Source organism: Streptomyces sp. NPDC024698 (genome assembly GCF_055559015.1).
Map to the genome: position 1 here is coordinate 942821 of NZ_JBVHLK010000001.1, position 98192 is coordinate 1041012.

General features: G+C 71.3%; 73 protein-coding genes, 1 rRNA gene and 1 other RNA gene (1 of these 75 cut by a window edge). 32 read left to right on the top strand and 43 right to left on the bottom strand.

Going from position 1 to position 98192, the window contains the following annotated elements; translation table 11 throughout:
- The 7 genes from ACZ4AA_RS04075 to ACZ4AA_RS04105 all read right to left on the bottom strand — a co-directional run.
- On the bottom strand, positions 1 to 170 hold the 5' portion of the coding sequence (locus ACZ4AA_RS04075; RefSeq protein ID WP_467594816.1) for a HelD family protein. Its footprint begins 2221 nt before the window's first position; the window shows 170 of its 2391 coding nt (coding positions 1–170); the start codon lies at positions 168 to 170; its stop codon lies off the left edge, out of view.
- An 85-nt stretch (positions 171 to 255) separates the two neighbouring features.
- The gene (locus tag ACZ4AA_RS04080) at positions 256 to 1041 is read right to left on the bottom strand and encodes an anti-sigma factor family protein (RefSeq protein ID WP_467594819.1); all 786 of its coding nucleotides are present in this window, start codon (positions 1039 to 1041) and stop codon (positions 256 to 258) included.
- 38 nt (positions 1042 to 1079) lie between these two features.
- On the bottom strand, positions 1080 to 1610 hold the full coding sequence (locus tag ACZ4AA_RS04085) for a sigma-70 family RNA polymerase sigma factor (RefSeq protein WP_037619265.1): 531 nt from the start codon (positions 1608 to 1610) through the stop codon (positions 1080 to 1082).
- Positions 1611 to 1836: 226 nt separating this feature from the next.
- On the bottom strand, positions 1837 to 2424 hold the full coding sequence (locus ACZ4AA_RS04090; RefSeq protein WP_467594825.1) for a CGNR zinc finger domain-containing protein: 588 nt from the start codon (positions 2422 to 2424) through the stop codon (positions 1837 to 1839).
- A 405-nt stretch (positions 2425 to 2829) separates the two neighbouring features.
- Positions 2830 to 3981 carry a uroporphyrinogen-III synthase gene (locus tag ACZ4AA_RS04095; protein ID WP_467594828.1) on the bottom strand — a complete coding sequence of 384 codons (1152 nt, stop codon included), beginning with the start codon at positions 3979 to 3981 and terminating at the stop codon, positions 2830 to 2832.
- A 127-nt stretch (positions 3982 to 4108) separates the two neighbouring features.
- Positions 4109 to 5488 (bottom strand): nitrate/nitrite transporter, encoded by a 1380-nt coding sequence (locus tag ACZ4AA_RS04100; RefSeq protein WP_467594831.1) that lies wholly within the window; start codon positions 5486 to 5488, stop codon positions 4109 to 4111.
- 199 nt (positions 5489 to 5687) lie between these two features.
- On the bottom strand, positions 5688 to 6083 hold the full coding sequence (locus ACZ4AA_RS04105; RefSeq protein WP_467594835.1) for an SgcJ/EcaC family oxidoreductase: 396 nt from the start codon (positions 6081 to 6083) through the stop codon (positions 5688 to 5690).
- A gap of 141 nt (positions 6084 to 6224) precedes the next feature.
- Here ACZ4AA_RS04105 and ACZ4AA_RS04110 point away from each other — a divergent pair, with 141 nt between their 5' ends.
- Positions 6225 to 7346 carry a sigma-70 family RNA polymerase sigma factor gene (locus ACZ4AA_RS04110; protein WP_467594838.1) on the top strand — a complete coding sequence of 374 codons (1122 nt, stop codon included), beginning with the start codon at positions 6225 to 6227 and terminating at the stop codon, positions 7344 to 7346.
- Between the two features lie 130 nt (positions 7347 to 7476).
- On the opposite strand, the gene ACZ4AA_RS04115 is transcribed toward ACZ4AA_RS04110, so the two are convergent.
- The 10 genes from ACZ4AA_RS04115 to ACZ4AA_RS04160 all read right to left on the bottom strand — a co-directional run bounded on the left by ACZ4AA_RS04115 (position 7477) and on the right by ACZ4AA_RS04160 (position 18868).
- On the bottom strand, positions 7477 to 8472 hold the full coding sequence (locus ACZ4AA_RS04115) for a hypothetical protein (protein WP_467595147.1): 996 nt from the start codon (positions 8470 to 8472) through the stop codon (positions 7477 to 7479).
- Between the two features lie 35 nt (positions 8473 to 8507).
- A complete protein-coding gene (locus ACZ4AA_RS04120) occupies positions 8508 to 9167 on the bottom strand; it encodes a hypothetical protein (protein WP_467594841.1) in 660 nt (219 codons plus the stop codon).
- A gap of 178 nt (positions 9168 to 9345) precedes the next feature.
- On the bottom strand, positions 9346 to 10032 hold the full coding sequence (locus ACZ4AA_RS04125; protein ID WP_467594844.1) for a hypothetical protein: 687 nt from the start codon (positions 10030 to 10032) through the stop codon (positions 9346 to 9348).
- Positions 10033 to 10051: 19 nt separating this feature from the next.
- Positions 10052 to 10741, bottom strand: coding sequence for a hypothetical protein (locus ACZ4AA_RS04130; protein WP_467594847.1), 690 nt, complete (start codon positions 10739 to 10741; stop codon positions 10052 to 10054).
- 10 nt (positions 10742 to 10751) lie between these two features.
- A complete protein-coding gene (locus ACZ4AA_RS04135; protein WP_467594850.1) occupies positions 10752 to 12092 on the bottom strand; it encodes a zinc ribbon domain-containing protein in 1341 nt (446 codons plus the stop codon).
- Positions 12089 to 12406 carry a hypothetical protein gene (locus tag ACZ4AA_RS04140; RefSeq protein WP_467594854.1) on the bottom strand — a complete coding sequence of 106 codons (318 nt, stop codon included), beginning with the start codon at positions 12404 to 12406 and terminating at the stop codon, positions 12089 to 12091. Before ACZ4AA_RS04140 ends, ACZ4AA_RS04135 begins: the two co-directional genes overlap by 4 nt.
- Before the next feature lie 173 nt (positions 12407 to 12579).
- Entirely contained in the window at positions 12580 to 14058 is a 1479-nt protein-coding gene (locus ACZ4AA_RS04145) for an acyltransferase family protein (protein ID WP_467594858.1), read from the bottom strand.
- A complete protein-coding gene (locus ACZ4AA_RS04150; protein ID WP_467595150.1) occupies positions 14055 to 16295 on the bottom strand; it encodes a bifunctional polysaccharide deacetylase/glycosyltransferase family 2 protein in 2241 nt (746 codons plus the stop codon). The genes ACZ4AA_RS04145 and ACZ4AA_RS04150 overlap by 4 nt, the downstream gene beginning before the upstream one ends.
- Before the next feature lie 141 nt (positions 16296 to 16436).
- Positions 16437 to 17435, bottom strand: a complete 999-nt coding sequence (locus tag ACZ4AA_RS04155; RefSeq protein WP_467594861.1) for a hypothetical protein — start codon at positions 17433 to 17435, stop codon at positions 16437 to 16439.
- Positions 17436 to 17875: 440 nt separating this feature from the next.
- Positions 17876 to 18868: a LysR family transcriptional regulator gene (locus ACZ4AA_RS04160; RefSeq protein ID WP_467594864.1), complete on the bottom strand. Its 993-nt coding sequence runs from the start codon at positions 18866 to 18868 to the stop codon at positions 17876 to 17878.
- An 83-nt stretch (positions 18869 to 18951) separates the two neighbouring features.
- Here ACZ4AA_RS04160 and ACZ4AA_RS04165 point away from each other — a divergent pair, with 83 nt between their 5' ends.
- The 6 genes from ACZ4AA_RS04165 (at position 18952) to ACZ4AA_RS04190 (ending at position 26704) form a co-directional block, all read left to right on the top strand.
- Positions 18952 to 20229, top strand: a complete 1278-nt coding sequence (locus tag ACZ4AA_RS04165) for an MFS transporter (RefSeq protein ID WP_467594868.1) — start codon at positions 18952 to 18954, stop codon at positions 20227 to 20229.
- Between the two features lie 119 nt (positions 20230 to 20348).
- The gene (locus ACZ4AA_RS04170; protein WP_467594871.1) at positions 20349 to 21644 is read left to right on the top strand and encodes an ABC transporter substrate-binding protein; all 1296 of its coding nucleotides are present in this window, start codon (positions 20349 to 20351) and stop codon (positions 21642 to 21644) included.
- A complete protein-coding gene (locus ACZ4AA_RS04175; RefSeq protein WP_467594877.1) occupies positions 21641 to 22606 on the top strand; it encodes a carbohydrate ABC transporter permease in 966 nt (321 codons plus the stop codon). The genes ACZ4AA_RS04170 and ACZ4AA_RS04175 overlap by 4 nt, the downstream gene beginning before the upstream one ends.
- Entirely contained in the window at positions 22603 to 23424 is an 822-nt protein-coding gene (locus ACZ4AA_RS04180; protein ID WP_467594881.1) for a carbohydrate ABC transporter permease, read from the top strand. The genes ACZ4AA_RS04175 and ACZ4AA_RS04180 overlap by 4 nt, the downstream gene beginning before the upstream one ends.
- A gap of 11 nt (positions 23425 to 23435) precedes the next feature.
- Complete coding sequence (gene yicI / locus ACZ4AA_RS04185; RefSeq protein WP_467594885.1) at positions 23436 to 25688, top strand: alpha-xylosidase; 2253 nt, start codon at positions 23436 to 23438, stop codon at positions 25686 to 25688.
- A gap of 2 nt (positions 25689 to 25690) precedes the next feature.
- Positions 25691 to 26704, top strand: coding sequence for a LacI family DNA-binding transcriptional regulator (locus ACZ4AA_RS04190; RefSeq protein WP_467595152.1), 1014 nt, complete (start codon positions 25691 to 25693; stop codon positions 26702 to 26704).
- Between the two features lie 80 nt (positions 26705 to 26784).
- Here ACZ4AA_RS04190 and ssrA read toward each other — a convergent pair.
- From ssrA to ftsE, 5 genes are all read right to left on the bottom strand, one after another.
- Positions 26785 to 27173: a transfer-messenger RNA gene (gene ssrA, locus ACZ4AA_RS04195) on the bottom strand.
- Positions 27174 to 27296: 123 nt separating this feature from the next.
- Positions 27297 to 27842 carry an SsrA-binding protein SmpB gene (smpB, locus tag ACZ4AA_RS04200; protein WP_339129642.1) on the bottom strand — a complete coding sequence of 182 codons (546 nt, stop codon included), beginning with the start codon at positions 27840 to 27842 and terminating at the stop codon, positions 27297 to 27299.
- A 69-nt stretch (positions 27843 to 27911) separates the two neighbouring features.
- Positions 27912 to 29078, bottom strand: coding sequence for a S41 family peptidase (locus ACZ4AA_RS04205; protein WP_467594890.1), 1167 nt, complete (start codon positions 29076 to 29078; stop codon positions 27912 to 27914).
- Between the two features lie 67 nt (positions 29079 to 29145).
- On the bottom strand, positions 29146 to 30066 hold the full coding sequence (ftsX, locus tag ACZ4AA_RS04210; protein ID WP_467594893.1) for a permease-like cell division protein FtsX: 921 nt from the start codon (positions 30064 to 30066) through the stop codon (positions 29146 to 29148).
- Positions 30067 to 30099: 33 nt separating this feature from the next.
- Positions 30100 to 30789 carry a cell division ATP-binding protein FtsE gene (gene ftsE, locus ACZ4AA_RS04215; protein ID WP_384797762.1) on the bottom strand — a complete coding sequence of 230 codons (690 nt, stop codon included), beginning with the start codon at positions 30787 to 30789 and terminating at the stop codon, positions 30100 to 30102.
- Between the two features lie 301 nt (positions 30790 to 31090).
- Between ftsE and ACZ4AA_RS04220 the strand changes: the two genes are divergently transcribed.
- Positions 31091 to 31282 carry a hypothetical protein gene (locus tag ACZ4AA_RS04220; protein WP_028805018.1) on the top strand — a complete coding sequence of 64 codons (192 nt, stop codon included), beginning with the start codon at positions 31091 to 31093 and terminating at the stop codon, positions 31280 to 31282.
- A 106-nt stretch (positions 31283 to 31388) separates the two neighbouring features.
- Here the strand turns inward: ACZ4AA_RS04220 and ACZ4AA_RS04225 are convergent, their stop codons facing one another.
- From ACZ4AA_RS04225 to ACZ4AA_RS04240, 4 genes are all read right to left on the bottom strand, one after another.
- On the bottom strand, positions 31389 to 31994 hold the full coding sequence (locus ACZ4AA_RS04225) for a hypothetical protein (RefSeq protein ID WP_467594896.1): 606 nt from the start codon (positions 31992 to 31994) through the stop codon (positions 31389 to 31391).
- A gap of 338 nt (positions 31995 to 32332) precedes the next feature.
- Positions 32333 to 33439 (bottom strand): peptide chain release factor 2, encoded by a 1107-nt coding sequence (gene prfB, locus ACZ4AA_RS04230; protein WP_467594899.1) that lies wholly within the window; start codon positions 33437 to 33439, stop codon positions 32333 to 32335.
- A 259-nt stretch (positions 33440 to 33698) separates the two neighbouring features.
- Complete coding sequence (locus ACZ4AA_RS04235; protein WP_467594903.1) at positions 33699 to 34940, bottom strand: serine/threonine-protein kinase; 1242 nt, start codon at positions 34938 to 34940, stop codon at positions 33699 to 33701.
- A 125-nt stretch (positions 34941 to 35065) separates the two neighbouring features.
- The gene (locus tag ACZ4AA_RS04240; protein ID WP_467594906.1) at positions 35066 to 36727 is read right to left on the bottom strand and encodes a serine/threonine-protein kinase; all 1662 of its coding nucleotides are present in this window, start codon (positions 36725 to 36727) and stop codon (positions 35066 to 35068) included.
- 491 nt (positions 36728 to 37218) lie between these two features.
- On the opposite strand from ACZ4AA_RS04240, the gene ACZ4AA_RS04245 reads away from it, so the two are divergent.
- The 9 genes from ACZ4AA_RS04245 (at position 37219) to ACZ4AA_RS04285 (ending at position 55284) form a co-directional block, all read left to right on the top strand.
- Positions 37219 to 41205, top strand: coding sequence for an FHA domain-containing protein (locus ACZ4AA_RS04245; protein ID WP_467594910.1), 3987 nt, complete (start codon positions 37219 to 37221; stop codon positions 41203 to 41205).
- Positions 41206 to 41438: 233 nt separating this feature from the next.
- Positions 41439 to 42848 carry an ABC transporter substrate-binding protein gene (locus ACZ4AA_RS04250; protein WP_467594913.1) on the top strand — a complete coding sequence of 470 codons (1410 nt, stop codon included), beginning with the start codon at positions 41439 to 41441 and terminating at the stop codon, positions 42846 to 42848.
- A gap of 7 nt (positions 42849 to 42855) precedes the next feature.
- The gene (locus ACZ4AA_RS04255; RefSeq protein WP_467594917.1) at positions 42856 to 44196 is read left to right on the top strand and encodes a carbohydrate ABC transporter permease; all 1341 of its coding nucleotides are present in this window, start codon (positions 42856 to 42858) and stop codon (positions 44194 to 44196) included.
- On the top strand, positions 44193 to 45104 hold the full coding sequence (locus ACZ4AA_RS04260) for a carbohydrate ABC transporter permease (RefSeq protein ID WP_467594920.1): 912 nt from the start codon (positions 44193 to 44195) through the stop codon (positions 45102 to 45104). Before ACZ4AA_RS04255 ends, ACZ4AA_RS04260 begins: the two co-directional genes overlap by 4 nt.
- A gap of 152 nt (positions 45105 to 45256) precedes the next feature.
- Positions 45257 to 47539 carry a bifunctional glycosyltransferase/CDP-glycerol:glycerophosphate glycerophosphotransferase gene (locus ACZ4AA_RS04265; protein WP_467594923.1) on the top strand — a complete coding sequence of 761 codons (2283 nt, stop codon included), beginning with the start codon at positions 45257 to 45259 and terminating at the stop codon, positions 47537 to 47539.
- A gap of 123 nt (positions 47540 to 47662) precedes the next feature.
- Positions 47663 to 49822, top strand: a complete 2160-nt coding sequence (locus ACZ4AA_RS04270) for a bifunctional glycosyltransferase/CDP-glycerol:glycerophosphate glycerophosphotransferase (protein ID WP_467594926.1) — start codon at positions 47663 to 47665, stop codon at positions 49820 to 49822.
- Position 49823: 1 nt separating this feature from the next.
- Complete coding sequence (locus tag ACZ4AA_RS04275; protein WP_467594930.1) at positions 49824 to 52034, top strand: bifunctional glycosyltransferase/CDP-glycerol:glycerophosphate glycerophosphotransferase; 2211 nt, start codon at positions 49824 to 49826, stop codon at positions 52032 to 52034.
- A 293-nt stretch (positions 52035 to 52327) separates the two neighbouring features.
- Positions 52328 to 53584, top strand: a complete 1257-nt coding sequence (locus ACZ4AA_RS04280) for a hypothetical protein (RefSeq protein ID WP_467595156.1) — start codon at positions 52328 to 52330, stop codon at positions 53582 to 53584.
- A gap of 83 nt (positions 53585 to 53667) precedes the next feature.
- The gene (locus ACZ4AA_RS04285) at positions 53668 to 55284 is read left to right on the top strand and encodes a hypothetical protein (RefSeq protein ID WP_467594935.1); all 1617 of its coding nucleotides are present in this window, start codon (positions 53668 to 53670) and stop codon (positions 55282 to 55284) included.
- A 33-nt stretch (positions 55285 to 55317) separates the two neighbouring features.
- Here ACZ4AA_RS04285 and ACZ4AA_RS04290 read toward each other — a convergent pair whose 3' ends face one another.
- Positions 55318 to 55731: an organic hydroperoxide resistance protein gene (locus tag ACZ4AA_RS04290; RefSeq protein WP_467594937.1), complete on the bottom strand. Its 414-nt coding sequence runs from the start codon at positions 55729 to 55731 to the stop codon at positions 55318 to 55320.
- A gap of 136 nt (positions 55732 to 55867) precedes the next feature.
- Here ACZ4AA_RS04290 and ACZ4AA_RS04295 point away from each other — a divergent pair, with 136 nt between their 5' ends.
- From ACZ4AA_RS04295 to galE, 4 genes are all read left to right on the top strand, one after another.
- Entirely contained in the window at positions 55868 to 56380 is a 513-nt protein-coding gene (locus tag ACZ4AA_RS04295) for a MarR family winged helix-turn-helix transcriptional regulator (protein ID WP_467594941.1), read from the top strand.
- A gap of 1677 nt (positions 56381 to 58057) precedes the next feature.
- On the top strand, positions 58058 to 59326 hold the full coding sequence (locus tag ACZ4AA_RS04300; protein ID WP_467594946.1) for a glycosyltransferase 87 family protein: 1269 nt from the start codon (positions 58058 to 58060) through the stop codon (positions 59324 to 59326).
- A gap of 55 nt (positions 59327 to 59381) precedes the next feature.
- A complete protein-coding gene (locus tag ACZ4AA_RS04305; RefSeq protein WP_467595160.1) occupies positions 59382 to 60977 on the top strand; it encodes a glycosyltransferase family 2 protein in 1596 nt (531 codons plus the stop codon).
- Between the two features lie 105 nt (positions 60978 to 61082).
- Positions 61083 to 62063, top strand: a complete 981-nt coding sequence (galE, locus tag ACZ4AA_RS04310) for a UDP-glucose 4-epimerase GalE (RefSeq protein WP_467594949.1) — start codon at positions 61083 to 61085, stop codon at positions 62061 to 62063.
- Positions 62064 to 62079: 16 nt separating this feature from the next.
- Here galE and ACZ4AA_RS04315 read toward each other — a convergent pair whose 3' ends face one another.
- Positions 62080 to 62736 (bottom strand): TetR/AcrR family transcriptional regulator, encoded by a 657-nt coding sequence (locus tag ACZ4AA_RS04315; RefSeq protein WP_467594953.1) that lies wholly within the window; start codon positions 62734 to 62736, stop codon positions 62080 to 62082.
- 173 nt (positions 62737 to 62909) lie between these two features.
- On the opposite strand from ACZ4AA_RS04315, the gene ACZ4AA_RS04320 reads away from it, so the two are divergent.
- Positions 62910 to 63827 carry an ABC transporter permease gene (locus tag ACZ4AA_RS04320; RefSeq protein ID WP_467594957.1) on the top strand — a complete coding sequence of 306 codons (918 nt, stop codon included), beginning with the start codon at positions 62910 to 62912 and terminating at the stop codon, positions 63825 to 63827.
- Between the two features lies 1 nt (position 63828).
- Positions 63829 to 64653, top strand: a complete 825-nt coding sequence (locus ACZ4AA_RS04325) for an ABC transporter ATP-binding protein (RefSeq protein WP_467595163.1) — start codon at positions 63829 to 63831, stop codon at positions 64651 to 64653.
- A gap of 69 nt (positions 64654 to 64722) precedes the next feature.
- Here the strand turns inward: ACZ4AA_RS04325 and ACZ4AA_RS04330 are convergent, their stop codons facing one another.
- From ACZ4AA_RS04330 to ACZ4AA_RS04345, 4 genes are all read right to left on the bottom strand, one after another.
- The gene (locus ACZ4AA_RS04330) at positions 64723 to 65871 is read right to left on the bottom strand and encodes a glycosyltransferase (protein WP_467594961.1); all 1149 of its coding nucleotides are present in this window, start codon (positions 65869 to 65871) and stop codon (positions 64723 to 64725) included.
- A complete protein-coding gene (locus ACZ4AA_RS04335) occupies positions 65868 to 68789 on the bottom strand; it encodes a bifunctional glycosyltransferase/CDP-glycerol:glycerophosphate glycerophosphotransferase (protein WP_467594964.1) in 2922 nt (973 codons plus the stop codon). The genes ACZ4AA_RS04330 and ACZ4AA_RS04335 overlap by 4 nt, the downstream gene beginning before the upstream one ends.
- A gap of 37 nt (positions 68790 to 68826) precedes the next feature.
- On the bottom strand, positions 68827 to 69297 hold the full coding sequence (locus tag ACZ4AA_RS04340) for a GtrA family protein (protein ID WP_467594967.1): 471 nt from the start codon (positions 69295 to 69297) through the stop codon (positions 68827 to 68829).
- Positions 69298 to 69584: 287 nt separating this feature from the next.
- The gene (locus ACZ4AA_RS04345; protein WP_467594970.1) at positions 69585 to 74522 is read right to left on the bottom strand and encodes an NAD-glutamate dehydrogenase; all 4938 of its coding nucleotides are present in this window, start codon (positions 74520 to 74522) and stop codon (positions 69585 to 69587) included.
- A gap of 622 nt (positions 74523 to 75144) precedes the next feature.
- On the opposite strand from ACZ4AA_RS04345, the gene ACZ4AA_RS04350 reads away from it, so the two are divergent.
- Complete coding sequence (locus ACZ4AA_RS04350) at positions 75145 to 75711, top strand: DJ-1/PfpI family protein (RefSeq protein ID WP_467594974.1); 567 nt, start codon at positions 75145 to 75147, stop codon at positions 75709 to 75711.
- 128 nt (positions 75712 to 75839) lie between these two features.
- On the opposite strand, the gene ACZ4AA_RS04355 is transcribed toward ACZ4AA_RS04350, so the two are convergent.
- Both ACZ4AA_RS04355 and ACZ4AA_RS04360 read right to left on the bottom strand, forming a co-directional pair.
- Positions 75840 to 76505 (bottom strand): HAD family hydrolase, encoded by a 666-nt coding sequence (locus ACZ4AA_RS04355; RefSeq protein ID WP_467594979.1) that lies wholly within the window; start codon positions 76503 to 76505, stop codon positions 75840 to 75842.
- A gap of 58 nt (positions 76506 to 76563) precedes the next feature.
- Entirely contained in the window at positions 76564 to 77079 is a 516-nt protein-coding gene (locus ACZ4AA_RS04360) for a DUF6912 family protein (RefSeq protein ID WP_467594982.1), read from the bottom strand.
- A gap of 346 nt (positions 77080 to 77425) precedes the next feature.
- On the opposite strand from ACZ4AA_RS04360, the gene ACZ4AA_RS04365 reads away from it, so the two are divergent.
- Positions 77426 to 78013, top strand: a complete 588-nt coding sequence (locus ACZ4AA_RS04365; protein ID WP_467594985.1) for an Rv3235 family protein — start codon at positions 77426 to 77428, stop codon at positions 78011 to 78013.
- A gap of 105 nt (positions 78014 to 78118) precedes the next feature.
- Here the strand turns inward: ACZ4AA_RS04365 and secA are convergent, their stop codons facing one another.
- Positions 78119 to 80959: a preprotein translocase subunit SecA gene (gene secA, locus ACZ4AA_RS04370; RefSeq protein ID WP_467594988.1), complete on the bottom strand. Its 2841-nt coding sequence runs from the start codon at positions 80957 to 80959 to the stop codon at positions 78119 to 78121.
- A gap of 244 nt (positions 80960 to 81203) precedes the next feature.
- On the opposite strand from secA, the gene ACZ4AA_RS04375 reads away from it, so the two are divergent.
- Positions 81204 to 81770 (top strand): GNAT family N-acetyltransferase, encoded by a 567-nt coding sequence (locus tag ACZ4AA_RS04375; protein ID WP_467594992.1) that lies wholly within the window; start codon positions 81204 to 81206, stop codon positions 81768 to 81770.
- Between the two features lie 166 nt (positions 81771 to 81936).
- Positions 81937 to 83178, top strand: a complete 1242-nt coding sequence (locus tag ACZ4AA_RS04380) for a winged helix-turn-helix domain-containing protein (RefSeq protein WP_467594995.1) — start codon at positions 81937 to 81939, stop codon at positions 83176 to 83178.
- A 40-nt stretch (positions 83179 to 83218) separates the two neighbouring features.
- Here the strand turns inward: ACZ4AA_RS04380 and ACZ4AA_RS04385 are convergent, their stop codons facing one another.
- From ACZ4AA_RS04385 to mtnA, 7 genes are all read right to left on the bottom strand, one after another.
- The gene (locus tag ACZ4AA_RS04385) at positions 83219 to 83965 is read right to left on the bottom strand and encodes a response regulator (RefSeq protein ID WP_467594998.1); all 747 of its coding nucleotides are present in this window, start codon (positions 83963 to 83965) and stop codon (positions 83219 to 83221) included.
- A gap of 205 nt (positions 83966 to 84170) precedes the next feature.
- Positions 84171 to 84863 (bottom strand): ribosome hibernation-promoting factor, HPF/YfiA family, encoded by a 693-nt coding sequence (gene hpf, locus ACZ4AA_RS04390; RefSeq protein ID WP_467595001.1) that lies wholly within the window; start codon positions 84861 to 84863, stop codon positions 84171 to 84173.
- A gap of 315 nt (positions 84864 to 85178) precedes the next feature.
- The gene (locus ACZ4AA_RS04395; protein WP_467595005.1) at positions 85179 to 86105 is read right to left on the bottom strand and encodes a ComF family protein; all 927 of its coding nucleotides are present in this window, start codon (positions 86103 to 86105) and stop codon (positions 85179 to 85181) included.
- A 135-nt stretch (positions 86106 to 86240) separates the two neighbouring features.
- Positions 86241 to 88085 (bottom strand): LpqB family beta-propeller domain-containing protein, encoded by a 1845-nt coding sequence (locus ACZ4AA_RS04400; protein ID WP_467595009.1) that lies wholly within the window; start codon positions 88083 to 88085, stop codon positions 86241 to 86243.
- Positions 88075 to 90159: an MtrAB system histidine kinase MtrB gene (gene mtrB / locus ACZ4AA_RS04405; RefSeq protein WP_467595012.1), complete on the bottom strand. Its 2085-nt coding sequence runs from the start codon at positions 90157 to 90159 to the stop codon at positions 88075 to 88077. Before mtrB ends, ACZ4AA_RS04400 begins: the two co-directional genes overlap by 11 nt.
- Before the next feature lies 1 nt (position 90160).
- Positions 90161 to 90850, bottom strand: a complete 690-nt coding sequence (gene mtrA / locus ACZ4AA_RS04410; RefSeq protein WP_467595016.1) for a two-component system response regulator MtrA — start codon at positions 90848 to 90850, stop codon at positions 90161 to 90163.
- Positions 90851 to 90858: 8 nt separating this feature from the next.
- Positions 90859 to 92004 (bottom strand): S-methyl-5-thioribose-1-phosphate isomerase, encoded by a 1146-nt coding sequence (mtnA, locus tag ACZ4AA_RS04415; protein ID WP_467595019.1) that lies wholly within the window; start codon positions 92002 to 92004, stop codon positions 90859 to 90861.
- A gap of 141 nt (positions 92005 to 92145) precedes the next feature.
- On the opposite strand from mtnA, the gene ACZ4AA_RS04420 reads away from it, so the two are divergent.
- From ACZ4AA_RS04420 to ACZ4AA_RS04440, 5 genes are read left to right on the top strand one after another with little or no spacing between them, the layout of a single operon-like run.
- Positions 92146 to 93471, top strand: coding sequence for a DUF7847 domain-containing protein (locus ACZ4AA_RS04420; protein WP_467595022.1), 1326 nt, complete (start codon positions 92146 to 92148; stop codon positions 93469 to 93471).
- Between the two features lie 4 nt (positions 93472 to 93475).
- Positions 93476 to 94303, top strand: coding sequence for a DUF4129 domain-containing protein (locus ACZ4AA_RS04425; protein ID WP_467595025.1), 828 nt, complete (start codon positions 93476 to 93478; stop codon positions 94301 to 94303).
- Positions 94300 to 95490, top strand: coding sequence for a DUF4350 domain-containing protein (locus tag ACZ4AA_RS04430; RefSeq protein ID WP_467595028.1), 1191 nt, complete (start codon positions 94300 to 94302; stop codon positions 95488 to 95490). Before ACZ4AA_RS04425 ends, ACZ4AA_RS04430 begins: the two co-directional genes overlap by 4 nt.
- Complete coding sequence (locus ACZ4AA_RS04435; RefSeq protein WP_467595033.1) at positions 95490 to 96479, top strand: AAA family ATPase; 990 nt, start codon at positions 95490 to 95492, stop codon at positions 96477 to 96479. The genes ACZ4AA_RS04430 and ACZ4AA_RS04435 overlap by 1 nt, the downstream gene beginning before the upstream one ends.
- A complete protein-coding gene (locus ACZ4AA_RS04440; RefSeq protein ID WP_467595036.1) occupies positions 96479 to 97789 on the top strand; it encodes a DUF58 domain-containing protein in 1311 nt (436 codons plus the stop codon). Before ACZ4AA_RS04435 ends, ACZ4AA_RS04440 begins: the two co-directional genes overlap by 1 nt.
- Positions 97790 to 97913: 124 nt before the next feature.
- Here the strand turns inward: ACZ4AA_RS04440 and rrf are convergent.
- Positions 97914 to 98030: ribosomal RNA gene (gene rrf / locus ACZ4AA_RS04445) — 5S ribosomal RNA — on the bottom strand.
- Positions 98031 to 98192: the final 162 nt, after the last annotated feature.

Consider the following 98192-nt stretch of genomic DNA (forward strand, 5'->3'; position numbering starts at 1 on the left):
AGGAACTCGGCCTCGTGGATCTTCTCCTCGAGGCGCCGGTAGACCCGGTCGAGATGTTCCTGTTCGACGGCGATCTCACGGTCCCGTACGGAGTCGTCCTTGACGGATTCGTCCGGGACCGATGTGCGGACCGAGCCGAGCGCGGTTTCCTGCTGAGCCTGAGCGGCCACCGGGCGCCCCCTTCTGACGTGCTGGGCAGCCGTCAACCGTACGCGAAGGGAGGCCCGCCGGGCTACGTGCGCGCCCGGAGTCCGCTCATGCCTTCACCTCGACCAGGCGCTTTCCGCCGAAGGTCATGACCTCGAAGTGATCGATCTGGTTCGGGGTGAAGGCCGCGCCGCCGTGGACGTAGAGAGGCTGTTTGGCCTGCTCGGTCTTGGCGTTGGGCGTGCCGTAACCCCAGTCCGGGACCGACCAGGAGGTCACCGTCTCGCGCTCGCCGTTCTTGCCGACGGCGATCAGGGAGCACTTCTCCGGGCCCGTGACGTTTTTGAGCTGGAGGACCGCGTGGGTGCCCCAGTCCTTCGGCTCGATCGCGACGACGGCGCTGACCTTGGTCTTCGGGTCGACGGCCGACGACTTGTCGGTCATGACCTCGAAGGCGGCCTTGGCCGGGCTGGTGGGCATGGCCTGCGGCGTGTTCGTCCCTGTGTCGCTGCCGCCGTTGACCGCCATGACGGTCAGCGGGCCGCCGATGATCAGCGCGGCCGCGGCGGCCACCAGGTACATGCCGCGCCGGCGCTTCTGGGCGCGGCGCGTCGAGACCTCGTCGACGAGCCGCTCCGCGAGCCGTGGGCTCGGGCGGGCCGAGAGGGACTCCGCGATGGCCGGGCTGCCCTGGGAGGCGGGCAGGTCGGCGAGTGCCGCGAGCATCGGTTCCATGCCGGCGAGCTCGTCGAGCTGCTGGGCGCACCACTCGCAGGAGGCCAGATGCTCCTCGAAGGCGGTCGCCTCGATGTCGTCGAGAATGCCGAGGGCGTAGGCGCCGACAGTCTCGTGAATGTTGTCCCCGGACCCTTGCTGTCCTCGTGGACCTTGCATGGCTCCCGGACCACCTGTTCCGTAACCCCCGTACGTGTTCATGCCGTCACCCCCCGCTCCTCAAGCGCAAGCTTCATCGACCGAAGGGCGTAGAAAACCCGTGAGCGCACAGTGCCGCTGGGAATGCCGAGCGTTTCGGCCGCCTCATTGACGGTACGCCCTTTGAAGTAAGTTTCGACCAATACTTCCCTGTGAGCAGGGGTCAGGTCGTCCAGCGCGTCCGACAGTGTCATCAGCCACAACGCCTTGTCGATCTCGTCCTCCGCGGGAATGACCTCCAGCGGCGACGGGTCGACCTCCTGAGGCCGGGCCTGCCGGCTGCGGTGGCCGTCGATGACGATGCGCCGGGCGACCGTCACCAGCCAGGGGCGTACCGAACCGGTCGCTCGATTGAGCTGGCCGGCGTTCTTCCAGGCCCGTATGAGCGTTTCCTGCACGACGTCCTCGGCGCGCTGCCGGTCTCCGGCCACCAGGCGCAGCACGTAGGCCAGCAGGGGCCCCGCGTGTTCGCGGTAGAGCGCACGCATCAGCTCTTCGTCGGGTTCGGTCGACGAAGACTGCTGAGACATGCGATGTCGGGCCCTTGGCCTGTGTTCATCAGCCACGGCTGAATCCTTGCGCACGCCTACCTCCGGTGTCCGGGGGTTCCCCCAGTCGGTCGCTCATCACCGGGTACGTGTGCTGGTACGCGGGTGTTCAAAGTGTTCAGTATTTTTTCTGGTGAAGATGTGTAGACGGCGAAAAGAATGCGCACCGATCACGTCGAGTCACGTGTAAATCACGCACAGATGTGATTCAGGCGCGTGCCAGGGCGGCCCGCCGCCGATGCCGGGCCACGCGTTCCCGATTGCCGCACAACTCACTTGAGCACCAGCGTCGGCGTCGGCCGCGCGAGGTGTCGAGATAGACGATCGGGCAGTTGTCACCCTCACACTGTCTCAGACTCGCACACGCTTGCGGGTCGGTGAGCAGGTCGAGGGCGTCCCGGGCCACCACGGAGAGGAGTTCACCGCAGTACGGAGGGGTGCGCAGCCCCGGTCGCAGCGAGCCGTCGTCGGCGCGCACGGCCCGGGGGGCGGGCGGAGCCGCGAGTGCGGCGGCGTTGACACGGGCGAGCGCGCTGTCGGCGGGCCGCCCGTCCAGCTCGCCGCGGACCAACTGGGCGACGTGTCCACGCAGTTCACGGAAGCCGAGCAGCCATGAGGCGTCCACGGCGGCCAGTGCGGTGCCCTCGGGAACCAGTCCGCACGCGACGACCCAGGCACTCAACCGGGCGGTCGAGTCGAGGCGTTCGTCGGGATGGGTGGTCGCCGTCAGGTCCAGGCAGATCCGCCCGGAGTCGAACCGCAGCTCGTACGAGGCTGTGGCCATGCCCGATGCCATGCGCCTGTCACCGCCTTGGGGTCACCTGCCGCTGTACCCCCTACAGTGCATCCCCCGGCGCCCCGCCGGAAGACTCGGCACCGGTCCCGTACCGGATGCGTGCCGGATGCTTACCGGGCGCCAGGACGTATCGGGCGGGACGCGCCGTGGACGCCCGCGTACGCGGCCGCGTTCCTCGGCCATGTCCCCTGCTCCGGACCGCCGGTTCACTGTCGGACATGACGGCCGACAGGACGGAGCGGCGAGATGCCGTCGCGGGTGTAGCGGATGCGGCCACGGTCGCGACGGGCCTGATCGCGGGGGCCCTCCACGTCTTCGCGTGGGCGGCTGGAACGTCGTACGGGCCCTGCTGTCGACGCTCGCGCCGGCCCGACTGGCCCCTGCCCCGCCGCGGCACCGGCGGCCTCAGGCGTCGGCGTACTTGGCGTCCGCGGCCGGGTCGAGCGCGAGCCGGTAGCCGCGCTTGACGACCGTCTGGATCAGCTTGGGCGCGCCGAGTGCCGTACGCAGCCGGGCCATCGCGGTCTCCACGGCGTGTTCGTCGCGGCCGGATCCCGGCAGCGCGCGCAGCAGTTCGGCCCGCGCCACCACCCAGCCGGGCCGCCGCGCGAGGGCCCGCAGCAGGGACATCCCGGCGGGCGGGACGGGCCGCAGCACCCCGTTCACCAGCACCGCGTGGCCCCGGATCTCCACCTGGTGCCCGGCGATCGGCAACGTCCGCGCCCGGCCGGGCAGTTCCTGGCACAGCAGCTGTACGAGGGGGCCGAGCCGGAAGCGTTCGGGCTGGACGGTCTCGACGCCGGCGGCCTGGAGCGGCAGGGCGGTGACCGGGCCGACACAGGCGGGCAGGACGTCGTGGTGCAGCGCGGCGAGGAACTCCGCGCGCAGGCCCCGCTCCTCGGCCCGGGACAGCAGGGAGGCCGCGGCGGGCGCGCTGGTGAAGGTGAGCGCGTCCAGACCGCGGGTGAGGGCCGCGTCGAGCATCCGGTCGACGGGGGCGATGTCCTCGGGCGGCATCCACCGGTACACGGGCACGAGGACGACCTCGGCACCGGCGGCCCGCAGCGACTCGACGAAGCCGGGCAGCGGTTCACCGTGCAGCTGTACGGCGATGCGGCGGCCGTCCACGCCCTCTTCGAGCAGCCGGTCGAGCACCTCGGCCATGGACTCGGAGGACGGCGACCACTCCTCGGTCAGCCCCTGGGCCCGGACCGCGCCCTTGACCTTGGGCCCGCGGGCGAGCAGTTCCACGCTCCGCAGCCGCGCCAGCAGCTCCTCGCCCAGGCCCCAGCCGTCGGCGGCCTCGACCCAGCCGCGGAACCCGATGGCGGTGGTGGCCACCACCACGTCCGGCGCGTTGTCGACCAACTCCTTGGTCGCGGTGAGCAGTTCACCGTCGTCGGCGAGGGGCACGATCCGCAGGGCCGGCGCGTGCACGACGGTGGCCCCGCGCCGCTGGAGCAGCACGCCCAGTTCGTCGGCCCGGCGCGCGGCCGTCACCCCCACGGTGAACCCGGAGAGTGGCCCGTGTCCGGGTCGCTGCTGTTCGTCGTCCATGGGTTCTCGTCTCGCGCTCGTCGAGTCGTCGTACGGGGGCTGTGCCGTCTGTCGTACGTCGTGGCCGGTCCGAGCCTGTCAACGGACCGTGACAGGCTCGGATCGAGGTGATGTCGGGCGTGTTACGTCATACCTCGGCGTAGCTGAGCTGGGGCTTCGCCTCGGCGGTGGCGCTCGCCCCGGGCTCGGCGGCCGGGCGCCGAAGGTATACGGCCCAGGTGACCGCGAAGGCGGCCGCGTAGAAGACGAGGAAGGAGACGAAGGCTCCGGTGCCGGAGCCGGAGTCGAGGAAGGACTGGCGGAAGGCGAGGTTGATGCCGACGCCGCCGAGCGCGCCCACAGCGCCGATGAGCCCCATGGCGGCCCCGGAGAGCCGCCGTCCGTGGCGGGCGGCCTCCTCCCCTTCGAGCCCCGCTTCCCGGGCCTTTCGCTGGAAGATGCCGGGGATCATCTTGTACGTGGAGCCGTTGCCGAGCCCGCTGAGCACGAAGAGCACCACGAAGACGGAGACGAACAGGGGCAGTGACTTCTCACGGCCGGCGAACACCAGGACCCCGGTCGCGACGGCCATGGCGACGAAGTTCCCCAGGGTGATCCTGGCGCCGCCGTAACGGTCGGCGAGCCATCCGCCGACGGGACGGATCAGCGAACCGAGCAGGGGGCCGACGAAGGTGAGGTAGGCGGCCTGGAGCGGGGTCCGTCCGAACTCGGCCTGGAGCACCTGCCCGAAGGCGAAGGCGTAGCCGATGAACGATCCGAACGTCCCGATGTACAGGAACGCCATGATCCAGGTGTGCGCGTCCTTCGCGGCGTCCAGGGCCGCGCCGGTGTCGTTCTTCACGGTGGTGAGGTTGTCCATGAAGAGGCCGGCGAGGACGGCGGCCACGACGACGAGCGGGATGTAGATCCCGAGCAGCACCCGGGGCCCGCCGCTCGCGCCGATGACGGCGAGCGCCACGAGCTGGATGACGGGGACGCCGATGTTGCCGCCGCCCGCGTTGAGGCCGAGCGCCCAGCCCTTCTTCCGCAGGGGAAAGAAGGCGTTGATGTTGGTCATGCTGGAGGCGAAGTTGCCGCCCCCGACCCCGGCCAGCAGCCCGATCACGAGGAACGTGCCGAACGAGGTGCCGGGCTTCATCACGACGAACGCGGCGACGGTCGGCACGAGCAGCAGGCTCGCGGACACGATGGTCCAGTTCCGGCCGCCGAAGAGCGCGACGGCGAAGGTGTAGGGCACCCGCACCACCGCGCCGACCAGCGTCACCATCGAGGTGAGCAGGAACTTGTCGGCCGGGGTGAGCCCGTACTCAGGTCCCATGAACAGGACCAGCACCGACCACATGGTCCAGACGGAGAACCCGATGTGCTCGGACAGCACGGAGAAGAGCAGATTGCGCCGGGCGACCTTCTCCCCCCGCTCGGCCCAGAAGACCTCGTCCTCCGGATCCCACTCCTCGATCCAGCGACCGCCCCGCGCGGGGGCCGTACTCGTGGCTGGGGCAGTCATCTCACGCCTCCATTGGTTCTCCGGGCTTACCGACCTGCTGTTTCCCGAAGGTAGGGAGGGCGCGTTTCCGCGCTGTGCCTGTGAGTGACCTGAAGGGAACGTTGCTCTCACCCGGTCCGGGACCCGGCGGTGAGGACGGGTCGGGAACCGGGTGAGGGACGTCCGGCGGGCTGGTCCAACGGCGTTCCCGCCGGGGCGGTCAGACGGACGCGTTGTGGTACGAGGTGATGGCCCAGGGCCCGTCGGCGCCGTCGCGGACGAGCACCCAGGTCGCCCGGTGCTGCCGGTCGGCGGGGACCTCGCTCTCCCCGTCCAGGAGGATCCCGGCCTCGCTGACGACGACGGCCGTGCCGGGGCGCGGGAAGCGGATCCGCCGGGGCTCGTCGAGCGGCCGGGATCCCTTCAGCGGTCCGGCGAACGCGGCCGCGATGTAGGCGCGGATCTCGTCACGCCCGTCGTTGAAGACGCCCGGCATCACGACGGTCGCGTCCTCGGTGTAGAGCGCGGCGAAGGCGTCGGCGTCGTGTTCGGCCCAGGCGGAGTAGAGACGGTCGAGGACGGTCCGGACGTCCTGGCTGTCGTCGGTACTGGTCATGATGGTTCCTCTCGCTCGATCGGGTTCGGCGCCCCTATGTACTTCCGGGCCGCCGCGGACTCATCGGTGCCGGGGCGATGACTTCGGACGGGTCCGGAGGTAGGTACCGGTGAGTGGCGGGACGCGGCCGAGGAGCGGACGATGCAGGCACGTGACGACGACGGGTTCGACGGGGGCCACGAGGGCCCCGGAGCGCGCGACGACGGCGTCGGGCGACGCGGGCGCGACTCCGTGCGGCGCGGTGACCACTCCGTGCGGCGCGACGACGTCCGGCGGCGCGACGGCTTCGAGGAGCGGACCGCTCCCTACCGCCACGAGTTGCTGACCCACTGCTATCGGATGGTCGGATCGGTGCACGAGGCCGAGGACCTGGTGCAGGAGACGATGCTGCGGGCCTGGCTCGCCTACGACCGCTACGACCCCGGCCGCGCGTCCCTGCGCACCTGGCTGTACCGCATCGCCACCAACCGCTGTCTGACCGCGCTGCGCGGCCGCGCCCGCAGACCTCTGCCGTCGGGCCTGGTGGGCGCGCTGGAGGACCCCGGGGCGCCGATGACCCTGGGGGCGGAGGTGCCGTGGCTGGAACCGTTCCCGGACCAGGGCGCGGCCGGTCCCGTCTTCGGCACCGGGGCCGGGGCCGGCGATCCCGCGCGCGTGGTCGCCGCCCGGGGCAGTCTGCGTCTCGCCCTGGTCGCCGCGATGCAGCTGCTGCCCCCGCGGCAGCGGGCGGTCCTCGTCCTGCGCGACGTCCTGGCCTGGCCGGCGACCGAGGTGGCCGAGGCCCTCGAAACGTCGACGGCCTCCGTGAACAGCGCGCTCCAACGGGCCCGCGCGCGACTCGGCGAGGCCGGTCTGTCGGAGGACGAGGTGACGGAACCGCCGGACCACGAGCAGCGCGCGGTGATCGACCGCTATCTGCGCGCCTTCGAGGCCGCCGACCTCGACGCCCTGCGCACGCTGCTCACCCGTGACGTCGTACTGGAGATGCCCCCGGTCCTCAACTGGTACGTCGGCCCCGACGCCTACGTCGCCTTCATCGCCCGCGTCTTCGCGATGCGCGGCACGGACTGGCGGCTGCGCCCCACCTCGGCGAACGGCCAGCCCGCGCTGGCGGCGTACGTCCGCGCCCCGGGCGACGACGCGCACCGCCTGCACACCCTCCAGGTCTTCACGGCGGACCACGGCGCGGTCAGCCACACGGTGGTCTTCCAACTTCCCACGGTCTTCGCCGCGTTCGCACTGCCGGAGATCTGGGAGGACTAACCGGGCCGGACAGGATCTATCGGGGTGGCTGCGGGGGTACGGGTCCGGGCTGGGCGGGGTGCGGGACATAGGGACCGTACCGGCCGTGGGGAGCGCCACCGACGTACGGGGGCTGCCCCGCGGACCCGCCTCAGCGGTTGATGGACTGGATCTCCTGCACGACGACGTCCTGGTCCGCCCCGAACGTGCCGTCCGGCAGGTTCCGCGCGTCCGCCACACCGGTGCCCGTCCAGTGGATCTTCCACGTGATGGTGGCCCGCAGCTTGTACGAGCCGTCGCCCGAGGAGCGCAGGTACTTCACCCCACAGGGCGGTGTGTCCTCGGCCTTGCCCTTGGCGTACGCCTCGCCGATGCGATCGCCCGTGATCCGGCAGACGCCCGAGGCGGGATAGGTCTGCGCGTCCGCCGTGCCGGGCTCGATCTTCAGCGCGACCGGCTCCGCGGTGGTCGTCGCGCTGACGTTCAGCAGGGGAACGGAGGCGGTGACCGAGACCGGTTTGAACTTCGCCGTGTCCAGCCACGCCCACGTCGGCAGGTTCACCTTCGTCGTACCCGTGGGAGCCAGGTCCACCTTGGTCGAGGGGACGCGTATCTCCCCGTAGGCGAGCTGCGCCAGCGTCTCCGGGGTGACGGCCCGCGGAATGTTCGCCGGCGGGGCCGCGCCCTTGTCGACCCAGAAGATGGACTCCGTGCAGTCCAGCGCGTGCGGGTCGCCCTCGCGGCCCGCGGTGACGTACGAGTCCCACCAGTAGCCCTTGCCGGCCTTGTCCTTGTTGAAGTCCTTGGCCACGCCGCCGTTGACGTACTTGTCCCGCTGTTCCTGGTCCCATTCGGGGCCGGTGGACTCGGCGCTCCAGATGGGCTCCAGGTACTTCTGAAGCTGATCGGGGGTGTACTTCGGGGCGTAGTAGCAGGCGGGCGGGGTCCAGCTCCCGGAAGAGGAGACCACCGGCCCGGAGGAACCCCCGGCCCCGTTCTTGGACCGATCGAACACGACGACGCCGGCGGTGGCAGAAAGAGTGCCATTCCCGTCCGAGTCGCCGTGCTGCTGCGTCTGCCCGACGTTGCCGTCGCCACCGCGTCCGCCCGCGTAGGCGACTCCGGGGGCCAGGGCCACCAGGACCATCACTGTCACGGCCGCGGCTACCTTGGCTGCTTGCTTCACGGCTGGCACGCCTTGGCCCCCCGGTCCGAGATGATGTCCGTCGTCTGCCACACTCCCTGACCATTCCTGACCAGCTTGGCGTTGTAGAGCACGTAACTGTCCGCCGTCGTGGGTGTGTTCTTGGCCTTCTTTGTCTTTCGGTTCTTGAGGAACGACTTGCTCTCGTCCGAGCAGTAGACGACCGTCGCCGACGTGGTGCCGGACAAGGTCACACGCCGGTCGAAGTACCGGGTCGTACCGACCCAGGTGTCCCCCTTGTCGAGATAACCCTGGACATAGGTGATCGCAGCGTTGAGCGCCTTGCCGGAGTTGTAGAAGCCGAGCGCCTTGGTGTTGACGCTACCCCGGAAGATCGCGTCATCCATGGAGTTGACGCTGAGGGCGTTGTCCGCGAGGACGGCATCCTTCGCCGGGTCGCCTGTCTTCTCACCCTCGAAGATGTTCTTGACGCCGGCCGGGAAAGCGATCTCGGGGCGCCCGGCACCAGCTGTCGAGGCCGTCGCGCTGGGTGAAGGGGACGGCTTGTCGGTGGTATCCGCGCCGGCGATCTTGTCGTTGGCCTTCGGCTTGTCACCACCCCCGCCGCACCCGGCCAAAAGCAGCGCGGCTGACGCTCCGACAGCGGCTGTGACAAGCAGACGGGAACGGCGGCTCACGGCAGACTCCTGTGCGGCGTGGGGTGCGGAAGGGCACCAACACGCTAGCGGGGGCCTGTGCGACGACACCAGCGCGAATGGTGCCAAGCGAGTAACAGTGCCTGGCCATAGCGGGCCATAGCTCCTCCAACTGCCCTTCCGAAGCACTCGATTGAGCGACGCCGGCCCAGGTTCCAGTTCACCCAGTTGCTGACCGCAAAGCCCCCGGACCGTCGAAGGCGACCAGGGACGCGATCCGGAGCAGGATCACCCGGTAATGCTCACGGTGTCCGACCGCCGCCGTGCTCAGCGTGAATACGGCCAGCCGCTTGCAGTCCGGATGCGGCACATGAGCCCGGAACTGGACCAGGGACGTCCGAGGAACCCCCTCCACAGCCGCGGGAGTACGCACGCTCTCACTGAACGTCACCGGTCCACACGGAAGTTCGGCGTACTCGACGAGCGCCCGCGCGTCGAGCCCGCTCACCGCGCGGGCGGCCGTCACGGCGCGCGGCGCCACCGCCGTGGCACGCCAGGAGACGGTGAGGAACGACAGCAACGGCCGTCCGTCGCACACGGCGTCCCCGCCGACGTCGTCGCGGTGCAGCCCGATCGAACAGTGCACGGTTCCTTCCTCCCTCAACGCGCCGAGCAGTCGCTGCCCTTGGGCGAGCCGGTCGATGAACCGCTGCCGCGCCGGCTCGTCGGGAGCGGCCTGGAGGAACGGGTCGAGAGCGATGCGCAGCCCGTCCGCCACGGGGGAGTCCGGGGCGGGCAGCAACGCGTCCAGGGGTACGGCGGTGAAACCTGCGGGTTCCGCGAACCAGATCTCGGCCTCGGGGTCGTCGGCCGAGTCCGCGAGGGTGAACTGGGGAGCCGTGGTCATCGAATCCTGCCGGTACGGGTCAGCGGGGGTGTGTGTGCGGGCGCACCGCGTCGGGGACGTGGGCGCCGGAACGGCGGGCCCGTTCGAGGGCGGCGAGGCTCGCGTTCCAGTCGGTCGGCGCGATGCCCCGGCGTCCTGTGGCCGTGCGCTGATACAGCAGATGGAGTCGCCTGGGGGCCGTTCCCTTTCGGGCGCGAGCCGCGATGACGGCGATGAAACGGGGGTCGCCGGCGAACCAGAGCGGCTCGATCTCCGCCTTCAGTTCCGGTTTCGTCCGGGCGGTGCCGAACCTTCGCATCCACCAGAAGGTACGCATCCCGGAAAGAAACAACAGCGGAATCCGCTCCCCGGGGTCCTCAGGATTGGGCAACTCCAGCCACATCTCGTCCTCTTGAACCCCAGGATGCCGATTCCGCCCCCGAGGAACACCCACCAAAACCTGCCAGGGGTACTCCCAGAGAACACGCTGGATGTAGATGGAAGGCCGAATATAGGCAAGCTGGAGGACGGCTCGGAAGGCTGCATAGCCCAGTACTGGAAGGAAGAGCAGGGTGTAGCCCGGAGACAGATAGACGACCAAGAAGGCCAGGGCGCCGACCCAGACAGCGATCCAGCCGATGAAGCGCAGAGCGATCATCGTGAAATGCAGAACAAAGGCTCTCCTGGTCGGAGGATGATCCCACGCGGTCGAGTACTCGGCCGGAGTCATGTGACGCCTTTCAGAAGACATGACGGGCGATATTGACGAGCCCTCCGGCATCGAGGCCGAGCCTGGCGCCATCGACACCGGCCACCGAGCCGTCCTTGATCCCGTCGTCGTCGGTGTCCACAGTGCTCAGGGCGAGGCCGAGGCCTGCGGTGCCGACTCCGAGCGAGGCCGAGGTGACCTCGATCCCTCTCGTGATCTGCGCAGCTCTGGCGCCGCGAACCGTGAAGCCGAGCAGTGCATTGTCCAAGCTCGAAATGGACTTCGCATGGTCCATGGTGCTGCCTCCCGTGCGGACGATCCGTTCGCCGAGCGAGAGAGCATCACCCGTCTCGCTCGCAGCGCGAAGCCCAATCGCCGCGCCCTTCCCCACTGCGGCAATGCCGGGAACCATTCCGAGAGCGTCACCCCCGACAGTCACGAGGTTGCTCCAGAAGTCGGTGTCGAGCTCGCCCTTGGCAAAGCCGTCTCTCAGTGACGCCCACACCGTGGGGTTCTCAGAAAGTCGGGTAGTCAACGCCGCCGCACTGAGCACCGAAGCCGCCAACAACAACACCGCGGCCAGCGTCCCACCCGAAACAACGAACAACGCCACCAACCCGATCACAGCCCCCAGCGTGCTCAGGATGTCCGGGAGGTTTTCGGTGATCCAGTCGAGGGCCGAGTCGAAACAGCCTGGTTCATGGGGCGCCAGCTTCTTCGTGGCCGCGCGGATCTTGCCCGCCCGCAGCTGAGCCCGGCTCTCGTGTTCCTCCGCGAGTGCGCGGGCCTCGCGGCGAATCGCGCGCAGGGCGTCCTCCGCGTCCTCCACCGCCGACTTCGCCCTGGTCAACGCCTTCCGCGCCTCGTCGTGCGCGGCGCCCTTCCCGTCCAGGTCGGGACTGTCCCCCGCCTTCGTGGCGTGCCCCTTGGCCCGGTCCACGGCGTCCTGCGCGTCCCTCGCGTCCCCTTCGAGCCGCCTGGCCCGCCGCTGGAACTCGTCCAGTTCGCCTTCCCAGCGGCCGAGTTGCCCGGCCGCCTTGCGGATGGAGTGGGCCGCGTTCTTCAGGTTCAGGGGAAGGGGCCCGCCGTCGAGCTGTTCGCGGAAGGCGACGGCCGCGTCGCCCTTCCAGTAGCTGCCGTCCATCAGCCTGGTGACGAGTCCGTGCGTCTCTTCGAGAACCTGCGCGCACCCCGTGAGCTTCTTGCGCAGACCGCTCACCGTCTCCGTACTGCCCGGCACCGGGTTGAACCCGAGATGGGGATAGTCGGGGTTGGGGATGCGCGGGGCCGACTTGAGACCCTGCGGCTTGTCGCGGTCGGCGAGGGAGCGCGGGTCGAGCGCCGCTCCGGTGTCCGTGGGCCGGTACGTCACCTCGTACCACCGCCCCCGCCGTTCCCCGACTTCTTCAGGGACTGTTCCAGTGCCTCGTCCACCTCGCGGTAGCTGTCCCGGCTCTTTCCGATGATCTTCGCCAGGTCCTCGGTCTGCTCGCCGATCCGGTCGGCGCCGTACTTCCAGTCGTCCTGGAAGTCCTCGCAGGCACAGTCGAGATCGTCCGTGCCCAGACCGGTGACCGTCGCGTCCTCCAGTGCCCTGCGAAGGCCCCGCAACGACTCGGTCGACGCCCTGAGCATCTTCATGAAGTGCGACAACTCGTCGCCGTCCACGGTCAGCCGCTCTGCCACGCCCTCCACTCCTTCCGGATCTCGGCGAGTGCCCGTGACGCTAGCCGGAGCCGGTACGACCGTTTCGGGACAAAGGGTGCCGAGATGTCATCCGGAGAGGAATATAGAGGTGCAAATAGTGACGAAACGGCCTCCTCGAAACCTTCGATCGAGTGACACCGCGAAGTGAACGACTAGTGCCGCGCCCTGGACCTGCGGCCCCGCTCCGCCGAACGCCCCGTGGATCCGCGGCTCTTGGAACCGTTCGGCCAGAGGCGTGGGCCTCGTCCGGCCGCGATGTCCTCGATCCAGCCGAAGGCCAGGATGGTCAGGCCGATCAGCGGCCACACCAGCACGAACATCCACAGCGTGTAGGTGGCGTCCAGGACCGACGTCGCCCGGTCGCTCTCCATGAAGGGGAGGTTGTACAGCTGGTCGAGGATCGGGACCGTGGCCATGATGAGCATGTTGTGCCACAGGTAGATCGTGACCGCGCGATTGTTGGACAGGGTCACCAGCTTGTCCCACCGCGCGAGGCGGCCCGGCAGCTTCTGCCAGGACGGGCTGTACTGGAGCAGGATCACCACGAATCCGAACGACCACATCGCGTCGGCCAGCGGGATGTCGTTCAGGTCCCAGCCGTCGGGGCCCAGATGACCCGAGGCCCACCACAGGCCGAAGGCCATCACCAGGGCCGAGCACGAGACGGCGAGGTAGCGCGGGACCTGCGCGAGCTTCCCCTCGTGATGGGCGAAGCCCAGGATCCAGCAGCCGCCGTAGACGGCGAAGTCGGTGACGGCGTTGCCGGTCTCACCGGGAAGGGTGACCAGCCCGGTGCCGACCACCGCCGTCAGGACGAGGGGGGCCAGCACGGTCATCCACGGAACGCGGCGGAACGCGCGCAGCAGGAGCGGGGAGGCGACCACGAACCAGAGGTAGGCGCGCAGGTACCAGAGCACGCCCGCGCCCTGGACCGCCCAGCTGTCCTCCAACAGGCCGGACGGGGAACCGAGATGCTCGGGGTAGGGAGGGGCGCCGATCGGTACGACGTAGTTGAGCAGGTCGGCCAGGCCCCAGGCGCCGCCGAGATCGGGGTCCTTCACGGGATTCCAGCCGGCCAGGAACATCATGGCCAGCGCCACCGCGCCGAACGCCCAGAACGGCGGCAGCAGGCGCCGCAGGCGTCCCCGGACCACGCTGAGGGCCGGCCGGCTCAGTGAGCGCGCCATCAGGGAGCCCGCCAGCGCGAACATCACGCCCATGGAAGGGAAGACGACCGTCAGCCAGCCCCAGCCGAACAGGTGGTACACGACCACGCGGACCAGCGCCATGGAGCGGAGCAGGTCGAGATAGCGGTCACGGCCGGGGCGGCGCGGGGCCGGCTTCCCACCCTGGTCGACCGCCGCAGACGCCGAGGCCGCAGGCGCCGAAGCCGCAGACGCCGAGGCCGCAGGCGCCGAAGCCGAAGCCGTCGTGGCCGCAGGCGACTCGGCCACGGCGGCCTCGGACGACCACCGTCCGGCCTCGGACGACCACCGTCCGGCCTCGGACGACTGTCCGGCCTCGGGCGGGGTTTCCGTCCCGGGCCCCGTACCCGTCCGCGGATACGGGACCGCCGGCCGGGGGGTTCCCAAGGGCGGAGTCGCCCCCGCCGGGTACTCGTGCGTGGTCATCCGACCGGCCTCCGTTCGTTCCCGCTGTGCGACACCCGCTCCTGCTGCGGGACCGATCCGGGCGCCGCCCCCACGACACCCGTGCGCCGCAGCTTCTGCCAGCGCAGCCGGCCGCCGGTCAGGGCGGTGATCCAGGACTGGAGCAGGACGACGTACATCAACTGCCGGTAGAGGATCTGCTGGAGGGGGAGCGAGATGAGATGGGACATGCGCTCCTTGTCCAGGCGGAACGCGTACGCCGCGCAGACCGCCTGGATGGTGAGGACGGCCGCCCAGGCGACGAGCGTCCTCCCGGTCGGGCCGAAGACGATCCCGTACACGAGGAAGATGTCGATCAGGGGCGCGAGGAGCGGGGCCAGGACCATGAACAGGGACACCAGGGGCAGGCCGACCCGGCCGAAGCGGCCCGACGGGCCCCGTTCGACCAGGGCGCGGCGGTGCTTCCAGATCGCCTGCATCGTGCCGTACGACCAGCGGTAGCGCTGGGACCAGAGCTGCTGGACGGACTCCGGGGCCTCGGTCCAGGCCCGCGCCCGCTCGGCGTAGACGACACGCCAGCCGTCGCGGTGGAGGGCCATCGTGATGTCGGTGTCCTCGGCGAGCGTGTCGTCGCTCATGCCGCCGACGCGCTCCAGGGCCGAGCGGCGGAAGGCTCCGACCGCGCCCGGGATCGTCGGCATGCAGCGCAGGATGTCGTACATACGGCGGTCCAGGTTGAAGCCCATCACGTACTCGATGTGCTGCCAGGCGCCGATGAGCGAGTCCCGGTTGCCGACCTTGGCGTTGCCCGCGACCGCGCCGACCTCGGGGGCGGCGAAGGGCTGGACGAGCTCGCGGACGGTCGCCGGTTCGAAGACGGTGTCGCCGTCCATCATCACGACGATGTCGTGACCGGCGTTCGCCAGACCCCGGTTGAGCGCCGCGGGCTTCCCGGCGTTGGCCTGGCGCACGACGCGTACGTTCGGCAGGCGCAGGTCCTCGACGATGCGGGCGGTGCCGTCGCTCGACCCGTCGTCGATGACGATGATCTCCAGAGGGTGCTCGCTCGCCACGAGGGAGTTCACGGTGTTCTCGATGCACTTGGCCTCGTTGTACGCCGGGACGAGCACCGAAACCGGTTCGGTGACCGGGGCCGCGCCCCAGCGGAAGTCCCTGCGGCGGACCCGGCGGGCGTGCAGCGCGGAGAGCAGGAGCATCATCCCGAAGCGGGTGAAGACCAGGACGCCGATGACGGCGATCCCGACCACCAGGACGTCGGTGACCTTCTCCGAGGCCTGGACGAGGAAGATCCAGGCCCTGCCCTTCCACAGGTCGAGGCCCCTCACCGGGGTGTTCGCGCTCGGCGCGTCGAGCGCCTCGGTGAGATTCTCGAACGCGTAGCCCTGACGCTGGAGTTGGGGAATGAACGTGGCCAGCGCCTGCACGGTCTGATGCCGGTCGCCGCCCGAGTCGTGCATCAGGACGACGGCCCCCTTGCCGCCCTTGGGCGTGGCCCGGCGGATGATCTCGGCGACGCCCGGCTTCTGCCAGTCCTCGCTGTCGGTGTTGTTGACGACCGTGATGTAGCCGCGTGTTCCGACGTACTGCGTCACGGGCCAGGACGTGTTGTCCATGGCGTCGGCGAAGGAGGAGTACGGGGGCCGGAAGAGGGAGCTGCGGATGCCCGCCGCGCCCTCCAACGCCAGCTGGCTCTGCGACAGTTCCCAGTCGATACGGCTCTTGGACTGGTACGACAGGTCGGGGTGGCTGAAGGTGTGCAGGCCGACCTCGTGGCCCTCCTTCACCATTCGCTCGACGAGACCCGGGTAGCGCGAGGCCATGGCGCCGGTGACGAAGAAGACGGCGTGGGCGTGGTTCGCCTTCAGGACGTCCAGGACCTCGGGGGTCCAGGTCGGGTCCGGTCCGTCGTCGAAGGTGAGGACGAGCCGGTGGTCCGGGACGCCGAGGCTGGTGGTGCGGCCGCTGCGGGTGTCGATGACCGGGCCGCCGTCGAGGATCTTCTCCGGCACCTTGTCCGTGGCCGCCTCGGGCCGGACGCGGTGGTCCGCGAGGATCTCGGTGTGCACGTAGCCGCGCAGCATGAGCATGGCGATCATCGCGACCAGGAAGAGGACGGGCAGCAGGAAGCGCATGGGCAGGCGGCGGCGCCGGGCGTCGCGGCCGCGCCGCGGGGTGGTTCCGGGGCCGGCTCCCGGGGTGCCGGGCGACGGCCCGTGGCGGCTGGTGCGGGACATCAGAAACGGTTCTCCGGGAGCCAGAGGGAGCGTGCGGACGGGGAGCCGGGGAATCCGGGCCCTGTCATGGACGGGTCCTTCGCGCACCGCGCCACCGCGCCGGCGGAGGCATGGTCCTGCCGGGCGGGTGCGCTCGGGCGGGGCTCACCCATTGGGTACGGTCCCCGTCCCGGTGGAGCCTGTGGCGCCCGTGCTCTCCGTGGGGGCGGGCGTGCTGCCGGGCGAGGTCGTCGTGGTGCTGGGCGAGGGCTGGCCGTCCGCGGAGGTGGACGGTCTGGGCCCGGGACCCGCGGCCTTGGTGCTGACGCCGGGCTTCGGCTTCTTCGTCGCCGGCGCGCTGGGACCCGGGTCGGCGGACGCGCTGGCGGAGGCGCTCGGGGAGGCGCCCTTCGTCGCGGATCCGCTGGGTGAGGGTGTCGTTCCGTCAGCAGCCCTGGCCACAGCGCCGGGTGCGGGTGCCGTGCCCTTGCCTGCCGGGTTCACCGACCGGGTGGGCAGGGGTGAGGCCTCGACCTGTCCGGCGGGCGTGTCCTCCTCCTGACCCGGTACCGGCAGCCAGGGCGCGTTCGAGTTGCCCGACAGCAGCGTGGCGACGATCACGACGGCGTAGACGGCGCAGGCCACGGCGACGAGCATGCCGAGGCGGCGGTAGCGGCGGCTGCGGCGGCCGGACGCGTCGACGAAGACGGGGCCGTCCGAGATCTCGGTGGCCGCGGGGGTGCCCGGGTCCGGCGGTTCCTCCGGCCCGGAGCCCGTGCCGTCGGGCCCGATCACGGATCCGTGCGGGTCGTGACCGTTCGCCGCGTGGCCCTGCTTTCGCCGGGAGGCGCGCGGTCGCCGGACTCGGTCCGGCGCGGCTCCGGCGAGCACGTCGGCCACCGGCCCGCCGGGCAAGGACGCCCCCTCACCGAAGGGCGGCCCGTCGGCGGAGGACGTTCCCGCGCCGAAGGGCGGTCCGTCGGCGAAGGGCGGTCCGTCGCCGGGGGCCGGCCCGCCACCGGAGGCCGGTGGCTCGCCGAAGCGGGGCCGTGCCGGGGACGTACGGGTGAAGGGCCACGGACTCGCCGTGCCGCCGGAGGACGGCCACGACCCCGGCTCACCCCCGGACGCCGAACCCGCCTCGGGCCGACGGCCGGTGGACACTCCCGTCTCCGCCACGCGACCGACGAGCAATTCGGTCTCCGGCTCCGGGATTCGCTCGGGACGTCCGCCGACTGCTCGCTCGGCGCGTTCCCCACGCTCAGGACTGATGCCAACTCCCATTTCCGGCCACGAAATCGCTCTGCCGGGCGTCGGCCGGGCGTACGACGCCTCGGCTTGTCACCCCGGTGACGGATCGGCCCGATATCTGCCCGATATCTGCCCGGCTGATCGTTTTTCCGCTCAGCCGATTGGGCGTCTTTCCGCCAGTTACCTACGCGCATGTGCATCCCCTCACGGGATGGCTCAGGAGTGCGCGACGACTCTGGGCAAATGCTGTCGATACCGCCTGGATCGGGCCCCCGCCCGCCCCAAACGCCCCCAATATCACATCTCGCCCGGACGAAGAATGTAGCGCACGTGGAGGACTCATGCGTGACGAGTTATGCACGGGGAGTGAAGACAAGGGCGTCAGTGGCTGGAATCCACCCTTCTTGGGGGTTCAGTAGCCACTCTTCTTCGCTCGCGAGTTCGATAGCGGCCCGTATGAGCGCATCTATCCCCGGATGGACAAGCCCCTTGCGCCACACGAGTGACACCGGAGACAGCGGAACGGGGTCGATCAGGGGCCTCGACACCGAACCGGGCATGGCCGGAAACTCCACCACGGCGAGGACGGGATTCCGCCGCTTCGCCATGATCCGCCGGAATTCCTCGGCTCCGACCGCCACCGGTGCGGGTGACGCGAGTCTGATGCCCCGTCCCTCGAACAGGTGATGTGCCAGGTCGGTCCACTCCAGGGTCCGTGGGTTCCCCGCCCCCGCGTACACGGTCTCGCCGGCGAGCGCGGCCAGCGGAACGGCCTCCAGGGCGGCGAGGTGATGGTCCTCCGGCAGAACGACGGCCATCGGCTCGTAGCGCACGAGCCGCTGCTCAAGACGGGCCCGGACGGCGGGGTCGAGTCCCGCGAACCGTCCGAACGACACGTCGAGCCGGCCGGCCAGGATGTCCGCCGCCGCACCCGTGAGCCCGGTCTCGTAACGGGCCATCAGCTCGCTGCCCGGCGCGAGGGAGCGGGCCCGGTCGAGGACACGGCTGGAGACCAGACCGGCGGTGTTGACGTCGACGAGCAGCGCCCGCTCCTCGCCGCCGGGCCGGGCGAAGGCGTCGAGGAGCGCGTCGTGCGCCTCCAGCACCCGGCGCGCGTACGGCAGCAGCCGCTCGGCGTCCAGCGTCGGCGTCACCTGCCGGGTCGTCCGCACGAACAGCTCCGCCCCGAGCTCGCGCTCCAGCCGCCGGATGTCGCGGCTCAGGGACTGCTGGGCGACATACAGACGGGCGGCGGCGCGGGTGAAGTGCAACTCCTCGGCGACCGCGAGGAAGGCACGCAGCAGACGGAGGTCCAGATGACCGGGAAAGGGGCGTTGACCAGGCATCACGCGAATCTACAACGCAGATGCGTGAATCGCGACGGAGTAGGTGTTGGACCGCTCCCGGGGCGCCGGGCGACGGTTCACCCATGTCACCGCTCACCCCGTACCGCCGTCTGTTCGCGCTGCCCGGCACCCGCGCCTTCACCCTCGGAAACCTCGTCGCCCGGCTGCCCATGGGCATGTTCAGCGTGAGCGCGGTCATCATGATCGCCGGCGCCCGGGGCTCGTACGCACTCGCCGGCGCCGTCACCGCGACGGGTCTGGCCACGACGGCCGTGGTGGCTCCCTGGACCGCGCGGCTCGTGGACCGGCACGGGCAGGCCCGGGTCGCCGTACCCGCCACGGCCTTCGCGCTGCTCGGCGGGACGGGGCTGGTGGCGTGCGTGCGCTTCGGCGCGCCCGACTGGGCCCTGTTCGCCGCGTACGCCGCCACCGCCACCACCCCCAACACGGGCGGGATGTCCCGCGCGCGCTGGGCCCATCTCCTGGGCGGGGACGCGGCGGCGCTGCACACCGCGAACTCCTTCGAACAGGCCGTGGACGAGCTGTGCTTCATGCTGGGCCCGGTCCTCGCGGCCCTTCTCTGCGGGGCGGTCTCGCCCGAGGCCGGGATGCTCGTGGGGTGCGCGCTGCTGATGACGGGCGTGCTGCTCTTCACCGCGCAGCGTTCGACACAGCCGCCGCTCCGGCCGGCCACGGCATCGGGTTCACCCGTGCTCGCGCCCGGAATGCCTCCGCTGCTGCTCTCCTTCCTCGCCACCGGGGCGGTGTTCGGGGCGATGGAGGTGGCGACGATCGCCTTCGCGGACGAGCGCGGGCACAAGTCCGCCGCGGGTGTGGTGCTCGCCCTCCAGGCGGCGGGGTCGTGCGCGGCGGGTCTGGTGTTCGGCGCGATGCGCCGGGGTGCCCGCTTCGACTCCGAGGCGCTCGCCGCGCGGCGGTACGCGGTGTGCGTCGGCGCCATGGCGGTCCTGCTGACGCTGCCCCTCCTCGCCGTCCGGCTCACCGGCTCCCTCACGGTTCTCGCCGGTGCGCTGCTCGTGGCCGGCATGGCGACCGCTCCGACGATGGTCACCGGCATGACGCTGGTCCAGCGGCGCACGCCCGAGGGCCGGCTGAACGAGGGCATGACGCTCGCGGTGACCGGCCTGCTGGGCGGGATAGCCGGCGGCTCGGCGGCGGGCGGATGGATGGTGGAGCACCTGTCACCGGCCGCCGGTTACACGGTCCCGGTCGCGGCCGCGACGACCGCGCTGGCGATCGCCACGCTGGGCGCGAGAGCGCACTCCCCGGTCCGCTCCCCCCGGCACACCTCGCTGTCCGGCCCGTCGAACGCCGTCCACCATTCCGGTCCAACCCATTGACCTGTTCGCGGCGCCCGCCTACCTTCCCCCGTCGAAGCGCTTCGACGTCCCGCATCGAATCGATTCGACGAGCGATGCGGGACGGCCCGATACCCATCCAACTCCTCTGGAGGCAGTGGATGTCGACGACACGAAGGCGCCTGGCGGCGGCGGTGGCGGTGACCTTGACGGGTGCCCTGCTGGCGACGGCCTGCGGCGGCTCGGACGGTGGCTCCGTTGACGGCAAGACCTTGAGACTGTGGCACTACGAAGGGCCGGACAGCGCGATGGGGGTGGCCTGGAACGAGGCCATCAAGGAGTTCGAAGCGCAACACCCGGGTGTGAAGGTGAAGTTCGAGGAGAAGGGCTTCGAACAGATCCAGAAGACGGCGCCCATGGTCCTCAACTCGGACGACGCACCCGACCTCATGGAGTACAACAAGGGCAACGCGACGGCCGGACTCCTGTCCAAGCAGGGGCTGTTGACGGACCTGACGGCCGAGGCCACCGAGCGCGGCTGGGACAAGAAACTCAGCGCCGGCGTGAGGACCACGAGCCGGTACGACACGAACGGCGTCATGGGCTCCGGCAAGTGGTACGGAGTGCCCGACTACGCCGAGTACACGATGGTCTTCTACGACAAGGACCTGTTCAAGAAGTACGGGATCGCGCAGCCGGCCACGTACGGCGAACTCACCGCCGCGATGGACGAGTTCGTCGCCAAGGGCGTCACCCCGCTCGCCAACTCCGGCGCCGAGTACATGGCCCAGCAGTACCTCTACCAGCTCGCCCTCTCCAAGGCCGACCGCTCCTGGGTCGACTCCTACGAGCTGTACAAGGGCAAGGCGGACTTCCACGACGCGGCCTGGACCTACGCGGCGGACACCTTCGCCGACTGGGTGCGGAAGGGGTACATCTCCAAGAAGTCCAGCGGCACGAAGGCCGAGGACGCGGGCGTGTCCTGGATCCAGGGCAAGGCGCCGATCCTCTTCTCCGGCAGCTGGTGGTACGGCCGCTTCGCGTCCGAGGCGAAGTTCGACTGGGATTCCGGCCTGTTCCCGGGATCGAACCTCACCCTGGGCTCCGGCGGCAACCTGTGGGTGGTCCCCAAGGGCGCCAAGAACAAGGACCTGGCCTACGACTTCATCGACATCACCCTGTCGAAGAAGATCCAGAACCTGCTGGGCAACAAGGGCGGCGTCCCGGTGGCCGCGGACACTTCCGCGATCACCGACGCCAGGACCAAGACCCTGATAGCCGACTACAACACCCTCTCGGGGCGGGACGGGTTCGCCTTCTACCCGGACTGGCCGGTGGCGGGCTTCTACGACACCCTCGTCTCCGAGACGCAGAAGCTGATCACCGGCAGCGAGAAGCCCGACGCCTACCTGGACCACCTCCAGAAGGCGTACGACAAGGGCGTACCGCGGCGATGACGGTGACCGCCGAACGCGGCGGGCGGGTGACCGGCGCGAAGACCCGGGCCGGTCACCCGGGCCGCCCGCACACCTCCTACGCGCTGTTCCTGCTGCCCGGCGTGCTCGCCTTCACGGCCGTCGTCGTCGTGCCGTTCCTGATGAACACCGGGATCAGCTTCACCGACTGGCAAGGGGTCGGCACCCCTTCCTGGACCGGCCTCGCCAACTACCGCGAACTGTGGGGCGACAGCGAGTTCTGGGCGTCCTTCCGGCACAGCCTGTTCATGGTCCTGGCCATGGCCGCCGTGCCGACGGCCATCGGACTCGTCCTGGCCGCCGCCCTGTTCGACTTCGTCGCCAAGCACTTCGGGGCGCGGACGGCGGCCGTGCTCCGGGCCTGCTACTACCTGCCCCAGGTGCTGCCGATCGCCGTCGCCGGGATCGTCTGGAGCTGGATCCTCGCGCCCGACGACGGATCGCTCGACACGCTGCTGAGGGCGGTCGGCCTCGGATCCTGGCAGCAGGACTGGCTGGGCGATCCCGATCTCGCGCTGTACGGCGTCATGGGCGTGATGGTGTGGGTCCAGCTCGGCTTCCCGCTCGTCGTCTTCATGGCGGGGCTGCAACGCGTGGACCCGCAGCTGTACGAGGCCGCCGAACTGGACGGCGCGGGCTGGTGGCGGCGGTTCTGGCACATCACGCTGCCGCAGATCCGCCCGGAGATCTCGGTCGTCCTGCTGTGGTGCACGATCGCCGCGCTGAAGGTGTTCGGGGCGGTCTACGTCCTGACGAAGGGCGGTCCCGGCGGCGCGACCGACGTGCCGTCGTACTTCTCCTTCACGACCTTCTTCGAGAAGACCCAGGTCGGCTACGGCGCCGCGATCTCCACCGTCCTGACCGTGATCGTCCTGGCGCTGGCGCTGATCGGGCTGGGACTCCAGACCCGCGCCGAGGACGCCGAGGAAGGGGCCCGCGCATGACCGCGCTCCGCCGCTACCCGGTGCTCGTGGCCCTCGTCGTGGGCGCGTTGTTCATGGTGGTGCCGTTCGCGGTCGTCGCCCTCAACGCGGTGAAGTCGCCGTCCGAGTACGCGGCGCACGGCCCCCTCAGCCTTCCGCACGGCCTCTACCTCGGCGGGGTCGAGGACTTCTGGCGGCGCGCCGACTTCGGGCAGAAGCTCCTCAACTCGGTGCTGATCTCCGGCTCGGTGGCGGCCCTGGCCGCGGTGCTGTCCGTCCTGAACGCCTACGCGATCGGCATCGGCCGGATCAGGGGCCGCACCTGGGTGCTCGCGTTCTTCGTCCTCGCCAACACCCTGCCGCAGGAGGCGCTGGTCTACCCGCTCTACTACCTGAGCAAGGAGGCCGGTCTCTACGACACCCGGCTCAGCGTGATCATCGTGTTCACGGTGATCCAGACGGCGTTCGGCACCTATCTCCTCTCCTCCGTCCTCGCACGGTTCCCGCGCGAGATCATCGAGGCCGCGCGGATCGACGGGGCGAACCGGTGGCAGGTGCTGTGGCGGATCGTGGTCCCGGTCAGCCGTCCCACGATCGGTGTGCTGCTCGTCTTCTTCTTCATCTGGACGTGGAACGAGTTCCTGCTGCCGCTGGTCATGCTGATCTCCAACGACAACCAGACGGTGTCGGTGGCCCTCGGCGTCCTCCAGGGGCAGCGTCTGATGGACGCCACGATGACGAACGCGGCCGCCCTGCTCGGTGTGCTGCCCGCCGTCGTCTTCTTCCTGCTCTTCCAGCGGACCCTGACCCGCGGTATCGCCGTCGGCGCAGTCAAGTAGGGGGTACGAGAGTGAAGTTCACGGACGGCTACTGGCTGCTGCGCGAGGGCGTCAGCGCGGCCCACCCGGTCGAGGTGCTGGATGTGGTCTCGGGGCCCGGCGGTCTGGAGATCCACGCGCCGACCCAGCCCATCCGGCACCGCGGCGATCTGCTGAAGGGGCCGGTCGTCACGATCCGCGCCCACGCGCCGATGCCCGGCGTCATCGGGGTCACGTTCACCCACTTCCAGGGCGAGGAACCGCGCGGGCCCCGGTTCGAGCTGCGCGGGAGCGAGTTCATCCCGCACACGGAGTACGACGACCAGCACGCGACCCTGACCTCGGGCGCCCTGTCCGTCCGGATCTCCCGTACCGCCCCGTGGCACCTCGACTTCCTCGCCCACGGCCGCGTCCTCACCAGCAGCGGCCCCAAGGGCATGGGCATCCTGCGGGACGCGGCCGGCGCCCACTATCTGCGCGAGCAGCTGGATCTCGGGGTCGGCACCCGGGTCTTCGGCCTCGGCGAACGGTTCGGGCCGCTCGTCAAGAACGGCCAGGTGGTGGACATGTGGAACGCGGACGGCGGCACCGCCACCGAACAGGCCTACAAGAACGTGCCGTTCTATCTGACGGACGCCGGCTACGGCGTCTTCGTCGACCATCCGGGCCGGGTCTCCTTCGAGGTCGGCTCGGAGGCGGTGTCACGGGTCCAGTTCAGCGCCGAGACACAGGAGTTGACGTACTACGTCATCCACGGCCCGGCCCCGAAGGACATCCTGCGCACCTACACCGCGCTCACCGGGCGCCCCGCCCTGCCGCCCGCGTGGTCCTTCGGCCTGTGGCTGTCGACGTCCTTCACCACCTCCTACGACGAGGACACCGTCACCTCCTTCATCGACGGCATGCGGGAGCGTGAACTGCCGCTGTCCGTCTTCCACTTCGACTGCTTCTGGATGCGCGAGTTCAACTGGTGCGACTTCCGGTGGGACCCGCGGGTGTTCCCCGATCCACAGGGGATGCTGACGCGGCTGAAGGACAAGGGGCTGCGGATCAGCGTCTGGATCAACCCCTACATCGCGCAGCGCTCACCGCTGTTCGCCGAGGGGCGGGCACTCGGGCATCTGCTGAGACGGCCCGACGGCGGCGTGTGGCAGTGGGACCTGTGGCAGCCGGGGATGGCCCTGGTCGACTTCACCGGCCCGGCCGCCCGGGACTGGTACGCCGGGAAGCTGGAGGCGCTCTTGGATCAGGGCGTCGACTGCTTCAAGACCGACTTCGGCGAGCGGGTTCCGGTGGACGTGGCGTACGCCGACGGCGCCGACCCGGAGCGGATGCACAACTACTACACGTACCTCTACAACCAGACCGTGTTCAATGTGCTGCGCAAACACCGGGGGGAGGACGAGGCCGTCGTCTTCGCCCGTTCCGCGACCGCGGGCAGCCAGCGGTTCCCGGTGCACTGGGGCGGCGACTGCGAGGCGACGTACGCGTCGATGGCCGAGTCGCTGCGCGGCGGGCTCAGTCTCGGCATGTCGGGGTTCGGGTTCTGGAGCCACGACATCGGCGGCTTCGAGGGGACGCCGACGCCCGCGCTGTTCAAGCGGTGGATCGCCTTCGGGCTGCTGTCCTCGCACAGCAGGCTGCACGGCTCGTCCTCGTACCGCGTGCCCTGGCTGTTCGACGAGGAGGCCGTGGACGTCCTGCGGCTGTTCACCCGCCTCAAGCTCGGCCTCATGCCGTATCTGTACGAGGCCGCCCGCACCGCCCACGCGGAAGGGGTGCCGATGATGCGGGCGATGGTCCTGGAGTTCCCGGACGATCCGGGGTGCGCGCATCTGGAGCGGCAGTACATGCTCGGCCCCGACCTGCTGGTCGCGCCCGTCTTCAACGACGAGGGGGACGTCTCGTACTACGTGCCCGAGGGCACGTGGACCCCCTATCTCGGCGGGGAGCCGGTGACCGGACCCCGCTGGGTGCGCGAGCGGCACGGCTTTACCAGCGTGCCGCTGCTGGTGCGGCCGGGCGCGGTGGTCCCGGTCGGCGCGGTGGACGACCGCCCCGACTACGACCACGCGGACGGGGTCACCCTGCGCGCGTACGGCCTGGAGCGGGGCGCCCGGGTGAGCGTGCCGGTCGGGCCGGTCACCTTCACCGTCGTGCGCGAGGGGAACACCCTGCGCGCGTCCTGCGACGATCCGTCCGCGCCCTGGGGGCTGGCCGCGGGCGGGCGCGAGGCGCGGGCCGGCGCCGGGACGGGCTTCCTCTCCCTGGATCTGGAGTCGTGACGATGGTCAAGATCACCGATGTGGCGCGGCACGCCGGGGTGTCCCCGAGCACGGTGTCCTACGCCCTCAGCGGCAAGCGGCCGATCTCCGAGGCGACCCGGCGGCGCGTCGAGGAGAGCATCCGCCGGCTCGGCTACCGCCCGCACGCGGGTGCCAGGGCGCTGGCCAGCAACCGGTCGAACGTCCTGGCCCTGGTCGTACCGCTGCGGGCGGGCATCCATGTGCCGGTGGTGATGCAGTTCGCGGTCTCGGTGGTCACCGCGGCCCGGCTGCACGACCACGACGTCCTGCTGGTCACCCAGGAGGAGGGCGAGGAGGGGCTGCGCCGGGTCGCGGACACCGCGCTGGTCGACGCGCTGATCGTGATGGACGTCCAGCTGCACGATCCCCGGCTGCCGCTGCTGCGTGCGCTGGACCGGCCGTCCGTTCTCATCGGCTTCCCGGCCGCGCCCGACGGGCTGACCTGCATCGACCTGGACTTCAAGGCGGCAGGTGAGCTGTGCGTCGACCGGCTCGCGGGGCTCGGGCACCGGGTGGTCGCGCTGGTCGGCTCGCCGCCGGAGGTGTATGTGCGGGGCACGGCGTTCGCGCAGCGGGTGGTGGAGGGGTTCACGGCCGCCGCCGACCGGAACGGCCTGGTCTCCTCCGTCCACCCCTGTGCGGCCTCGCCCGCCGCCGCTCGCCGGATCGCCGAGCGACTGCTGCGCGAACAGCCCGCGTTGACCGGGGTCGTCGTCCACAACGAGCCGGTCCTCGAACCGCTCGTCGACGCCTTCGAGCAGCTCGGCCTGCGGGTTCCCGGCGATCTGTCCGTCACCGCGATCTGTCCGGACGAGCTCGCCGGGAGTCTGCGTGTCCCGGTCACCTCGATCGCCATCCCGTCCGCCGAGGTGGGCGCGCGGGCGGTCGACCTGCTGATGAGGAAGCTGAACGGCGCGCCCTGCCCCGAGGCGACCCTGCTCGCTCCCCGGATGACGGAGCGCGCGAGCACGGCACCGCGCACGCCGCATTCCTGAGGACACGAACACGCGGAATTCCTGGAAACACGACGAAGGCCCCGCTGCCTGAGCAGCGGGGCCTTCGCCAAACATGGGATGAGTGGAGATGGCGGGAATCGAACCCGCGTCCAACGGTGCAAAATCAGGGCTTCTCCGTGCGCAGTTCGCTGTGATTTTCTCAGCCCCGGCGATCACGCGAACAAGTCGCCGACGGGCTCAGCCACTGTTTGATTTCCCAGCGAACCCCGTGACCGGGCTCGATGGTTTAGTTCCCTAGATTATGCCAGGATCCGGGTCGGGAACACTCCCGGGCTGACACCCTTTAAGGGTCCTTCACTCACTGCTTATTAGGCAGCGAGGGCGAAGGACTGGGAATCGCTCTTGGAATTGGCGATTATTTTTTGCGACATATGGTTTACGAGATCATTGCCGCTTCCTCGACACGCTTCCCCTGCTTCAACAGCCGCTGTCGAAACCGATCATCCCCATGTTGATTTTTCAAAGCTCGGTCCCTCCGGGGAGGAACCCGCGCCCTCGGTGGGGTGCGTTGCCATCGTACGTGACCGACGCACGCCGGTGCCAGCCTATTCCGGCGGGGCCGTCCGCGGCGTCACTCGCCGCGCTGTTTCCGCTTGGCCGCCGCGATGGCACGGTCCGACTCGCGCCGGTCCTGCTTCTCGCGCAGGGTCTGCCGCTTGTCGTACTCCTTCTTGCCCCGGGCGAGCGCGATCTCGGCCTTCGCCCGGCCGTCCTTGAAGTACAGGGCGAGCGGCACGATCGTGTGACCGGTCTCCTGCGTCTTCGCCTCCAGCTTGTCGATCTCCTCGCGGTGCAGGAGGAGCTTGCGCTTGCGGCGCACGGTGTGGTTCGTCCACGTGCCCTGGCTGTACTCGGGGATGTGGGCGTTGTGCAGCCACGCCTCGTTCCCGTCGATCTGGACGAAGCCGTCCGTCAGCGAGGCGCGCCCCTGGCGCAGCGACTTGACCTCGGTGCCGGTCAGGACGAGCCCGGCCTCGTACGTGTCGACGATCGCGTAGTCGTGCCGCGCCTTCTTGTTCTGGGCGACGATCTTGCGCTTGCCGTCCTTGGCCTTGCCGGAGCCCTGGCCGCCCTGCTTGGGCTGGGACTCCTTCGGTACGTACATTCCCTTGCTCATAGTGCTGGCCATTTTCGCACTACAGGGGGGCTCGGGGGAAAGCCGATTACCGGGTCGGCGTCCGGGGCGTCAGGAGAGGTCCCCGAGACCGCTCAGCACGGTCTCGGCGCGCTGGAGCGACCCCTTGTCCGCCTCCAGGTCGGGGGTGATGCCCCGGCCGTCGACGGAGCGGCCCGAGGGGGTGCGGTAGTGGCCGACGGTCAGCTCGGCGACGGAGCCGTCGGGCAGCCGGCTCGGCATCTGGACGGAGCCCTTGCCGAAGGTCCTGGAGCCCACGACCACCGCGCGTCCGCGGTCCTGGAGCGCCCCGGTGAGCAGCTCGGCCGCGCTCATCGTGCCGCCGTCGACGAGCGCGACCAGGGGTCTGGTGGTGTCGCCCCCGGCCGCCGCGTGCAGGACCCGCTGGGCGCCGTTCACGTCGTACGTGGCCACGAGGCCGCCGTCCAGGAACACGGAGGCGGTGGTGACGGCCTCGGTGACCAGGCCACCGGAGTTGCCGCGCAGGTCGAGGACGATCCCGGCCCTGCCCGGCGCCCGCTCGACGGCGGTCCTTACGGCGTCGCCCACGCCCTTGGTGAAGGCGTCGACCTTGATCAGGGTGACCCCGGCGGGAAGGCTGCTGACGGTCACCGAGTCCGTGGAGAGCCTGGCGCGGCGCAGGGTCCGGCTCCAGGACTGCGTGCCGCGCTCCAGGCCCAGGGAGACCTTGGTTCCGGCGGTCGCGTCGTCCGCGTCGCCGCGCAGTAACGAGACGACCTCGGTGACGGGCCGGCCGTCGACCTTCGCGCCGTCGACGGTGCGCAGCCGGTCGCCCTTGCGAATGCCCGCGGCGGCCGCGGGCGAGCCGGCGCTGACGCGGGTGACCTCGATGCCTCCGTCGCGCTCACGGCGGGCCCACAGGCCGACGCCGGTGTACTGGCCGTCCAGGGCCTCCTCGAACTCCTCGTACTCGCCCTGGGAGTAGACGGCGCCCCAGCGGTCCCCGCTGCGGCTGACGGCCCGTTCGGCGGCCTCCATGGGGGATTTGCCGTCGGCCATCGCCTCGGCGGCGGCCCGGGTGACCTCGTCGTGGTGGCGTGCCGCGGCCGAACCGGGCGCCGCGGCCGGGGTCTTGCGGGCGGGGTCGGAGAACGATCCGGTCGCCGCTCCGGCGACGAGGATGCTCGCGAACACCAATGTCAGGGCCGCCCCGCGGCGGATGCGGCGGGGCTCGCAGAACAGGTCACGGCCTGACATGCCGGTGAGTCTAGGACAACGCGAAGGGCCGCACCGCCGGTTGACGGTACGGCCCTTTTGGGATGCGTCACACCTTCAGGTACTTGCGCAGAGCGAAGAACGCGGCCACCGCGGGCATCAGCAGACTCGTGGCGAGGATGAGCGGGAGCTTGGTCAACACGGCGTCCCAGCCGATGAAGTTGATCAGGTTGAGCTTGTGGGACAGATCCAGACCGTGGTCGATGATGAAGTACCGGGCGATCAGCAGGAATCCGCAGGCGACACCGCCGCCGATCAGGCCGGCAACCGAGGCCTCCGCGATGAACGGCGCCTGGATGTAGAACCCGGAGGCGCCGACGAGGCGCATGATCCCCGTCTCACGCCGGCGGCTGAACGCCGAGACGCGCACGGTGTTGACGATCAGCATCAGCGCGACGACGAGCATCATCGCCATCACCGCGCGCGCGGCCCAGTTCATGCCGTTGAGGAGCCCGAACAGGTTGTCCAGGATGCCCTTCTGGTCCTGGACGGACTGCACGCCGTCACGGCCGTCGAAGGCGGTCGCGATGACCTGGTACTTCTCCGGGTCCTTCAGCTTGATCCGGTACGACTCCTGCATCTGGTCCGGCGTGAGGGAGCTGGCCAGCGGGGAGTCGCCGAACTGCTCCTTGTAGTGCTTGTACGCCTGGTCCGAGGACTCGTAGGTGACCTTCTGCACGACCGTGGACATCTTGTCCAGGTCGGCGACGATCTGCTTCTTCTGGTCGCTGGTCACCGCGCCCCTGGCGCAGTGCGGGTCGGACTCGGCGTCACTCTTGTTGCAGAGGAAGATCGAGACGTTGACCTTGTCGTACCAGTAGCCCTTCATGGTGTTCACCTGGTCGCTCATCAGGAGCGAGCCGCCGAACAGGGCGAGCGAGAGGGCGACCGAGACGACGACCGCGAAGGTCATGGTCAGGTTGCGGCGGAGACCGACCCCGATCTCCGACAGAACGAACTGCGCGCGCATGGCGTCTTCCTCAGACCTTTCCGTGGACGATGATCAGTGCTGGTAGCCGTAGACGCCGCGTGCCTGGTCGCGGACGAGACGGCCCTGCTCCAGCTCGATGACGCGCTTGCGCATCTGGTCCACGATGTTCTGGTCGTGCGTGGCCATCAGGACCGTGGTGCCCGTCCGGTTGATCCGGTCGAGCAGTTTCATGATGCCCACGGAGGTCTGTGGGTCGAGGTTTCCGGTCGGCTCGTCGGCGATGAGGAGCTTGGGCCGGTTCACGAAGGCTCTCGCGATGGCCACACGCTGCTGCTCACCACCGGACAGTTCGCCGGGTCTCCGGTCCTCCTTGCCGCCCAGGCCGACGAGGTCGAGCACCTGGGGCACGGACTTGCGGATCTCGCCGCGGGACTTGCCGATGACCTCCTGGGCGAAGGCCACGTTCTCGGCGACCGTCTTGTTGGGCAGGAGGCGGAAGTCCTGGAACACGGTCCCCAGCTGGCGGCGCATCTGCGGCACCTTCCAGTTGGAGATGCGCGCGAGGTCCTTGCCCAGGACGTGCACCTGGCCTTGGCTGGTCCGCTCCTCGCGGAGGATCAGCCGCAGGAAGGTGGACTTTCCGGAGCCGGAGGACCCCACGAGGAACACGAATTCTCCGCGCTCGACCTCCAGGGAGACATCCCTGAGAGCGGGGCGGGTCTGCTTGGGGTAGACCTTGGAGACATTGTCGAATCGGATCACGGGTGCACCACGGGTCGCCGGGGGTAGGTGTGCGTGACCATACGCGAACCGGGTGTGCGAGCGCAGTCGGCGTACGGGGTTGCGCGCGGCTTGCACGATTTGTCATGGATCTCAGGCGCGATTCACACCCGATCCGAGGGGCTGACGGTGGTCCGGACGGGGCATGAGAAGGGGAGCCGCGCCGAAATCCGCGGAACCTGGCACAGTGGTAAGGGAACGGTTGCGTTCGCCGCAGCGTTAAGAGAGCGACGTGTACGCGAGAGAGTTGCGTACGCGGAGACGTCGCAAGGAGGGCCGGCGCATGACGTACGACCGACTGGTATGCGCTAACTGTGCGGCACCCGTCAGCGAGGGCCGCTGCCCCGTCTGCCGCGCGAACCGGGAGCGGCTTCAGCAGGAGAGCCCCTTCGCGGGACTCAACCCCATGGCACTGATCGCGCTGCTCGCGGTACTGATCGCGGCGCTGGCGCTGGTGGCCCACCAGACGGTGTGAGAGCCGCGGGGGCGGCCCCGCACGGCCCGCCGTCACCCTTGTCACCCCAGACCCGGAAAGGGCCCGGAGCGAGCTGCTCTGGGCCCTTCGCCGTACGGGTGGAGCGTCAGGCGGCGGCACCGCCGCGGCCGCCCGCGAGGCGCGGGAGCAGCCGGAAGCCGACGCCTCCGGCGATCATCGTGGCCGCGCCGACGATCAGGAACGCGGTCTGACCCGCACCCGTCTCGGCCAGCGCGCCGTCCTTGCCCTGGGCCTGCGTGTCAGAGCCGGTGTCGGTGAGGGCCGAGGAGCCCTCCTCCTGGGTGGTGGACCCGCCGTTGGGGTCGGCGTCGTTGCCGCCCGTGCCGTTGCCCGCGGGAGCGGTGGCGCTGCCGGAGCTGGGGTCCTCGGTCGGCTCGGTCGGGTTGCCGGTGGGCGTCGTGGCCGTCGGCGCCGGCGAGGTCGGCGTGGCCGGAGCCGAGGTCCCGGGCTCCGGTGTCGTGGGCGCGGTCGTCCCGGGCTCCGGTGTCGTGGGCGCCGTCGTCCCGGGGTCCGGCGACTCCGGGATGCCCGTGACGGTCGGGGTCGGGGTCGGGTCGTCGGCGGTGGTCGCCGTCAGACCGACCTTGAGGTCGAGCGCCGATGCGGCACCCGCCGCGGTCAGTGAGGCACCGGCCGCGATCACCGCGCCGGCGGCTATCCGTACCGCGAGGATCCGCGTCTTCTTGGTCATCTGCCTGCTACCCCCAGTAGCTGATCGTCAATGGAGCAGCGCCCGGAGCCACGGCGTCACAGGGGGCGTTGGCTCAACCCCCCGGTTCACATGCGCCCCGGAGATACGCATGCCACACGTCACCCTTCCCAGTTTTCAAAGCAGCGTCAAGGTCGTTGCGTACGCAATGTCCGGAACGCCATTGTTTGCCTGGCCTGGGGACATGTGACTGTGACGGAAAACCCAGACAGCCCACACAGACAAAGGCAACTGCCGCCCAGTGGGCGGCAGTTGCCTTGTCGACAAAGAGGTCTGGGCGGGAGCGAAGAACGTCCGCGCGCATCGCCCGTGCCGGGTGCCTACTTCTCCTGCTGCTTGCGCCAGCGAATTCCGGCCTCCAGGAAGCCGTCGATCTCGCCGCCGAACACGGCCTCGGGGTTGCCGACTTCGTGCTCCGTGCGCAGGTCCTTGACCATCTGGTACGGGTGCAGGACGTACGAACGCATCTGGTTTCCCCAGGAGTTGCCGCCGTCGCCCTTGAGGGCGTCCATCGCGGCCTGCTCCTCCTGGCGGCGCCGCTCAAGGAGCTTGGCCTGGAGGACGTTCATGGCCGAGGCCTTGTTCTGGATCTGCGACCGCTCGTTCTGGCACGAGACGACGATGCCGGTGGCCAGGTGGGTCAGGCGCACGGCGGAGTCGGTGGTGTTGACGCCCTGGCCGCCGGGCCCGGACGAGCGGTACACGTCGATCCGCAGCTCGGACTCGTCGATCTCGATGTGGTCGGTCTGCTCGACGACCGGCAGGATCTCGACACCGGCGAAGGAGGTCTGGCGGCGCCCCTGGTTGTCGAACGGCGAGATGCGCACCAGCCGGTGCGTGCCCTGCTCCACGGAGAGCGTGCCGTACGCGTACGGCACGTGGACGGCGAAAGTGGTGGACTTGATGCCCGCCTCCTCCGCGTACGAGGTCTCGTAGAGCTCCGTCTTGTAGCCGTGGCGCTCGGCCCAGCGCAGGTACATGCGCTGGAGCTTCTCGGCGAAGTCGGAGGCGTCCACGCCGCCGGCCTCGGCACGGATGGTGACGACGGCCTCACGGGAGTCGTACTCGCCGGACAGGAGGGTACGGACCTCCATCTCGTCCAGCGCCTTCCTGACGGCGACGAGCTCGGTGTCGGCCTCGGCGCGGGTGTCCGGGTCGTCCTCCTCCTCGGCCATCTCGAAGAGCACGCTCAGATCGTCGATACGCCCGCGGAGCGCCTCGGCCTTCCTGACCTCCGCCTGGAGGTGGCTCAGCTTGCTGGTGATCTTCTGCGCCTCGTCCGGGTCGTCCCACAGGGACGGCGCGGCCGCCTGCTCCTCGAGCACGGCGACATCTGCCCTCAGCTTGTCGAGGTCCAGGACGGCCTCGATCGACTCCATGGTCGAGGAGAGGGACTTGAGCTCTTCGGATACATCGACGACTGCCACGCCTCCAGCGTAACGGCTACGGCAACCGGGCCTCGCCCTCGTCCCCGGCGGAGCCCCGACCTGGGCCCGGAACGCCCAAAAACGGATCTCGCCCCCTCCGCCCCTACCCGTCCCGTCCTCGGGGGCGCTGCCCCCGGCCCTCCGCTCCTCAATCGCCGGAGGGGCTGAATTTTCCCGTCCGGCGCCGAAAGTTCAGCCCGTCCGGCGATTGAGGACAAGGCCGCAGGGCCGGAGCTGGGTTCGGGGTCGCACCCCCGGGTCACGGCGAGGCCGGGGCCGAGTTCTTCGTGTCCTGGGGGGTCGCGTCGCCGTCGCCGGAGGTGGCGAGCCAGGTGCCCACACCCGCCGCGGCCACCAGCACGAGGGCCGCCACCCCCAGCGTGATGCGCCGCCTGCGGGCCGAGGCCCGGTGCCGCGCGGACCCGGGCCGGGGCGCGCCCGCGGCGCGGGGCACACGAGCCGTCCCCCGGGCACCGCCGGCCAGCTCGTCGGGGGCCGGCACCCGCATCGAGGTGTGCGTGTCCCGGTTCGAGTCGGGCGCGGCCCCGGGCACCAGAGGAACGGCCCCGCGCCGCTCACGCGCCGCGGCGGGCGCGGACGGCTCCGCGCTCTCCTCGTACTCCTCGTCCCCGTCGGCGCCCTCCGACTCCGGGGAGTCCACGTCCAGCGGCGGCATCCCGGCCAGCAGCGGCAGCTGCTCACGGAGCCGCGCGCCCAGCTCGGAGGCCCGCAGCCGGGACGCGGGCGCCTTGGCCAGACACTGCACGATCAGCTGCCACAGCTCGTCCGGGATGCCCGGGAGCGGGACCACGGTCTCGGTGACATGGCGGCGCAGGACCGCGCCGGGGTGTCCGCCCCCGAAGGGCGTGAAACCGGCGAGCAGTTCGTACAGGACGGTCGCCAGCGCGTAGATGTCCACGGCGGCGCGCGGCGGCAGACCCTCGATGATCTCGGGCGCGAGGTAGTCGGGAGTGCCGATGATCTTCGTGACGCGGGTCCGGCGCGGTGAGTCGATGAGTTTGGCCACTCCGAAGTCGGTCAGGAGGGCCGGGTGGGAGCCGCCGGGGCCGAGCGGGCCCTGCATGTCGAGCAGGACGTTCTCGGGCTTCACGTCGCGGTGGACGACCCCGGCCGCGTGCGCGGCGGCGAGTCCGTCGGCCACGTCGGCGACGATCGCTACCGCGGCCTCGGGGGCGAGCCTGCGTTCCCGGTCGAGCCGGGTGCGCAGGTCGGTGCCCCGAACGAGGTCCATGACGAGGGCGAGGTCGTTGCCGTCCACCACCAGGTCGCGCACCGCCACCACGTGGGGGTGGTCGAGGCCGAGGAGGGCGGTGCGCTCCTGCACGAAGCGTCCGACCAGCTCCTGGTCGGACGCGAGGTCCTCGCGCAGCAGCTTGATGGCGACGGGCCCCTCGGGACCCTCGCCCAGCCACACCGTGCCGGCACTCCCCCGCCCCAGGATCTGGTGCGCGGTGTACCTGCTGCCGATCTTGCGTGCCAAGACTGCTCCTACAGAAGCGTGTTGCTGCTTAAAGTACGCGCCCGAGGAGGCAACCTTCACGCCCGAGACCGAAATCACCCGTCAGATGTCGACAAGTACCCAGAGTCGGCTGTCCGGGGCCGGGATCAGTTGCCCGACGGATTCTTCGAGCCGAGATCCCCGACCCAGTTCTTGACGTTGTCGTACCAGTGGGTCAGCTCGCCCCAGTAGCTGCGGCCGGAGCCGATCCAGTCCTGGAGAGGGCTGAACTCCCAGATCAGCCATCCGGCCACGAACAGGATGACGATCGTGAACAGGCACCCTTTGAGGCAGCCGAGGCCCGGGATCTTCATCGGGTTGGCGCCGCGCTGCCTGGGCTCGCGCGGCTGGCGGGGTGCGGGCTGCTGGGGCCGCTGCGGCTCGGGTGCGTACCGCTGCGGCTGGGGCTGCTGCTGGGGCGCGGGGGCGTAGCGCTGCTGCTGGTGCTGCGGCGCGTACTGCTGCTGTTGTTGCGGCTGCTGCTGCGGGTAGCCGTATCCGGGCGGCGGCTGCTGGCCCCGCTGCGGCTGGGGCTGCTGCCGCTGCGGGCGCGCGACCTGGCGCTGCGGGCGGTGGCGCAGCGGATCCTCGTTCGGGTCGAGGTACTGGACCTGCGTCTGTTCGTTGCGGTCGCGGGCCGCGCGCAGCTGGTTCTGCCAGGGGTGCGGGTCCTCGCCCTGGCCGCCCTGCCCGCCCGGCTGGTTCTGCGGCACGGGCGGCAGCACGGCGGTCGGGTCGGCCGCGCCCGCGGTGTGCGGCAGCACGCTGGTGGCGCCGTACGGGTCGTAGGAGGCCGCGCCCTGGGGGAGCACCTGGGTGGCGTCGGACGAGCCGGGGACGTCCGGGACGTACGCGGGGGCCGGGTCGGGCCCGAGCAGGGCGCCCACGCCTTCGGCGGCGGCGATCTGCGCGGGTGCCGCGTGCACCCCCACGCCCGCGGCGACGGCACGCAGGGCGCGCGCGAGGTTCTCGGCGCTGGGCCGTTCGTCGGGGTTCTTGCGCAGGCAGCGCTCTATGACGGTCCACAGCGGGTCGGGGACCGTCGAGGGGCGGCGCGGTTCGGCGCTCAGGTGCTGGTGGAGCACTTCAAGGGCGGACTCGCCCGCGAACGGGGGACGCCCGGTGACGAGCTCGTAGATCAGGATGCCGGCGCCGTAGATGTCGACGGCGGACGTCTGCGGGCGACCCTCGGCGGACTCCGGGGCGACGTACGCGGGCGTGCCGACGAATTCATGGGTCCGGGTGAGGCCGGGCGAGTCGGCGAGCCGCGCGATGCCGAAGTCGGTCAGCATCGGGTGCATCTGGCCCGCTTCCTGCTTGAGCAGGACGTTGGCGGGCTTCAGGTCGCGGTGTACGACGCCGTCGGCGTGGCTGGCGGCGAGCGCGTCGGCGATCTGGGCGGTGAGCAGGGCGGCCGCGACGGGCGAGAACGGGCCGTTCTCGCGCAGGTAGCGGTGCAGGTCGGGGCCGTCGACCAGGTCCATGACGAGGGCGAGGAGATCGCCTTCGACGACGAGGTCGCGCACCCGCACGATGTTCGGGTGGGTCAGGCGCAGCAGCACCGACCGCTCCCGCAGGAAGCGCATCACGATGTCGGCGTCGCTCGCGAGCTCTTCCTTCAGGACCTTGATCGCCACGGTCTCGCCGGGCTGTCCCGCGACGGCGGCCTCGGCGCCCGCGGTCTCCCGCTGGCGGGCTCGCCAGACCGTGCCTGTGGCGCCGCGCCCCAGCGGCTCCTCAAGGAGGTACTTGCTCCCTACCGGCCGCACGTCATGCGCTCCCTGTTGCTTGCTTGCCTGGTCCGTCCACCGTGATCACCGTGGTACAGGAGTTTCCGACCCACTGTAGTGCCGCCCTGCCCTGCACAGGGCTGTCCTCCAGGTGTGCTTTCCCATAGGTCCCGTGCGCACCTGTGGTCCGCATAAGCGCATACGCGGGCGCTGCCGTCCGTGTTCGACGTGAAGCCGATCCCGTGTGTTCGACGGAAAGACGCTGACTTCGGTCGGTTGGTTGCCGGGACCGGGCGTGAGCGATCTCAAGCCGACACCGGGAGGGCACTGGTCAGGAACTTTTACGGGCAGAGCCGACCAATCAAGATCACTTACGGGTGGGGGGCGGGCGTGTTGTCGGTGGCAGGTGCGAGGATGCCTCCAGTTACTGGCCGACGTGCCCGTGTGCGGTGGGGGGATCTGCGGTGGGGGACCGCAGCGCAGCCTCGTCCTCGTCACGGGCACCTGCGCGGAAGGGACCCCGGACGGCGATGCAGATCCGGCTGACCGTCGTAGACCCGCTGGGCCCGCCCTCGGAGCCGCGGGGGCGAGCCACGGCCTGCGATGTGCTGGTGACCGCGCCCGCCGGGACGGCGCTGGCCGCGGTCGCGTCGGGACTGGCGACGGCGGCCGGGGGAAGCGGGGGTGCCTCCCAGGGCGAGCGGGGCCGTGAGCCCGGCGGGAGCCAGATCGTGCTCTACGCGGGCACGGAGCGGCTCGACGCCCAGCGCTGCACGCTCGGCGAGCCGCCGCTGACCGACGGCGCCGTGCTGTCCCTGGGCGCGCCCGCGGAGCCCGGTCCCGACCTGGACGACGTCTCGGCCCAGCTCCACGTGGTCGCGGGACCGGACGCCGGCGGGGTGCACCTCCTGCACGGCGGCCAGATCCGCGTCGGCCGCTCCGCGGACGCCGACGTGCCGCTGGACGACCCGGACGTGTCCCGCCTGCACTGCGCGGTCACCGTCACCCCCGAGGGCCGCATCTCGGTCGCCGACATCGGGTCCACGAACGGCACGACACTCGACGGCGCCCGCGTCGGCAGCCGTCCCGTCACCCTCACGGCGGGCGCGCTGCTGCGTGTCGGCGAGTCCGCCCTGCGGCTCGCCCCGCCCGGAGGTCCGGGCGTCGTGGAGACGGCGCCGGACGGCGAGGGCCATGTGAGGGTACGAGCCGGAGCGACCGCGCGGGCCGACGGTCCCGGCGGGCGCCGTGGTCAGGCCGCGGGTGTCACCTCCCCGCGGGGCACCTCGGCCGGCACCTCGGGGGGCTTCCCCCCGCAGAACTCACCCGCCGGTGCCACCGGCGGGCCGGACACGGACGCACCGGCAGCGCCGGGCGCCCCGCAGCCGCGCGGTGCCGTGCCCCACGCGCGCGGGGAGAGCGCCTCCCTCGCCCAGGGCGGCGCGCCGCCGCCCGTGGGCGAGACGCACCACGCCTACGGAACCTCCACCTGGGGTGCCGCCGCGGGCGGTGTCCCCGGAGCACCGGAACACGGGCGGGCGGTGCCCCACGCCGTGCCGGAGCAGGGCGGAGCACCCCGGATCGAGAGCGGGCCGGGAGGTTCGGCGGCGCAGGACCGGGGCTCCGGCGGGGCGGCGCGGGATACCGGGCGTCCCGGCGGGTCCGCGCGGGAGACGGGTCGGACAGGCCGTCCGGGCGGCTCCGCGGACGCGGACCGGTGGGACGGGACAGAATCCGCGGACGCGTGGGACGGAGCAGGGCACGCCGACGCGTACGGGTGGGACGGGGCAGGGCCCGCGGACGCGGGGAACTCCGGTCCCGGCACGGCCGGTACCCCCGGAGCCTGCGTCCCTGGCGCGCGCACGGGCACACCGACGCCGGGCACGGACACGCCCGCCGGAGTGCGCAGGCGGGGCGGAATCGGCGCCTGGGCCCGGCGTCTGGCCGGTGGCCGCGGCGGACCGGACCGGCCCGCGCGGGAGGCGTACGACGACACTGCCGTCGCGGTCGAGGAGCTGCCGCCCGCCCTGCCGCCCTCGCCCGAGAGCTGGCCCGACCCGGCGACCCTGCTGCTCACCGCGCTGGGCCCCGGTCCGCGGCTGTGGGAGCGGGGCCCAGGTCACCCCGAGGCGCTGACGGTGCGGCTGGGCACGGCCGACCGGGCGGCACCGGACGGCTCGGGCCTGCTGCCCGCGGTGCCGGTGACCGCCGGACTGCGGGAGGCCGGTTCGCTGGGCCTGGCCGGACCGCGGGCACGCCTGTCGGGGCTGGCCCGCGCGGTCGTCGCGCAGCTCGCCGCGCTGCACTCCCCCGACACCCTGGAGATCGTCCTCATCAGTACCGACCGGACCCGCCCGGTCGAGGAGCGCACCGCGGAGTGGTCCTGGCTCGGCTGGCTCCCCCATCTGCGTCCCGCCCACGGCCAGGACTGCCGGCTGCTCGTCGCCTACGACCGTGAGCAGGCGGCGGCGCGCGCGGACGAGCTCCTGCGCCGCCTCGAGGACCACCTGGCGGAGGCGGAGGGCGCGCCGCGCGTGCGCGGTCCGCGGTCCGGGGGCGCCGGTGCCACGGTTCCGGCCGCCCGGTCCTCGACGCACGACGCCGACGGGCCCGGCGAACGCCACGCCCCGTCCGGCGGGGGCTCGCGCGGCACGGCACGAAGGCCCTCCTGGGCACGCGCCGACGACACGGACGACGGCTTCGACGGCCCGTACACGGTGGTGATCGTGGACGGGGACCCCGGGGGCGCCGATGTGCGGGAGGCCCTGACGCGCCTCGCGCACGCGGGCTCGGGGGCCGGGATCCATCTGGTGTGCCTCGCCGAGACCGCGGCCGCCTCCCCCTCGTCGCCGGTGACGGAGACCTATGAAGCGGCGTGCGAGGCGTCGCCCGCGTTCCGCGAGTGCGGGGCCGTGGCCCTGCTGAGCGGGGACGTGGCCACCGCGCTGCGGCTGATGCGGGTGGCGCCGGGCGGGGACGGCGAGCGCGCCCCCGAATCCGTGCGGGCCGGCTCCCGGCAGGGCGGACCCGACAGCGCCGGACGGAAGTCCTCCGGGGCCGCACACCTCCCGTCGCACGCCGGGCCCCTGCCCGACGGAGTCACCCACACCGGCATCCCGCACCCCGCGTCCGGACGCCGCGGCGCACCGGCGGGCGGCGGCGCACGCGCCGACGTCCCGGCGCCGCGCACGGACCGCGCCGCGCACGGCAGGCAGCTCGCCCGTGGCCCCGTGGGGCACGGCACGGTCGCCGCCGTGGACGCCGTGTCCCTCGCCTGGGCCGAGCGGTTCGCCCGGTCCCTCGCGCCGCTGCGCACGGACGGCGCGCTCGGCGACCGGCACACGCGCGTGTCGGCACCCCTGCCGCAGACGGCGCGACTGCTGGACGAGCTGGGGCTGGCACGGGCCACCCCCGCCTCCCTGATGGCGCGTTGGGCGGACGCCGCCGACGACAGCGAGGCGTTCGGCGGACGGGCGCGGGCGGTGATCGGCGCCGGCCCGCGCGGACCCGTGGCCGTCGACCTGCCCGTCGAGGGCCCGCATCTGCTGATCGAGGGCCCGCCCGGCAGCGGCCGTACGGAACTGCTGCGCTCGGTCGCCGCGTCCCTCGCCGCCGCCGAACGGCCCGACCGGCTCGGGATCGTCCTGATGGACGGCCGCGACGGAACCGCGGCCCAGGGCGCCGGAGGCAGTGAAGGCCTCCAGGTCTGCACCGACCTGCCGCACGTCACCACCCACCTGACGGCCAACGACCCGGTCCGGATGCGGGAGTTCGCCCAGTCGCTGAGTGCCGAGCTGAAGCGGCGCTCCGAACTCCTCGGCCGGCTCGGCTTCGCGGAGTGGCATGCCGGGCGGACCGTCCCGGGCCGGATCGTGACCCAGCGCTCCGGCGGCAGCTCGTCGGCCGGAGCCTCGTCCGTGGGCGCCTCGGATCTGGACACGTCGTCCAGCTCGACCCTGCGGCTGCGCCCCGCCGCCGCGCGGGAGGCGGCCGACGCCGGGCCCCCGCTGGCCCGTCTGGTCGTGGTCGTCGACGACCTGGACGCCCTGCTGGCACCGCCGTTGGGGTCCCCTGGACGCCCGGCGGCCGGTTCGGTCGTACGGGCGCTGGAGGCCGTCGTCCGGGAAGGCGACCGGCTCGGGGTGCACCTCGTGGCGACGTCCGGCGCCGACGGCCGTGCGGCCGCCTCGGAGCTGGCGCGTTCCACGGCGCTGCGCGTCACCCTGGACGCGCCGTCCGCCGGACCCGAGGAACCCGCCCCCGGGCGGGGCCGGCTGAGGCGTCCGGACGGCCGGGAGACCGCGTTCCAGGGCGGCCGGGTCACGGGCCGCATTCCCCGGACGGCGACCCTGCGCCCCACGGTCGTCGCGCTGGAGTGGCACCGCATGGGCGACCCGCCGGCCCGCCGCCCGGTCCGTGAGCTGGGCAACGGACCGACCGACCTGGCCCTGCTCGCCAGCGCCCTGGAGCGGGCCGCGCGCTCCGTCTCCGCGGCCGAGATGCCCTCGCTGCTGTAGCCCCGCGCCCCGGAGCACCGCCGCCGCGCCCGCCCGTGCGCGCACTGCGGGGCGGGTGCCGCGCGGGCCGTGACGGCGCCCGCCGTCGGCATGACCCGACGTCACGACCCCATCACGATCGCGTACTTGACAGCCCCGGCGGTCTTGCCGCCCTCGAACGAGCAGGCGTAGACCGGAGTGATCGGGGCAGCAGCCGCTTCGACGTTCGACGATGAACGAAGAACGGGGCAGTGATGCGCAGCATTCCGCAGATACGCAGGTCGCCCGATCACTCCACCCAGCGCCCGCGCAGAGTCGCGCAGGCCGCGGCGGCCGCCTTCGTGGCGGGCGCCCTCACCCTCACGGCGTGCGGTGGCGGTGGCGGCGACAAGGGCAAGGGAAGCGACAGCGGCAAGGACACGCAGAGCGGCGGCAGCGGCTCCGTGACCCTGCCCAGGCTCGACGGCGCGACCCTGGAGGTCGCCGCCGTGTGGACCGGGCCGGAACAGGCCAACTTCAAGAAGGTGCTGGCGGAGTTCGAGAAGCGCACGGGCGCGAAGGTCACCTTCGTGGCGGCGCAGGACCCGATCATCAACTTCCTCGGTTCGAAGATCGCGGGCGGTGCGCCCCCGGACGTGGCGCTGCTCCCCCAGGTCGGCGCGGTCAAGCAGGCCGTCGACAAGGGGTGGGCCAAACCCGTCGGCCCGGACGCGCAGGCGCAGTTGACGAAGAACTACGCGCAGGGCTGGCAGGACCTGGGCAAGGTCGGCGGCAAGCAGTACGCGGTGTACTACAAGGCCGCCAACAAGTCGCTGGTCTGGTACAACACCAAGGTCTTCGAGAACGCGGGGGCCAAGGAGCCGAAGACCTGGAAGGAGTTCCTGGCCACCGCGCACACGATCTACGACTCCGGTGTCACCCCCGTCTCGGTCGGCGGTGCCGACGGCTGGACGCTCACCGACTGGTTCGAGAACGTCTACCTCTCCCAGGCGGGCCCCGAGAAGTACGACCAGCTCGCCCAGCACAAGATCAAGTGGACGGATCCGTCCGTGAAGGACGCCCTGACCACGCTGGCCCAGTTGTGGGGCGACAAGAACCTGATCGCGGGCGGCCCGGACGGCGCGCTCCAGACGGAGTTCCCGGCCTCGGTCACCCAGACGTTCACCGGCGGGGACCAGCCGAAGGCGGGCATGGTCTTCGAGGGCGACTTCGTGGGCGTCAACATCGCGGAGACGAAGGCGAGGATCGGGACGGACGCCAAGGTGTTCCCGTTCCCGGCGGTCGGCGACAAGGCACCGGTGGTCAGCGGCGGTGACGCGGCCGTCGTCCTGAAGGACTCGAAGGCGGCCCAGGCGCTGCTGACCTTCCTCGCCTCGCCCGACGCGGCGACCATCCAGGCCAAGCTCGGCGGGTATCTCTCGCCCAACAAGAACGTGGCCGACTCCGCCTATCCGAACGCCGTCCAGCAGGCCATGGCCAAGGCGCTGATCGCGGCGGGCGACGACTTCCGCTTCGACATGTCCGACCAGGCCCCGCAGGCCTTCGGCGGAACGCCGGGCAAGGGCGAGTGGAAGGACCTCCAGGACTTCCTGAAGAACCCGAAGGACGTGGCGGGGGCGCAGGCGAAGCTCGAATCGGACGCCGCAGCGGCCTACAAGGGCTGATCCGGCCATGACGTCGGCGACGGCCGGGGGCACCGCACCGGTGCCCCCGGCCCGTACACGCAAGAGCGTGACCGGGACCCGCAAGGCGGTGGTGGCGCTCTTCCTGCTGCCCGCCCTGGTGCTGCTCGGCGCGCTCGTGGTCTACCCGATCGGGTACTCGCTCGTGCGCAGCTTCTACGACCAACAGGGCGACGGATTCGCCGGGTTCGACAACTACAAGGCACTGTTCACCGACGACGGCATCCGTACCGCGCTCAAGAACAACATCATCTGGGTGGTGTTCGCCCCGTCGGTGGCGACCGCGCTGGGGCTCGTCTTCGCGGTGCTCACCGAACGGGTGCGCTGGGGAACAGCGTTCAAGCTGGTCGTCTTCATGCCGATGGCGATCTCGATGCTCGCCGCCGGGATCATCTTCCGGCTGGTGTACGACCAGGACCCGGCCAAGGGCGTCGCGAACGCGGTGTGGGTGGGGGTGCACGACACCTTCGCGCCCTCGTCGGCGTTCCCGAAGGCCCACCCCGGCCGGGAGTCGCCCCTGACGGCCGACAAGGGCGGGTTCATCACCCGGGACGCCGTGCACACCGGGCAGTCCGTCGCCCTGCCGCTGGTCGGCGTCGCCCCGGACCGGATGCCGGGCGGCGCGAGGAAGGCGGTGCGGGCGGCCACGGATCCCGGCCGGGTCACCGGCACGGCCTGGCAGGACTTCACCCGGGGGAAGGGCGTCGGCAGACTCGGCCAGGTCGACCCCGGCGAGCTCGGTTACTCCGGGATGAGCATCGAGGCGGTCAAGGACGGCAAGGTCGTCGGCTCGGCAAAGGTGGGCGCCGACGGCACGTTCTCGCTCGCGGGCGCGGCGGACGGGGCCCGGCTGCGGCTCCCGGCGAGCAACTTCAAGGAGCCGTACAACGGGGTCGACTGGCTGGGCCCGTCCCTGGTCACCCCGGCCATCATCGGCTCGTACGTCTGGATGTGGGCGGGCTTCGCCATGGTGCTGATCGCTGCGGGGCTCGCGGGGGTGCCGCGTGAGCTCCTGGAGGCCGCCCGCGTCGACGGGGCGAACGAGTGGCAGGTGTTCCGGCGGGTCACCGTGCCGCTGCTGGCCCCGGTGCTCGCGGTGGTCGCCGTCACCTTGATGATCAATGTGCTCAAGGTCTTCGACCTGGTGTTCATCATCGCGCCCGGCTCCTCCCAGGACGACGCGAACGTGCTGGCCCTGGAGCTGTACCGCAAGGGCTTCTCCGAGGGCAGGCCGGGTGTCGCAAGCGCCATCGCGGTGTTCCTGCTGCTGCTGGTGATCCCGGTGATGCTCTTCAATGTGCGCCGGCTCAGGCGGGAGGTGCGGCGATGACCACACAGGCCGGACAACGGGTGGGGACCGCGCCGGCCACGGCCGTGAACAGGGCCCGGCCCTCGCTCGGTTCACGGATCGTGAGCGGGCTCGGCGGCGGCGTGGTGCGCGTCCTGCTGGTGCTCGTCGGCCTGTTCTGGCTGGTGCCGACGATCGGGCTGCTGCTCTCCTCGCTGCGCAGCCCCGAGGACATGAGCGGCAGCGGCTGGTGGAAGGTGTTCACGGCGCCCTCGCAGCTCACCCTGGACAACTACCAGAGGCTCCTGGAGAACAGCGACATCACCAACTCGCTGCTCAACACGGTGCTGATCACGGTCCCGGCGACGCTGCTGGTCGTGGTGATCGGCTCGCTCGCGGGCTACGCCTTCGCCTGGATGGAGTTCCCCGGCCGTGACTGGTGGTTCCTCGCCGTGGTGGGCCTGCTGGTCGTCCCGGTGCAGGTGGCCCTGATCCCGATCGCCGAACTCTTCGGGAAGATAGGCATCTTCGGGTCGGTGACCGGCGTGGTCCTCTTCCACGTCGGCTACGGTCTGCCCTTCGCGGTGTTCCTGCTGCGGAACTTCTTCGCCGAGATCCCGAGGGAGCTGCTGGAGGCCGCCCGGCTGGACGGCGCGGGTGAACTGCGCCTGTTCGCACGGGTCGTGATGCCGCTCGGCGGACCGGCGATCGCCTCACTGGGGATCTTCCAGTTCCTGTGGGTGTGGAACGACATGCTGGTCGCGCTGGTGTTCTCCGACTCCGGGAGCCAGCCCATCACGGTCGCGCTCCAGACCCAGGTACGCCAGTTCGGCAACAACATCGATGTGCTGGCGCCCGGCGCCTTCATCTCGATGGTCGTCCCGCTGGCCGTTTTCTTCGCTTTCCAGCGGCAGTTCGTGTCCGGAGTGATGGCGGGCGCGGTCAAATAGGCCGGTGGCGGGCACTTTTGAGGGGCGGGCCGGACACCGGCCCGCCCCTGGCCGTTCACCCGGCATCCCCCGTATGCCACATCTGGCGTAACCAAGTCACCCCTTCGGCCGTTCCCGGGCAGGTATGCCCGCGCCGACCCATGGATGTCCCCGTGCCCAGGTTCAGTGTCATCGTCCCCGCGTACAAGGTTCAGGCGTACCTGCACGCGTGCCTGGAATCCGTGCTCGGACAGTCGTTCCTGGATCTCGAACTCATCGCGGTCGACGACTGTTCCCCCGATGCCTGCGGGGCGATCATCGACGAGTTCGCGGCCCGTGACGCCCGCGTGCTCGCCGTGCACCTCCCCGAGAACGTGGGACTCGGGCGGGCCCGCAACGCCGGTCTCGAACGGGCCACGGGCGACTACCTGATCTTCCTGGACAGCGACGACACCCTGACCCCCGGCGCGCTGCGGGCCGTCGCCGGCCGGATCGAGGAGACCGGCGACCCGGACGTCCTGGTCTACGACTACGCGCGCACGTACTGGTCGGGCGAGGTCGTGCGCAACAAGGTCGCGGCGCAGCTGACCGAGGAGGGCCCGGCGCCCTTCCGGCTGGAGGATCGGCCCGGGCTGCTGGGGCTGCTGATGGTGGTGTGGAACAAGGCCTACCGACGGGAGTTCGTGGAGCGCGCGGGCCTGCGGTTCCCGCCCGGCTACTACGAGGACACGCCGTTCACGTATCCGGCGCTGATGTCCGCTGCGACGATCGCGACGCTCGACCGGGTCTGTGTGCACTACCGCCAGCGGCGCCACGGCAGCATCCTCGGCACCAGCAGCCGCAAGCACTTCGACGTCTTCGAGCAGTACGACCGTGTCTTCGCGCATGTCGCCGCGCACCCGGAGCTGGACCGGTGGCGTCCGGTGCTGTTCCGGCGCATGGTCGACCACTTCGCCACGGTGTTCGTGAAGCGGGGCCGGCTCCCGCGCTCGGCGCGGGCCGCGTTCCTGCGCAAGGCCCGTGCGCACTACCGCCGTTACCGCGTCCCGGGCGCGCCCGCCGCGCCGCGCAACCGGCTGCGGCACGTGCTGGTCGGCCTCGGCGCGCATCGCACGTACCGGCTGCTCTCCTTCCTGTCGCGGATCCGCAAGAGAGCCGTGCGGCTCGCCGCCGGGCTGCGGCGCTCGGTGCGCGGAGCGACGCTCCGGTTCCACTACCGCGTCCAGCTGCGTCTCCCGCTGCGCGCCGACCGTGCCGTCTTCTCCAGCTACGGGGGCCGGGGCCACGGCTGCAACCCGGGGGCCCTGGAGTCCGCGTTCCGCAGCTTCGCGCCGCACATCCGCACGGCGTGGATCGCGCACCCCGAGCACCAGCACACCATCCCGGACCGGACCCGGCCGCTGTCCCCCGGCACGGCCGGGTACTGGACGGCGCTCGCCCGCTCCAAGTACCTGGTGAACAACGTCGACTTCGACCGGCGGCTGGTGAAGCGGCCCGGCCAGATCCTGATCCAGACGCAGCGCGGGACTCCGCTCAAGCGGATGGGGCTCGATCTCCAGGACCGCCCGGCGGCCGCGCGCGGCACCGACTTCGCCGAGCTGCTGCGCGGCGCCGACCAGTGGGACTACTGCCTGTCCGGCAACCGCCACTCCACGCTGGTGTGGGAGCGCGTCTTCCCCTCCTCGTACACGACGCTGGAGTACGGGCTGCCCCGCAACGACGTGTTCCAGCACGCGACACCGGCGGACGTGGAACGGTTGCGCGCGTCGCTGGGCATCCCGGCGGGCACGGTCGCCGTCCTGTACGCGCCGACGTACCGGGACTACCGCCACGGCCGGCCGGCCGCCCTCGACCTGGAGCGGGTGCTGCGCCGGCTGGGCCCGCGCTTCGTCGTGCTGGCCCGCGCCCATCACGCCGACACGGCTCGGCTCACGGAGAGGGCCGGCGGCCGGGTCATCGACGTGTCGGGGCATCCGAGCGTCGAGTCGCTGTGCCTCGCCTCGGACGCGCTGGTCACCGACTACTCGTCCCTGATGTTCGACTACGCGGTCCTGGACCGGCCGATCGTCGTCCTCGCGGACGACTGGGAGGCCTACGAGGCGGCCCGCGGCACGTACTTCGACCCGCGCACCTTCCCGCCGGGCGCCGTGGCGCGCGGCGAGGACGAGCTGATCGACGTCTTCGCGACCGGGCTCTGGCGCGACGCGCGCGCCGAGCGGCTGCGGGCCGCGTTCCGTGAGCGGTTCTGCCCCTACGACGACGGGCGGGCCGCCGAACGGGTCGTACGGCATGTGGTGCTCGGCGAGACCGCCGGCCTGCCGCCGTTCGTGCCGCTCGCCGAGCGGCGCCCGGTCCCCTCGGCCGAGGCGGTCCTCGCGCGGGTGCCCGGCTCGGAGCGGTCCCTGGGGAGCGTTCCGGCCCCCGGTGCCGCCGTCCCCCTGTCCGAGTCCCTCTGAACCGGAGCCCGCGTGCCCTCCAGTCCCTCGCGGCCCACGCCCACCCGGCCCTCCACCTGGCGGCCGACCGGGCGCCCCGGGCGATGAATCCCCCGTTCGGCGCCCCTTGAGAGAAAGAGCAGAATGCCCCGCTTCAGTGTCATCGTGCCCACCTTCGAAGTCGCCGGGCACCTGGCCCGCGCGCTGGACTCGGTCCTCGGCCAGTCCTTCGGCGACTTCGAACTGATCCCGGTCTGCGACGGGCCGGACTCCCCGGCCGCGGCGGTCACCGCCGCGTACGCGGACCGGGACTCCCGGGTGGTCCCGGTCCATTCGCCGCCCTCGGGCGGGCTGAGCGCGGCGCGCAACGCCGGGATCGCGGCGGCGGGCGGCGCGTATCTGCTCTTCCTCGACGGCGACGACGATCTGGTGCCGGGGGCTCTGGCGGCTCTGGACGCGGGGCTCCCGGACGACGCGGACGTCCTCTACTTCGGACATCAGCGGGTGCACTGGTGGGAGGGAGAGCCGAGCACGCCTCCGCTCGACAAGGCCCCCGAGGTGCTGGGCGCGCATGTTCCGGCGTGGAGCGCCGTGTACCGCCGCGACTTCCTCGCCGAACACCAACTCGCCTTCCCCGACGGGCACTTCACGGACACGGGCTGGGGCGGCCTGGTGACGGTGACGGCCGAGCGGTCGGCGGTGCTGCGCACGGTGTGCGTACGGCATCATCTGCGCCGCCAGGGCAGCCGGCTCAACGCTCCGGGCGAGCACCACTTCGAGCTCCTCGACCAGATCGAGCGGGTCCTGCTGCTGGCCTCGCGGCGGACCGTGCCCGCGGCCCGGTCGAAGGCGCTGTTCGGCCAGCTCTTCACCCAGGTCCTGAAGACGGCCGCGCACCCGGCCCGGGTGCCCGCGGGCCGCCGCCGTGCCTTCTTCCGCCGGGCGGGCAAGCTCTACCGGCGCCATCGCCCGGCCGGGTTCCGGGCTCCGGCGGGCAGTCTCGGGGTGCAGCACCGGCTGCTGGCGGCGGGCGCGTACAGCGCGTTCCGCGCGCTGCGCGGCACCAACCGGGCCGTCTCCGGTGTGCTGCGGCGGGTCCCGCGCGGAAGGACCCTGCGCCTGCGCGCCTTCTACGCCCTCCAGCTGCGCCGCCCCCTCGACGAGAACCTCGCCGTGTACTGCGCCTACTGGGGCCGGGGTTACGCCTGCAACCCGGCGGCGGTGCACGCCAAGGCCCGCGAACTCGCCCCGCACATCCGCTCGGTGTTCCTGGTCGAGCCGGAGGCGGTGGACGCGCTGCCCGAGTACGTCGAGCACGCGGTGATCGGCAGCCGGCGCGGCTGGGAGGTGCTGGCCCGCGCCAAGTACCTGGTCAACAACGCCAACTTCGCGGACGGGGTCGTCAAACGCCCTGGCAGCGTGCACCTCCAGACCCAGCACGGCACACCGCTGAAGAGGATGGGCGTCGACCAGTCGACGTTCCCGGTGGTGGCCGCGGCGACCGGCAGCTTCACCAAGCTGCTGGCCCGGGTGGACCGCTGGGACTACAACCTGTCCTCCAACCCGCACTCCACGCAGATGTGGGAGCGGGCCTTCCCGGGCGGCTACGAGGCCCTGGAGTACGGCTATCCGCGCAACGACGTGTACTGCACGGCCACTGCCGACGACGTGGCCCGCGTCCGTGAGCGGCTCGGGGTGCCCGAGGGCAGGACGGCGCTGCTGTACGCGCCCACGCATCGCGACCACAGCAGCGGTTTCGAGTCCCGGCTCGATCTGGAGGCCTTCTGCGAGGAGATCGGCGAGCAGTTCGTCGTCCTGCTGCGCGCCCACTACTTCTACGACCAGGGCCGGGGGCGCGGCAGCGGACGGATCATCGACGTGACCGGGCACCGGTCCTCCGAGGACGTGTGCCTGGCCGCCGACGCGCTGATCACGGACTACTCGTCGATCATGTTCGACTACGCCAACCTCGACCGTCCGGTCGTGGTGTACGCGGACGACTGGGAGACCTACCGCGAGACCCGGGGCGTCTACTTCGACGTGACGCGGGAGCCTCCGGGCAAGGTGGCGCGCACCCCCGAGGAGCTGGCCGCGCTCTTCACCGACGGCTCCTACGCGGACCCGGCCGCCGCCGCGCTGCGGGCCCGGTTCCGTGAGCGGTTCTGCGCGTTCGACGACGGCAGGGCCGCCGAGCGGGTCGTCCGCAGAGTGCTGCTGGGCGAGTCCCCCGAGACGATCCCGCCCGTCCTGCCGCTCGCCGAACGCGTCCCGGCTCCCGCCGCGTCCACCCTCGTAAGGAACTGACGTGCCCCGCTTCAGCATCATCGTCCCCGTCTTCAAGGTGCAGGGCTTTCTGCGCGAGTGTCTCGACTCGGTCCTGGAGCAGTCGTACACGGACGTCGAGGTCATCGCCGTCGACGACTGCTCGCCGGACGGCTGCGGCGCGATCCTCGACGAGTACGCGGCCCGCGACCCCCGGGTGCGGGTGCTGCACCTGCCGGAGAACGTGGGGCTCGGCCGGGCCCGCAACGCCGGGATGCCGCTCGCCGGCGGGGACTACCTCTTCTTCCTCGACAGCGACGACACCCTCACGCCGGGCGCGCTGCGCGCCATGGCGGAGCGGCTGGAGGAGACCGCCGACCCGGACGTGCTGGTCTTCGACTACGCGCGCACCTACTGGTGGGGCGGCACCCGCAGGAACGTGCTCGCGCGGGTCCTCGCCGAGGCCGGTCCCGGGACCTTCACGGCGGCCGAACGGCCGGAGATCCTCGACCTGTTGATGGTGGTGTGGAACAAGGTCTACCGCCGCGCGTTCGTCGAGGCGGAGGGCTTCGCCTTCCCGCCCGGGTACTACGAGGACACACCCTGGACGTTCCCGGTGATGCTCAGCGCGGAGCGGATCGCGGCCCTGGACCGGATCTGTCTGGCCTACCGCCAGCGCCGCCAGGGCAACATCCTGTCCACCACCAGCCGCAAGCACTTCGACATCCACGACCAGTACGAGCGGGTCTTCGCGTTCGTCGCCTCCCGGCCCGAACTCGCCGACTGGCGGCCGTATCTGCACCGCAAGATGGGCGAGCACTGCCTCGACATCCTGTCCAAGGAGGACCGGCTGCCGCAGGAGGACAAGGCCGAGTTCTTCCGGCTGACGGCCGCGCTCTTCCGCCGGCACAAGGCCGGTCCCGTACCGCCCGAACTGCGGGTCCTGGAGGGCGGTTTCACGCGCTACCGGGTGCGGCGGCAGGCGGGCCGCGCGGGGCTGGAGCTGGGCAGGCGCGGACAGCAGGCCCGCCGGGTGCTCGGGGCGCGGGTCAAGCACGGCTGGTCGGCGGCCCACGGGCACCGGCCGCTGGACCCGCACCTGGCGGTGTACTCGGCGTTCTCGCACCGGGGGGTCCTCGGCGATCCGGCCGCGGTGTACGCCGCGGCACGCGAACTAGCCCCGCGGCTGCGCGGGGTGTGGGTGGTGCGCGACCAGGAGCAGGCGGCCCTGCTGCCGCCGGACACCGAGCACGTCCTGCTCGACTCCCTGGCCTACCGGCGGCTCACCGCGCGGGCCACGTACTTCGTGAACAACGTCAACTGGCCCGGCTCCCTGGCCAAACGCCCCGGGACCGTCCACATCCACACCCACCAGGGCACCCCGCTGAAGTACATGGCCGCGGACCTGCTGCACAAACCGGGCGCGCGGCACGGCCTCGACGTGCCGCAGCTGCTGCGCCGCGCCGACCGCTGGGACTACAGCCTGGTTGCCAACCGGCACTCGGAGCTGGTCTGGGACCGCGCCTACCCCTGCCACTTCGCCTCGCTGCGCAGCGGCAGCCCGCGCAACGACGTCCTGGTGCGGGCCAGGCCCGAGGACGGGGCGGCGGCCCGCGCCCGTCTCGGGATCCCGGCCGGCGACCGGGTGGTGCTGTACGCGCCGACGCGCCGTGAGTACGTGCGCGGCGGGCATGCGGACCGGCTCGACCTGGCCGCGTTCGCGGAGGGTCTCGGCGCGGGTCACACGGTCGTCGTACGGCTGCATCCCTCGCTCGCGGACGGTCCCGCGCGCGGGATGGGGCTGGCCGAGCTGCACCGGCGCGGGGTCGTCCTCGACGCGACCGACGAACCGTGCGTCGAGGACGTGATGCTGGCCTCCGACGCCCTGGTGACCGACTACTCGGCCCTCATGTTCGACTACGCCAACCTCGACCGGCCGATCGTGCTCCTCGCCGACGACTGGGGCGCGTACGCGGCGAGCAGGGGCGCCTATTTCGACATCACGGCCGACGCGCCGGGTCATGTGGCCACCTCGCAGCGGGAGTTGGCGTGGCTGTTCGCGTCGGGGGCCTGGCGGGACGGGGAGTCGGAGCGGTTGCGGGCCGGATTCCGGGCGCGCTTCTGCGAGTTCGACGACGGCCGGGCCGCCGAGCGGGTGGTGCGGACGCTGATGCTCGGCGAGCCGGCCGTCTCACCGGCCGCGGTCGTGCCGGTGCCGGCGCAGGCGGGCCACGACGTGCTCGCGTCCTCATGACCGGCCCCGCGAACCGCCCGGCGGACCGTCCCTCGGACCGCCCGGCGAACCGATCCGCGAACCGCCCGGCGAACCGGCCCGCGAGGGGACTCGTGCGGGGATCCATGAACGGCCCGACGGACGACACGGCGGACGGCACGGCCGCCGGCACGGCGGACGGCGCCACGAACGGACCGGGCGACGCCCCGCCGACCGCGCGTTCCGGCCGGTTCCGGGTGTGGTCCCCGAAGACCGCCGGTTCCGACGGGTTCCGGGCGTGGGTCCCGCGCGCGCCGCGTTCGGCCCGCGCCCGGGTGATCCTGATCGCCGTCGTGTTCGCCGTGCTCCAGCTCGCCAACGTCACCGGCCGGGACACCCCCGACACCAAGAACTACCTGTCGTACGAGCTGAATCTGAGCGGCGACAGCAAGCAGCGGGCCGCCGCCGTGACGATCGACTACGTCTGTGCGGGAAAGGCGTCCGTCGCCCGGCGCAACCAGGCCGTCGACCCGGTGCGCTTCCACCGCGCGAGCCCGACCCGGCGGGTCGTCGCCGAGTGCCGGCGCGACCAGTGGCGGGGAGTGTCGGCGCGGCTGGCGTCCGGGCGGACGGCGGGACACATCGTGCCGTTCATGCCGGCCCGCTTCATGCGGATCTTCGAGGTGCGGCCGGGGTATCCGGTGTTCCTGTTCCCGTTCGTGACCGTGCTGGGGGTGACCTGGGGCCTGTGGGCCTCGGCCGTCGTCGTGACGGCGGCCGGGGGCGTCCTCGTCTTCCTGCTGCTGCGCACCCTGCGCGCCTCCACCGGCGCGGCCCTGACCGGGCAGGCGCTGTACTACGTCCTGCCGTGCGGCACGACGGCGATGCGCCCGATGACCGAGGGCCTGATGATGGCCGTGACGCTCGCGGCCCTGTGGGGCTGCGCCCTGGTCCTGGAGGGCCGCGCGCGGGCCGGGACCTGGCTGGCCGGCGGTTCGCTGGCGGTCCTGTTCTCGGTGAAGCACTCGCAGGCGCTGTTCCTCGGACTGTGCCTGGCCGCCGCCTGCGCGGCGCTGCTGCTCCGCAGGCGACGGTGGGGCGGACCGCTGCGCACCCTCGGCACGGTGGCGGGCGGCGGCGTGCTGGCCACCCTGCTGCTCGCGAAGCTGCTGCACTACCCCTCCCAGTCGGAGAGCGTGCAGGATCTGCTCACCGCGCACTACGCGCGACCCGACCGCGTCCATCCGTGGCCGGAGTTCCTCCATCTGGAGGCGGCTTTCTGGATCGAGTGGACGCGCCGCCAGCTGTGGGAGCCGCTGTTCCTCACGGCGGTGGTGGCGGCCGGGTGGGGAGCGCTGCGCAGACACCGCGCGTTCGCCGTCTTCCTGATCGCGGCGGCGGGCACCGGGGTGCTCAACCAGGCCGCGCACCCGGACATCAACGTCTGGGGCGAGCGGCTGATCGTGCTGCTGTGGCTGCTGCCGGCGGTGGGTCTTCCGCTGCTGCTCGACCTGGTCGTCCGGCGGGGCTCGCGCATGCCCGGCGGGCTGCTTCCGGGGCCGGCGCGCAGGGAATCCGAGGTCGCCCGATGAGGTGATCCGGGCTAGGCGGCCGATCCGGGCGGGCATATACGGCAGATGCCGAAAACCGCGGGTCCCTGCTCCCCCACCGCCCGATGAGCGCCGATGTCGTCACCCGGCGGCAGGCGGTCCGCGGCGCGACCGCGCTGCGCGCCTGGGGCACCTGGCGTCCGACGCCGTACCAGATCTTCGGCGGCCTGTTCTGGCTGGTGATGACGCTCGCCTACTGGCGGATCCCGCTGTGCTGCGACGCGGGCCAGCACGCGGCGGTCGTCGAGCGCCTGCGGGCGAACCTGCTGCACCCGCGGCACCCGATGGCGGACCTGCCGGGCGCCGGCAGCCCGTACTACTCGCCCTACGCGGTGGCCCAGGGCGCCTTCGCCCGGCTGACGGGTCTCGGCGGCTGGGCGGTGGTACGGCTGTCGGGGCCGGTCAACCTGCTGGTGCTGCTGACGGGTATCGGCCGCTTCACGCGGGTGCTGACACCCCGCCGCTGGGCGCCGGTCCTGTGCCTGTCGGCGATGGTGCTGCTGTGGGGCACCGAACGGGCGTGGTGGAGCGGCTACCTCGGGCTGATGTCGATGACGGGCGACGTGGGCTACCCGTCGACGTTCGCCATCGGTCTCGCCTTCTGGGCCTGGGCGTTCACGGGCAGGCGCGCGGCGGGCACCGGCGGCCCCGTCCGGTTCGTGGGCCCGGGCGGCCTCGGCAGTCCCTGGGGGTACGCGGCCCTCGGCGCCCTGTACGGCCTGATCCTGCTGGTGCACCCGATCACCTCGGTCGCCGCGGTGCTCGGCGGGGTCGCGTTCGTGGCGGGCGGACAGCGCGGGTGGCGTCCGGCGGTGGCGGTGCGGTGGCTGCTCACGGGCGCGGTGGCCCTGCTCGTCGGGTACGCGTGGCCGTACTTCGACGTCCTCGCGCTGACCGGGGACCGCAGCGTGGACGCGATGCACGAGCAGCTGTACGACGGGATGCCCGGGCACTTCTGGCTGGCGCTGACCGGGCTGCCCGCGCTGTGGCTGCGGGCCCGGCGCACCGGGCGCGTCGAGGGGCACGGGTGGCGTGATCCGCTGGTGCTGATGTTCGTGCTGGAGTGCGCGACGGTGGGCTACGGCTGGGTGAGCGGGCACTACACGTACGGCAGGATCCTCGGGCTCACGCTGGTGCCGCTCCAGTTCGCGCTCGGGGTGGAGCTGGCGCGGCCGGGGCCGTGGGGGCCGTGGCGGCGGCTGCTGGGCGGTGCCGCGACGGCGGCGGCCGTGACCGGGTTCCTGACCGTGCAGGCCGGGGCGGTGGTGCCGCGTTCGCTCGACCCGGTCGGCTTCGACCAGCCGCCGCGCTGGCCGACGTACGACTGGGCGGCGCGGTACATCCGGCCCGGCGAGGCGGTCATCGCGGACGGGTACTACTCGGTCCATCTGCTCGCGGGCTACGGACCCGATCTCGCGGCGCCCGCCTGGCCGGACCCCGCCCTCCCCGAGAGCGAGCGGCTACGCCGGCTCACGGCGGTGCGGGCCTATCTCGCCCCGGACTCCACCCGGGCCGAACGCACCGCCGTCGCCCGCAGGTACCACGCCCGCTGGCTGCTGCTGACCCGCTGGCGGCAGGTCCCCGAGGAGGCGACGGTGGTGGCGTGGAGCCGGGAGACCGGGGAGGTGCTGGCCCGGATCGGCCCCGCGAAGGCCGGTGCGGGGGCCCGTGCCGCTCGATGACGGACCGTCCCGCACCGGCCTGCCCCGCGCGGGTTACTCGATGACGAGCTCGACCGGGATGTTGCCGCGGGTGGCGTTGGAGTAGGGGCAGACCTGGTGGGCCTGCTCGACCAGCTTGCGGCCGGTCGCCTCGTCCACGGTGTCGGGCAGCTCGACGCGGAGCGTGACGGCCAGGCCGAAGCCCTCGCCCTGCTTGCCGATGCTCACCTCGCCGGTCACGGCGGCCTCGGTGACGTCGATCTTCGCTGCGCGGCCGACCAGACCGAGGGCGCTCGCGAAACAGGCCGCGTACCCGGCGGCGAAGAGCTGCTCGGGGTTGGTGCCCTGCCCGCTGCCGCCCATCTGCGCCGGAATGCCCAGCTGGAGGTCGAGCGTGCCGTCGGAGCTGACGGCGCGGCCCTCGCGGCCGTGGGTGGCGGTGGCGACGGCGGTGTAGAGCGCGTCCATGGGGACCATCCCTCTCAAGTCGAATCAAGCCGGAATCCTGGCGGGGTCCGCCGTTTCGGGCGGCCTCACGAACTGAATTAGAGCACGCAATTCAGTTGTGCACAACTAAATTGTCCGCCAGGGCTATCCTGAGGGCATGACCGCGACACCCGCGCCGAGCGCCGGGGCCCCCGCCGCAGGGGACTTCCTCCGCCTCGACGAGCAGATCTGCTTCTCGCTGAACGCCGCCTCGCGCGCCTTCGGCGGCGTCTACCGCGTCCTGCTGAAGGACCTCGGGCTCACCTATCCCCAGTACCTGGTGATGCTGGTGCTGTGGGAGCACGGCGAACTGCCCGTGAAGAAGGTCGGCGAGCATCTGCGGCTCGACTCGGGAACCCTGTCGCCCCTGCTGAAGCGGCTGGAGGCGGCGGGCCTCGTACGGCGCGAGCGCAGCGCGCGGGACGAGCGGTCCGTGCAGGTGGGCCTCACCGAGGAGGGGGCCTCGCTGCGGGAGCGCGCGCTGGGCGTGCCGCGCCGGATCGCGGCCGCTACCGGGGCGGACCTGGAGGAGATCCGGGAGCTCCGGGCCCGGCTCGACCGGCTGACGGCGGCACTGGACGAGGCGGCGCTGTCCGAATCGGCCCTGTCCGAGGCACCGGGGTGTGCGTAGGCCTGCGCACATACAGGCGCAGCGTCACCCCCCGGCTCACGATCTGCTCCGCGGGTGCGAACTGCTCGCGGACCACGGCGAGTTTGAGGCGCTCGCCGGCCTCTCCCGGATGCCAGGCCCGGCGCGTCGCGAAGGGCGCGGCGACCAGCCACACCCGGTCGAGCCGGTCCAGTCTGCGGAGCAGTTCGGCGGGGCCCGCCTCCCGGCCGTACAGGGTTCCGGACACGGGCGCCGGCTCGGTGAGCGCGATGTCACGGATGCCGCGGAAGCCCTGCGGATACGCCAGGGCCGCGCGCCGCGCGAGCGAGGGCAGGAACAGCACCGGGTCGCCGGGGCGCAGTTCGCCGCGGGCCAGGGCGGAGACGGCGGCCAGGTTGTCGGGTCGGGTGTCGGCGCTGCGGTCCTCGCGCAGCAGCGGGAACTGGACGGCGAGGACGAGCGTCACGGCGAGGACGCCGGTGGCGACCGCGTGGGGCAGCAGCCGCGGCAGTCGCGTCGCGAGGTGGTCGGCTCCGGCGGCGGCGAGCAGCGGTGCCCCGGCGAGGGCGTACAGGACGTAGCGCTCGTCGTAGAGCGGGCGCCAGTGCGAGACCGTCAGGAGCACCGCCGGGGGCACGGTCACCAGGGGCAGGGCGACGGCCGGGAGCGAGAACGTGCCGCGCGGGGTCCGTCCGGGCCTGAAGGCGAGCGCGACGAGGACCAGATACGGCACGATCACCAGCCGGGCCGGTCCGGTGAACTGCCCGAGCAGGCGCTTCGCGCTGGCCAGATCGGTCCGGGTCAGCCAGGCGACCTGCGCGGACTGGTCGTGGGAGACGTGGACCAGCGGTGCCAGCGCCACGGCGACGACCGCGGCGGCGAGGGCCCAGACCCGCCACACCCGTGCGGGTACCCGGGCGAGCGCGAGCGTGGTGGCGTGGGCGAGGAGCAGGAGCAGGGCCATCTCGTGCAGCAGACAGGTGACGGTGAGGGTGACCGCGTAGGCGCACCAGGGTCCGGGCCGGGTGGACCGGGCGGCCCGCACCAGCAGCAGGGTCGCGCCGGCCGCACCGGCCGCGACGAGCGCGTAGGAGCGGCCCTCCTGGGCGAAGTGGCCGGTCATGGGGGTGACGGCGTACAGCAGGCCCGCCCACAGGCCGACCCGCGGGCGGCTCAGGCGGACACCGAGTGCGGCCACGAGCCCGGCGGTCGCGGCGGCGCCGCAGACGGAGGGCAGGCGCAGGGCGGTCTCGCCGGGGTACGCGGCGAGGACGGGGTGCATGAGCAGGTAGTACAGGCCGTGCACGGCGTCCACGGTGTGCAGCAGGTGCCAGATCTGCGGCACCGAGCGCCGCGCGACCTGGAAGGTCACCGCCTCGTCGCGCCACATGCCGCCGCGGTCGAGCCGCCACAGGCCGATCGCGAGCATGGCCAGGACGGGCACGAGGACGGACAGCGCGACGGCCACCGCCTCCGGGCACCGGACCACCGGACGGCCGGCGCCCGCGCGCCAGGTCTCGGCGCGTCCGGCCGACGCCTGCCGGACCGACGCCTGCCGGAGCGAAGTCCGCCGAGCCGTCGGCAGCCTCATCCACACATACACCATGGGGCCGATTTTTTGCTATTAAACAACCTTTGACCGGTATCGACGCGTATTGCACGGTATGACCCATCCATGCGGCTTACGATCCGGGCTTGATGAGCGTCTTCCGGAACCACCGCCCGCCCGCCCTCGCCGCCGCCTGGCTCCTCACGCGCGCCCTGATGCTGTGGCTTCTCGCCCATGACCGGCTCGCCCCGCTGGGCGGGGGCGGGGTGTCCCGCGAGGTGCGCCGGCTCTACTTCCACTGGTACGGCGTCCTGTCGCAGGGCGCGTTCCCTGCGGGCGACCGGCTGTGGCAGTACCCGCCGGGCGCGGGAGCGGTGCTGCTGGCACCCGGACTGCTGCCGGGGCTGACCTACTTCACCGCGTTCGTGGTCTGCACGCTCGCCGCGGACGCGGTGATCGTCGTCGCCCTCACGCGCGCGGGACTGCGGCCCGGCCGCAGTGCGCGCGGCGCCTGGCTGTGGGTGCTGGGCCTGCCCCTGCTGCTGCACATCCCGCTCGCCCGGTACGACGTGCAGGTCACCGCCTTCGCCGTCGTCTCCCTGCTGGCGCTCTCGCGCCGCCCGCGCGTGGGCGGCGCCCTCGCCGCGGCGGGCGCGCTCGTGAAGGTATGGCCCGCGCTGGCGCTGATCGGCACCCCGCGGGGCCGGACCACCCGGGAGGTGTGGACCTCGGCGGCGGTCACCGGGGCCGCGCTGCTCGCCGTCCTCGTGGCAGCCTTCGGCCACCCCTTCGACTTCCTGCGCCAGCAGAGCGGCCGGGGTGTCCAGATCGAGTCCCTCGGCGGCACGGTCCTGGGCTTCGCCCGCCACGCCGGCTGGCCGGGCACGGCCCGCTACCAGTACGGCGCGATGGAGTTCGTCGGGCCGTACACCGGCGCGGTCGCGGCCTGCTCGCTCGCCCTGACGGCCGCCGCGTTCGGGCTCGTACTGCTGTGGCGGGTGCGGGCACGCCGCTGGACGAGCGCCACCCCCTACGACGCGGCGCTCACCTCCGTCCTGCTGTTCACCGTGACGAGCCGGGTGATCAGCCCCCAGTACATGGTGTGGCTGCTGGGTCTCGCCGCCGTCTGCCTGACCTCGCGGCACACCACACAGCGCCCGGTCGCCCTGCTGATCGTGGCGGCGACGGCGGTCAGTTCCGTGGCGTACCCGGGGATGTACGGCGAAGTGGTGCGCAGCACCTGGACGGGCTGCCTGCTGATGCTCGTACGCAACGGCCTGCTGGCGACGGCGGCGGGGATGTCCTTCGTACGGCTGTGGCGGTCGGGCCTGTCCACGGCCGCCCCGTACCCCGCCGCTCCGACCGGCGCGGAGCCGGGCACACACCGGATTCCCGCCGGGCTCCGAACAAGACAGTGACGGACTCTTAACGGAGAATTACCCGCAATCCTTACGATTCCGGCTCGTGGACCACATGAACCCTCACCAGGCGAAGGTCAGCGTCGTCGTCATCGGGTACGACGACGCCGGCCATGTCACGGACGCCGTGCGCTCGGCGCTCGCGCAGGGTCCGGCCGTGCGCGAGGTCATCGCCGTGGACGACTGCTCGACCGACGGCAGCGGCGCCCTCCTCGACGCCCTCGCCGAGGGGGAGCCGCGTCTGAGGGTGATCCACCGGCCGGCCAACAGCGGCGGCTGCGGCAGCCCGCGCAACGACGGCATCGACGCGGCCTCGGCCCCGTACCTGATGTTCCTGGACAGCGACGACGTCCTGCCGCCCGGCGCGGTGGACGCTCTGCTGCGCTCCGCCGAGGAACACCACGTCCAGGTGGCGGCAGGACTGTGCGTGCGGCGCGAGCTGCCCTCGGGCCGCGAGGTCCCCTGGGAACGCGCGCTCTACGCACGGCCCACGGTGATATCCCGCCCCTCGCGGCGCCCGCGGCTCACCCACGACACCCTCTGCGTCAACAAGCTGTACCGCACCGACTTCCTGCGCGAGCACGGCATCCGTTTCCCCGAGGGCCGCTACCCCTACGAGGACTTCGTGTTCACCGCGCGGGTCCTGGCCGCCTCGCCGCGCATGGTCCTGATCCCCGAGACGGTGTACATCTGGCACGTGCGGCGCACCGCCGACCGCCTGTCCATCTCGCTCGACCGCGCCGGCATGAGCAACTGGCGGGCGCGGACCCAGGCGAACCGGGCGGCCTACGAGATCCTGCTGAACGCCGGGGAGAAGCAGCTCGCGCGGGCCGTGCACGGCAAGTTCCTCGACCACGAGCTGCGGATGTACACGCGCGAGCTGGAACTGCGCACCCCCGAGTACCGGAGCGCCTGGTGGGACCTCACCCGGGCGTATCTGTCGACGTTCGACGCGGCCGACTTCACCGTCAATCCGGCCGCCCCCGGCCGGCTCGTCGCCCGGGTGATCCTCGCCTGTCCGACCCCGCGCGACCTGCCCCGTCTCAGGGAACTGGCGGCCCGTCCGGCCCGGCTGCTCCCGCCCTACGCCCGGGACGGCGAAGGCACCCCCGTGTGGTCCGCCGACCTCCCCGAGGTGACCGTGGAGCATCTGCTGGGCCGGGCCGTGCATCTGCTGCCCCTCGCCGTCGAGGCGGAGCTGCGCCCCCGCGTGCGGGGCACCCGGCTGCGGCTGCGCGTGCACGAGCTGTACGGGCGCATGGCCGAGGCGGGTCCCGTCTCGGTGGACCTGGAGTTCGTCCACCGGGACGAGGGGCGGGTGGGCCTGAGCGGCAGGGCCGCCCTGGTGGCAGACCGCTACGGCGACTCCTGGTCCGCCGAGGCACCGGTGGAACTGTCGGCGCTGGGAGCGGGCGTCTGGGATCTGCGTCTGACCGTGCGCTTTCGCGACGGCACGAGCCGGGAGACGTCGGCGCACGCGCTCGGCGGACCCGGCCTGCTGCGCCGCCGTGCGATTCCGGACGCGCACCACGGGGTTCTCCTCGTGCAGCCGTACCGGACACACGCGGGGGCGCTGGGCCTGCGCACGGCGTCCGGTTGGCGCGGCATGACCGAGGTGGTGTCCCGGCGGCTCAGGCGCCTGCTTCACTGATACGCGGACGCGCGGCGCGGACGCGGACACCGTCACGAGCGCCCGCCCCCGGCCACAGGCACGCGGTCCGGTACACGGACCCATCCACGAGGAGAACGGCCCCACATGACCTGGCTGATCACCGGCGGCGCCGGTTACATCGGAGCGCACGTCGTCCGCGCGCTGCGCGAGGCGGGCGAGAAGGCCGTGGTGTACGACGACCTGTCCACCGGGACGGCGGAGCGGGTGCCCTCGGACGTCCCGCTGGTGGTCGGCTCGACCCTGGACGGCGACCTGGTGGCCAGGACGCTCGCGGAGCACTCCGTGACCGGTGTCGTCCATCTGGCGGCGAAGAAGCAGGTCGGCGAGTCCGTGGAGCGGCCGCTGCACTACTACCGGGAGAACGTCGAGGGCCTGCGCGTCCTGCTGGACGCGGTGACCGCGGCCTCCGTGACCGCGTTCGTCTTCTCGTCCTCGGCCGCGGTCTACGGGATGCCGGACGTGGACCTGGTGACGGAGGAGACTCCCTGCGCGCCGATGAGCCCGTACGGAGAGACGAAGCTGGCCGGCGAGTGGCTGGTGCGCGCGACGGGCCGGGCGACGGGCCTGTCCACGGCGTGCCTGCGCTACTTCAACGTGGCCGGCGCGGCGGCCCCCGAACTGGCCGACACGGGCGTCTTCAACCTCGTCCCGATGGTCTTCGAGAAGCTGACCGAGAACGCACCCCCGCGTGTGTTCGGCGACGACTACCCGACGCCGGACGGCACGTGCGTGCGCGACTACATCCACGTGGTCGACCTGGCCGAGGCGCACGTGGCCGCGGCCCGCGCCCTGACGGCCTCCCCCGGGACCTCCCTGACCCTCAACATCGGCCGCGGCGAAGGGGTTTCGGTGCGCGGGATGATCGACCGCATCAACGCCCTGACCGGCCACGACCTCCCCCCGGTCACCACCCCGCGCCGCCCCGGCGACCCGGCCCGCGTCGTCGCCTCCGCCGACCGCATCGCCGACGAACTGGGCTGGAAGGCCCGCCACGACGTGGACGACATGATCACCTCAGCCTGGAGAGGCTGGCTCCACCACCACCCGAACCCGACCCGGGCCTGACGCCGGAGCCGGTCGGTCAGAGGGCTTTCAGGGCTGCTGCCGTGGCGCGGGCCAGGCTGGGGAGGTAGCCCTTGGGGACCTTCGGGCCGCGGACGACCACCGCGCGCCAGTAGAGCGGTCCCGACATGACGTCCAGCGCGAGGTCCACGTCCACTCCCTCGCGGATCTCGCCGCGCGCGACGGCCGACGCGACGATCCCGCTCGCCACCGACTGCTGCCCCTCCCGCAGCGCCGCCTGCATGGCGTCCGCGATCTCGGGGTTGCGGGCGGCCTCGGCCTGGAGGTCGGGGATGATCTGGCCGGCCACCGGGTGCCGCAGCGCGCGCGAGGTGACCTCGTACAGCAGACGGAGGTCGCCCTCCAGTGAACCCGTGTCCGGCGCGGGCAGCCCCTGGACAGCGATCGCCGAGACCAGGTCCAGCACGAGGTGCAGCTTGGAGCGCCAGCGCCGGTACACCGCGGTCTTGCCGACCCCCGCGCGGCGGGCGATCCCCTCGATGGACATCCTGGCGTAGCCGACGGACGCGAGTTCCTCGAAGACTGCTGCGCGGATCGCCTCGGTGACGTCCTCGCGCAGGACGGCCGCACCGGCGGGAGCCCGGCGGCGCCGGGGCTTTCCGTCGGCAGGCGCGGGCGTGGGGGCACTCGCGGCTGTATCGGCGTTCGTCGTCATACGCACCAGCATAGGGCGTTACGACGAAACGGTTGCGTTCCGACGTCGGTTGGGCCTACTCTCGCGTTACGACGATACGGTCCCGTTCCGACGCAAGAAAACGGCAAGAAACGCCGTCGGAAACTTCACGGGACCGACCGCGCGCCCCCACCCCCCGAGCGAAAGCAACGGATGTGAGCCAGGTCCTCAACACACCGCCCCCGATGGCGTCACCGGCCCCCACCGAAGACGCCGCGGCCATCGCCGCCCGGTACGGCCTCACCGTCAGCGGTGCGCGCCCGAGCCTGCCCGCGTACGTCCGCCAGCTGTGGGCACGGCGTCACTTCATCACCGCCTTCGCCACCGCCAAGCTCACCGCCCAGTACAGCCAGGCGAAACTCGGCCAGGTCTGGCAGGTGGCGAACCCGCTGCTGAACGCGGCGGTCTACTACTTCATCTTCGGTGTGCTGCTCGGCACCAAGCACGGCGTGCCGGACTTCGTGCCGTTCCTGGTCACCGGCGTCTTCATCTGGACCTTCACCCAGAGCTCGATCATGGCCGGCACCCGGGCCATCTCCGGCAGCCTCGGCCTGGTCCGCGCCCTGCACTTCCCGCGCGCCGCGCTGCCGGTCTCGTACGCCATCCAGCAGCTCCAGCAGCTGCTGTTCTCGATGGCCGCGCTGGTCGTCATCCTGCTCTGCTTCGGCGTTCCGGTGAGCGCCTCCTGGCTGCTCGTCGTGCCCATCCTGGTGCTCCAGTTCGTCTTCAACGCGGGCGTGGCCCTGGTCATGGCACGCATGGGCGCCAAGACGCCGGACATCGCGCAGCTCATGCCGTTCGTCCTGCGCACCTGGATGTACGTCTCCGGCGTCATGTGGAGCATCGCCTCGACGCTCAAGCACAGCCACATGCCGCACTGGGCGATGATCGCCCTGGAGAGCAACCCGGCCGCCGTCTACATCGACCTGACGCGCTACGCCCTGATCGACAGCTTCCACGCCCACCAGCTGCCGCACCACGTGTGGGCGCTGGCGATCGGCTGGGCCCTGCTCGCCGGAGTCGGCGGCTTCATCTACTTCTGGAAGGCCGAGGAGACGTACGGACGTGGCTGACATGGCTGACACCCTCACGCAGGACGCGCGGCCCCAGGGCGCGGCCGGCACCGCCGACGCGCTGGTCCCCACCGTCGTCGTCGACCACGTGGACATCGTCTACCGGGTCAACGGCACCGGCGGGGGGCGCGGCAGCGCCACCGCCGCGCTCAACCGCATGCTGCGGCGCAAGGAAGCCGAGAAGGCCGCGGGTGTGCGCAAGGTGCACGCCGTCAAGGACGTGTCCTTCACCGCCTACCGCGGCGAGGCCATCGGCCTGATCGGCACCAACGGCTCCGGCAAGTCCACGCTGCTCAAGGCGGTCGCGGGCCTGCTCCCGGTGGAGAACGGCAAGATCTACACCGACGGCCAGCCCTCGCTGCTCGGCGTGAACGCGGCCCTGATGAACGACCTCACCGGTGAGCGCAACGTCTACCTCGGCGGCCTCGCCATGGGCATGTCCCGTGAGCAGATCAAGGAGCGCTACGAGGAGATCGTCGACTTCTCGGGCATCAACGAGAAGGGCGACTTCATCACCCTGCCGATGCGGACCTACTCCTCCGGCATGTCGGCCCGGCTGCGCTTCTCCATCGCGGCGGCCAAGGACCACGACGTCCTGATGATCGACGAGGCCCTCGCCACCGGTGACCGCTCCTTCCAGAAGCGGTCCGAGGAACGCATCCGCGAGCTGCGCAAGACCGCGGGCACGGTGTTCCTGGTCAGCCACAACAACAAGTCGATCCGCGACACCTGCGACCGCGTCCTGTGGCTGGAGCGCGGCGAACTGCGCATGGACGGCCTGACCGAGGACGTCCTCAAGGAGTACGAGAAGTTCACGGGCAAGTAGACACCCGGGCACCCGACCGAGGCGGAGCCGGCGACGGCTCCGCCTCGGGTCGTTCCCGGCCCCGTCCGCTCAGCGCTCCAGGAACGCGAACAGTTCCTCCCACCTGCGGACGACCTCGTCCGTGGTGAAGCGCTGGATGTTCACGCGCGCGGCCTCGCCCATGGAGTCCCGCAACGCCTTGTCGGACATCAGCGTGTCCAGCCGGCGCGCCAGTTCACCGGTGTTGCCGAGCGTGGCCAGCAGGCCGTCCTCGCCGTCCCGGACGATCTCGTGGACACCGGGCGCGCAGTCGAAGGCGGCGCACGGAAGACCGGTGGCCATCGCCTCCATGAGCGCCAGCGGGAAGCCCTCGCCCCGCGAGGAGAGCACGAAGACCGAGCCGCCGCGCAGCGCGCCCGGCACATCGCTCGTCCGCCCCATCCAGTCGACCGAGTCGTCGAGCCCGAGGGCGGTGCACTGCTTCCTCAGCATCTCCTCGTCCTCGCCGGAGCCGTAGATCCGCAGCCGCCAGTCGGGGTGCAGCGGGACGACCTCGGACCAGGCGTCGAGGAGCATGTCGATGCCCTTCTGGTCCGTCAGCCGGCCCACGCTGACGACGGCGTTCTCCGTGCGCGGCGAGGCCACCGCGGGCATGAACGGAAGGGGGTTGGGCATGAAGGACGCGTTGTCGAGCCCCTGTCCGATCCACAGGTCGGCGTCCTCGCGGGTGAGCGCGAGCATCCGGTCGACGTCCTTGTAGTGCTTCTGGACCCGCCGGAAGCGCGAGGTCGTCCGGGAGTACTCGAACGACTCGTGGCTCATCCCTATGACGGTCAACCCGCCGGTGTCGGCGAGCTTCACCCACTCCATGGCCCACACCTGGGTGACGATCACGACGGCCCCGGGACGCGCGGCCCGGAACAGCGCGGTCAGCTCGGCGGCCTTCTCCCGCATGCCCGCGGCCCGTTCGGCCCGCCGTCTCCGCTCGACGAGGTCGAGCCGCCCCCTGAGCCCGCGCGCCCCTCCGACCCGGAGCGGGTGGACGTCGTACAACGTCGTCGTGGGATACGGGAGTTCGCCCAGTTCCTGGGGAACGGCCGGCTCGGTGACGCCCACCACGTGCACGCGGTGGCCGCGCCCGGTGAAGAGCCGGGCCATCTGGTGCGACCAGCTGGTCACCCCGCCCAGTTCGTCGACGCTGTTGGAGACGAAGAAGATGTCCCGCTGCCGGCCGGTCATCCGCGCCTCCACTGCCCGAAGAACTGGTCGACGACCGCGCGGGCCGCCGTCCCCTGGTCGTACTCGCCGAAGCCGGCGAGGAACTGCTCGCGCCTGGGCGCGTACTTGACGGACTGTTCCTCCAGCGAGCCCAGCGCGGCGTGCAGTTCGTCCTCGGTCCGCACCACGGGCCCCGGCGCCCGCTCCAGCAGGTCGAAGTAGGTCCCGCGGTCCTCGTGCGCGTACGCCTCGTAGTCGTACGCGAAGAAGAACATCGGACGGTCCAGGAGGGCGTAGTCGAACATCACGGACGAGTAGTCGGTGATCAGTCCGTCGGCGAGGGCGAGCAGCGGGGTCACGTCGTGGTGGGCCGTGACGTCGACGACCCGGCCGCGCACGGACGGCGGCAGCACCACATGGTTCAGATAGTGGGAGCGGACCAGGAGGACATAGCGGTCGCCGAAGGTGTCGGCGAAGCGCTCGACGTCGAAGGGCAGCTCGAACCGTTTCTGCCCGTTGCCGCGGCTGCGGAAGGTCGGCGCGTAGAGAAGGATCTGCCGGTCCTCGGGGATGCCCAGTTCGGCGGCCAGCGCGCCGCGTTCCCGCGCCGCTCCGGTCTCCTCCCGCTGTCTGGCCCGTACGAGTGCGTCGTTGCGGGGGTATCCCACCCGCAGCAGGGTCCGCTCCTGGAGCCGGAAAGCCCGGGCGAGGGTGCGCACATCGTGCTCGGAGCGGATGAGGAAGCGGTCGAACCGGTCCAGTGTCCGCTGCTGCGCGGCCTGTTCCTCGCGGGACTTGAGCTTCCACTCGGCCTCGTCGAAGCCCATCCGCTTGAGCGCGGAGCCGTGCCAGGTCTGGATGTACGTCGTGTCGGGTCGCTTGGCGAGCTTCAGCGGGTAGCTCTGGTTGTCGATCCAGAACTCGGCCTGCGCGAGCGCCCTGAGATAGGGCAGGGACCAGCGCCGTACGAGGGTGGCGTCGTCGGGGAAGCCGGCCGGGCTGTCGCTGTACGCCCAGACCGGCTCGAACTCCAGCCCCTGGCGGCGCATCTCCTCGTAGATGGCCCGGGGGCTGTCGCTGTACTGGCGGCCCAGGTGGCTCTCGAAGACGACGAGTCCCTTGCGGACGGGCAGCCGGCTGAACACCTCGTGGTAGAGGCGGATCTTGGTCTCGCCGGAGGTGAGTTCCTTGCGCAGGGAACGGGCCTTGCGGTAGCCGGTCTTGGCGAGCGTTCCGGCCCGGCCGTGCACACCGCGCTGGACGAGGACGCTCGCCTTCTTGTCGGGGACCAGCCGGAAGGACAGATGCCCGCGCGAGGAGACGACCGGCTCGATACGGTCGGCGACCAGCCGTGTGAGCCGCGGCCGGACGGGCAACCGCCCTGCGGCCAGGCCGGGTTCGGCCGCGGTGAGCCGGGTCGTGGTGCGTACGCCGTCGACGTCGAGGTGGAGCCGTACGTCCCACACGGCGTCCACGATGCCCAGCGGGCGCACGGCCGCGAGGTCGGCCGAGGTCTCCCAGGCGACCGTCTCCCCCGCGTGCCGGACGTCCGCCACGGGGAAGCGGAAGGTCTGGAAGCGCACTCCGGGGCGCCGTGCGTAGAACTCCAGTTCCGCGGAGAGCCGCGCGCCGGCCGGGATCACTCCGAGCGGGTTGGTGATGCTCCCGGCGAGCCGGACGGTCGAACCGGTGCTCTCGTACGAGGTCAGCGCGTTGCGCAGGAACATGCGGTCGACCGGCTTGACGTGGTGGCCGAGGTCGGTGACGTCCAGGACGTGCCGGCCGAAGGGGTCGTCGAGGTGTTCGGCGCACCAGTACACGCGGCCGTCGCGCTCGACCAGCGGCGAGGAGATCTTGTCGCGGTTGGTGAGCGTGTCCACGGCCGGCAGCAGGTTGTCCCAGTCGCTGACCTGGAGGAGATAGGCGCAGATGGCGTGGATGGGTTCGGTCTCGTCGAAGGCGGCGCGGTCGATCGACTCCAGGTACTGCCGGGCGATCGCCGCGAACTCCTCGCGGTACGCGGCGTCGCGGAAGGGCAGTTCGCGCAGGTGCAGCACGAGGTCGTGCTTGAGGAACTTGACGTCCTTGGCGAACTTCAGGTCCAGGTGGCCCTTGTCCGCGAGGAGCCGGTCGACCCGGCGGTGGATCTCCATGCGGTGCGTGAAGTTGGCGATCTCGTCACGCCGGTTGCTGATGGACTTCGCCTCGGCCTTGTCGGCGACCCTCCACTCGTACACCCGGTTGGGGATGAGGGTGATGCGGCGGGCACTGGCGTAGGCCTGGGCGGAGAAGAGCAGGTCCTCGTAGTGGATGCCGACCGGGAAGCGCAGCCCCTCGTCGAGCAGGAACCGTCTGCGGTAGCACTTGTTGGTCGACAGGGTGTCGAAGACCAGCAGGTCCGGCAGTTCGGAGATCGACTCCAGGGTCCGGGTGCGCTCGTAGAGCCAGGGGTACCACTTGACCTCCTTGCCGGTGCGCGAGTCGACGTGCACGCGCACGCACAGGCCGGAGACCAGATCGGCGCCGGTGGCCTCGGCGGCCTCCAGCATGTTGCGGCAGGCGTTGCGCTCCAGGACGTCGTCGCTGTCGAGGAAGAGCACGTAGGTGCCGCGGGCCTCGGCGATGCCGCGGTTGCGGGGGGCGCCGCAGCCTCCGCTGTTCTCGGGCAGCCGGCAGGCCCGTACCCGGCCGGGGTGGGCCGCCGCCAGTCCGCGGGCCACCTCGTACGAGCCGTCGGTGCTCCGGTCGTCGACGATGACGACCTCGACGTCGTGCAGCGTCTGGTCCAGCACGGAGCGCACGGCGGTGGGCAGCCGTGCGGCGTCGTTGTAGACGATGACGACCACGGAGACGGCGGGCCCGTCCGGCTCGGCCCCCGAGGGGGCGGCGGCGGGCTCTGTGCCCTGTTCGGCGAACACGCGAGGTTGATCCACATTCATCCTATTAATCGTAGACATCACACCCCGATTCGGGGTGCTATCGACCGTTCTTCGCGTGTTGGAAGACCCAGGTCCGGTACACCACGAAGCGGAACGCCGAGGCCAGGACGATCGACAGCACCTTGGCGAGGTTCGAGCCGAGCGGGCTGTTCATCCCGAGACCGTGGTAACCGATGTAGAAGAGCAGGCTCTCCATGGCGACGCCGAGCCCGCTGAAGGCGAAGAACAGGGCGATCTGGCGCGGGGTGCGCGAGGCCCGGTCCCGGTAGGCGAAGTAGCGGAAGCCGAGGTAGTTCGTCCCCATGGCGACACAGCTGGCGGCCACCGTGGCGGCCATCGGGGCCCATTTCAGGCCATGCAGCGCCAGATTGAAGAAGAGGATGTTGACGGCGACACCGCTGCCGCCGACGACGGAGAACCGGGCTACTTCCAGGACGAGCCGGCTGACCTTCTGGCCCTTCGGCGCTTTCGGGGCTCTCTGGGGACCGAGGACGGGTGGCGTCGTCACGGGGGCCCGCCTTTCGGTGAGGTGTACTGCCACGAGTCCGGAACCTCCACGGGTGTACCTGTCGACAGAGCCGCGGTCGGCCCGTCAGCCGAGCCAACCTTAAGCTAAATGTCCTATTTACCAGGTATAGGTAAATTACCGGCCGGAGTTTCGCGAGAGACGGGCAAGAAAGAACCCATCCGCCCCATGGGAAACGGGGGCGCCCCGGGTCGTGATGACCCGGGGCGCCCCCGTCCGCTCGTCTCCCGGGCTACGACGCCCGGGACTCACCTGTGGATGACCGCTTCCTAGGAATGCACGCGCAGCAGTGTCCGCATCGTCCGCATCGCCACCGAGAGGTTGGCGAGGTCGAACGAGTCCGATCCCTGGATCTCGTCCAGGGTGGTACGGGCCCGCCCGAGGATCGCCGTGTTCTTCTCCCGCCAGGCGTCGAAACGCTGCTCGGGAGTGGACGATCCGTCGCCCACCGCCAGGACGTCGGCGGTCAGCGCCGCGTGGGCCGCGTACAGGTCCTCGCGGATGGACGCGCGGGCCATGGACTGCCAGCGGTCGGCCCGCGGCAGCTCGATGATGCGGTCCATCAGCTGGGTGATGCCGAGACGGTCGGCGAGGTCGTAGTAGACCTCGGCGACGGCCATCGGGTCCCGGCCCATGCGGTCGGCCACCGAGACGATGTCCAGCGCCGGGAAGGCGGAGGAGAACCCGGCCACGCGGGTGGCGAGTTCGTCCGGCACGCCGGCGTCCGACAGCTCGTCGTAGATCTGCTGGTACCACTCCAGGTCCGCGCCGCGGACCAGCTTGGGCAGCTCCGACCACACCTGCTCGACGCCGTCGGTGAAGAACCCGATCGTCTCGGCGAGCTGGAGCGGCTGCGGCCGGTTGTTGAGCAGCCAGCGCGTACCGCGCTCGACGAGCCGGCGCGAGTGCAGCCGGATGCGGGTCTGCACATCGGCGGCGACGACATTGTCGAGCGCCTCCACCGCGTCCCACACCGCGCTGGAGTTGAAGATCGCGCGGGCCGCGGTCTGCGCCCGGACGATCTCCTCGAGCGAGGCACCCGTCTCCTCGCGCAGACGGTGCAGGAAGCTCGTACCGCCCGTGTTGACCGTGTCGTTGACCAGGACGGTCGTCACGATCTCACGGCTCAGCGCGTGCCCCTCGATCTGCTCGCGGAACTTCTCGCGCAGCGCCGTGGGGAAGTACGCGAGCAGCAGGCTCTGGAGATGCGGGTCGTCGGGCAGCGAGGTGGCGAGCAGGTCCACGGAGACCGTGATCTTCGTGTACGCGAGCAGGACGGCCGTCTCCGGACCGGTCAGACCCTGACCGGCGTTGAGCCGCTCACGGATCTGCCGCTCGGTGGGCAGGAACTCCAGGGCCCGGTCGAGGTGCCCCTCGCGGACCAGGTGGCGCAGGAAGCGCTGCTGGGCGTGGAGCATGCTCGGGGACTGGGCCAGCGCGTTGGAGATCGCCACGTTCTGCGCGTAGTTGTTGCGCAGCACCAGGGCGCCGACCTCGTCGGTCATCTCGGCGAGCAGCTTGTTGCGCTGCTTGACGGTCAGATCGCCGTTGGTCACCACCGCGTTGAGCAGGATCTTGATGTTCACCTCGTGGTCGGAGGTGTCCACGCCCGCGCTGTTGTCGATGGCGTCGGTGTTGATCCTGCCGCCCTGCTGGGCGAACTCGATCCGGCCGAGCTGGGTCAGACCCAGGTTGCCGCCCTCGCCGACGACCTTGACGCGCAGTTCGGCGCCGTCGACACGGATCGCGTCGTTGGCCTTGTCGCCGACCTCGGCGTTCGACTCGGCGGACGACTTCACGTACGTGCCGATGCCGCCGTTCCACAGCAGGTCGACGGGTGCCTGGAGGATCGCGCGCATCAGGTCGGCCGGCGTCATCTTCGCGACGTTCGACTCGATGCCGAGGGCCTCGCGGATGTGCGCGTTGACCGGGATGGCCTTGGCGCTGCGCGGGAAGACGCCGCCACCGGACGAGATCAGCGCGGTGTCGTAGTCGGCCCACGAGGAGCGCGGCAGCTCGAAGAGGCGGCGGCGCTCGGCGTACGAGGTCGCCGCGTCCGGGGCCGGGTCGATGAAGATGTGCCGGTGGTCGAACGCGGCGACCAGGCGGATGTGCTCGGAGAGCAGCATGCCGTTGCCGAACACGTCACCTGACATGTCGCCGACGCCGACCACCGTGAAGTCCTGCGTCTGGGTGTTGACGCCGAGCTCCCGGAAGTGCCGCTTCACGGACTCCCAGGCACCGCGGGCGGTGATGCCCATCTTCTTGTGGTCGTACCCGGCGGAGCCGCCGGAGGCGAAGGCGTCGCCGAGCCAGAAGTCGTACGACTGGGCGACCTCGTTGGCGATGTCCGAGAACGTCGCCGTGCCCTTGTCGGCGGCGACCACGAGGTAGGTGTCGTCCTCGTCGTGCCGGACGACGTCGGCGGGCGGGACGATCTCGCCGGCCACCATGTTGTCGGTGATGTCGAGCAGCGCGGAGATGAAGGTCCGGTAGCTGCGGATGCCCTCGGCGAGCCAGGCGTCACGGTCCACGGACGGGTCGGGCAGCTGCTTGGCGACGAAGCCGCCCTTGGCGCCGACCGGCACGATCACGGTGTTCTTGACCATCTGCGCCTTGACCAGGCCGAGGATCTCCGTGCGGAAGTCCTCACGCCGGTCGGACCAGCGCAGACCACCGCGCGCGACCTTGCCGAAGCGCAGGTGCACGCCCTCGACGCGGGGCGAGTACACCCAGATCTCGAACGCCGGGCGCGGCGCCGGGAGGTCCGGGATGGCCGTCGGGTCGAACTTCATCGAGACGTACTCGTGGGGCGTGCCGGCCGCGGTGTGCTGGAAGAAGTTCGTGCGCAGGGTGGCCTTGATCAGGTGGAGGAAGGACCGCAGGATCCGGTCCTCGTCCAGCGAGGCGACCTGGTCCAGGGCCGCGTCCAGCTCCTCCAGGAGCGCGTCGGTCAGCTCGACCCCGGCGCGCTGGCGCTCCGGCGACATCCGCGCCTCGAACAGCGAGACGAGCAGCCGGGTGGTGTGGACGTTGTTGCGGAGGGTGTCCTCCATGTAGTCCTGGCTGAACGTGGAACCGGCCTGGCGCAGGTACTTCGCGTAGGCGCGCAGCACCATCGACTGGCGCCAGGTGAGCCCGGCGCTCAGCACGAGGGCGTTGAAGCCGTCGTTCTCGGCCTGACCGGTCCAGGTGGCGGCGAAGGCCTCCTGGAACCGCTCGCGGCCGTCGTCGCCGAGGTAGTCGCCGTTGCCGTTGAGGGACTTGGGCAGGCGCAGCCCGAAGTCGTAGATCCACGCCGTCGTACGGTCCGAGCAGCGCAGTTCGTAGGGCCGCTCGTCGGTGACCTCGACGCCCATGCGGTTCAGGGCGGGCAGGACCGCGGAGAGCGAGACCTGCTCACCGGTGCGGTAGATCTTGAAACGGCGCTCGCCGGGCGCCGCGCCCACCGGCTCGTACAGGCTGAGCGCGAAGTCCTTGCGGGGCTCCTTGCCGAGTGCCTGGAGGTGGACCAGGTCGGCGACGGCGGAACGCGGGGAGTGGTCGGCCTTGTAGCCCTCGGGGAAGGCGTTGCCGTAGCGGCGCAGCAGTTCGGCGGCGCGCTCCTCGCCGCACTCGGCGGTCAGCGCCTCCGCGAAGCCGTCGGCCCAGGAGCGGGCGGCCTCGACGAGACGCGCCTCGATGCGCTCCTTGTCGGAGTCGGAGAGCTGCGGCAGCTCGGTGCCGGGCTCGACCCGGACCACGAAGTGCAACCGGGACAGGATCGACTCGGTGTTCCAGGCCGTGAAGTCGACGCTGGTGCCGTTGAGCTCTTCCTTGAGGATGTCGATGATCCGCAGGCGCACACCGGTGGTGTAGCGGTCGCGCGGGAGGTAGACGAGGGCCGAGTAGTAGCGGCCGTACTCGTCCTGGCGCAGGTAGAGCCGCAGCCGGCGGCGCTCCTGGAGGTACAGGACGGACGTGACGATCGCCCGGAGCTCGTCGGCGGGGGTCTGGAACAGCTCGTCGCGCGGGTACGTCTCCAGGATCTGGAGCAGGTCGCGGCCGTCGTGGCTGTTGGGCGAGAACCCGGCGCCGCGCAGGACCTCGTCGACCTTGCGGCGGACGACGGGCACCCGGCGCACGGACTCGGTGTACGCGGCGGAGGAGAACAGGCCCAGGAAGCGGCGCTCCCCGACGACCTCGCCGTTCTCGTCGAACTTCTTGACCCCGACGTAGTCCAGGTACGAGGGCCGGTGGACGGTGGCGCGGCTGTTCGCCTTGGTCAGGACCAGCAGCTTGTGCTCGCGGGCCTTGGCGCGGGCGTCCGCGGGCAGCCGCTCGAAGGACGGGCTGACCGGGTGGCTGTCCTCGCCGTGCTGCGGGTCGGAGCGCAGGATGCCGAGCCCGGTGCCGGGGACGGCGGCCAGCGAGTCGTCGTCGCGCAGCTGATACTCGCGGTAGCCGAGGAAGGTGAAATGGTCGCCGGAGAGCCAGCGCAGCAGCTCGCGGGCCTCCTCGACCTCCAGGTCGCGCAGATCGTCGGCGGTCGGCTCCTTGGGGAGCTCCTCGGCGATCCGCAGCGCCGCGTCGCGCATCTTCTCCCAGTCCTCGACGGCCTCACGGACGTCGGACAGGACACGCAGCAGGTCCGCGGTGATCTGCTTCAGGTCGGCGCGGTCGGTCTCACGGTCGATCTCGACGTGGATCCACGACTCGACGTGGGCGTCGTGCGGCAGGTCATCGGCGGAGGGCCGCGTGGGCAGCACCTCGATGAGCTTGCCGGTGAGGTCGCGCCGGACGACGAACTGCGGGTGGATGACGACGTGGATGCCGCGTCCCTGGCGGGACAGCTCGTTGGTCACCGAGTCGACGAGGAAGGGCATGTCGTCCGTGACGACCTCGACGACGGAGTGGCTGCATGTCCAGCCGTTCTCCTCGACGGTCGGCGTGTGCACCCGCACGTTCGCCGTGCCCTGCGGCCGCATCTCGGCCAGTCTGTAGTGGGAGAAGGCCGCTCCGAAGACGTCGACCGGGTCGCGGTCGGTGAGGTCCTCCGGGGCCGTGTGCAGGTAGTAGCGCTGGAGGAACGCGAGCACGGTGTCCCGGTCGGGGGTGCCCTCGCCCGTCGTCCCAGTCGGTAGGTGCCCCCCGACCGGGCTGTTCTCAGCTACCCGGGCAGCCCTCTCGAGCAGCTCGGCCTTGGCTTCGTCCAGCTTGGTCTGCATGGTCCTCTGGCTCCTGTCGCGCGCCGTTGCGTGACGTTGAAGGAAATACGGTCTCGTGGCTTCCGGCGTGACGCCGTGACGCGGGGTGTCCGGTCTGGTTCGACGCTATGCCGGAGGGTGAGACGGGCGAAGGGGTATCGGCCGATCCGGACGCTCCCGGCGACTGTGACGTCGCTCTCGGCGACGTCCGTTCCCCGGGTGATGTCGCCCTACGGACTGCGTCGCCGCCCGCGCCCGCCGCGTTTCCGCCGGCGCACACGGTCGTCGTCATGATCCCGTTCCGCCCGTGAAGATCAGCGATTGACGCCCGGTCACGGATGTCGTCCGTGCGCTCCGGGCGCGGGGCAGGGGCGACGATGCCCCCGCGAGATATCGCGCTGATCACGCCACCAGGCTATCGCCCCCGACCGGGGAGTCGTCATGAGCCGTATGTGTACAAAACCGGGGGTGGAACTTTGACACTATGCACAGGGGCGAACGGGGTGATGGCATGCAGTGCGGGCCGACGGCGCGTTACCTTCGTCCTACGGGCGGTGTTCTGCCCCTTGGCAGACGCCTCACCCGGAGGCAGGTTGACCGGGACGGCGAAACGCGCAAGGACGGCCGACGGGAGCGCAGCACCATGGCAGCGAAGATCCTCATTGTCACCGGCGACGCGGCGGAGTCGCTGGAGGTCCTCTACCCCTACCAGCGCCTGCGCGAGGAGGGCTACGAGGTCCACATCGCGGCGCCCACCCGCAAGAAGCTCCAGTTCGTGGTCCACGACTTCGAGCCCGGCTTCGACACGTACACCGAGAAGCCCGGTTACACCTGGCCCGCGGACCTCGCGTTCGCGGAGGTCGACCCCGGAGCGTACGTCGCCCTGGTCATTCCCGGCGGACGGGCCCCTGAGTACCTCCGCAACGACCTCGAACTCCGCAAGATCCTGAAGTCCTTCTTCGACGCGGACAAGCCGGTGGCCCAGATCTGTCACGGCCCCCTGCTGACCGCCGCCGTCGACAGCCTGAGCGGGCGCCGGGTCACGGCCTATCCGGCGCTGGAGCTCGACATGCAGGCCGCGGGCGCGACCTTCCAGGACGCGGAGGCCGTCGTCGACGGCACCCTGGTCTCCTCCCGCGCCTGGCCGGACCACTCCGCCTGGATGCGCGAGTTCCTCAAGGTGCTGCGCTCGAAGGCCCCGGTGAACTGACGGGCGCGGGCGCCTCGGGGCCTCTGGGGTCCGGGGCGGAGCCCTCGGGGCCTCTGGAGGCCTGGGGTCCGGGGCGGAGCCCTCGGGCCCCAGGGCGCCTTCGACCGGCCCTGGAGGCCATCGGGGTTTCAGGCCGCCAGTCTGCCGGCCTCCTCGACCGCCTCCGCCAGGCTGTCCACCACGGGGACACCGGCCTCCTCCAGGCTGACGCGGCTGTGGGAACCCCCGGTGTACAGGACGGCGCCGGCGCCGACGTGCCGCGCGGCCGTAGCGTCGTCCACCGCGTCCCCGATCACCACCACACGGGCCGGTTCGACACCCGCGAGGGCACCGAGGTGGCGCACCATGTGCTCCGCCTTGCTGCCGCCGGAGGGTCCGGTGCGCCCGTCGACCCGCAGGAAGTGCGGCTCGATCCCGAAGGCCCGCACCAGCGGGACCAGATCCTCGTGCCCGTACATGCTCAGCAGGGACTGGCTGTGGCCCGCCGCGGCCCATCCGGCCAGCAGCGCGGGCACTCCGGCGGTGAGGCCGCAGGCTCTGCGGTGCTCGGCGTAGTACCGGTGGAAGGTGTCGTCCATGAGCTGCCACTCGTCCTGCGTGGGCAGCCTGCCCATCAGCCGCTCGTAGAACCTCGGCACGGGCACGCAGTACATCGCCCGGTACCGCTCCAGGGTGATCGGCTCAAGTCCCAGCTCGGCGAACGCCGCGTTCGTCGCCCCGATGATCGCGTCATTGTCGTGGAACAGCGTGCCGTTCCAGTCCCACACAATGTGCGCGTTCCCTTGCTTCCCCATACGGAGAAACCTACCCGCCACCACTGACAACACCTCGTCGGGAGCGGTGGCCCGAGGGCTACTCCCCGAGTCCGAGCAGGCCCGGGATCTCCTGCGTGGCGAACCACAGCAGTTCGTGGTCCTCGGCCCCGTCGACCACGAACCGGGCGTCGTCGTCCCCGGTGTCCGCGGCGCCGACCGCGGCCGCGGCCGCGGTCACGTCCGTCTCCGCGTCCACCGCGTCGACGTGCACGGCGGCCGCCTTCGCCAGGGTCACGTCCTGGGAGACCCGCACCTCGCCGAGCGCCGCCGGATCGAGCCCACGGTCGGGGTCGGCGGCCGCGGCACGGTCCGGAACGTCGACCGCGACGACGACCCGGCGCCGCACGGCCCCCGCGTCGGCCGCCAGAAGCCGCAGCGAGGCCAGCGCGGCACGGCTCAGCGCGGCGTACTCCAGTTCCTCGATGTCGTCGGAGAGATACCACTCGCGCAGGGCGGGCGTGACCGCGTACGCGGTGAACGGACCCGTCTCCAGCTCTCCCGTCTTGTACGCCTCGGCGAGACCGGAGAGGGTCAGGGGGACGTAGACGCGCATGGCTGGCCGCTTTCGTGGTCGGGACTCCGAGGCTCACCGGTCCTGACACCTCCGGGGAGGGCGGTCCCGCGCCTCCGGAGAGGGCTTTCAGGATACGTGCGGGCGTCCCCTTTCGAGGTGCCGGCCGCACCCTCCGTCACGTCCACCTCACGCCAGCGATTCACCCGGCGCTCCCCTGTGCCGCCAAGGGTTCCACGCCCGCGGACCACCCTGATAGGTGAACTTCACCGCCGCCGCGACGCGCGCCCGCCGTCCTTGCGCGGCGCCCCTCCCGGCTCGTACAAGATCCCCGACACGAAAGTTACCGGCCGGTACGACCGGTCCGGACGACGAGCGGGGACGACGTATGAACAAGGTGATGACCAGGACCGGGCGCCACCCGGGCACCCGCCCGCCCGGCCGCCGGGACTCCCGCAGGCCGGGGGGCGCCCCGCCCCGCGCCCCCGGCACCCCCTCCAGGAGCCCGGGCGGCGGCCCGCCGCGGGCCGCGTCCGCCGCACCCGCGCCGGCCCCGAGCACCCCGCCCCCGGGACTCCCGGGCGAGGCCCTGACCCTCACCACGACGTCCCCCGAGAGGGCCGGGCGCCCCGCTCCGCAGCCGCGCCCCACCGATGTCTTCGCCGAGCGCCTGCTGGCCGTGCTGAGCGGCGCCCGCCCCGTCCACTGCATGCTGCGCCACACCGCGGGCCGGGCCTACGACGAGCTGGTCCGCCTCGCCGAACGCGGCCCCCTTCGCACCCGCGGCGCCCGCCCCGTCGTCCGGGACATCGGCTACTACGTGGCCCGCCCGGACGCCGTCGAGGCCTTCGCCCGCATCGGCGCCGGCGACCAGCTCCGCGCCATGGCCTTCCGGCTGGAACAGGGCCCCGACCTGCGCTGGCGCTGCACCGCGATCGAACTCGGCGGCCCCCGCACACCCGCCGACACCACTTGAGGGACGGGCCCGTGCAACGCGGGAGGGGCCGGACACCCGGTGTCCGGCCCCTCCCGCGTCAGCGGTCGCGCGCGGTGGCAGTGGCCCGCCGCCCGCGACCCTCACTCACTTCTTGCGACGGCGCACGCCGCCCTTCTGCTGCTTGCGGCGCTCCGCGCGGGTGAGGCCGTCCGCCTCGGACCGCACGGGCTCGTCGCTGGCGAAGTCGCCCTCGATGATGCCGCCCTCGCCGTCCACGGTCGGCGCGGAGAAGTGCAGCCGGTCCGGCCGCTGCGGGGCGTCGAGGCCCTTGGCGCGGATCTCGGGGCGCACCCCGCCCGCGGGGACCGCCTCCTGCTTGGCCAGGGACGGCGCGGAGTCCTCGACCAGGACCTCCTCGACCTGCTGCTCGACCTGGACCTCCAGGTTGAACAGGTAGCCGACGGACTCCTCCTTGATGCCGTCCATCATGGCGCCGAACATGTCGAAGCCCTCGCGCTGGTACTCGACCAGCGGGTCCTTCTGCGCCATCGCGCGCAGGCCGATGCCCTCCTGGAGATAGTCCATCTCGTAGAGGTGCTCACGCCACTTGCGGTCCAGGACCGACAGCACGACGCGCCGCTCCAGCTCACGCATGATCTCGGAGCCGAGCTGCTCCTCGCGGGCCGCGTACTGGTCGTGGATGTCGTCCTTGATGGACTCGGAGATGAACTCGGCGGTCAGACCGGCACGGTCGCCGGCCTCCTCCTCCATCTCCTCGACGGTGACCTTCACCGGGTAGAGCTGCCGGAAGGCGCCCCACAGCCGGTCGAGGTCCCACTCCTCGGCGAAGCCCTCGGCGGTCTCGGCCGCGATGTAGGCGTCGATGGTGTCGTCCATGAAGTGCCGGATCTGCTCCTGGAGGTCCTCGCCCTCCAGGACCCGGCGGCGCTCGCCGTAGATGACCTCGCGCTGCCGGTTGAGCACCTCGTCGTACTTCAGGACGTTCTTGCGGGTCTCGAAGTTCTGCTGCTCGACCTGCGACTGCGCCGAGGCGATGGCACGCGTGACCATCTTGTTCTCGATCGGCACGTCGTCCGGGACGTTCGCCATCGACATGACGCGCTCGACCATCTGCGCCTTGAACAGGCGCATCAGGTCGTCGCCCAGCGAGAGGTAGAACCGGGACTCGCCCGGGTCGCCCTGACGGCCGCTGCGACCGCGCAGCTGGTTGTCGATACGCCGCGACTCGTGACGCTCGGTGCCGAGCACGTAGAGACCGCCGAGGTCCTTGACCTCTTCGTTCTCCGCGCGGACGGCCTGCCCGGCCTTCTCCAGGGCGGCGGGCAGGGCGTGCGCCCACTCCTCGATGTGCTCCTCGGGGTCGAGGCCGCGCTGCCGCAGCTCCGCCTCCGCGAGGTCCTCGGGGTTGCCGCCGAGCTTGATGTCCGTACCACGGCCGGCCATGTTGGTGGCCACGGTCACGGCGCCCTTGCGGCCGGCCTGGGCGACGATCGTCGCCTCCCGGTCGTGCTGCTTGGCGTTCAGCACCTCGTGCTGGACGCCGCGCTTGGAGAGCTGCTGCGAGAGGTACTCGGACTTCTCGACCGACGTCGTACCGACGAGGATCGGCTGGCCCTTCTCGTGCTTCTCGACGATGTCGTCGACGACCGCCTCGAACTTCGCGACCTCGGTGCGGTAGATCAGGTCGGACTGGTCCTTGCGGACCATCGGCCGGTTGGTCGGGATCGGGACGACACCGAGCTTGTAGATCTGGTGGAACTCGGCGGCCTCGGTCATGGCCGTACCGGTCATGCCGGAGAGACCGGGCAGTTCCTTGCCGCTGTGGTCGTGACGCTTGTAGAGACGGAAGAAGTTCTGGAGGGTGATCGTGGCGAGCGTCTGGTTCTCGTCCTTGATGTCCACCCCTTCCTTCGCCTCGATCGCCTGGTGCATGCCCTCGTTGTAGCGGCGGCCGGCGAGGATACGGCCGGTGTGCTCGTCGACGATCATGACTTCGCCGTCGATGACGACGTAGTCCTTGTCCTTCTTGAACAGTTCCTTGGCCTTGATGGCGTTGTTCAGGTAACCGACGAGCGGGGTGTTCACCGACTCGTAGAGGTTGTCGATGCCCAGCCAGTCCTCGACCTTGGCGACGCCGGGCTCGTGGATGGCGACGGTGCGCTTCTTCTCGTCGACCTCGTAGTCGCCGGTCTCCTCGATGCCCTTCAGGGTGTTGCCGGCCTCGCCCTTCTTCAGGCGGGTGACCAGCTTGGCGAAGTCGCCGTACCACTTGGTGGCCTGGTCGGCCGGGCCGGAGATGATCAGCGGCGTACGGGCCTCGTCCACGAGGATGGAGTCGACCTCGTCGACGATCGCGAAGTTGTGGCCGCGCTGGACGAGCTCGTCCTGGGACCACGCCATGTTGTCGCGCAGGTAGTCGAAGCCGAACTCGTTGTTCGTGCCGTAGGTGATGTCGCACGCGTACTGCTCACGGCGCTGGGCCGGAGTCATGTTGGCGAGGATGCAGCCGACCTCGAGACCGAGGAACTTGTGGACGCGGCCCATCATTTCGGAGTCGCGCTCGGCCAGGTAGTCGTTGACCGTGATGAGGTGGACGCCGGCTCCGGAGAGGGCGTTCAGATACGCGGGCAGGGTGCCGACGAGGGTCTTGCCCTCACCGGTCTTCATCTCCGCGACATAGCCGAGGTGGAGCGCGGCTCCACCCATGATCTGCACGTCGTAGTGACGCTGGCCAAGAGCGCGCTTGGCCCCTTCGCGGACGGTGGCGAAGGCCTCGGGCATCAGGTCTTCGAGGGTCTCGCCGTCGGCGTACCGCTGCTTGTACTCATCGGTGAGGGCCCTCAGCTCGGCGTCGGAGAGGTCGACGAAGTCCTCTTCGATGGAGTTGACCTGGTCCGCGATGCGGTGCAGTTTGCGCAGGATCTTGCCTTCGCCTGCACGCATGATCTTCGAGAGGACGGACACGGGGGTTTGTCTCCTTGCCGGTCGGGCCTGGGACGGTCGGTTTCAATGACAGTTTCAAATCACAGCTTGAGCAACGGCCATCGTAAGCGAGGACCACACCGCGCCGGGAGGTCTGCCGGGGACAGCCACCAGGACAACGGACAGGGGTTGCCGAAGGTGCCGCGTTCGCACAGCGAAAAGTAGCGAACCGGTCACCCAGGGCAAAGGAATGGCGTCCTTCCGTATGCCCGAGCAGAATCGGCCGATGGACCCCGTCACGCTGACCACCGACCGTCTCGTCCTGCGCGCCGTCGGCGTCGACGACACCGACGCCGTCTTCGAGGCCGCCCAGGATCCCGACATCCAGCGCTGGACCACGATCCCGTCGCCCTATCTGCGCGAGCACGCCTCGGGCTTCACGGACCAGATGGTGCCCGAGGGCTGGGCGGACGGATCGGCCTTCGCCTTCGGCGTCTTCCTTCCCTCCGGGGAACTCGTGGGCATGCTCTCCATCACCATGCGCTCCCTGGGGGTCGGCGAGGTGGGCTACTGGGCGACCAAGGAGCACCGCGGCAACGGCTACATCGCCGAGGCCACCGTCGCCGCCTCCCGCTGGGCGTTCACGGACCTGTCCGTCGACCGCGTCGAATGGCGTGCCGAGGTCGGCAACGCCGGCTCCCGCGCGGTCGCCGAACGCGCCGGCTTCACCGTCGAGGGGACCCTCCGCTCCGCCATCAACAACAAGGGCGTACGCAGGGACTGCTGGATCGGCTCGCTGCTCCCCTCCGACCTGGGCCTCCCGTCGACGGCGCCCTACCTGCCCGCCAGGTGAGCTGTGCGGCGGGTCCCGGCGCCGAATCCCGCCCGGGCCGACGAGGTCGGTACGGCCCGGTCGGCGCCGCGTCCCCTACGCAGGTGTCACACCGTTCCTCCGCGGGCGTCACCGCGCTCCGTCCACAGGCGCCCCGGTTGTCAGTGGCACCGCCTAACGTGTGGGCATGAGTAGTCTCCCGCGTCCCACCACCGAACTCTCCGCGGACGAAGCGCGCCGCATCGCTCTGCGGGCGCAGGGTTTCCTGGGCGCCCCGGACCGCAGGGCGGGCGTCCGCGGAGTCCTGCGGCACCTGGGCGCGGTCCAGCTCGACACGATCTCCGTCCTGGCCCGCTCCCACGAACTGATCCCGTACGCCCGGCTCGGCGCCGTCGGCCGCAAGACCGTGGAGCAGGCCTACTGGACCTCCGCGCCGCCCGCCGACACACCCCCGGCACCGCACGCCTTCGAGTACTGGTCCCACGCGGCCTGCATCCTGCCCGTGGAGGAGTGGCCCCACTTCGCGTTCCGCCGCCGCGCCTACCGCGCCCGCCCGCACTGGAACCACGACCTGCCCGACGGCGCCTACGACCAGGTCGTCAAGCAGCTGCGCGCCGAAGGGCCCCTCACGGCCACGGACTTGGGCGGGGCGAAGAAGACCAGCGAGTGGTGGGACTGGTCGGGCACGAAGGTCGCCGTCGAACGCGCGCTGATGTACGGCGAGGTGGTGTGCGTGGAGCGGCGCGGCTGGAAGCGGGTCTACGACCTCGCCGAACGCGCGATCCCGAAGGCGCTGCTGCACGACGAGCTGGACGACCGGGAGTGCGTGCGCCGTCTCGTCCGCCTGGCCGGGCAGTCCCTGGGCGTCGGCACCCGCGCGGACATCGCCGACTACCACCGTCTCAGGCTGGAGCAGGTCGACGCGGTGATCGCGGACTCGGGCCTGGTGGCCGTGACGGTGGAGGGGTGGGGCAGGACCGCGGCCGGGAAGGGCGGCGCCAAAAGACCGGCCGGAGACGCGTGGGCGGACCCGGAGGCGCTGGAGACGGTCCCGCGCGGCCGTCACCGTACGACACTGCTGTCGCCGTTCGACTCCCTCATCTGGGAGCGGGCGCGCACGGAGCGGATCTTCGATTTCACCCACCGCCTGGAGGCGTACACCCCCAAGCCGAAGCGGGTCCACGGCTACTTCGCCATGCCGGTCCTCGCCGGTGGCCGGTTGGTCGGCCGGGTCGACCCGGCCCGTGAGGGCCGCACGCTGGTCGCGCGGCAGGTCACCCTGGACGGCGCGAAGGCGGTCCCGGCGGTGGCCCAGGCCCTGGCGGAGGCCGCGAGCTGGGTGGACTGCACGGACGTACGGGTCGAACGGGTGGACTCCCCGGACCTGCGCGAACCGCTGACCGCGGAGCTGGCCCGCGCCCTGGGCTGAGGTCCGGCAGGGACAGCGCGCCTGGAGCGAGTCCCCGCGCCTAGCGGATCTCGAGGATCTTCTCCCGCATCGCGTACACCACGGCCTCCATCCTGGAGTGCAGTTGCAGCTTCTCCAGGATGTTGCGCACGTGGTTCTTCACCGTGTTCTCGGAAATGAACAGTTCCTTGGCGATGTCGCGGTTGTTCATCCCCGTGGCGACCAGTTTGAGGACCTCCAGCTCACGGTCGGTGAGCCGCGGCGCGGGCACCAGCCTGCGCTCGTCCGTGCGCTGGATCATCGACTTGAACTCGGTGAGGAGCTTCGAGGCCATCGACGGACTGATCTGCGACTGCCCGTCGGCGACCGCGCGGATGGCCGTGGCCACCTCGTCCGTGGAGATCTCCTTGAGGAGATATCCGGTCGCCCCCGCCTTGATCGCGTCGTAGAGGTCGGCCTCCTCGTCGCTGATCGTCAGCATGATGATCTTCGCGCTGGGGGCCACCTCCTTGATGGAGGTGCACGCCTCGATACCGCCGCGCTTGGGCATCCGGACGTCCATCAGCACGATGTCGGGCAGCAGGTCGGCGGCCTTGTCGACCGCCTCCGCCCCGTCCCCGGCCTCACCGACGACCTGGATGTCCTCCTCGGCCGCGAGCACGATCTCCAGACCTCGGCGGAAGAGGGCGTGGTCGTCGACGACCAGGACCCTGATGGGCTCCTTGCGCGAAGACTCCCCGTCCGGGCCGGAGGCGACGACTCGGTCGTCGGCATCGCCGGCACGCATCGGTCCGAAGCTGTCCGCCATCGTTCCTCCCCCTGAAGGCCGTGGCCTGTGTTTCCGTGGCATCGCCAACCCAAGGCAACGACCCACCGGTTGGGCCGGTGCGGCCATGATTCCACGTCCGGACGGCGGCGGGGTGACGGAGCGGGACGTGAAGGGGTCGCACACCGGTGCCCCTGGGGGCGCACTCGCGCTCCAGGGGCACCGGCTCAGCCGTCACGGGGAACGGTCAGCCGCCGAGCGCGCCACCCGGTGCGTCCGCCCCGCCCTGGGTGACCATCGGGTCCGTGCTGAGGTGGATGACACCGTAGTCGTACGCGTGGCGTCGGTAGACGACGCTGGGCTCCTTCGTCTCGGAGTCGACGAAGAGGTAGAAGTCGTGCCCGACCAGCTCCATCTCGTAGAGCGCCTGGTCGAGCGTCATCGGTGCGGCCACATGGGTCTTCTCGCGGACGACGCAGGGGCCTTCGCCCATGATCTCGAGAGAACCGATCTTCTTGGTGGGCACGGCGTCCGGCTCGTCGTCGCGGACGATGTCACCGCTGCCGTTCAGGGTCGCGGCACCCGGGACGACATCGGCGACCTCCGCCGCCGAGAGCCTGCCGTTGCCACGGCGGGTGTAGCGCTTGTCGTGCTGCTTGCGCAGCCGGGCCTCGAGCTTGTCCGCGGCCAGGTCGAGTGCTGCATACGCGTCGCTTGCCGCTGCCTCCGCCCGGATAACCGGCCCGCGGGAGTGGAGCGTGATCTCCACCCGGTCACTGCGGTCGGCCTGTCGGGGGTTGGGCTCCTTGGACACCTCGACGTCGAGGCTGATCACCTTGCCATCGAGCTTCTGGATCTTCTCCAGCTTCAGCTTCTCGGCCACGTGCTTGCGGAACCGCTCGGGCACCTCGGTCTTGCGGCCCTTGACGACGATGTCCACGCAGAACTCCGTTCCCGGATAGCCCCGCTCCACTGGCGGAGCATCTCCCTTTTGCACCAGGCTCCGGTGAGCCCCGGAACCTCGGACTCGGTGACTTTCACCTCCTCCTCCCCCAAGGACAAGATCTCCACCCCACCGATGCGGGTGATTGCCGGAAAGTCACGCTTCGGCAGTCGGATGCGCGAGGTACGGCCTGCGCCATTGCCTCACAACCGAACATATCTCGCCCGGACGGATGTCGTCACCCTCTACTGATACGTACCTCCGTTCAGGTGAATTGACTCTCTCGTTACCTGCAACGATGCAAGTTCCTGGTCAGTTCCGGTTTATTTCGAAGGCGTCCGACGGTGCCGCGATCACCGCCGAACCGACGGTGTCACCGTTCGTCCCTCCGGCCTGCTCCCTACCCGCGTTTCGCCCGTACACCTCCGCCCTCTCCGTCCTCTCACCCGTCCATCGCAGCGCCCTCGCATCCGACTGCGCCGTCCGCACCGCGCGCGCCGCCTCAGCCAGCGACGCACCCGTCGTCATCAGGTCGTCCACCAGCACGACCCTCCCTCCTTCGGCCAGCAGCCGCTCGGCCCCGGCGACGACCTCCAGGGCGCCCGCCAGATTCGCCGCCCGCTGGCGGGAGTTCAGCCCCGACTGGTCGGCCACCCCACGCCGCTGCCGCAGCACACCGAGCACCCGGGCCGGTGTCCCGGAGCGCCGCAGCTCCGCCGCCGCCGCGAGCGCGATCCGCCGCGCGGGATCGTGTCCCCGCGCCCGGACCGCCCGCCGAGCCGACGGCACGGGCACGAGCAGCACGAGCTCCTGTCCCCTCCCGGCCACCCGAAGAGCCGCGCCACCGCCGCCCGGCCTGCCCCGCGTCTGCCAGGTGACCCCCTTCCCGGGCCCCGGCCGCCCCTGCGAGGCCGCGGGCCGCCCTGCCGGTGCCCCGCGTCCCTGCGGTCCTAGACCCGCCCGCACAGCCCCCGCCAGGGCCGTGCCCAGAGGTGCCGCCAGCGCCAGCGCACCCCGTTCCTTGTGGGCGAGGAGCATGGCGCGCACCTCGTCCCCGTAGGGAGCCGCCGCGTGCACCACGGACAGCCCCGCCGGCTCGGGCACCGGTCGCACCCGGCACGGTGCGGCCCCGCTCAGGGCGGCACGGCACTCGGGACAGAGCACCGTGCGAGGCCTGCCGCAGCCTCCGCACTCGGCCGGCAGCACCAGATCCGTGAGATCCCGCCACCACCCCCGCATGGCCTCCACTGTGCCAACGCCCGGCCCGCCCGGCCACCCCTGTGGAAAACCCGGCGGGCCCGCCTGTGGACAACTGCCGAAACGGCGGTGGGCCCGCCCGGAGACCGGACGAGCCCACCGCGAACGCGTACGGCGTCACCCGGGGTACACCGGTGCCGTCCCGTCCTTGACCACCTTCTGCCACTGCTCGCCCGCCGACAGCCGCACGATGCCGTCCGTCTCCGAGTGCGCCACCAGAGGCAGCTGCTCGTCCTCCGACGCGGCGATCTCCTTGACGTTGGCCAGCGCGGAGGGCGAGGTGCCGAGCGGCGTCGAGCCGTCGACCTGGACGTACTGCATCTGCTGCACTCCGCCCTTCTCGCTGCCGACCACCACGAGACGGCTGTCCCCGGCCCAGGACATGGCCGTGACCTCCTCCAGCTGGGGCGCGACGGAACGCGGCTCGAAGATGTACGCGCCGACGGGCTCGTCCGGCTTGGACCGCTCGATGCGCCCGATCTGGAGCGAGCTCTTGCCGTCCTTCTCGACGATCAGCGCGATGCGCACGCCGTCGGCCGCCACCCGTACCGCCTCGATACGCCCGTCGAGCTCCGGCGCCTGCACGGCGATCGGCTGGCCCGCGCCCTTCTGGAGCAGAAGCAGCCTGGGGTTCTTCGGATCGCGGTCGGCCACCCACAGATCGCCCCGCGCGTCCCAGCTGGGCGTCGTCAGCCGGTCGTCGAGCGTCTTGCCCTGGCTGCGCACCACCGGCTCGGCCAGCGAACCGCCCGGGACCAGCGACCCGACGTACAGGCTGCGGCCGTCGGCCGACACTCCGGCCGCCGTGTCCTCGTCGCGCGACACCGCGGCCGCCCGGAGCTTCTTGCCGCCCTCGCCCAGCGCGCCGGGCACCGCTTCGGGTTCCTTGTCACGGTTGGCGCCGGGCATCCGCACGAGCCGCTGGTCGTGATCGATGAAGTACTGGTACTCCGGGTGCTCGCCGGTGCCGTGCGAGGCGACGCTCTCGGCCCCGGCCTTCGTCAGCACGCACAGCTGCGAGCCGTTCGCCCGCTGGAGCTCCACCTCGTCGACGCCGGTGGGCGTCAGGTCGCGGAGGGTGAGAAGGATCTGGGCCGCCATCTGCCGGCACTGGCCGCTTCCGACCCGGTCGGCCTTCGCGTTCAGCGGCACCGTGACGCTGTTGCGGTCGTCCGGGGACAGCGACACGTCGGCGTTCCTCAGTTCCGTGCCCGACGGGAAACTCGACCTGACCACCGGGTCCAGCCAGTTCGTGGGGCCCTTCAGGAGCGCGCGCACGATCTGCGTCATCGGGTCCACCTGGGCGCGCACGTAGACCGGGTCGGCGACGGTCCCCAGGGGGCGGCCGGTCCCGGAGGATCCGTTCGAGGCGTAGTAGTACTTGTTCACGGACACGTAGTTGCGCTGGAAGTCCGACGTGCCCATGACCACGCCCTGTGGCAGTCCGTCGATGCGCCACTGCTTGTTGCTCTTCAGCTTGGTCAGATGCACCGATCCGCTGTACTGGCCGGAGTCCGGCCCGTACGCGTGCCGGCTGTCCACGGTGGCGACCTTGCTGCCGTTCAGCCGGAACAGGACGTCATGGCTGTCGTCCTTGGTCCCCGAGGGCGCTCCGACCGGCTCCGGCGCGTCCGCGAGGACCGTCGTCGAACGGTACGGGTCCCAGGTCTTGCGCGCGCTGTCGGTGAGGTACTTGCCGGCCGTCTCGTACTTCGCGTCGTCGCTGGTCAGCGCTTCCAGGAAGCCCTGCACGATCTCCGCGGCCGAGGCGCCGGGATGCGGCGGCACGGCGTAGACGCGGACCTGCGGGTCCTGCCGCGGGGTGGACTCCACCCCGCGCAGATCTCCGCTGTCCGGCATCGAGGCGCACCCCGCCAGCAGCAGGGCGCCACAAGCCGCGTACACCACGACACGCACCGAACGCTGTCCGCGGACACCGTTCCCCCCGCGGTCAGCGCCCACGAAATGCCTCCCCATGTCCGAGCTCCTCCGGCGTGTCGCCGTCCCGCCCCCGCTCCTGCGCGGTCCGTTCCCGGCCGCTGCCGGATGTCTCCTCCTGGCGGCGCAGCGCCCCGGCGGGCCGGGGCACCACACGGGCGCCGCTGCCCGGCAGCGCCGTGGGATCGGCCGTGGGCGAGGCCCCGGCCAGCCGGGGGGCGATGCCCCCGCGCTGCGGTATCGGATCCGAGGCGGACCCGGCCTGCTGTACGGGGACCGTGGCGCGCTTGGTGGTGCCGCCGTGCGGCAGACCGGCGTCGTCGAGTCCGCGGTTGCGCCGCGAGTCCTTGGGTTCCAGCGGTATCGGTGATCCCCTGAGCGGCTCGTCCGCCGTCCGCGGCAGGGTCAGCCGGAACTGCGAACCGCCGCCCGGCTCGCCCCACGCCTGGAGCCAGCCGCCGTGCAGCCGCGCGTCCTCCAGGGCGATGGACAGGCCCAGGCCCGTTCCGCCGGTGGTACGCGCGCGTGCCGGGTCGGCCCGCCAGAAACGGCTGAAGACCCGGGTCGCCTCGCCGGGCTTGAGTCCGACGCCGTAGTCGCGGACCGCGATCGCGACCGCTCCGCCCGCCGCGGCGAGCCGGACGACGACGTCCTTGCCCTCACCGTGCTCCACTGCGTTGACGACGAGGTTGCGCAGCACGCGCTCCACCCGCCGGGCGTCGGCCTCGGCGATCAGCGGCTGCTGGTCGCCGACGACCCGTATGTGCGTGCCCTTGCGCTCGGCGAGCGGCTCGGCGCCGCCGACCACCCGTCGTACGACTTCCCTGAGGTCGATGGCGTCGGCCTCCAGCGCCGCCGCGCCCGCGTCGAACCGGCTGATCTCCAGCAGGTCGGCGAGGAGCGTCTCGAAGCGGTCGAGCTGGTCGGCGAGGAGCTCGGCCGACCGCGCGGTCACCGGGTCGAAGTCCACCCGCGCGTCATGGATGACGTCGGCGGCCATCCGCACGGTGGTCAGCGGGGTACGCAGTTCGTGCGACACGTCGGAGACGAACCGCCGCTGCATCCGCGACAGGTCCTCCAGCTGCTGGATCTTGAGCTGGAGGTTCTGCGCCATCTTGTTGAAGGCCTCGCCGAGGCGCGCGATGTCGTCCTCGCCGGTGACCTTCATACGTTCCTGGAGGCGCCCGGCGGAGAGCCGCTCGGCGATCCCGGCCGCCATCCGCACCGGGGTGACGACCTGGCGGACCACGAGCCAGGCGATGGCGCCGAGGAGCACCACGACGAACAGTCCGGCCGTCGCGAGCGTGCCCTTGACCAGGCTCAGCGACTTCTCCTCCTGCGTGAGCGGGAAGAGGTAGTAGAGCTGGTACGCGTCCCCGTTGGGGTCGCTGACCTGCTTGCCGATGACCAGCGCGGGCTGGGACTCCTTGCCGTCCTTGTAGACGACACGGGTGTAGCTCTGCGCCGCGGAGGTGTTCCTGTCGAGCCGGGCACGGAGGTTCTCGGGGATGCTGACCGTCGAGTCGACCTGGCCCGAGGAGCGTGGCGCGAGACCGCCGCTGCCGTCGCCCGAGGCGGTGGAGTTGAGCGTCACCACGTCGAACGCGCCCTGCCCACCGCTGGACAGGGACACGACGAGGTCGGTCATCCACTGGCTGACGTTCTTCGAGGGCCGGCCGTCGGCGGCCGAACGGTCGTCGCCGTTCGCCGTCACCGCCGCGTCCGCCTGCTGCTTGGCCACCGCGAAACCACCGGTGGCCTGGCTCTGCGAGGCCTTCACCTTGGCGTCCAGCAGACCGTTGCGCACCTGCCCGATCACGACGAGGCCGAGGAGCAGGACGACGCCCATGGACATCAGCAGCGTCGTCGCGACAATCTTGAGCTGGATGTTGCGCCGCCACAGCCGCATAACGGGCAGCAGCGGACGGCGCACCCAGCGTATGAGCAGCCGAAGGACCGGGCTGCCCTGGACCCCGCCCTGGAGCAGCCCTCCCTCGAAGAACCGCTCCCAGCGGGAGCCCTTCATCTTCCGGCCGACAGGCCGCCCCGAACGATCCCCCTGCTCAGCGGACGCCGAAGCGGCACTGTCGAAAGACATGTCAGCTCGGTCCTGCCTTGTATCCGACACCTCGGACGGTCACCACGATCTCCGGGCGCTCCGGGTCCTTCTCGACCTTGGAGCGCAGGCGCTGGACGTGCACGTTGACCAGACGGGTGTCCGCCGCGTGCCGGTAACCCCACACCTGCTCCAGGAGGACCTCACGTGTGAACACCTGCCACGGCTTGCGCGCCAGAGCGACCAGCAGGTCGAACTCCAGCGGCGTCAGCGCGATCGACAAGCCTTCCCGCTTCACAGAGTGACCGGCGACGTCGATGACGAGATCGCCGATCGACAGCTGCTCGGGGGCGGGCTCCTCCGAACGGCGCAGCCGCGCCCTGATCCGGGCCACCAGCTCTTTTGGCTTGAACGGCTTCACGATGTAGTCGTCGGCGCCCGATTCGAGGCCGACCACGACATCGACGGTGTCGCTCTTCGCCGTGAGCATCACGATCGGCACCCCGGACTCCGCCCTGATCAGGCGGCACACCTCGATGCCGTCCCGTCCGGGCAGCATGAGGTCCAGGAGCACCAGGTCGGGCTTGGCATCGCGGAAAGCGGCCAGCGCCTTGTCGCCGTCGGCTACGAAAGACGGCTCAAAACCTTCACCACGCAACACAATGCCGAGCATCTCGGCCAGTGCGGTGTCGTCATCGACGACAAGGACTCGTCCCTTCATAAACGACATCATCCCATTAACTAAATCGTTACCTGGCGTGACAAGTCACACAGCTCGGCGAGAGCCTCAGCCGTCACGGGCGAAACAACGCCCTCTTCGGTGACGATCGCCGTGATCAACTCCGGCGGCGTCACGTCGAACGCCGGGTTGTACGCCTGGGTCCCCAGGGGTGCCACAGGTATACCTCCTCCCGGCTCCGTCCCCGCCACCGGTACCTGCGGAGCTGCGATCTCCGTCACTTCATGACCCGCGCGCTGCTCGACCTCGATGGATCTGCCGTCGGGCGTGTCCGGGTCGATCGTCGTCACCGGCGCCACCACGACGAACGGCACATGGTGGTACCTGGCCAGCACCGCGAGCGGATAGCTCCCCACCTTGTTCGCCACCGAACCGTCGGCGGCGATGCGGTCGGCCCCGATGAGCACCGCGTCCACCTCCCCGGCCGCGAACAGCGAACCCGCAGCGCTGTCCGTGAGCAAGGTGTACGCCATGCCGGAGCGCGCGGCCTCGTAGGCCGTCAGACGGGCACCCTGGAGCAGGGGCCGCGTCTCGTCCACCCACAGCCGCCGCAGCCGCCCCGCCCGGTGCGCGGCGAGCACCACGGCGAACGCGGTGCCCTCGCCGCCGGACACCAGCGCTCCGGTGTTGCAGTGCGTGAGCACCCGGTGGCCGCCGCCCGGCATCAGCTCGTCGAGCAGGGCCAGCCCGTGCCGGGCCATACGGGAGCTCGCCTCGGCGTCCTGGCGGTGCAGCACCCGCGCCGCGTTGAGCGCCGCAGCCGCGGCCGCCGCCTGGTCGCCGCCCGCGGAGAGCGCCGCCCGGTGGGCCGCCTGCGCCCTGCGCACGCCGACCGCGAGGTTCACGGCGGTGGGCCGGGCAGCGGCCAGCGCGTGGGCGGCCTCGTCCACGTCGAAGCCGCGTACGGCGGCGAGCGCGACGCCGTACGCCCCGGCGATCCCGAGCAGCGGGGCCCCGCGCACGGCGAGCGTGCGGATCGCCTCCACCAGCGCGGGCGCGTCCGTGCACACGAGCTCGACCTCCTCGGCGGGAAGCCGCGTCTGATCGAGGAGGACCACCACAGGGCCCTCTGGCGGCTCGTGCCAGCGGATCGCGGGTATCTCCGTCGGCCCGCTGTCCTCGCGGGATTGCGCGTAGTGATCGGCCATCCACTCAGTCTGCCCCGTATCCGGCGGACAATTGAAGGTGTGCAGCCCATACGGGGGCCCGCCACTTGACGGGCACGCCGTGACACGATGACTGTCAACCTGCCGCCGCGACCGCGGGACGGGCACCGTGAAGGAGCGACGATGAACGACACTCCGGGCTGGGCATCGCCCGGATCCGCCCCCTCCGGCGCGAAGGAGCCGGACTCGTCCGGCACCCCGGGGCCTGCGGACCAGGGCGGAGCGAACCCGCCCGAGCAGCCCTCGAAGTGGTCCAAGGAACAGCCACCGCCCGCCCAGTGGTCCGCGCCCGGAGCGCAGACGCCTCCGCAGGCCCCGCCGCCCGCCGCACCCGGCCCCGGCTGGGGCGGCCGGCCTCCCGGCGGCCAGAACGGCGGGTACGGCGGCCGGTCGGGTCCTGGACCCGGACACGGCGGACCCGCGGGCTGGGGAGGCAACTGGGGCCACCAGCAGGCCGCCGCCAAGCCCGGAGTCATCCCGCTGCGCCCGCTCGGTATCGGCGAGATCCTCGACGGCGCCGTCTCGACCATGCGCGGCTACTGGCGCACGGTCCTCGGCATCTCGCTGAGCGTCGCCGTCGTCACACAGATCGCCGTCATCCTGCTCCAGGGCTTCGTCCTGGACGACAGTGCCGACACCGAGGCGCTCAACGACCCGAGCGCCACCGTCGGCGAGCTGACCCGGGCCATGGGCAGCACCCTGCTCAGCTCCGGCCTCGTCCTGCTCGTCACCCTGCTCGGCACCATCGTCGCGACCGCCCTGCTCACCTCGGTGACCAGCCGCGCCGTCATCGGCAAGCCGGTGACCACGAGCGAGGCCTGGCGCGACGCCCGTCCCCAGCTGGCCAAACTGTTCGGCCTGACCCTGCTGCTCCCGCTCATCGCCATCGCGGTCATGACCGTCGGCGCGCTGCCCGGACTGCTCGCGGTGGCGGCCGGCTCGCACGACGGCGGAGTCGCGCTCGCCGTCCTCGGCGCCTTCGCCGCAGGCTTCGTCGCCCTCTGGCTGATGATCCGCTTCTCGCTCGCCTCTCCCGCCCTGATGCTGGAGAAGCAGGGCATCCTGAAGTCGATGCGCCGCTCCGCGAAGCTCGTACGCGGCTCCTGGTGGCGGGTGTTCGGCATCCAGCTGCTCGCCACGATCATCGCCAACATCGTGGCGTCGATCATCGTGATCCCCTTCGCCGTCCTCGCCGCCGCCCTCAGCGGCGACGGCTTCGCCGGCTTCCTGGACAACTCCGCCGGCAACCTGGGCTGGACCTTCCTCATCGTCAGCGGCATCGGCTCGGTGATCGGATCCATGATCACCTTCCCGATCACCGCGGGCGTCACGGTGCTCCTGTACATCGACCGGCGCATCCGCCGCGAGGCCCTCGACCTCGATCTCGCCCGGGCCGCCGGCCTCCAGGACTACGGCACCGGGGCCTCCGGCACCACACCCGGGAGCTGATGCGGTGAACGGGGCGGGGGGAGTCGGAACGGCGGTACTCGCGGGAGAGCACACCGGGGCCACAGCGGTCCTCGCGGGACAGCACAGCGGGGCGACAGCGGCATTCGCGGGACCGCGCACCTGGGCGGGAGCGGTCCTCGCGCTGCCGCGCGGCGGCACACCACCGGTGACCACGCCGCGCGAAGCCGCCCGGGAGGCGGCCCGACGCGAACTGTCCAAGCGGATGTACCACGAGAACGACCCCGGCCTCGTCCGGCGCGCCCTGAACGCCTTCTGGGACTGGGTCGACCGGCTGTTCGGCGCCGCCTCGGCCGCTACACCCGGCGGAACCCTCGGACTCGTCGTCATCGTCCTCGCGGTGGTGGCGGTCGTGACGGCCCTGTGGTGGCGCCTGGGCACCCCGCGCCGCTCCCCCGCCTCCTCCGCCGCCCTCTTCGACGACCGCCCCAGGAGCGCCGCCGAACACCGCGCCGCCGCGGAGGCACACGCCGCCCAGGACCACTGGAGCCAGGCCGTCCAGGAACGGATGCGCGCCATCGTGCGGTCCCTGGAGGAACGCGCCCTGCTCGATCCACGCCCCGGCCGCACGGCCGACGAGGCGGCAGCCGAGGCGAGCCGCTCCCTGCCCTCCCACACCGACCGGCTGCGCACCGCGGCCCGCGCCTTCGACGACATCACGTACGGCGGCCGCTCCGGCGACCCGCGCGCGTACCAGCGACTCTCCGAGCTCGATCGCGACCTGGAGCGCACCAGGCCCGTACTCGCTGACGACGCCCACCGCAGCACGGACCGGAACACGGCCCACGACAGCCACCACGGGGCCGCCTCATGACCGAGGCCGCCCCCGCCCCCACCTCGTCCTCGCCCACCGCCCGCCAGGTGTGGACCCGCACCCGTGGGGTCGTCCTCGCGCTCGTCCTCCTGCTGGTGGCCGCCGTCGCGATAGCCGCGGTCCGCTCGGACGCCCGGCACGGCCGCCTCGACCCGCGCTCCGCGGACCCCTCCGGCAGCCGGGCACTCGCCCAGCTCCTCGCGGACCAGGGAGTCCCCACCCGTGTGGTCACCACCCTCGACGAGGCCCGCTCCGCGGCCGGCCCCGACACCACCCTGCTGATCGCGGCCCCCGACCTGCTGACCAAGCATCAGCAGAGCCTTCTGCACGCGGCGACACAACGCTCTGGCGGCCGTACGGTCCTGGTCTCCCCCGGAACTCCCTCCCTCGGCACCCTCGCCCCCGGCGTCACCGCCGACCCCGCGGTCAGCTTCGACTCGACGCTCGCCCCCCGCTGCGCCCTGCCCGCCGCCCTCCGCGCGGGCGACGCCGACACGGGCGGCATCCGCTACACCACCACCGACCCCGACGCCGACACCTGCTACCCCGGCGACGGACTGCCCACGCTCCTGCGCGTGCCGGCCCGCTCCGCGGGCGGCGACACCGTCGTGCTCGGCGCTCCCGACATCCTCTACAACGACCGGCTCGACGAGCAGGGCAACGCCTCGCTCGCGCTCCAACTCCTCGGCTCCCGCACCCATCTGGTCTGGTACCTCCCCTCGCTCTCCGACGAATCGGCCACCGGCACGGGCCGCCAGAGCTTCTTCGACCTGCTCCCTTCGGGCTGGCTCTGGGGCACACTTCAGCTCTTCATCGCCGCCGTCCTGGCAGCCCTGTGGAGGGCACGCCGCATGGGCCCCCTCGTACCCGAACGGCTTCCCGTCGCGATCCGCGCCTCCGAGACCGCCGAAGGCCGCGCCCGCCTCTACCGCAAGGCGTCCGCCCGCGACCGCGCGGCCACCGCTCTCCGCTCCGCCACCCGCACCCGCCTCGCCCCCCTCATCGGTGTGTCCCCGGCCCAGGCCCATGCGCCCGAGACCCTGCTCCCCGCTCTGGCCGCCCACTTCCACGGCGACACACAGGCCTTGCTCCCGCTGCTGTTCGGGCCGCCGCCCCGCGACGACTCGGCCCTCGTCTCCCTCGCCGACCAACTCGACGCCCTCGAAAGAGAGGTACGCATTTCATGATGGACCCGACCACTGACAACGCCGGGTACACCGGGGACGCGGACACCGCCCGCTCCTCCCTGGAAGCCCTGCGCACCGAGATCGCCAAAGCCGTGGTCGGCCAGGACCCCGCTGTGACCGGCCTCGTCGTCGCCCTCCTGTGCCGCGGACACGTCCTCCTCGAAGGAGTCCCCGGAGTGGCCAAGACACTCCTGGTCCGCGCCCTCGCGTCCGCGCTGGAACTCGACACCAAGCGTGTCCAGTTCACCCCCGACCTCATGCCGAGCGACATCACCGGCTCCCTCGTCTACGACGCCCGCACCGCCGAGTTCTCCTTCCAGCCCGGTCCGGTCTTCACCAACCTCCTGCTCGCCGACGAGATCAACCGCACGCCTCCCAAGACCCAGGCCTCCCTGCTGGAGGCGATGGAGGAACGTCAGGTCACCGTCGACGGCACCCCCCGGCCTCTCCCCGAGCCCTTCCTCGTCGCAGCGACACAGAACCCGGTCGAGTACGAGGGAACGTATCCGCTCCCCGAGGCCCAACTGGACCGCTTCCTGCTCAAACTGACGATCCCGCTGCCCTCCCGCCAGGACGAGATCGACGTCCTCACCCGCCACTCCGAGGGCTTCAACCCGCGCGACCTGCGGGCCGCCGGGCTGCGCCCCGTGGCCGGAGCCGCGGACCTCGAAGCGGCCCGCGCCGCGGTCGCCAAGACAGCCGTCTCCCCCGAGATCACCGGCTACGTCGTCGACCTGTGCCGCGCGACCCGCCAGTCGCCCTCGCTCACCCTCGGGGTCTCCCCCCGCGGCGCGACCGCCCTGCTCGCCACGGCCCGCGCCTGGGCCTGGCTGACCGGCCGCGACTACGTCATCCCCGACGACGTCAAGGCCCTGGCCCTGCCCACCCTGCGCCACCGCGTCCAACTCCGCCCCGAGGCCGAGATGGAGGGCGTGACGGCCGACTCCGTCATCAACGCGATCCTCGCCCACGTGCCGGTCCCCCGCTGATGGCCCTCACCGGACGCGCCGCTCTCCTGGCCGCCGTGGGCGCCCTCCCTGTGGGCATCTGGGGGCCCAGTTGGACAGGCATCCTCGCCGTGAACGTCCCCCTGGCTCTGGCCTGCGCCTGCGACGCCGCCCTCGCGGCTCCCGTACGCCGTCTCGGCCTCACCCGTTCGGGGGACACCTCGGTGCGTCTCGGTGAATCCGCCGACGTCACCCTCACCGTCACCAATCCCTCCGGCCGGCCGCTGCGCGCACACCTCCGGGACGCCTGGCCGCCGAGCAGTTGGGAACCCGGCACGGAGGTCGAGGCCTCCCGTCACCGTCTGACGGTCCCCACCGGCGAACGCCGCCGCCTGACGACCCGTCTGCGCCCCACCCGACGCGGCGACCGTCGGGCCGACCGCGTCACGATCCGCTCGTTCGGCCCCCTCGGTCTGTTCTCCCGTCAGGGCAGCCATGAAGTCCCCTGGGCCGTACGCGTCCTGCCCCCTTTCACCAGCCGGAAGCATCTCCCCTCCAAGCTGGCCCGGCTCCGCGAACTCGACGGCCGCACCAGTGTGCTGACACGGGGTGAGGGAACGGAGTTCGACAGTCTGCGCGAGTACGTCCCCGGTGACGACACCCGTTCCATCGACTGGCGCGCGACAGCCCGCAGGTCGACGGTCGCCGTACGCACCTGGCGTCCCGAGCGCGACCGCCACATCCTGCTGGTTCTCGACACCGGCCGGACCTCCGCGGGCCGCGTCGGCGACGCCCCGCGCCTCGACGCCTCCATGGACGCGGCCCTGCTCCTCGCCGCCCTGGCCTCCCGCGCAGGCGACCGGGTGGACCTCCTGGCCTACGACCGCCGGGTGCGTGCCCTGGTCCAGGGCCGCGCGGCGGGAGACGTCCTTCCGTCTCTGGTCAACGCGATGGCCGAGCTCGAACCGGAGCTCGTCGAGACGGACGCCCGCGGCCTGACCGCGACAGCGCTGCGTACGACCCCACGCCGCTCCCTGATCGTGCTGCTGACGACGCTCGACGCTGCCCCTGTCGAAGAGGGCCTGCTTCCCGTGCTCTCCGGCCTCACCCAGCGTCACACGGTGCTGCTGGCTTCCGTCGCGGACCCGCATGTCGCGCACATGGCGAAGGCCCGGGGCGACGTCGACGCGGTGTACGAGGCGGCGTCGGCGGCCCAGGCCGAGGCCGAACGCCGGCGTACGGCCGAGACACTGCGGCGACGCGGAGTCATCGTCGTCGACGCGACTCCGGACGATCTCGCGCCGGCCCTCGCGGACGCGTATCTGGCCCTGAAATCGGCGGGCCGGCTTTAGAGGACAGGGATGAGAAACAAGGGATGCGTCGGGTGATCACCAGACATCGGCGCTTTCAGAACTCTCCCTAAACGCAGAAAACCCCCGTACCGGTATCCCCGGCACAGGGGTTTTCTCAAAAATTGTTCGGCGGCGTCCTACTCTCCCACAGGGTCCCCCCTGCAGTACCATCGGCGCTGTGAGGCTTAGCTTCCGGGTTCGGAATGTAACCGGGCGTTTCCCTCACGCTATGACCACCGAAACTCTATGAAACTGTCAACCGGAGCCGTGGCACATGGCTACGACGGTTGTTCGTGGTTTCAGAACCAACACAGTGGACGCGAGCAACTGAGGACAAGCCCTCGGCCTATTAGTACCAGTCACCTCCACCCGTTACCGGGCTTCCAGATCTGGCCTATCAACC

What these genes read in the sequence shown, in the direction of transcription:
- ACZ4AA_RS04080 (WP_467594819.1), bottom strand. Translation starts at nt 1,041, where the DNA reads ATGCAAGGTCCACGAGGACAGCAAGGGTCCGGGGACAACATTCACGAG.
- ACZ4AA_RS04085 (WP_037619265.1), bottom strand. Translation starts at nt 1,610, where the DNA reads ATGTCTCAGCAGTCTTCGTCGACCGAACCCGACGAAGAGCTGATGCGT.
- ACZ4AA_RS04090 (WP_467594825.1), bottom strand. Translation starts at nt 2,424, where the DNA reads ATGGCATCGGGCATGGCCACAGCCTCGTACGAGCTGCGGTTCGACTCC.
- ACZ4AA_RS04095 (WP_467594828.1), bottom strand. Translation starts at nt 3,981, where the DNA reads ATGGACGACGAACAGCAGCGACCCGGACACGGGCCACTCTCCGGGTTC.
- ACZ4AA_RS04100 (WP_467594831.1), bottom strand. Translation starts at nt 5,488, where the DNA reads ATGACTGCCCCAGCCACGAGTACGGCCCCCGCGCGGGGCGGTCGCTGG.
- ACZ4AA_RS04105 (WP_467594835.1), bottom strand. Translation starts at nt 6,083, where the DNA reads ATGACCAGTACCGACGACAGCCAGGACGTCCGGACCGTCCTCGACCGT.
- ACZ4AA_RS04110 (WP_467594838.1), top strand. Translation starts at nt 6,225, where the DNA reads ATGCAGGCACGTGACGACGACGGGTTCGACGGGGGCCACGAGGGCCCC.
- ACZ4AA_RS04115 (WP_467595147.1), bottom strand. Translation starts at nt 8,472, where the DNA reads ATGGTCCTGGTGGCCCTGGCCCCCGGAGTCGCCTACGCGGGCGGACGC.
- ACZ4AA_RS04125 (WP_467594844.1), bottom strand. Translation starts at nt 10,032, where the DNA reads ATGACCACGGCTCCCCAGTTCACCCTCGCGGACTCGGCCGACGACCCC.
- ACZ4AA_RS04130 (WP_467594847.1), bottom strand. Translation starts at nt 10,741, where the DNA reads ATGACTCCGGCCGAGTACTCGACCGCGTGGGATCATCCTCCGACCAGG.
- ACZ4AA_RS04145 (WP_467594858.1), bottom strand. Translation starts at nt 14,058, where the DNA reads ATGACCACGCACGAGTACCCGGCGGGGGCGACTCCGCCCTTGGGAACC.
- ACZ4AA_RS04160 (WP_467594864.1), bottom strand. Translation starts at nt 18,868, where the DNA reads ATGCCTGGTCAACGCCCCTTTCCCGGTCATCTGGACCTCCGTCTGCTG.
- ACZ4AA_RS04165 (WP_467594868.1), top strand. Translation starts at nt 18,952, where the DNA reads ATGTCACCGCTCACCCCGTACCGCCGTCTGTTCGCGCTGCCCGGCACC.
- ACZ4AA_RS04170 (WP_467594871.1), top strand. Translation starts at nt 20,349, where the DNA reads ATGTCGACGACACGAAGGCGCCTGGCGGCGGCGGTGGCGGTGACCTTG.
- ACZ4AA_RS04175 (WP_467594877.1), top strand. Translation starts at nt 21,641, where the DNA reads ATGACGGTGACCGCCGAACGCGGCGGGCGGGTGACCGGCGCGAAGACC.
- ACZ4AA_RS04180 (WP_467594881.1), top strand. Translation starts at nt 22,603, where the DNA reads ATGACCGCGCTCCGCCGCTACCCGGTGCTCGTGGCCCTCGTCGTGGGC.
- ACZ4AA_RS04190 (WP_467595152.1), top strand. Translation starts at nt 25,691, where the DNA reads ATGGTCAAGATCACCGATGTGGCGCGGCACGCCGGGGTGTCCCCGAGC.
- smpB (WP_339129642.1), bottom strand. Translation starts at nt 27,842, where the DNA reads ATGAGCAAGGGAATGTACGTACCGAAGGAGTCCCAGCCCAAGCAGGGC.
- ACZ4AA_RS04205 (WP_467594890.1), bottom strand. Translation starts at nt 29,078, where the DNA reads ATGTCAGGCCGTGACCTGTTCTGCGAGCCCCGCCGCATCCGCCGCGGG.
- ftsX (WP_467594893.1), bottom strand. Translation starts at nt 30,066, where the DNA reads ATGCGCGCGCAGTTCGTTCTGTCGGAGATCGGGGTCGGTCTCCGCCGC.
- ACZ4AA_RS04220 (WP_028805018.1), top strand. Translation starts at nt 31,091, where the DNA reads ATGACGTACGACCGACTGGTATGCGCTAACTGTGCGGCACCCGTCAGC.
- ACZ4AA_RS04225 (WP_467594896.1), bottom strand. Translation starts at nt 31,994, where the DNA reads ATGACCAAGAAGACGCGGATCCTCGCGGTACGGATAGCCGCCGGCGCG.
- ACZ4AA_RS04245 (WP_467594910.1), top strand. Translation starts at nt 37,219, where the DNA reads ATGCAGATCCGGCTGACCGTCGTAGACCCGCTGGGCCCGCCCTCGGAG.
- ACZ4AA_RS04250 (WP_467594913.1), top strand. Translation starts at nt 41,439, where the DNA reads ATGCGCAGCATTCCGCAGATACGCAGGTCGCCCGATCACTCCACCCAG.
- ACZ4AA_RS04255 (WP_467594917.1), top strand. Translation starts at nt 42,856, where the DNA reads ATGACGTCGGCGACGGCCGGGGGCACCGCACCGGTGCCCCCGGCCCGT.
- ACZ4AA_RS04260 (WP_467594920.1), top strand. Translation starts at nt 44,193, where the DNA reads ATGACCACACAGGCCGGACAACGGGTGGGGACCGCGCCGGCCACGGCC.
- ACZ4AA_RS04270 (WP_467594926.1), top strand. Translation starts at nt 47,663, where the DNA reads ATGCCCCGCTTCAGTGTCATCGTGCCCACCTTCGAAGTCGCCGGGCAC.
- ACZ4AA_RS04285 (WP_467594935.1), top strand. Translation starts at nt 53,668, where the DNA reads ATGAGCGCCGATGTCGTCACCCGGCGGCAGGCGGTCCGCGGCGCGACC.
- ACZ4AA_RS04290 (WP_467594937.1), bottom strand. Translation starts at nt 55,731, where the DNA reads ATGGACGCGCTCTACACCGCCGTCGCCACCGCCACCCACGGCCGCGAG.
- ACZ4AA_RS04295 (WP_467594941.1), top strand. Translation starts at nt 55,868, where the DNA reads ATGACCGCGACACCCGCGCCGAGCGCCGGGGCCCCCGCCGCAGGGGAC.
- ACZ4AA_RS04300 (WP_467594946.1), top strand. Translation starts at nt 58,058, where the DNA reads ATGAGCGTCTTCCGGAACCACCGCCCGCCCGCCCTCGCCGCCGCCTGG.
- ACZ4AA_RS04305 (WP_467595160.1), top strand. Translation starts at nt 59,382, where the DNA reads ATGAACCCTCACCAGGCGAAGGTCAGCGTCGTCGTCATCGGGTACGAC.
- galE (WP_467594949.1), top strand. Translation starts at nt 61,083, where the DNA reads ATGACCTGGCTGATCACCGGCGGCGCCGGTTACATCGGAGCGCACGTC.
- ACZ4AA_RS04315 (WP_467594953.1), bottom strand. Translation starts at nt 62,736, where the DNA reads ATGACGACGAACGCCGATACAGCCGCGAGTGCCCCCACGCCCGCGCCT.
- ACZ4AA_RS04325 (WP_467595163.1), top strand. Translation starts at nt 63,829, where the DNA reads ATGGCTGACACCCTCACGCAGGACGCGCGGCCCCAGGGCGCGGCCGGC.
- ACZ4AA_RS04330 (WP_467594961.1), bottom strand. Translation starts at nt 65,871, where the DNA reads ATGACCGGCCGGCAGCGGGACATCTTCTTCGTCTCCAACAGCGTCGAC.
- ACZ4AA_RS04335 (WP_467594964.1), bottom strand. Translation starts at nt 68,789, where the DNA reads ATGAATGTGGATCAACCTCGCGTGTTCGCCGAACAGGGCACAGAGCCC.
- ACZ4AA_RS04345 (WP_467594970.1), bottom strand. Translation starts at nt 74,522, where the DNA reads ATGCAGACCAAGCTGGACGAAGCCAAGGCCGAGCTGCTCGAGAGGGCT.
- ACZ4AA_RS04350 (WP_467594974.1), top strand. Translation starts at nt 75,145, where the DNA reads ATGGCAGCGAAGATCCTCATTGTCACCGGCGACGCGGCGGAGTCGCTG.
- ACZ4AA_RS04355 (WP_467594979.1), bottom strand. Translation starts at nt 76,505, where the DNA reads ATGGGGAAGCAAGGGAACGCGCACATTGTGTGGGACTGGAACGGCACG.
- ACZ4AA_RS04360 (WP_467594982.1), bottom strand. Translation starts at nt 77,079, where the DNA reads ATGCGCGTCTACGTCCCCCTGACCCTCTCCGGTCTCGCCGAGGCGTAC.
- ACZ4AA_RS04365 (WP_467594985.1), top strand. Translation starts at nt 77,426, where the DNA reads ATGAACAAGGTGATGACCAGGACCGGGCGCCACCCGGGCACCCGCCCG.
- ACZ4AA_RS04375 (WP_467594992.1), top strand. Translation starts at nt 81,204, where the DNA reads ATGGACCCCGTCACGCTGACCACCGACCGTCTCGTCCTGCGCGCCGTC.
- ACZ4AA_RS04380 (WP_467594995.1), top strand. Translation starts at nt 81,937, where the DNA reads ATGAGTAGTCTCCCGCGTCCCACCACCGAACTCTCCGCGGACGAAGCG.
- ACZ4AA_RS04385 (WP_467594998.1), bottom strand. Translation starts at nt 83,965, where the DNA reads ATGGCGGACAGCTTCGGACCGATGCGTGCCGGCGATGCCGACGACCGA.
- ACZ4AA_RS04395 (WP_467595005.1), bottom strand. Translation starts at nt 86,105, where the DNA reads ATGCGGGGGTGGTGGCGGGATCTCACGGATCTGGTGCTGCCGGCCGAG.
- mtrB (WP_467595012.1), bottom strand. Translation starts at nt 90,159, where the DNA reads ATGTCTTTCGACAGTGCCGCTTCGGCGTCCGCTGAGCAGGGGGATCGT.
- mtrA (WP_467595016.1), bottom strand. Translation starts at nt 90,850, where the DNA reads ATGATGTCGTTTATGAAGGGACGAGTCCTTGTCGTCGATGACGACACC.
- mtnA (WP_467595019.1), bottom strand. Translation starts at nt 92,004, where the DNA reads ATGGCCGATCACTACGCGCAATCCCGCGAGGACAGCGGGCCGACGGAG.
- ACZ4AA_RS04420 (WP_467595022.1), top strand. Translation starts at nt 92,146, where the DNA reads ATGAACGACACTCCGGGCTGGGCATCGCCCGGATCCGCCCCCTCCGGC.
- ACZ4AA_RS04430 (WP_467595028.1), top strand. Translation starts at nt 94,300, where the DNA reads ATGACCGAGGCCGCCCCCGCCCCCACCTCGTCCTCGCCCACCGCCCGC.
- ACZ4AA_RS04435 (WP_467595033.1), top strand. Translation starts at nt 95,490, where the DNA reads ATGGACCCGACCACTGACAACGCCGGGTACACCGGGGACGCGGACACC.
- ACZ4AA_RS04440 (WP_467595036.1), top strand. Translation starts at nt 96,479, where the DNA reads ATGGCCCTCACCGGACGCGCCGCTCTCCTGGCCGCCGTGGGCGCCCTC.